The following is a 109,900-nucleotide window of genomic DNA, read 5'->3' as shown; positions in this document are numbered from 1 at the left end:
CCCACGGCTGGGATGCCGGGCACGTCGGCGTCGTCTACGGCTCCCTGGTGGCGGTATTCGGCTGCCTGGGCGTGGTGTTCGGCGGGCGCCTGGCGGACTGGATGGCCAAGCGCGGCCGCAGCGACGCCAACATGCGCGTCGGCCTGCTCGCCGCCCTGGGGGCGCTGCCGCTGGTGATCCTGTTCCCGCTCCTCGACGATGCCGCCTGGGTGACCGTGGTGATGGCGCCGACGGTGTTCTGCCTGAGCATGCCCTTCGGCGTGGCGCCGGCAGCGATCCAGGAGATCATGCCCAACACCATGCGCGGCCAGGCTTCGGCCATCTACCTGTTCGTCATCACCCTCATCGGCCTCGGGCTCGGCCCCACGGCGGTGGCGCTGGTCACCGACTTTGTTTTCGCTGATGACCTGGCCCTGCGCTGGTCGCTGCTGATCGTCACCACCCTGGCGGTGGGCAGCTCCGTGGTGTTGCTGTGGATGGGCCTCAAGCCATATCGGGAGAGCGTCGAGCGGCTGAAGCAATGGGTGGCACCCAGCGTGATGCCGGCGGCGAAGCTGGCGGATGCTTGATCCGGAGAGGGGGGATGGAATGGTGGGCTGAAGCCCACCCTGCGCGTTGTCGGTTGGCCCGTGTGGCGTTGCACGAGCCCCCAATAAAAAGCCCCGCGATAGCGGGGCTTTTTATTGGGGCAGGACTCAGATGTCCGGTGTGTCGTCCGCAGCCTTGTGCTTCCAGGTCTGGTGACCGGGCAGGATCAGGTTCAGGGCGATGGCGACGATGGCGCAGAGGGCGATGCCCTTGAGGCCGAAGTCGTCCTGGCCGGTACCGGTGCCCACCAGCATGCCGCCGATGCCGAACACCAGGGTGACGGAGACGATCACCAGGTTGCGCGCTTCGGCCAGGTCCACCTGGTGGCGGATCATGGTGTTCAGGCCCACGGCGGCGATGGAGCCGAACAGCAGGCAGAGGATGCCGCCCATGACCGGCACCGGGATGCTCTGCAGGATGGCGCCGAACTTGCCGATGAAGGCCAGGCCGATGGCGAATACCGCCGCCCAGGTCATGATCTTCGGGTTGTAGTTCTTGGTCAGCATCACCGCGCCGGTCACTTCCGCGTAGGTGGTGTTGGGCGGGCCGCCGAACAGGCCGGCGGCGGAAGTGGCCAGGCCGTCGCCCAGCAGGGTGCGGTGCAGGCCCGGGGTCTTCAGGTAGTTCTTGCCGGTCACGCTGCCCACGGCGATGACGCCGCCGATGTGTTCGATCGCCGGGGCCAGGGCCACCGGCACGATGAACAGGATGGCCTGCCAGTTGAACTCGGGGGCGACGAAGTTGGGCAGCTCCAGCCAGGGCGCCGCCGCGATCTTGGCGGTGTCCACTACGCCGAACCAGAAGGACAGGACGAAGCCCACCAGCACGCCGGCGATGATCGGCACCAGGCGGAAGATGCCCTTGCCGAAGACCGCGACGATCAGGGTGGTGAGCAGGGCCGGCATGGAGATCCACATGGCGGTGCCGTAGGGGATCAGCTGGGTACCGTCACCGCCCTTGCCCATGGCCATGTTGGCGGCGATGGGGGCCATGGCCAGGCCGATGGAGATCACCACCGGGCCGATCACCACCGGCGGCAGCAGGCGGTCGATGAAGCCGGTGCCTTTGATCTTCACCGCCAGGCCCAGGAAGGTGTAGACGAAGCCCGCCGCCACCACGCCGCCCATGGTCGCGGCCAGGCCGAACTGGCCCTTGGCGAGGATGATGGGGGTGATGAAGGCGAAGCTCGATGCCAGGAACACCGGCACCTGGCGCCCGGTCACCAGCTGGAACAGCAGGGTGCCCATGCCGGCGGTGAACAGCGCGACGTTCGGGTCCAGGCCGGTGATCAGCGGCATCAGCACCAAGGCGCCGAAGGCCACGAAGAGCATCTGCGCGCCGGACAGCACCTGGCGCCAGAGCGGATCGTTGTAGTCGTCGCTCATGGATCAGGTGTCCTTCTGCTTGGTGCCGAAGATCTTGTCACCGGCATCGCCCAGGCCCGGGATGATGTAGCCATGTTCGTTGAGCTTCTGGTCGATGGAGGCGGTGTAGATCATCACGTCCGGATGGGCGTCGTTGACCACCTTGATGCCCTCCGGCGCGGCCACCAGCACCATCGCGCGGATTTCCCGGCAGCCGGCACGCTTGAGCAGGTCGATGGTGGCGACCATGGAGCCGCCGGTGGCCAGCATCGGGTCGATGATCAGCGCCAGGCGCTCGTTGATCTCCGGCGCCAGCTTCTCCAGGTAGGTGTGGGCTTCGAGGGTTTCCTCGTTGCGCGCCACGCCCACGGCGCTGACCTTGGCCCCCGGCACCAGACTGAGCACGCCGTCCAGCATGCCGATGCCGGCGCGCAGGATGGGCACCACGGTGATCTTCTTGCCGGCGATCTTCTCCACCTGCACCGGGCCGGCCCAGCCCTGGATCTCGTAGTTCTCCAGGGGCAGGTCGTTGGTGGCTTCGTAGGTGAGCAGGGCGCCGATTTCCTGGGCCAGTTCGCGGAAGTTCTTGGTGCTGATGTCGGCGCGGCGCATGAGGCCGATCTTGTGGCGGATCAGCGGGTGGCGGATCTCTCGAATGGGCATGTGGAATCACTCCGGCGGGCTGGCAAAAAAATCGCGATAGATTAAAGCATTGCCCGTGCCATGTCGTGAGATGACTCATGGGTCACAGGGCCGCGGGCTTCCCCTGCGGGCGCGCTTGGCGCACCATCGCTCACTCGTCCGGCAGGGCTTGCCGGGAGGAGGGCGGATGGGTAACGTTGCGCCCTTTTTTTATTGACGCCCCGGACAGCTTCCGTCGGAAGCGGGGCCCGACCAGCCGACCTGAGGAACCCTCGCCATGCCCGTCGATCTCGCCCACATCCGCCAGGTAATGGCCGAAGCCGATTGCCTGTTCACTGATGCCCAAGTCGAGGCCGCCATCGACCAGGTCGCCGCCGCGATCAATGTCGACCTGGCCGAACGCAACCCGGTGGTGTTCTGCGTGATGAATGGCGGCCTGATCTTCGCCGGCAAGCTGCTGCCCAAGCTGGCCTTCCCCCTGGAGCTGTCCTACCTGCACGCCACCCGCTACCGCAATGAAACCAGCGGCGGCGAGCTGTTCTGGAAGGCCAAGCCGGAAATCTCCTTCATCGACCGCGACGTGCTGATCATCGACGACATCCTCGACGAGGGGCACACCCTCGCCGCCATCATCGACTTCTGCAAACACGCCGGTGCCGCACGCGTGCACACCGCCGTGCTGATGGACAAGACCCACGACCGCAAGGCCCGCCCGGACCTGAAGGCCGACTACAAGGGTCTGGACTGCGAAGACCGCTACATCTTCGGCTACGGCATGGACTACAAGGGCTACTGGCGCAACGCCGCCGGCATCTTCGCCGTCAAGGGCATGTGACCCTCGTGGCTGCACGCTTCCTCGACCAGGCGCTGTTCGATGGCCTGGCCGCAGGCGCCGCGGCCAGCCCGCGCCTGCGCCAGCACCACAACCTGCACGCCATGGAGGAGCCCTGCCACCGCCTGGCGGTGGGCCTCCAGCCCGGCACCTACATCGCCCCCCATCGCCACCTCTGTGCCGACAAGGCCGAGACCTTGCTGGTGCTGCGCGGCCGCCTGGGGCTGATGCTGTTCACGGACGACGGCGCGCTGCAGGAGACCCGCCTGCTGGAAGCCGGCGGTGAATGCGTTGGCGTCGACCTGCCGCCCGGGCAGTTCCACGCCCTGGTGGTGCTGGAGCCGGACAGCCTGCTGTTCGAATGCAAGGCAGGCCCCTACCGCGCACTGGCGGAGGGCGAGTTCGCCCCCTGGGCGCCCCGGGAAGGGGAGCCGGGTGTCGCGGACTACCTGGCCTGGATGCGCGCGCAGTTCCCCTGACTCACCCCGCCGGCTCACCCACCCAGCGCAGCGCCTTGGCCCGCGCCTGTTCCAGGGTCTGCACATAGGCCAGGCGGCCCTCCTCGCGGCGGATGCCGGCGCGGCGCAGCTTGAGGCGCACGCGCGGCGTGGTGCCCACCAGCACCAGGCCGATGCCCTGCCGGCGGTAGTCCTCCAGCAGGCTTTCGAGGGCCGCCAGGGCCGTCATGTCCAGCAGCGGTACGGCGCTGATCTCCACCACCACCACACGCACCTGCGGGTTGAGCATGCGCAGCACGCTCAGTGCCTTGTCGGCCGCACCGAAGAACAGCGGTCCGCTGATCACGTAGGGCACCACGCTGGCCGGCAGTTCCCCCAGCGCGCGCTGGGCATGGCCGGGCATGGGCTGGGTGTCGGTCAGCTCGCTCATGCGCTTGATGAACAGGCCCGCCGCCAGCAGCAGGCCGACGCCCACCGCCAGCACCATGTCGAACAGCACCGTCAGCACCAGGCACACCAGTAGCACCAACACGTCGTTGCGTGGGGCGATGCGCAGGGTGTGCAGCACATGGCGTGCCTCGCTCATGTTCCACGCCACCATCACCAGCAGCGCGGCCAGGGCCGCCATCGGCAGGTAGCTGAACAGCGGGGCGAGCAGCAGCATGGCGGTCAGCACCACCCCGGCGTGGATGATGGCCGCCAGGGGCGAGAAGGCCCCAGCGCGGACGTTGGCCGCCGTGCGGGCGATGGCGGCGGTGGCGGTGATGCCACCGAACAGCGGCGCCACCAGGTTGCCCAGGCCCTGGCCGACCAGTTCGGCGTTGGGGTCGTGGCGAGTGCCGGCCATGCCGTCGGCCACCACGGCGCAGAGCAGGGACTCGATGGCGCCGAGCATGGCGATGGCGAAGGCCGGCGCGAGCAGCTGGCGGATCAGCTCGAAGGACAGCCGCAGCGGCTGGCCATCGGCACCGGGCAGGTTCCACGGCCAGGCGAAGTCCGGCAGGAAGGGCGGGATGCCGGGGTGGCTCACGCCGTCCAGGGTGTAGCTGAAGCGCTCGCCCAGGGTCGCCACCGGCAGGCCGACGGCCTCCAGCAGCAGGCCCAGCAGGGCGCCCACCGCCAGGGCCACCAGGTGCCCCGGTACCTTGGGCACGAAGCGCGGCCAGACCAGCAGCACCGCCAGGCACACCATTGCCACCAGGGTGTCGCCCAGGTGCGCGTCGGGCAGTGCCAGGGCCAGCAGCTCCACCTGCTCCAGGTAGTGCTGTGGCGTGTGCGGCAGGCTCAGGCCGAACAGGTCCTTCACCTGCAGGGTGGCGATGACGATGCCGATGCCGGCGGTGAAGCCGAGGATCACCGGATAGGGGATGAACTGGATCAGCCGCCCGAGTCGGCCCAGGCCCATGGCCAGGAGGATCAACCCGGCCATCAGCGTGCACAGCAGCAGGCCGCCGAGACCGTGCTGCTGGGTGATCGGCAGCAGGATCACCACGAAGGCGGCGGTGGGGCCGGAGATGTTGAAGCGCGAGCCGCCGGTGAGGGCGATCAGCGGCGCCGCCACCAGCACGGTGTAGAGCCCGTGTTGCGGCGCCACGCCCACGGCGATGGCCAGCGCCATGGCCAGGGGGATGGCGATGATGCCGACGGTGACCCCGGCGCCGAGGTCGCCACGCAGGCGCTCCCACGAATAGCCCGCACGCAGGGTCTGGCGCAGGGCGGCGAACAGCGGCACGTTGGGCGTCATGGCGGCTCCTTGGCTGAAGGCCGGATTATAGGGCGGTCAGCACTGAGCGGTGTTGATCGGACGGCTTGCGTCAGGGAAGCGACAGCCCCTAGAGTGCCCCGCTTGACCCAGCCGGGAGTTGCCGATGTCTCGCCGTACCCGCTTTGCCTGTGCCCTGCTGCTGCTGACCAGCCTGCCGCTGGCCGCCGCGCCGGCTCCGACCGCTCCCGCCGCCCCGCCCCACGCCGCCTTCCTGCCGCCCGACGATGCCGGCCTGCGCAGCGAACAGCCGGACCAGCAGGTGTTGCTGCAGGTGGTGGACTTCAGCGTCACCCTCGGCAACCAGCGCCAGTCCAGCCAGCAGCCGATCCCGATCACCACGCCGACCCTGGTCAAGCTGCGCGCCAAACCGGTGAGCAAGGCGGCCAAGCCCGGTGACCTGAGCACGGTGCTGATCCACTTCGAGGCGGACGGCAAGAGCCTGAAGAAGGCCGCCTACGACGCCGAGTCGCGCACCCTCACGTTGAACTACCCGCTGTCCCAGTACCGCCTGGTGCTCGACCTGCTGCGCAACGGCGGGCCGATCTACTGCCAGTTCCTCAGCTACCCCAACGGCCACGTGTGGGCCGACCTGCACCTGGGGCCGGTGCGGGTGCGTTGAGCCCCGGCCCGGCCCGGGGGTACACTGCCGGCCCCCAACGTGCGGCCAGAGAGAGCGAACGATGCGCAAAGACAAGAAGCAGGTGATTGGCGAAGAGATGAGCGACGACGCGATCAAGCTGTTCCTCGACTTCGAGCCCGCCGACGGCACCCCGTCCTCCCTGCACAAGCTGGTCAAGGCCTACCGTGGCCTGCGCATCGACGACTTCGAGCGCTTCCTCGGCTTCTTCCGCGAAGCGGGCCTGGACCTCGATGCCCGCGACGCCCAGGGCCAGGACTTCATCGCGCTGATCCGCGACCAGCGCCAGGCCGAGCCCTACATCGAAGCCGTCCAGGCGGCCCGTGGCTGACGCGCTACGACCTGTCCACCGGAAACCCGCCCTCGTGCGGGTTTCTGCATATATGGGCCGCGGAAAAACCGTGACCCAGCACACGAACCCCCGAACCGAATGGAGTGAACCATGACCAGGGACGACGCCCAGCGCCAGTGGCAGCAACAGACCCTCGCCTACGCCCAGGCGATCAACGCCTATGTGGAGCGTGGCCTGCGCGACGGCTGGGACAACGCCGGCAAGGAGCCCAGCGCCGAGGGGCGCGAGGTGCTGGTGCCGCACCTGCTGGAAGCGTTGCGCGACGCCAACCGCAATGGGCAGGTGGAGGCACTGCGCGACGCCTGGCCGCCGGCCCACGAGCCGCTGTTCGGGCACGTCAACGAGGAAGGCCAGTGCATCGCCCAGTTGGCGCTGCTGGACGACGGTTCGGTGCTCGCCCGCATCGGCGCCACCTGGGAAGCCGGCCGGGTGGTGCGCATCCATGCCGACCGGGTGGAGGAGTTGCCGGGGCTGGAGTACTTCGGTGCCTGCCCGAACCGCCGGTTCTACGCCACCGCCGATGCCGCCGGCGTGGTGGTGCGTGAGGGCTGGGAGGGGGCCGAGGTGCTGCGCTGCGCCTGGCCCCGTGGCACCGAGGACGCCCCGGAGGGCGTGGCGCTGCAGCCCATCGAGGGCTTCCCCCGGCCGACGCGCCTGCAGCCGTTCCCGGATGGCCGGCGCGTGTTGCTGGTCAGTGCCGACGGCATCTTCGTGCTGGCGGCCGACGGTGCTCGGCGGCTGTACCCGGACAACGCCATGCTGCTGGAGTCCGCCGAGCCGGACGAGCCCCAGGGCACCGGCCTGTCCATGGAGCACGGCGCGGTGTCGGCGGATGGCCGCTGGATCGCCTTCGGCGCGCAGGACGGGCGGCACCAGCTGTTCGACGGCGAGCTGAACCCCGTCGCCCAGATCGGCCCCCACGGCGAGTACCCGCATTTCGCGCTGTTCAGCGGCGATGGCCGCAGCGTGGCCTTCAATGCCTGCCACTTCTACAACGGCGGCACCATCGCCGTGGACCTGGCGCGCGCGCCGGGCCTGGATTCCGACTACTACGAGGACGTCGAGGGCGTGACCCTGATCGAACCAGGCGCGCGGGTGTATGCCGGGGTGTCCATGGGCGGCCGCTTTGTCCTCGGCGATGCCTATGGCTACCTGCGCTGCGTGGATGCGTCGGGCAATGCGGTGTGGCAGCACTACCTGGGCTCGACCCTGAGCGCCATGGACCTGTCCGCCGACGGCCGCACCCTGGTGGCGGCCAGCTACGCGGGGGTGGTGTCGATCATCGACCTGGAAGCCGGACGCCCGGCGTGGCAGATCGGCACCGGCAATCACCGGGAGCGGCGGCGGTGGCTGTTCTGGAAGAGTGAGGAAAGTGCGTTGGCATGGTGAGGTGGAAGGCGGTTTTTGGTGTGGTGCGCTTGGGGCTAAGTCGGTTAGCGAGCTTTGGTGATGTCACCTGTTTCGCCTTGCCGGGCGAGTCACTTTTCTCAATCGCCAGAAAAGTAACCAAAAGGGCTCGCCCCTGCATACGGGTCCCGCTGCGCGGGACTTCCCTCGTTTCATCGTCGTTCCAGGGGCACGCGCTGACGGGCCATCCCTGGCCCGGCAGCGCTCTCGCGACATCCATGTCGCTCAGCCCCTTCCACGACGACTCCGCTCGGCCTCCTGAAGGGGCAGGTTTAGCCGCCCCACCATCTGAGCCACGTACTGGTCTTGAGTACGCTTCGGGTACGTGCCCTTCTTGAGGGGAAAAATCCGGCAGAGACGCAATGAAAAAACCGCCCATAAAGGGCGGTTTTTTCATTGGCACCCGGCTCAGCCGGCGGAGGCGGTGGCTTCCGGTGCCTGGGCGTCGATCAGGCCGAGGCGGGCGTCGGACTGGCGGCTGATCTGCCGGTACAGTTCGGCGTCGTCCTGCAGCGCCTTTTCACGGGCCGGGAAGATCTCCTTCAGCTTGCTGCTCCACTCGGCAGAGCGGGCCTGTTCGCCGAAGCAGCGTTCGATCAGGTTGAGCATGATCGACACAGTGACCGAAGCCCCCGGGGAAGCGCCCAGCAGGGCGGCGATGCTGCCGTCCTCGGCCGAGACCAGCTCGGTGCCGAACTGCAGGATGCCGCCTTTCTTGGCGTCCTTCTTGATGATCTGCACGCGCTGGCCGGCGATCTCCAGGCGCCAGTCCGCCGGATCCAGGTCCGGGTAGAACTTGCGCAGGGCGTCCAGGCGCTGCTCCTGGGACTGCATCACTTCCTTGATCAGGTAGCGGGTCAGGTCCATGTTGTCGCGGGCCACGGCCAGCATCGGGCCGAGGTTGCCGGGACGTACCGAGAGCGGCAGGTCGAGGAAGGATCCATGCTTGAGGAACTTGGTGGTGAAGCCGGCGTAGGGCCCGAACAGCAGGGATTTCTTGCCATCCACCACGCGGGTGTCCAGGTGCGGCACGGACATCGGCGGGGCACCCACTTCGGCCTGGCTGTAGACCTTGGCCTGGTGGCGCTTGACCACCTCGGGGTTGTCGCAGCGCAGCCACTGGCCGCTGACCGGGAAGCCGCCGAAGCCCTTGCCTTCCGGAATGCCGGACATCTGCAGGAGCGGCAGGGCGCCGCCACCGGCGCCGAGGAAGACGAAGCGTGCGGACACCTCACGGGTGCTGCCGTTCTGGGTGTTGCGGATGCTGACCGACCAGCCGCTGTCGGTGCGCTTCAGGCCGGTGACCTTCTGGAAGTAGCTGACCGCAGTACCCGGGAGGGTGGTCAGGTAGGCCAGCAGCTTGTTGGTCAGGGCGCCGAAGTTCACGTCGGTGCCGTTTTCGGCACGGGTCGCGGCCACGGCTTCGTCGGCCGGGCGGGCCTGCATCATCAGCGGCATCCACTTGGCCAGGGTCTCGCGCTCTTCGGAATACTCCATGTGCGAGAAGGCGTGGTGCTGGCTGATCACCTCGAAGCGCTTGCGCAGGAACGGGATGTCCTTGCCGCGCACGAAGGACAGGTGCGGAACCGGGTTGATGAAGTCACGGGCGCTGCCGAAGGCCGGCTTCCCGCTCATGTAGGCCCAGAACTGCTTGGACACTTCGAACTGGGTGTTGATGAGCACCGCTTTCTTGATGTCGATGGAGCCGTCGGCTGCCTGGGGGGTGTAGTTCAGTTCGCACAGCCCGGCATGGCCGGTACCGGCGTTGTTCCACGGGTTGGAGCTCTCCACGGCACCGGATTCGCGGAGTTCCGCGATTTCCAGCTTGATGCCCGGATCGAGTTCCTTCAGCAGTGTCGCCAGGGTGGCGCTCATGATGCCGGCCCCGACCAGCAACACGTCCACTGCTTCGTTCTCGTTTTGCGCCATTGCTCGCCACTCTCTCGTGAAGTAGTGAAAAACCGTCATCTCACGCTCTTTTGGAGACGTGAACCTCAAAAGAATCGCCTGCCTGGAGGCAGGCCGCTTCCATCGCGCGATGACACGCTACGTCCATGCAAAAGCGTTTGCATATCGGGCGGAAACAGCAGCAGGCCAGTAGTTGGCAGCGCGAATAGTGGGCGGCTCTCTGTGGGGCTGTGTGAAGTGCCGGCGCGAGGCGCGGCGGGTGTTGCGGGGCCCGATCAGGAGTCGACCTTATAATCGGGGGGCGATTGTAGCGGAGAAAGCGGGCGTGTTGAGCGTTTCCCGTGACTTTTATTCATCCATCGGTCAGGCCGCCAACGCGCGGGGCCTGCGGGCGTCCCGAGTGGCCTGGGAGAGGCGTGCACGCACCGGCAGGGGCTGGCCGATCCAGGACGGGGAGGGCTCGTCCACCTCGACCCAGTGACCGCGTGCCGGGGCCTGGGTGGCCTGGTGCAGGCCGCGGCAGATACCGGCCTCGTCCAGTAGGGCGAAGTGGCGGGGTTGGGCACGGGGGGCCAGCAGGGACCAGAGGGACATCATCGTCGGGCTCTCCTTGGGTTCGGCACCGTTATCCCATCAGGGCGTGACAGGGTCATGACAGGAACCGAGCGGCCCCGGGCGCTGTCAGAACGCCATCGGCGTGTGCTCTGTCGGCGGGCCCGCCGGCTCGCTTATACTGCCGGCCTTTCGTTTCCGAACCTGGAGAATCAAGCATGCTGAACCGCGCGTTGCTCGGCCTGCTGGCCGCCCTCAGCCTGACCCTGGTCGGCTGTGCCCTCAGCCCGCAACAACTCAGCCCGCAACCCAAGCTCACCGGCCCGCTGACTCCGGTCGGCCAGGGCCAGCCGGTGGTGGTGCGGGTCGCCGATGGTCGTCCTTCCCCGGTGCTGGGCACCCGTGGCGGCCTGTACGCCGACACCAGCAACGTGACCGTGCAGGGCCAGGACATCCTGCCGCGCCTGCAGGCCGAAGCCGAGGCCGCCGTGCGTCTGCTGGGCTTCACCCCGTCGCCCAACGCCTACAACGCTCCCCAGCTGACCCTGACCCTGGCCGAGCTGAAGTACCAGTCGCCGAAGGAAGGCATGTACGTGACCGAGGCGGACATCAGCGCCACCTTCCGCGTCGACGTGCAGAACGCCACCCGCCGCTATAGCGGCCGCTACGGTGCTTCGCTGAACCAGCGCTTCGGCACCGCGCCGAACCAGGAGACCAACACCAAGCTGGTGAGCAATGTCCTGAGCGATGCGCTGACCCGCGCCTTCAAGGACCCGACCATCGGCCAACTGCTGCTGCAGTAAGCCAGTCGATGACGAAAAACCCGGCCTTGAGCCGGGTTTTTTGTGCCTGCGATTCGCCCTAGGCCGGGGTCAGGCACTCGGGTCCATCCAGCTTCGGGTCGTTGACCAGGGTGGCCAGGGCGCGTTCGCGCAGGGGCGGGGTAGGGCCGTCGAGCAGGGCGTGGATTCTTTCCTGTGGGGTGTCGGCGTCCAGCCAGGCGCGCTGGCCGTCGGCGTCCAGCACCAGGGGGCGGCGCAGGTCCGCGGCCGGGCGGGTGATCAGGGCCAGGCTGAGGTACTCGGTGTCGCCGACCGGGAAAGGCTCCCAGAGTGCGGCGAAATGCAGCAGGGAGGTCTCGCCGCTGACCCAGTAGGGCCGCTTGCGCACCCCGCGCCATTCATAGAAGCCGTTGGCCGGTACCAGGCAGCGGCGGCGGCGCAGGGCGTCGCGGAACATCGGCTGTTCGGCCACCGTCTCGGCCCGGGCGTGGGCGGGGGTGCGCGACAGGTCGGTCAGCCAGGCCGGGGTCAGGCCCCAGCGGGCCAGATCCAGCCGCTGGATGCCGTCCTGCTGGCGCAGCATCAGCACCTGCATGTTCGGCGCGAGGTTCCAGTGCGGGCGCTGGTCGGCGGGGAAGCCGGGCAGGGCGGCGAAGTCGGGGGACCAGCGGAACAGGGCGAAACGTCCGGACATGGGCTTCTCGGTTCAGCACAACAGGGTGCCGGGGCAGCCTTCCGGCTCGTCCCCGGGCACGGGCGAGGCGGCATTGTACGTGGCGATCAGGCACCGTGCCTGTTCGGCATCCGCCTCGTCCACCATCAGCCCCAGCAGCCCGGCACCGGGCAGTTCGCCAACGCCGCCGAGCAGGTGGGCACCGGCCAGGTGGGCGGTGATGCCCTCGCTGGCGAGCATGCCCAGCAGCAGCTGGGCCTCGATCAGGTCGCGGGGCTCGTAGATGCGCTGCATCACTCGTCCTCCCTGCGCACGTCCAGGCTCCAGTTGAGCCCGTCGGTGCGCAGGTCGAAGACGATCGGCCGGCAGCACACCGGGCAGTCCTCGATGTACTGCTGGTCGCCGCCGGACAGGTCGAGCAGGGTGTCCACCGCTTCGCCGCAATATGGGCAGTCGTACGCTTGTGTCTCCAGCATGTCGCCATATTCCCCTGTGACTTGAAGGTATAATCGCCGGTCTACTTCTGGCCCCGGATTGCGGGGCACGTCCTTATCCACAGCCGCAGCAGAACAAGAGAACACGATGGGCGAATTCGAAGCCATCCGACCCTATGACGACGCCGAGGTGCCCGCGGTTCTGGCACGCCTGTTCGCCGACCCGGCCTTCATCGGGACGCTCACCCGCTACCGCTTCCCCCGGCTGGCGGGTCCGCTGGGCTGGCTGCTGAGGCCTGTTATAGCCCATCGGCTGCGCCGTGAGTTCCAGGGCATCGAGTCCGTGCATGCGCTGCAGGACAAGATCGAGCCCTACGTGGACACCACCATCGAGCGTGCCACCGACGGCGTCACCTACTCCGGGGTGGACCGGCTCAAGCCCGGCGGGGCCTACCTGTTCGTCGCCAACCACCGCGACATCGTGATGGACCCGGCCTTCGTCAACTACGCGGTCTACCACGCCGGCATCCCCACGCCGCGCATCGCCATCGGCGACAACCTGCTGCAGAAGCCCTTCGTCAGCGACCTGATGCGCCTGAACAAGAGCTTCATCGTGCACCGCAACCTGGCCGGGCGCCGCGAGAAGCTGGCGGCCTACCAGTTGCTGTCCGCCTACATCAACCATTCGATCCGCGAGGACGGCCAGTCGATCTGGATCGCCCAGGCGGAGGGCCGCGCCAAGGATGGGGATGACCGCACCGATTCGGCGATCCTCAAGATGTTCCACATGAGCCGCAAGGACGAGGCGTTCGCCGACGTGGTCCGCGACCTGCACATCGTCCCGGTGTCCATCAGCTACGAATACGACCCCTGCGACCAGGCGAAGGCCCGCGAGCTGTACATCCGCGCCACCACCGGCGGCTACGAGAAGGCGCCGGGCGAGGATGACGCGAGCATTGCCCTCGGCATCACCGGCTACAAGGGCCGGGTGCACGTGGCCTTCGGTGGCGAGATCGTCGACGAGGCGGTGGATGCCAAGCAGCTGGCGGCGGAGATGGACCGGCGCATCCTCACCGGCTACCGGCTGTTCCCGGTGCACTACCTGGCCTACGCGATGTGGGAAGGACGCGACGAGGCACTGGCCGTGCCGGCGCTGGAAAGCCTGTTCGGGGCCGAGGAGATTGCCCGTGCGCGGGCCGAGTGGCAGCGCCGCCTGAACGCCTGCCCCGAGGCGCACCGCCCGTGGCTGGTGCTGCAGTACGCCAACCCGGTGCGCAACCAGTACCGTACCCAGGCGGGCCTGCCGCTCTGAGGGCGAACAGGCCACAGCAAAACGGCGACCCTCGGGTCGCCGTTTTTCGTTCTGCAGCGGGCTGCGCGGTCAGAGCTGGGTGCTGGCCCAGGACACGCCGAGGGCCACGGCCAGGGTGAAGCTGCCGAAGGTGTAGAAGAAGCGGTTGATCTTCTGGCTGCGTTCGTCGACTGGGGCGTCCTGCTCCAGTTCTTCCAGATCGCTCTCCACCACCAGGCGGGCCGAGGCGCGTTGCTCGCGCAGCCGGGTGGCCATGAGCAGCCAGCTGCCGATGACGGCGAAGAACAGGGCCAGGCCGTTGACCGCCTGGTGCGGGTGGGCCTGGTAGAGGGACCAGAGTGCCTGCAGGGACATCATCAACTCCGCGGCAGGCACAGCCTGCGACTACGACCAGCGGGCCCGGGGCGGGCCACGAAAACGGCGGCGAGTCTAACGGAGGGGCGGTGCGGGGGCGGGGCGTTTCCGACGAAGTGCCGGGCCGTTCATCTTCCGGAAACCTCCCCGGCCCTGTGGGCCGGGGAGGTGACGTGGGTCAGACCTTGAACTGGTTGATCAGCCGGCGCTGCTGCTCGGCCAGCTTGGTCAGCTCGGCGCTGGCGGCAGAGGCTTCGTCGGCACCGCCGGCCACCTCGTTGGCCACCTGGCCGATGTTGGTGACGTTGCGGTTGATGTCCTCGGCCACGGCGCTCTGCTCTTCGGCAGCGCTGGCGATCTGGGTGTTCATGTCGTTGATCACCGACACCGCCTGGGTGATGGACTCCAGCGCCTGGGCCGCCTCGCTGGCGGACTGCACGCTGGTGTCGGTCTTGGTCTGGCTGTCCTGCATGACCCGCACCACGTCGCGCGTCCCCTGCTGGAGCTGCTGGATCATGGTCTGGATTTCCTCGGTGGCCTGCTGGGTCTTCTGCGCCAGGTTGCGCACCTCGTCGGCCACCACGGCGAAGCCGCGGCCCTGCTCGCCGGCGCGGGCGGCCTCGATGGCGGCGTTGAGGGCCAGCAGGTTGGTCTGCTCGGCGATGCCGCGGATGGCCACCAGGATGGCGTTGATGTTCTCGCTGTCCTTGGCCAGGTTCTGCACCACGCCCACGGCGCGGGCGATCTCCTCGGCCAGGGCGCTGATGGCGCCGGTGGTGCTCTGGACGATGCGCTTGCCGTCGTTGGCGGCCTGGTCGGCGTTGTTGGCTGCCTCGGCGGCCAGGGTGGCGTTGCGCGCCACGTCCTGGGCGGTGGCGGTCATCTCGTGGACGGCGGTGGCCACCAGCTCGATCTCGGCCAGCTGCTTCTGCACGCCCTGGTTGGTGCGGATGGCGATGTCGGCGGTGTGCTCGGAGGAGTCGCTGACCTTCTGCACCGAGGTCACCACCTGGCTGATCATCGCCTGCAGCTTGGCGAGGAAGGTGTTGAAGCCGTTGGCGATGGCGCCCAGTTCGTCGGCGCGGTCGGAATGCAGGCGGCGGGTGAGGTCGCCCTCGCCCTTGGCGATGTCGTCGAGCATGGCCACCATCTGCCGCAGCGGGCTGGCGATGCCGTAGCCGACGAACCAGATGATCACCAGGCCCAGGGCGGCGATCAGCAGGCCCACCAGGCTCATGCCGAGGATGTCGCTGTCGCGCTGGGCAGTGAGGTCGCCTTCGAGCTTTTGCAGGTCGGCCATCACCGTTTCCAGCGGCAGGTTGAGGCTGAGCATCCAGCGCGAATCGGTGCCGGCGACCTTGAACGGCACCAGCAGGAAGATACGGCCGTTCTGGCGGTCGATCTCGTAGGCCGGCTGGTCACCGCTGAGGTTGCGCAGGTTGTCGGCGATCACGCTGCCCAGCACCTGGTCGGCCGGCTCGCCCAGCTTGGCGGCGTTGGCGGTGTAGGCCACCAGGCGCTTGTTGTTGGCCAGCAGGGCCAGCTCGCCGGCACCGTTGTAGAGCTTCTTGTTGGCCTCGACCAGCAGTTGCTGGATGAAGTCCAGGGACAGGTCCGCACCCACTGCGCCCTTGAACTGGCCGTTGACCAGGATCGGCGCGTTGAAGCTGGAGAGCATCACCATCTTGCCGGCGAACTCGTAGGGGGCCGGGTCCACCACGCAGGGCTTGAGGGTCTCGCGCGGGCACAGGTAGTACTGGCCCTCGCGCACGCCGGTGGGCAGGAGCTTCTCGCTTTCCAGGGTGGCGCCCAGCGGTTCGACCTTGAGGGCGTTGCCGTCGCGGTAGAACCAGGGCATGAAGCGGCCTGCTTCGTCGTGACCGGGGGTGCCGATGTTGTCGGCGTCGTTGCCGAAGGCGTTGGGTTGCCAGCCGACATAGAGGTCGATCAGCTTGGGATTGTTCGACAGCAGGTGGCGCAGCAGGTTGAGCAGCTCCTTGCGGGAGGCACTGAGCGCCGGGCTGCCGTCCTCGGCGGTCTGCCCCAGCAGGGCGTTGGTCTGGGCGACGGTGGCGGCGATGCTCATGGGCGCGGCCAACTCGCGCTGGATGTCCGAGACCTGGGCGGCGGCCAGCGACTGCAGGCGCTCGGCGATGGCCTGCTCCAGCAGTGTTTCGGTCCGGGACTGCACCAGCTCCTGGGTCCGGGCGCCGGCGAAGAGGGCGTAGAGCACCAGGGCGACTACCACGGCGAGCACGCTGGCGCCGGCCAGGATGGCTACCGAAAACTGGATCGATCTGAATTTCATGGGAACTCCGTTCGCGTCTTTATTCAGCCAGCGCTGGGTTTATCGGCCGGACCGGGCGGGAGCATGAGCCCGTTGTCACAACAAAAGATAGTCACCTGGCCACTAGTCCGCTTCCTGGTTGCCTGGTATCGGTCCGGTCCTTACAGTACCGCGCAGTTCAAGCAGGAGAATGACAAGTGGCCAAGCCCCTTTTCCTCGGCAGCCTCGCGCTGTCCGTCCTTCTGGCAGGATGCCAGGCCGTGAATACCACCAGCGGCGGCGCCGTCGGTGTCGAGCGCAAGCAGTACATGTTCAGCATGCTGTCCGAGCAGCAGGTGAACCAGATGTACGCCCAGTCCTATCAGGAGACCCTGAACGAGGCCTCCCAGGCCGGCGTGCTGGACAAGAGCAGCGCCAACGCCAAGCGCGTCTCGGCCATTGCCAAGCGGCTGATCGGACAGGTGTCCGTGTTCCGTCCCGACGCGGCCCAATGGGCCTGGGACGCCAACGTGATCGACAGCGACGAGCTGAACGCCAACTGCGGCCCGGGCGGCAAGATCATCGTCTACAGCGGGCTGATCGATCAGCTCAAACTCACCGACGACGAGCTGGCAGCGGTGATGGGCCACGAGATCGCCCACGCCCTGCGCGAGCACGGTCGCGAAGCCTTGTCCAAGGCCTATCCCTTACAGATGGGGACCCAGCTGGGTTCGCTGCTGGGGGTGAGCAACGAAAACCTGCAACTGGCCAACGTCGGCGTGAAATACCTGATGACGCTGCCCAACAGCCGCGCCAACGAGAACGAGGCCGACCTGATCGGCCTCGAGCTGTCTGCCCGCGCCGGCTACAACCCCAACGCGACCATCAGCCTGTGGCAGAAGATGAGCAAGGCCAGCGAAGGGGCTCCGCCGGAGTTCATGAGCACCCACCCCTCGTCCAGCTCGCGGATCGCTTCCCTGCAGGCGGCGATTCCGAAGGTCATGCCCTTCTACAAGCAGGCCAAGGGCGGCTGACCGCTCCATCGATACCGCCGGCTCGTCGAGCCGGCGGTTCCCATTGCCTCAGGGCAGCGCTTTTTCCGCGTACGCGCGGCTGGCCAACCCCAGCTGGGCGCGGAAGCTTTCCATGTCGAACATGGTGCACAGCTCCTGCACCTCCCCCAGGCTGTTGAGGGTCCAGAACGCCATGGCCGAGATGCTCAGCACCCGGTCGCTGGGCGGGTAGCCCAGGGCGGGCTTCTGGATGCTGCCGATCAGGGTGCTCCAGGTGAACACCTTGTGGCCTTCGGCGATGCATTCCTCCACCACCACTTCCAGGTCGGGCATGGCCTCGCGGATCTCCTGCACCATCCCGGCGTAGCCGGCGCTGTCCAGCGTCTGCCCGAGGAAGGAGCTCTTGTAGAGGAAGTCCTTGCTTTGCAACTGCTCGGCCAGTGCCAGACGGCCCTTGTTCCAGGTGAGGTCGATGTGCTGGCGCACGACGCGTTTCAGGTCTTCGCTCGACATCCGCTGTCTCCTTCGCCGGTTCTGCAGATCGGCGGGAATCTACCAGTTGCCAACCGCCTGCCATTGGCCGAAACGCCGGCGTTCCGGCGTCAGCCAAGTGGCGAATCAGCTGGCGGTGGTCAGCATCCAGGCCTGCCACGCGGCGTAGACGGCGAGGACGCCGAAAGCGACGGCCGCGAGGCGACGGATCAGGGCCAGGGGCAGGCGATCAGCGGCGAAGTTACCGGCCAGCACCACGGGGACGTTGGCGATCAGCATGCCCAGGGTGGTACCGGCGACCACCAGCACGAAGTGCGGGTACTGGGCGGCCAGCATCACGGTGGCGACCTGGGTCTTGTCGCCCATCTCGGCGAGGAAGAAGGCGATCAGCGTGGTGAGGAAGGGGCCGTATTTCTTCAGGCCGGAGGCTTCGTCGTCGTCCAGCTTGTCCGGCACCAGGGTCCACAGGGCCACGGCGGCGAAGGAGGCGGCGAGGATCCAGCCCAGGGTGGCGGGAGAGAAGAAGCCGGCGACCCAACTGCCCACCGCACCGGCCGCGAAGTGGTTGGCCAGGGTGGCGGCGATGATGCCCCAGATGATCGGCCAGGGTTTGCGGAAGCGCGCAGCCAGGAGCAGGGCGAGCAATTGCGTCTTGTCGCCGATCTCGGCCAGGGCAACGATCAGGGTGGGGACGAACAGGGATTCCAGCATCAGGGTTCCTACGGGGGGCGGGTCGACTAATCACCATGACACACGCAATCTGCCCGCCCCGGGTCAGGTTGTGTGTGTCATAGGTCTTGTCAAACCGCTGGCCTGTCTGTGCAGGCTCGGGGTCGTCCGCGCCATGGTCTGTGGACCAAGTGTGTTGACGCGGACCGGGCGAGCAGGGCGCTCGCGGGAGACTACTCCCCTAGGACGGGGCGCATTTTGCACAAGGCGGGCTCGATGGGCAAGCCCGCCGCCGGGTCAGTCGAGGGTGGGGCGTACGTCCATCTCGGCGTAGCGCACGAAGCGGCTGCCCTTGCGCAGGCGGTAGCCCAGCCAGATCACCAGGAACAGCGGCAGGCTGATGTAGGTGGCCGCCAGGCCCACCCAGTTGATCTGCTCGCCCACCAGCGCCTCGTAGTTCTGCCCGAGGGTGATCGCCAGGCACAGGGCGAAGGCGAACAGCGGGCCGAAGGGGAACAGCTTGGCGCGGTAGGGCAGGTCTTCCAGGCGACCGCCCTGCAGCAGGTAGCCCTTGCGGAAGCGGTAGTGGGAGACGGCGATGCCCAGCCAGGCGATGAAGCCGCACATGCCGGAGGTGTTCAGCAGCCAGGTGTAGAGGGTGCTGTCGCCGACGATGGAGGTGAAGAAGCACAGCGCGCCCACCAGGGTGGTGGCGTACAGCGCATTGCGCGGCACGCCGCTGTCGGAAAGGCGGGCGAACAGCTTCGGCGCCTTGCCCTGGAGGGCCAGGGTGTAGAGCATCCGCGTCGAGGCGTACATGCCCGAGTTGCCCGCCGAGAGGATGGCCGTGAGGATCACCGCGTTCATCACGCTGGCGGCGGCAGCGAAGCCGGCCCGCTCGAACAGCAGGGTGAAGGGCGACACGCTGATGTCGCTGGCCTCGTTCTGCAGCAGACTGGGCTCGGTGTAGGGGATCAGCATGCCGATCACGAAGATCGCCAGGATGTAGAACATCAGGATTCGCCAGAACACCTGGCGGATGGCGATGGGGATGTTCTTGCGCGGGTTCTCCGATTCGCCGGCGGCGATGCCGATCAGCTCGGTGCCCTGGAACGAGAAGCCGGCGATCATCGCCACGCCGACCATAGCCTGCAGGCCGCCGACGAAGGGTGCGTCGCCCTGGGTGAAGTTGCTGAAGCCCGGGGACTGCATGCCGCTCATCAGGCCGAAGATGGTGGCCAGGCCGACGCCGATGAAGATCACCACCGTCACCACCTTGATCAGCGCGAACCAGAACTCGCTCTCGCCGAAGCCCTTAACCGAGACCACGTTCAGCGCGAACATCAGCGCCAGGAACAGCCCGCTCCAGTAGATGCCGGGCACGTCCGGGAACCAGAAATTCATGATCAATTGGGCCGCCACCAGTTCGGCGGCGATGGTCACCGCCCAGTTGTACCAGTAGTTCCAGCCCAGGGCGAAACCGAAGCCATCGTCGACGAACCGGCTGCCATAGGTGCTGAACGAGCCGGAAACCGGCATGTAGGCGGCCATTTCCCCCAGGCTGGTCATGAGGAAGTAGACCATCAGGCCGATCAGGGCGTAGGCCAGCAGGGCGCCGCCGGGGCCGGCCGTGGCGACGGTGGCGCCGGAGGCGACGAACAGGCCGGTGCCGATGGAGCCGCCGATGGCGATCATGTTCAGGTGACGGGGCTTCAGCGCCCGGTGCAGGCCTTGGGCGGCCGGCGGGTTGGCAGTGTGGTCGGTCAAGGTAGAACTCCAGGGGTCCGGTCTCATGCCGGATGGGCGCGGCGGCCGGGGCCGCTCGTCGTGGGTAGATGCAGGAACGCCCGCCGCTCAGCGGCGGGCACGGTAGACGCGGAAGCCGTCTCCCTCCGCCAGGGTCTGGCAATTGCCGAGTGCCTGTTCGATGAGGGGCGGATAGCGTAGGAAGCTGTTGGCCACCAGGCGCAGCTCGCCGCCTGGGCGCAGGTGCTGGCCGGCGGCCCGCAGCAGGGTTTCGCTGGCCTGGTAGTCGGTGTGCACGCCCTGGTGGAAGGGCGGGTTGCTGACGATGACGGCCAGCCCCTTGGGCGCGGCGTGGATGCCGTCGCCGGCGATCACTTCGGCAGCGAGGCCGTTGGCGGCCAGGGTCAGGCGGCTGCTGGCGACGGCGAAGGCGTCCACGTCCAGCAGCAGCAGTTCGCTGGCCGGGTAGCGGCGCTTGAGGCTGGCGCCGATGACGCCGGCCCCACAGCCGAAATCCAGCACCGGGCCGACGGGCAGGTCGTCGAGGTGCGGCAGCAGCAGGGCGGTGCCCCGGTCCAGGCGACCGTGGCTGAACACGCCGGGCAGGCTGACCACCTGCAGCGGCCCATCGGGCAGCTCCAGGCTGTAGCGCTGGGCCAGGCTGTCCAGGTCGGGGCGTTCGGGGGCCTGGTCGACGCGCACCTGCCACAGCTGGCAATGGCGCGCGCTGTCCAGCTTGCGCGGGGTGCCGAAGGCGGCCAGCTGCTTGGCGGCACGCTCGATGCCGCCGCGCTTCTCGCCCACCAGGAACAGGTGACGGCCGGGCAGGCGGGCGGCCAGGGCGGCCAGCAGGTAATCGGTCAGTTCGCGGGACTTGGGCAGGAACAGCAGGGCTTGTTCGAAGGGCTCGTCCGGCGCCTGTACCCCGAAGGTGGTGCGGCCGGCGAAGCGGGCTTCCAGGCTGGCGTGCTCGCCCGCGTGCCAGCTCCAGCCCCGGGCCTGGGGCAGGGTGCCGAGCAGGTCGTCGGCGGGAAGACCCGCTGCCAGCAGCGGGCCCTGGAACAGTTCGGCCTGTCGAAGCACGACTTCGCTGCGCGGGTCCATGGGGCGGTCCTGATAAAAGCGGCGAACTTTACCAGAAACTCACCCGCCCTAGACGACCGTACGGCACGGGGTGCCCGCCAGCCAGGCCTCGGTGTTCTCGGTCATCTGCTCCACCATGCGCTGGCGTGCCTCGCGGCTGCCCCAGGCGTTGTGCGGGGTGACGATCAGGCGCGGGATGTCCACCGCCAGCAGCGGGTTGCCGTCCTTCGGTGGTTCCTGGGTCAGCACGTCGGTGGCGGCGCCCCCCAGGTGGCCGCTGCGCAGGGCGTCGGCCAGGGCGTGTTCGTCCACCAGGCCGCCCCGGGCCGTGTTGACCAGGAAGGCGCCGCGCTTCATCCGCGCCAGCGCGTGGGCGTCGATCAGGTGGCGGGTGTGCTCGGTCAGCGGGCAGTGCAGGCTGAGGAAATCCACCTGCGGCAGCAGGTCCTCCAGGGGCAGGCGATCGGCCCGGTCGGGGCGGCCGGGCAGCGCCCCCAGCAGCACGCGCATGCCGAAGGCTTCGGCCAGGCGCGCCACCGCGCCGCCCAGTTCGCCATGGCCGAGCAGGCCGAGGGTCTTGCCTTCCAGTTCGACGATGGGGTGATCCAGCAGGCAGAACTGGCTCGCCTTCTGCCAGCGGTCCTGGCGCACGTCGCGCTGGTAGTCGAGGAAGGCCGTGGCCAGGTTGAGCATCAGCATCAGGGTGTGCTGGGCCACGGAGGGCGTGCCATAGCCCCGGCAGTTGCTGACGGTGATGCCGTGCTGGTGGGCGGCCGCGAGGTCGACGTTGTTGGTGCCGGTGGCGCTGACCAGGATCAGCCGCAGATCGGGCAGGGCGGCCATGGCGTCGGCGTCGATCACCACCTTGTTGGTGATCGCCACCGGCGCACCCCGGAGGCGCTCCACCACGTCGGCCTGGGCGCTCTGCTCGTGCAGCACCAGTTCGCCGAAGAGCTGGCGCAGGGGTGTCAGGTCGAGGTCACCGAGGTCGAGGGAGGCGTGGTCGAGGAACACGGCGCGGAGGCTGTTGGTCATCAGCTGTACCTTTTTCCGAGGCTTGGGGAGGCGTAAGGTGGCCAGCCTAACAGACCCTTGGCTCGAATCTGGAGGCGCCATGTACTGGACGGAATTCCTCACCGTTGCCCTGATCCACCTGCTGGCCGTGGCCAGCCCGGGACCGGACTTCGCCATCGTGGTGCGCGAGAGCGTGGCCCATGGACGGCGCGCCGGGACCTGGACGGCGATCGGCGTGGGCACGGGGATCTTCGTCCACGTGGCCTATTCGCTGCTGGGCATCGGCCTGATCGTTTCCCAGTCCATCGTGCTGTTCAACGCGCTGAAATGGCTGGCGGCGGCCTACCTGCTGTACATCGGCATCAAGGCCCTGCGGGCGCGCCCGGCCGACCCGGCGGCGGCCGAGGCGGAACTCACCCGCGAGGTGCGCAGCCCGCGCGGTGCCTTCGTCACCGGCTTCGTCACCAACGGGCTGAACCCCAAGGCGACGCTGTTCTTCCTCTCGCTGTTCACCGTGGTCATCAACCCCCACACCCCGCTGACGGTGCAGGCCGGCTACGGCCTCTACCTGGCCTGTGCCACCGCCGTGTGGTTCTGCCTGGTGGCGATGCTGTTCAGCCAGGAGCGTGTGCGCAGTGGCTTCGCCCGCCTGGGCCACTGGTTCGACCGCCTGATGGGCGCCGTGCTGGTGGGCCTGGGGATCAAGCTGGCGTTCACCTCGATGAAGTAAGCGCTCCACCTCGCAACGATGGGCTTCGCACAGCTCAGCCCATCCTACGGAGCCGTGGTGTGCATCCCGTTGGATGCGGTGAGCTCGGCGGACCGCATCACTGCCACCTGCGCCCCACCAGGCGGTATCTGGCACATCAGCCTTTCTCCAGCGTCGCCAGCAACCCCAGGCTGGCCACGTATTCCCTCGGGTTTTCCCCCAGTAGGCGGCGGAACATGGCGCTGAAGGCGCGGCCGCTGCCGTAGCCCAGGTCGTGGGCGACCTGCTGCACGCCGTGTCCGGCCAGCAGGCGCGGCAGGGCTTCGGTGAGGCGCAGCTGCTGGCGCCAGTCGTTGAAGCTCATGCCCAGTTCCTGGGCGAACAGCCGGCTGAGGGTGCGGGTGCTGGCGCCCACCTCCAGGCTCCAGTCGTCGAGGGTGCGGGTGCTCTCCGGGGTTTCCAGCAGGGCCAGGCAGATGGCTTGCAGGCGTCGGTCCTGGGGCATCGGCAGGTGCAGGGGCATGCGCTCCAGTGCGGCGATTTCGTGGAGGATCAGGCGCTGCACCAGGCTGCGGTGTTCGTCATCGGTATCGCCGGCCTCCAGCGCCACCAGGCGCAGGATCAGCTCCCGCAGCAGCGGCGGTACCGCCAGCACGCAGCAGGCATCGAGGCTCGGCGGTGCGGCGTCGGCGGCAATGAACAGGGTGCGCATCTGCACCTGCCCGGACATGAAGATCTGGTGCTCGATGCCCGGTGGGATCCACACCGCGCGGGTCGGCGGGATGACCCAGGCGCCGGCCTCGGTGACCAGGCGCATCAGCCCCTGCGCCGCGTAGAGGAATTGCGCCTGGTTGTGCAGGTGCAGGTCGACATGGGCGCCGTCGGGGTAGTCGAGGGCGACGGCGCCGATCCGGCCCTGGGGCAGATGGTCGATGAACATGGCTGTTCCGATGATCTTTTTGGCAGAACGTTGCTGGGCGGCCAACCTAGCATGGCGGTCCACAACAACCAAACAGCAGCGAAACTGCCATGAACCGACCGCGTACCGTCATCCGCTTCATCAACGCCGCCCACATCATCGACCACATGTTCATGCTCATCTTCCCCGCCGCCGTGCTGGGCATGACCGCCACCTTCGAGCTGTCGTACGCCGAACTGATCGGGCTGTCCCTCGGCGGCTTCATCGCCTTCGGGGCCTGCTCGCTACCGGCCGGCTGGCTGGGGGATAAATGGAGCCGCCGCCACATGATGCTGGTGTTCTTTCTCGGCATCGGCGGCGCGGCGATCTTCACCGGGCTGAGCCGCAGTACGCCGATGCTGGTGCTGGGGCTGACGCTGATGGGCGTGTTCGCCGCCATCTACCACCCGGTGGGCACAGCGATGCTGGTGGCCCATGCGCAGAACCGCGGTCGCGAGATCGGCATCAACGGCATGTGGGGCAACCTGGGCGTGGCGTTCTCGGCGCTGGTCACGGGCTTTCTCACCGCTCATTTCGGCTGGCGCGCGGCGTTCATCCTGCCGGGCGCTCTGTCGGTGGCCATTGGCGTGTGGTTCGCCCTCTGCGTGCGTGACGAGGCGTCTCCCGTCGCAGCGGCCGGCACTCATCGGGGTGGCGGGGCGGGGCAGGTGTCGATGCGCCTGGTGTTCGGTGTGCTGGCGTTGGTGACGGCCACCGGCGGGGTGATCTTCAACGCCTCGACCATGACCTACCCGAAGCTGTTCCAGGAGCGCCTGGTGGACCTGTTCGCCTCGCCGGAAAGCCTCGGCATCGTGGTCAGCATCGCCTACGCCTTCGGTGCCGTGGCGCAGTTGCTGATGGGCCGTGTGCTGGATCGCTACAGCCTGAAGCTGCCGTTCGTGGTGATGACCCTCTGCCAGGGGCCGTTGCTGGTGGCCATGGCCTATGCCGATGGCTGGGCGGTGATCGCCCTGGGCGCCGCTTTCATGTTCGCGGTGTTCGGCCAGGTGACGGTGAACGATGCGATGGTGGCGAACTTCGTCGCGCCGCAGTGGCAGGCGCGGGTCTTCGCGTTGCGCTACTTCCTGTCCTTCGGCGCCAGTGCGGCGGCCATCCCGATGATCGCCTTCATCGAACCGCGCCATGGGCTGGTGGGGCTGTACCTGGTGCTGGCGGTGTTCGGTGCGCTGACCTTCGCGGCGGCGCTGGTCTTCCCGAGGACGCCGGCCCACGCGCCCAGGGCGGTGCCCGCCTGAGGCGCGCCCGGGCGGAATGAAAAAGGGGCTCCCGGACGTTGGTCCGGGAGCCCCTTCTGGTTGGCCGCGCGGGCGGGTTACAGCAGTTCCACCGCCACCGCAGTGGCTTCGCCGCCGCCGATGCACAGCGAGGCGACGCCGCGCTTGCCGCCCTTGTTACGCAGGGCGTTGATCAGGGTGAGGATGATGCGCGAGCCGGTGGAGCCCACTGGGTGGCCCTGGGCGCAGGCGCCGCCGTAGACGTTGACCTTGGCGTGGTCGAGGCCGTGTTCGCGCATGGCGAGCATGGTGACCATGGCGAAGGCTTCGTTGATCTCGAACAGGTCAACGTCGTCCTTGCTCCAGCCGGTCTTCCTGAACAGGTTGGTCATGGCGCCGATGGGGGCGAGGGTGAATTCGCTCGGGTCCTGGCTCTGGGTGGCGTGGCCGACGATCTTCGCCAGGGGCTTGAGGCCACGGCGCTGGGCTTCCTCGGCGGTCATCAGCACCAGGGCGCTGGCGCCGTCGGAGATGGAGCTGGCGTTGGCGGCGGTGATGGTGCCGTCCTTGCGGAAGGCCGGGCGCAGGGTCGGGATCTTGTCGAGGTTGGCGGTCAGCGGCTGCTCGTCGTCCTTCACCAGTGTCTCGCCCTTGCGGGTGGTGACGGTGACCGGGACGATCTCGGCGGCGAGGGCACCCTCGGCGATGGCGGCCTGGGCACGCTTGAGGGACTCGATGGCGTAGGCGTCCATCTCTTCGCGGGTGATGTTGTACGTGTCGGCGGTCTCCTGGGCGAAGGAGCCCATCAGGCGGCCGGTGCGTGCGTCTTCCAGGCCGTCGAGGAACATGTGGTCCTTGATCTCGCCGTGGCCCATGCGCAGGCCGGTGCGGGCCTTCTCCAGCACGTAGGGGGCGTTGGACATGCTCTCCATGCCGCCGGCGACCATGACGCTGTTGGTGCTGGCCTTGAGCAGGTCGTGGGCCAGCATCACGGCCTTCATGCCGGAGCCGCAGAGCTTGTTGATGGTGGTGCAGCCGGTGGCGGCGGGCAGGCCAGCGTTCAGCGACGCCTGGCGGGCCGGGCCCTGCTTGAGGCCGGCGGGCAGCACGCAACCCATGATCACTTCCTGCACGTCGGCGGCGTCGATTCCGGCGCGGGCCACGGCTTCACGGATGGCCAGGGCGCCCAGGTCGACGGCGGACACACCGGCGAGGCTGCCCTGAAAACCGCCCATGGGTGTGCGGGCGCCGCTGACGATTACGATCTCGGACATCTTCTTGATTCCTCTGTGGAGACAGGCCGCGACCGGCCGGGTGGGGCGATTCTATCTCGTGACCGGAAGTGGCCAAAGGGTCACGTGGCAAATCATTCTTTTGACTGATTGAGGCCTCGACGGAGGGCTCTAGAGTGCGCATGACTACATGAAACCCCTTTGTACGCAGGTGCTTTCCCATGGTGCAGACCCGAGTCATCAAACCGGCCGACAACGCCTACACCTACCCCTTGCTGATCAAGCGTCTGCTGCTCTCCGGCAGCCGCTACGAGAAGACCCGGGAAATCGTTTACCGCGACCAGGTGCGCTACAGCTACGCCACCTTCGTCGAGCGCGTGGCGCGCCTGGCCAACGTGCTGACCGAGGCCGGTGTGAAGGCCGGCGACACCGTGGCGGTGATGGACTGGGACAGCCACCGCTACCTGGAGTGCATGTTCGCCATCCCGATGATCGGCGCGGTGCTGCACACCATCAACATCCGCCTTTCGCCGGACCAGATCCTCTACACCATGAACCACGCGGAGGACCGCTTCGTGCTGGTCAACAGCGAGTTCGTGCCGATCTACAAGGCCATCGAAGGCCAGCTGACTACGGTGGAGAAGACCCTGCTGCTGACCGACGCGGCCGACAAGCGCGCCGACCTGCCGAACCTCGTCGGCGAGTACGAGACGCTGATGGCCGCCGCCAGCCCCCGTTACGCCTTCCCGGATTTCGACGAGGATTCCGTCGCCACCACCTTCTACACGACCGGCACCACCGGCAACCCGAAGGGGGTGTACTTCACCCACCGGCAACTGGTGCTGCACACCCTGTCCATGGCCTCCACCATTGGCGCGCTGGACAGCATCCGCCTGATGGGCACCGACGATGTCTACATGCCCATCACCCCGATGTTCCACGTTCACGCCTGGGGCGTGCCCTACGTGGCCACCATGCTGGGGGTGAAGCAGGTCTACCCGGGGCGCTACGAGCCGGAGATGCTCTGCCGGCTGATCCGCGAGGAGAAGGTGACCTTCTCCCACTGCGTGCCCACCATCCTGCAGATGATGCTCAACACCCCGAGCGCCCAGGGCCATGACTTCGGCGGGCTCAAGGTGATCATCGGCGGCAGCGCGCTGAACCGCGCCCTGTACGAAGCCGCCAAGGCCCGGGGCATCCAGCTCACGGCGGCCTACGGCATGTCCGAGACCTGCCCGCTGATCTCCGTTGCCCACCTCAACGAGGAACTGCGTGCCGGCAGCGAGGACGAACGCACCACCTACCGCATCAAGGCCGGTGTGCCGGTGCCGCTGGTGGAGGCGGCCATCATGGACGCCGAGGGCCACCTGCTGCCGGTGGATGGCGAGACCCAGGGCGAGCTGGTGCTGCGTGCACCCTGGCTGACCCAGGGCTACTTCAACGAGCCGCAGAAGAGCGAGGAACTGTGGGAGCACGGCTGGCTGCACACCGGTGACGTGGCGACCCTGGACGGCATGGGCTTCATCGACATCCGCGACCGCATCAAGGACGTGATCAAGACCGGGGGCGAGTGGATCTCCTCCCTGGAGCTGGAAGACCTGGTCAGCCGCCATCCGGCGGTACGCGAAGTGGCGGTGGTCGGGGTGCCCGATCCGCAGTGGGGCGAGCGCCCGTTCGCGCTGCTGGTGGTCCGGGACGGCTGCACCCTGGATGCGAAGGAACTGAAGGAGCACCTCAAGCCCTTCGTGGAGCAGGGCCACATCAACAAGTGGGCCATTCCCAGCCAGATCGCCGTTGTTACTGAAATTCCCAAGACCAGCGTGGGCAAACTGGACAAGAAACGTATCCGCGCCGACATCGCCCAATGGCAGGCCTCCGGCAGCGCCTTCCTCTCCGCCCTCTGACCCACCCTTGGGTCGGGCCGAAAGGCCCGGCCCAGCCACCAAGCAAACGCTTGGCCCAGTGATTGCGGCCTCTTGCCGCGTCACCCCCGCCTTTACCTATCGCTACTTCGGTCTAGTCTTCAAACCTGCGAGCCAGAGCGACTCGGGCCGTACGCAGGGCAGCAAATCACACTTTAGAGGGATCAAGCGGTATAGCCCGCTGGCTATAGTCCGCTCATTCCATAACAAAAAACACACATGGAGTAGCGTCGATGACAACAACTAGAAAACCCATCTGGCGACTGGCGCGGCTGCCCGTAGCCGTCAGCCTCGCATCCACCCTCGCCGCCCCGGCATTCGGCGTGACTTTCAACATCGGTGAGATCGAGGGGCAGTTCGACTCGTCGCTGTCCGTGGGGGCCAGCTGGTCCATGGCCAGCCCGGACAAGGACCTGATCGGCGTGAACAATGGCGGTCGCGGCCTGTCGCAGACCTCCGACGATTCGCACCTGAACTTCAAACGCGGCGAGACCTTCTCGAAGATCTTCAAGGGCATCCACGACCTGGAGCTGAAGTATGGGGATACCGGCGTCTTCGTTCGTGGCAAGTACTGGTACGACTTTGAGCTGAAGGACGAGAGCCGCCTGTTCAAGGACATCGATGACAGCAACCGCAAGGAAGCTGCTCAGTCCTCCGGTGGCCAGATCCTCGACGCCTTCATCTACCACAACTACAACATCGCCGACCTGCCGGGCTCCGTGCGCCTGGGCAAGCAGGTGGTGAGCTGGGGTGAGAGCACCTTCATCCAGAATGGCATCAACTCGATCAACCCGATCGACGTTTCCGCGTTCCGTCGCCCGGGCGCGGAGGTCAAGGAAGGCCTGATCCCGGTCAACATGTTCTATGTGTCCCAGAGCCTGACCGAGAACCTATCTGCCGAGGCCTTCTACCAGTTGGAATGGGATCAGACCGTTACCGACAACTGCGGTACGTTCTTCGCTCAGCCTGACATCGTTGCGGATGGCTGCGACAGCAATCTTGCGGTTCTACGGACTCGTGGCTCGCTTCAGGCGGCTGGCATTCCCAACTCTGCACTCAATGTCATGCAGAACAACGGCGTGCGCTGGGGAAATCCGGATGAAGGGGCAATCGTTGCCCGCGCAGGTGACGATGACGCACGTGACAGCGGACAGTGGGGTACGGCGCTGCGCTACTTCTCGCCGAGTCTGGATACCGAGTTCGGCTTTTACTTCATGAACTATCACAGCAGGGCGCCGATCTTCAGCGGTATTGGGTCTCCGGCTGGCTCTTATAGTGCGGCATCCTTGGTCGGGCAGCTTGTTGCCGCCGGCATTCCGTTGGGAACTGCGAGTGCCTTGGCGCCGAGCCTTCTGCCAATTGTCGTGGCGGGTAACGGCAAGTACTTCATGGAATACCCCGAAGACATCCGGCTCTATGGCCTGAGCTTCTCCACCACGCTGCCTACCGGTACTGCCTGGAGCGGCGAGTTCAGCTATCGGCCGAATGCACCTGTGCAGCTGAACAGCACGGACATTCTCTATTCGGGGCTCTCCCCGCTGAACCCGAGTGCTTCGGTTTTGACTGGACGGCCTGATACCGTTCAGCACGGTTATCGCCGCAAGGAGATCAGCCAGTTCCAGACCACCTTCACTCATTTCTTCGACCAGGTCATGGGTGCCGAGCGGCTGACCCTTGTGGGTGAAGTTGGTTTCACTCATGTGGGCGGACTCGAAAGCACCAGCAAGGCCCGTTATGGCCGAGACCCCATATATGGCCCCGGCCCGCTGCCGAACGGCCAGTGCCGTGCACTCAACCTCAGCACCTTGGGTAGCGCGAGCGCGAAGAACCTGACCAAGTACTGCGAGGATGAAGGGTTCGTTACCAGCAACTCGTGGGGATACCGCGCCCGTGCAGTCTGGGACTACAACGACGTCTTCGCCGGTGTGAACCTGAAGCCGAACGTGGCCTGGTCCCACGACGTCCATGGCTACGGCCCCAACGGCCTGTTCACCGAAGGCGCCAAGGCCGTGAGCCTGGGCCTGGACGCCGAGTACCAGAACACCTACACCGCCAGCCTCAGCTACACCGACTTCTTCGGCGGCAAGTACAACACCCTGACTGACCGCGACTTCCTCGCGCTCAGCTTCGGCATGAACTTCTAAGCGGCTCCGGAAGACAAGGAATCACCATGAAAACAACAAAGACTCTTCTGCAAACCGGTGCCCTGGCGCTGTCGCTGCTGGCCTCCGCCGTCATGGCGGCGGTGCCGGCCGACGAGGCGGCCAAGCTGGGCACCAGCCTGACCCCGCTGGGTGCGGAGAAGGCCGGCAATGCCGATGGCAGTATCCCCGAGTGGACCGGCGGCCTGCCGCAGAACGCCGGTGCGGTGGACGACAAGGGCTTCCTCGCCGACCCCTTCGCCAGCGAGAAGCCGCTGTTCACCATCACTGCGCAGAACGTGGACCAGTACAAGGACAAGCTGACCCCCGGCCAGTACGCCATGTTCAAGCGCTACCCGGACTCCTACAAGATGCCGGTGTTCCCCTCCCACCGTTCGGCCACCGTGCCGGCTGACGTGATCGCCGCCGCCAAGGCCAACGCCACCGCCACCAAGCTGGTGGAAGGCGGTAACGGCCTGGAGAACTTCAAGACCGCCAACCCGTTCCCGATCCCGCAGAACGGCCTGGAAGCGATCTGGAACCACATCACCCGCTACCGGGGCGGCAGCGTGCGTCGCCTGGTGACCCAGGCCACCCCGCAGCCCAACGGCTCCTACAGCCTGGTTTACTTCCAGGACGAGTTCACCTTCCGCGACAAGCTGAAGGACTACGACCCGAGCAAGCCCAGCAACGTGCTGTTCTACTTCAAGCAGCGCGTGACGGCGCCCTCGCGCCTGGCCGGTAACGTGCTGCTGGTGCACGAGACCCTCAACCAGGTGAAGGAGCCGCGCCTGGCGTGGCTGTACAACGCCGGCCAGCGCCGCGTCCGTCGTGCACCGCAGGTGTCCTACGACGGCCCGGGTACCGCTGCCGACGGCCTGCGTACGTCCGACAACTTCGACATGTACAACGGCGCGCCCGACCGCTACGACTGGAAGCTGGAAGGCAAGAAGGAGATCTACATCCCCTACAACAGCTACCGCCTCGACTCGCCGAAGCTGAAGTACGACGACATCATCAAGGCCGGCCACATCAACCAGGACCTGGCTCGCTACGAGCTGCACCGCGTGTGGCACGTCGTCGCCACCCTGAAGCCGGGCGAGCGCCACATCTACGCCAAGCGTGACTTCTATATCGACGAAGACACCTGGCAAGCCGCTGCCATCGACCACTACGACGGCCGTGGCACCCTGTGGCGCGTCGCCGAGGCCCATGCCGAGTACTACTACGACAAGCAGGTGCCCTGGTACGCCGTGGAAACCCTGTACGACCTGCTCTCCGGCCGTTACCTGGCCCTGGGCATGAAGAACGAGGAGAAGCAGTCCTACGACTTCAACTACAGCGCTTCCGAGAGCGACTACACCCCGGCCGCCCTGCGTCAGGCAGGTGTTCGCTGATCCTGTAGGACGTTGTAAAAAAACCGGCCCTCGGGCCGGCTTTTTCTTGTCCATGATTTCCCCGGGTACTTCAAATGAATCGGCCGAGGGGATAGGCTGCCACCACGTCCACGCCCCCGCGGCATAACCATTACTAGAAGCCGGGTGATGACAGACCTTTCCAGTTCTCGGTCCTTCGCGCCCACTGCCATGCCGGTGGTGGGCGAACGCTTCTTCCGACCCCCGTTGCCGGCCGGACACCTGTCCCGCCCCCGCCTGTGTGACCGCCTGGTCGACGGGCTTTCCGGCCGCCTGCTGCTGGTCAGCGCCCCGGCCGGGTTCGGCAAGAGTTCCCTGGCCATCGAGTTCTGCGAAGGGTTGCCCGAGGCCTGGCGCACCCTGTGGCTCGGGCTCGGGCGCCGGGACAACGACCCCGGCCGCTTCCTCGAACGCCTGCTCGACGGCCTGCGCCAGCTCCTGCCCGGTCTGGGCGAGGAGGCCATGGGCCTGCTGAAGCTGCGCCAGCGGCACCAGCCCTTCGCCTTCGAGCAGTGGATCGACGGCCTGCTGGACGAACTCTCCGCCCGGCTCGACCCCCGCCAGCCCGTGCTGCTGGTGCTGGATGACTACCACCTGGCCCAGGGCGCCGTGCTCGACCGCTGCCTGCAGTTCGTCCTCAACCACCTGCCTGCCGGCCTGGTGCTGCTGGTGACCAGTCGCCAGCGCCCGGACTGGCACCTGGCGCGCCTGCGCCTGTCGCGGCAGCTGGTGGAACTCAACGAGCAGGATCTGCGCCTGACCGAGGCGGAGAGCGCCGCACTGCTCCAGGCCCAGGGTGTCGAGCTGGAGGGCGCCGGCCTCGAACACCTGCTGTCGCGCAGCGAAGGCTGGGCTGCCGGCCTGCGCCTGTGGCTGCTGGCCAGCCAGGACGAAGGCGACACCCAGGCCCTGGCCCGTGGCCCCCACGGTGACGAAGGCTTGATCCGCGACTACCTGCTGGAAGAGGTGATCGAGCGGCAGGGGGCGGACATCCAGGCCTTCCTTTATGACACCGCCTGTCTCGACCGCTTCTGTGCCGAACTCTGCGACGCCGTGCGCGACAGCCACGACAGCGCCGCGCTGCTCCAGCAGCTGCAGGCCAACCAGGTGTTCCTCGTCCCACTGGACGAGCACGGCCGCTGGTTCCGTTACCACCATCTGTTCTCCGACCTGCTGCGGGCGCGGCCGACCGGCGCCGGCAGCCTGCCCCAGGCCAGCCTGCACCTGCGCGCCTGCCGCTGGTTCAGCGCCCAGGGGTTGCTGGACGAGGCCATCGAACAGGCCCTGCGCGCCGGCCAGCCCGACGTGGCCGCCAGCCTGGTGCAGAACCTCTCCGAGGAGCAGCTGCTGGCGGAGCAGAACATCGCCATGCTGCTGCGCTGGAAGATGGACCTGCCCGACAGCCTGCTGGTCAGCACCCCGCGGCTGATCATGCTCTACAGCCTGGCGCTGGCCCTGGCCTGCCAGCTGGATGCCGCCGAGGAGCTGGGCGCACAGCTGGCGCGCTTCCTGCCCGCGCCCAGCGCCCAGGCCCAGCAGAACCTGCTGTCCCAGTGGCTCGCCCTGAGCGGTGTCATCGCCCGGGGGCGCGGCGACATCGACCTGGCCGAGCGTCACTGCGCCGAAGCGGTCGCCACCCTCAGCCCTGAGCGCTACGGCCAGCGCCTGCTGTGCCTGTCGACCCTGGCCAACATCGCCGTGGTGCGCGGCGACCTGTGGCGCGCCCGCGGCCTGAACCGGGATGCCCTGGAACTGGCCCAGCGCATCGGCAACCCGCTGTTCGAAGCCGTCGCCCACTACGACCGCTCGCGCCTGCTGCACGCCCGGGGCGAGGTGCACCGGGCCTACCTGGAAGTGCAGCTGGGCCTCGATTGCCTGCGCGACCTGTCACCCCAGCGCCACTACGCCGCACGGGCACGGCTGATGATGTACGAGGGCTACCTGCTGGCCCAGCGTCTGCAACCCGAGGCGGCACGCAGCCGCCTGCTCGCCGGGATCGCCGAAGCCCGCGCCTGTCGCGACATCAGCCTGCTCACCGGCTACGCCGTGCTGGCTAGCCTGGAAGGGCGCGAAGGCCGCTTCGCCGCCGCCTTCGCCCTGCTCGCCGAGGCCGAGCGGCTGATGCACATCTGGGACATTCCCCCGGTCTACTACCTGGCCATGGCCACCCTGGTGAAGTGCGAGCTGTGGCTGGTCCAGGGGCAATTGGAACTGGCCAATGCCTGGCTGGTGCGGCTGTCGGAAACCTACGGCGGCGAGCAGCCGGCCGCCGCGCCGGAGTTCCACCCGCAGTTGCCGATGTACGTCGAATTGCAGCAGGCCGCCCTGGCCCGGGTGGAGGGGCGTGCCGCCGAGGCCGAGCGTCGCCTGCGGGCCCTGGCACTGCGCGCCCGGGAAGCCGGTGCGCTGTTGTTGGCCCAGTTCGCGCAAGTCGCGCTGGTGCACCTGCTGCTGGAAATGGGCAAGGAGCGTGACGCGTCACTCGCCCTGGGCAGCGCGTTCGACGCCATGGCCGGCGGCGCCTTGCTGCCGTTCCACGTACTGCTGACCCAGCGCGGTGGCTGGCTGCGTGAGCAGATCGCCGCGCGCCCGGATGGCCCCCAGGCGACCCTGCTGGAACACCTCGGCGACGCGGCGGGCGATGCGCCTGGCGAGTCGCTGGGCAGCGGGGAAATGCTCAGCACCCGTGAGCTGGCGGTGCTGCAGCTGATTGCACAGGGCTGTTCCAACCAGGAGATCAGCGAGCGGCTGTTCATCTCGCTGCACACGGTGAAGACCCACGCCCGCCACATCAACGGCAAGCTCGGGGTCGAGCGGCGCACCCAGGCCGTGGCCCGGGCCAAGGCCCTCGGTCTATTGCGCTGAGCTTGCCGGCGGCGCGCTGAGGTCCAGGGCCGGTGCCGCCGGCTTGGTCTTCGGCGGCTGTGCCAGCTGTTTTTCCACATCCTGCTGGATGCCGGCCAGCACCGGCAGCAGGCTGCTCATGCTGGCGCGCACCTCGGGGTAGGGGTGCTTCTCCGCCAGCTCGCCGACCCGTGCCAGCAACTGGGCGCGCACCTCGCTGCGCAGGTGGATGTACAGCTCCGGCAGTTGCTTGGCCAGCTCGGCGCCGTAGAGCACCAGGTCCTCACGGTTGAACTGCTTGGTCAGCCCCAGGTAGTCCAGCGCGCTGGAGGTGAGCATGGCGGCGGCGTCCTTGGTCTCCTGCAGGCCCTGGAGGCGGATCGCGCTGGTCTGCTCGCTCTCCGAGAGGGTCATCCAGAACTCCACCGTCAGGGAGAACAGCACCGCCTGCTGGCGCAGGGAATAGCTCATCAGCCCCAGGGCTTCGGCGCCGTAGGGTTGCTGCGGGGCCTTGAAGTCGAAGTACAGGCGCATCAGCTCCTTGAGGCGGAACAGCACCTCCCGCGCCTCGTTCTGGCGCAGCTCCAGCGGGGCGTAGATGTTCAGCTGCGGCTTGAAGTTCTCTTCATTGACCATGCGCTGGTAGATCGGCCCGGTGAACTCGCCGCTGCGGCGGGGCAGGGCGTTGGCCTGGGTCTTGTCGATGCGCTCCAGGGCCTCGATCAGCTGCTGGTACTCCGGGCTGCCCCAGGGGCGCTGCAGGTCCGGCAGTTTCTGCCCCAGGTAGTACAGGTCGGCGGCACCGGCCGGCAGGCACAGCACCAGCAAAAGGATGGCCAGCGGCCAGGGCAGGCGGCGTGATAGCGTCATCGGCATTCGGGTCCGGCGGGAAGGGGCGCGCCAAGAGTAGCGAGGCGGCGCGGCGCCGTCACCCGCGCCTTGGTTCGGTGAGGAGACGTGATGGAAGGGGGCGAGCGTGGGGCCGTTCTGGCGGTGTTCGAGGACCTCGGTGGCTACGGCGCCGTGGCGCGCCAGCAAGGGGAGGGCGGCGGTCCGCTGGTGGGGCACCTGCTGAAGACCAACATCCAGCTGGCGGCCATCCCGGTGTTCGCCCGCAAGGGCATCGACGACACCACGGTGAACGACCTGCTGGAAGCGGCGCGGGTGTCGCGGCGCACCTTCTACAAGCACTTCGCCAACAAGATGGATGTGCTGGCGTGCATCTACCAGACCTCGGTGGTGCTGCTGCTGGAACGCTTCCGCGCCCTGCGCGAAGCCAGCGGCAGCGACGAGGCCTGGCTGCGCGCCATGGTGCGCTGCTTCTTCGACTACCACCTGGCCGTCGGGCCGATCATTCGCCTGATGCAGGAGGAGGCCATGCGCAGCGGCTCGCCCCTGGCCAGCCACCGCAGGCGGGCCCATGAAGCGCTGGTGGCGCTGCTCGACGAACGCCTGCGGATCAGCGGGCCGGCCCTGGAGCCGCTCACCGGGCGGGCGCTGATCTGGGCGCTGGAGGCCGCCTCCCTTGACCTGCTCGCCAGCGCCGCGCCCCGTGCGCAGATCGAGCAGGCCACGGCGGTGCTCGGCGACCTGCTGATCGCCGCCCTGCGCCCGCAGGGCGGGCCGGCGTGACACAACCTTAGGCTGGGCCACCGGCTCCGTGGGGGCGTGCTCTGATAAGGCACCGACAATAACAACCACGAGGTGCCTCCCATGACCGCCACCAGCCTGCCGATGATGCCCCCGCTGGCCGTCGGCGTTGCCCGCCTGGGCTTCGGTTCGCTGCCGCTCGACCGGCTCAAGTCGCGCTACGGCAACGCCGAGTCCGGCTCGCGCTACATCGAACTGGACGGCTTCAACGTCCACTACCGCGACGAAGGCAGCCGGGACAAACCGGCGCTGGTGATGATCCACGGCGTGGTCGCCTCGCTGCACACCTGGGATGGCTGGGTGAAGGCCTTCGCGCCGCATTACCGGATCATCCGCTTCGACGTCCCCGGCTTCGGCCTGACCGGCCCCAAGCGCAGCGGTGACTACTCCGGCGAGCGCATGGTGCGCATCCTCGGCCTGCTGCTGGACCACCTGCGGGTGGATAAGGCCTCCATCGCCGGCAACTCCCTGGGCGGCTACATCGCCTGGAACTTCGCCCTGGCGCAGCCGCACCGGGTCAACCGCCTGGTGCTGGTGGACCCGGCCGGCTACCCGATGCGCAAGGTGCCCTGGATGATCGCCGCCGCCGCGCTGCCAGGCGCCACCGTGGCGATGCCGATGTGGATGCCCCGCGCGCTGATCGCCCAGGGCATCAAGGAGGTCTACGGCGAGCCGGGGCGGATCAAGCCCGGCGTGGTGGACCGCTACTACGACCTGACCCGCCGCCCCGGCAACCGCCGCGCGATGATGGAGATCTTCCGCGTGCTGCTGAAGGTCAACAAGGACGAGCTGGCAGGCACCCCCGAGCGCGTCGCCGCCCTCCAGGCGCCCACCCTGCTGATGTGGGGCGAGCGCGACCGCTGGATCTCGCCCAAGCACGTACCCCTCTGGCAGCGCGATGTCCCGGGCATCCAGGTGCTCACCTACCCGGGCGTGGGGCACATCCCCATGGAGGAAATCCCTGAGCAGACGGCCGCCGATGCACTGCGGTTCCTGCAGGGCTGAGGCCCGAGCACAGCAACCAAGCGAGCGCCGCTCCCGTCTGTGGATAAACACCCGGGAGCGGCGTTTTCGGTCCAAGCATGCGGTGCGAGCTGGGCGGACGTAGGGTGGGCTTCAGCCCACCGCTCTTTGCAACTCTCAACGACTGTCTCGTTTCCGCTTCACCCTCCTGTGCTCGGGGCTGCCGGGGGCGGTGCCGCAACATCTGGAGAAACGCGGTGGGCTGAAGCCCACCCTGCGGGGTCTGCAGCCGGAAACGACAACGGCCCCGAAGGGCCGTTGCGCATCACGGACGGTGGATCAGGCCGCTGCGGGCAGCCCGTCGAACTCTTCCCGGGTCTTGTACATCAGGTCCCGGTTGTCGTGGATCCAGGGGTGGAAGCCTTTCTTGAAGAAGTCCATGTACGCCGGGATCAACTGGCGGAACATGCCGTTCTTGCCCCACATCCAGCTCAGGCCATCGCGCCAGACACGCCAGTTCCACAGCAAGCCGTCGCGCTTGAGCATGTGGATCAACCCGCGGTGGGTGTCGAGCATGAAGAAGAAGGTGCCCATGATCATCGCCCGGCGCAGCAGCTTGCGGCTGCCGCAGACCTGGTTGTAGACGTCGAAGGCCACCGCCTTGTGCTCCGTCTCCTCCAGGGCGTGCCAGCGCCACAGGCGGGCCAGGGTCGGGTGGGCGCCGGCGATGTGCTCGGGGTGCTTGAGCAGGCCGTCCGCCATGATCGCGGTGATGTGCTCCAGGGCGGCCGTGGCGGCCAGTTGCCGGCGCGGCGAGAACTTCTTCTGGGTGTAGCGGATGCGCGCCTGGGCGCGGCGCTCGATGCGCCCCACGTCGTAACCCAGGTCGCGCAGGCGGGCGCTGTATTCCAGGTGTTCGCGGCTGTGGTGGCCTTCCTGGCCGATGAAGCCACGGATCTGCTCCTTCAGCACCGGGTCGGTGATCTCGTCGCGGAAGTGCCGCACCGAGTCGATGAAGAAGCGTTCGCCATCGGGAAAGAGCACCGACATGGCGTCGAACAGGTGGGTCTTGAAGGCATCGCCGCTGTGCCAGTGGCGGGGCATCGGATTGGGTAGGTCGAAATCCATGTGACGCGGGCGGATTACCAATCCTTCTGGGGTCGTGCTGGTCATGGGGACTCCCTGAGTCGGTTCAAACCACGTCCGCACTCTCGCTTGCGGGGTCTTGTCGGACAAGGTTATCTTCTGCCAATCGTCAGGTCATATCTGGCCACGGCCGACCCACAAGAAGAACCCATGAAACAGCCGCTGACCTTCTCCGCCGAGCTCGTTCCGGTTGCCTACGCCGAAGCCCTGCTGAGCCTGGCCGAAGAGCTGGGCGTCACCCGCGAGGCGCTGTTCAGCGCGGCCCGCGTGCGCCCGGAAGTGCTGCAGAGCCCCAATGCGCGGCTCTCCTTCGTCGACTTCAACCTGCTGGCCACCGCCGCCCTGGTGCAGTGCAACGAGCCGGCCCTGGGCCTGGTGCTGGGCCAGCGGCTGAACGTCTCCACCCACGGCATCCTCGGTTACGCGGTGCTTTCCAGCGCCAACCTCGGGCGGGCGCTGCAGTTCGCCATGAAGTACTACCGGGTGCTGGGCCTGGCCTATGAGCTGGAGTTGGTGGAGCAGGGCGACTGCCTGCGGCTGGAGGCCACCGAGTCCTTCCCCATGGGGCCGCTGGGGCGTTTTGCCGGCGAGGGCCTGCTGACCAGCTTCTGCACCATCGCCCGCTTCCTCGTCGCCGAGCCGCTGCTGGGGCTGCAGGTGGGCTTCGCCCACCCCGCGCCGGACTACGCCGAGCGCTACGAAGCGGTGTTCGGCGCGCCGGTGGCCTTCGACCAGCCCTGCCACTGGATGACCCTGCCCACCCACTACCTCGACCGCCCCATGGCCCTGGCCAACCCGGCCACGGTGCAGATGTGCGAGCAGCAGTGCGAGGCCATCCTCGCCACCCTCGACGTGCAGGACGCCCTGTTGACCCGCGTGCGCCGCCTGCTGCTCACCCGCCCCGGCGACTTCCCCGACCTGGACAGCGCCGCCCGAGCCCTGCACACCAGCGGCCGCAGCCTGCGCCGGCACCTGGCGGCCATGGGCACCAGCTACCAGCAGGTGCTCGACGAAGTGCGCAAGGGCCTGGCCCTGCAGTACCTCACCACCACCCACCTGCCGCTGTTCGAGATCGCCGCGCTGCTGGGGTTCAGCGATCCCTCGAACTTCCGCCGCGCCTTCCGCAAATGGACGGGCAGGCTGCCGAGCGATTATCGTGCCGACCCTTGATCGACCCGCACCAGGCGCCGCAGAGCGCCGCCCCGGAGATGCCCGATGAACCCGTCCACCGCCCTGATCCGCGAAACCTTCCCCGTCGGCCCGTTGCAGTGCAACTGCACCCTGATCGGCGACCCTGTCAGCAAGAAGGCCATCGTCGTCGACCCGGGCGGCAACCATGAGCAGATCCTCGCCCGCCTGGAGGCCCATGGCCTGAAGCTGGTCAGCATCATCCACACCCACGCGCACCTGGATCACTTCCTCGCCTCCGGCGAGCTGAAGAAGGCCACCGGTGCCACCCTGCACCTGCACAAGGAAGACCAGTTCCTCTGGGACAACCTGGAGATGCAGTGCCGCATGTTCGGCGTGCCCTACAAGCCGGTGCCGGCCCCGGACCAGTGGCTGGCCGACGACGAGGAGCTGGCCTGTGGCTGTGGCGTGGCGCTGCACACGCCCGGACACACCCCCGGCTCCATGAGCTTCTGGTTCCCCGAGGCCAGGCTGCTGATCGCCGGCGACACGCTGTTCCGCCGGGGCATCGGCCGCACCGACCTGTGGGGCGGTGACTACGCCACCATCGAGCGCTCCATCAAGGAGCGGCTCTACACCCTGGACGAAGAGGCCACCGTGGTCACCGGCCATGGCCCCGACACCCGGCTGGGCGATGAAATGCGCGAAAACCCGTTCGTCCGGGCCTGAGCTACGGAATTTCCGCGAAGGGCCATGCTCTAACAGGCAGTTGAAAAAACGTAGACGAGGCAGCCGATGCAAGGCGAAAGCGGCCGAAAAAGCGCAGTTTACGTTTGTAAATGAGCATTTTGAGGGCGTTTTCAACGCAGCAGCGGCAACGCAGTCAGTTTTTCAACTGCCTGCTTATCGGTCGGCAGTCCACCGGGTTGCCTGTCACACAGGAGTAGAGAGTCCATGTTCACCACGCGTCGCCTGATCGTCGCGGCCCTTGCCGTGGCCACCTTGTCAGGCTGTGCTTCGCAGAACCCCTATGAGAACCAGGGCCAGGCGCCCCGCCAGGGCATGAGCAAGACCGCCACCTATGGCGGCCTGGGCGCCCTGGCCGGTGCCGTCGCCGGTGCCGCCATCAACCACAAGAACCGGGGCAAGGGCGCGCTGATCGGCGCCGCAGTCGCCGGTGCGGCGGGCGCAGGCTACGGCTACTACGTCGACAAGCAGGAAGCGGAGCTGCGTCGCAGCATGGAAGGCACCGGCGTACAGGTTCAGCGCCAGGGCGACAGCATCAACCTGGTGATGCCCGGCAACATCACCTTCGCCACCAACTCGGCGGACATCGCCAGCAACTTCTATGGCCCGTTGAACAACCTCGCCTCGTCGTTCAAGCAGTACAACCAGAACAACATCGAGATCGTCGGCCACACCGACAGCACCGGCAGCCACCAGTACAACGTCAACCTGTCCCAGCTGCGTGCCCAGAGCGTGGCCAACTACCTGGTGGCCCAAGGGGTCGAACCGGGTCGGTTGTCTTCTCGTGGCATGGGGCCGGACCAGCCGGTCGCCAGCAACGCCACCGAAGCCGGCCGCTCGCAGAACCGTCGGGTGGAAATCAAGCTGACCCCCATCCCCGGTGCTCAGGCACCCCAGCAGTACTGATCCCCCTCCGGGCCTGATCCAGGCCTCCACTTCATGGCCTCGCGCACCCGCCCGGGATGGCGCCGCCGGGGCCTGAAGTGTCCGCTTCCCGAGCGACGTGTCCCCCGGTTTTCCTGCGGCATTTTCCGGCGTGCCGTCGGCCGCTGCCTGCCGTCCGTCGTCTCATTGCTGGCACGGGGCTAGTGCGCCGAATCCTGACTAGACTGCCGACAGGTGACCGCGAATCAATGCTGATCAGCAGCGACTCCCCCTGATTTTTCCCCCTGCGTGTCGCCACAAGGACAGGAGCATGCATGGACGACCGTCCCCGGATTCCCGACAGGAAACCCTGGCTGCCCGTGGCAGCCGCGCTGGTCCTGCTGGTAGCGCTGGGAGCCCTGGTGGTCTGGCAATGGCAGGCCGAGCGGGCCCGCTATGAGGCCGAGAACCAGCAGCGTTTCGACATGGAGGTCGACGAGGTGGCCCAGCGCATCAGCGACCGGATGCGCGCCTATGAAGTGGTGTTGCGCGGCATGTCCGGCCTGCTGGCCGGCAGCGACGAAGTGTCCGCCGACGAGTGGGCGCGGGCCGTGGACCAGCTCCAGTTGCAGGACCGCTACCCCGGCATTCAGGCCCTCGGCTGGAGCCGTTACCTGGCTCCGGGCGACCTGCCGGCCTACCCGGGTGAGGAAGAGGGGCGCGCCGATGCCCGTCTGTTCCCTCCTGGCGAACGTGAGCGGTACCTGGTCATTACCTACATCAGCCCGCTGGACTGGCGGAACAAGCGCGCCCTGGGCTTCGACATGCTCAGCGAACCGATGCGCCTGCAGGCCGTGCAGGCCGCGATCGACAGCGGCGAGGCCCGGCTGACCGGGCCCATCGTCCTGCGCCAGGACGAGGACAACTCGCCCCTCAAGGGGCTGGTGCTGTTCATGCCGGTGTATGGCCGCGATGCACCGGCCACCGCAACCGAGCGCCGCGAAGCGTTCATCGGCACCGTCTACGGCGCCTTCCGTGTCCAGGACCTGATGGCCGGCATCCTCGGGGCACAGGCCCGGCTGTTCGACATCGAGCTGGCGGACCTCCAGTACCCCGACCAACCCCTGCTGGACCCGCCCGACGCTGCCGAGCCTGCGCGCTATCAAGACCGCCGGGAGCTGCGCCTGTTCGGCCGTGACTGGCAGTTGCAGGTCACTGGCACAGCGGCCTACGCCAGCCTGCAAAGTGATGGCGGACTGCGCTTCACCCTGGTTGCCGGGTTGTCGGCCGCGTTGCTGCTATCCCTGCTGGTCGGGGCTTACCTGTACCTGCGCGAGCGCGAACTGCTGGCCAGCAGCAAGTCCGCCGCCCTGCTGCAGGAACGCGAAGCACACCTGCGCGCCCTGGTGGCGCGGTTGCCGGTGGCCACGCTGCTGTGCGAAGGCGACGGGCGCATCGAGCTGGCCAACGACAGCGCCGGGGAGTTGCTGGGTTGCGACTCCGAGTGGCTGGTGGGGCAGCACGCCCTGCGCTTCCTGCCGGGTGCCAGCGGGCTGGAGGCTCTGGCTTTCGAGAGCGAGCACGCGTCGATCAGCGAGTACGAGGCGCGCTGTGACGACGGCCGGCGCACACCGGTGGCCCTGCGCCTGACCCGTATCGACCGCGCCGATGGCCCCCGCTACCTGATCAACCTGCTCGACCTGCAGGCCCGTCGCAGTGCCGAGGAGCGCTTCCGGCTGGTGGTCGAGGCTTCGCCCAACGCCATCCTGCTGGTGGACACCGGCGGGCGTATCGCCATGGTCAACCGCCAGGTGGAGCAGATGTTCGGCTACAGCCGCCAGGAGCTGCTGGGCGAGCGGGTCGAGCGCCTGCTGCCGGTGGCCCTGCGCGAGGCCCACGTGGGCCTGCGCCAGGGCTTCCAGGCCAAACCCGAACCCCGGCGCATGGGCGGTAACCGCGAGCTGTTCGGCCAGCACCGGGACGGCCACATGATCCCGCTGGAGGTGGGCCTTTCGCCGATCCGCAGCGACAGCGAGACCTGGGTCCAGGCCGTGGTGATCGACATCACCGAGCGCCGCGTCGCCGAGCAGCGCCTGCGGGAGCAGGCCGAGCAACTGATGCTCGCCAACCGCTACAAGTCCGAGTTCCTCGCCAACATGTCCCACGAGCTGCGCACGCCGCTCAACAGCATCCTCATCCTCAGTGACCAGCTGCGCCAGAACGCCGCCGGCAACCTCACCGACAAGCAGTCGCGCCACGCCGACATCATCCACCGGGCCGGCAGCGACCTGCTGCAACTGATCAACGACGTGCTCGACCTGGCCAAGGTGGAAGCCGGGCGCATGCAGCTCAAGCTGGAGCCGCTCAACGTCCAGGACATGCTGGTGGAGCTGGATGCCAGCCTGCGGCCGATGGCCGAGCTGAAGGGCTTGCAGCTGGTGAGCCGGGTCGACCCGGGGGTGCCTCGGGTCATCCACAGCGACCGGGTGCGCCTGCACCAGATCCTGCGCAACCTGTTGTCCAACGCCCTCAAGTTCACCGACCAGGGCGAGGTGGAACTGTCCGTTTCGGTGGACGCCCAGGACCTCGGCCCCGGCCGCGAGATGCTGCGCTTCAGCGTGCGCGACACCGGCATCGGCATCGACCCGGAGCAGCACGAGCGGGTCTTCCAGGCCTTCCAGCAGATCGACGGCTCCACCAGCCGGCGCTTCGGTGGCACCGGCCTGGGGCTGGCAATCACCCGCCAACTGGTGCTCGCCCTGGACGGGCAGATCAGCCTGCGCAGCCGCCTGGGCGAAGGCGCCTGCTTCACGGTCTGCCTGCCGGTGGCCGTGGGGTCGCTGGAGCCGGAGGTGGAGCTGACCGAGCCGTTGCGCAGCGGCGAGGGGCCGCCGGTGCTGATCGTCGAGGACGATGCCGGCTTCGCTGCGGTGATCGCCGAAGCGGCTCAGGGCCATGGCTTCTCCACGGTGCTGTGCAGCAACGGTCGCCAGGCAGTGGCGCTGCTGCAGGAGGAGCGCTATGCGGCGATCATCCTCGACATCCTCCTGCCCGACCTCAGCGGTTGGCAGATCTACCGGCGCCTGCGCGGGCTGCCCAATCACCGGGGCACGCCGGTGCACATCATCTCCTGCGTGCCGCAGCCGCCGGACTGGAACGACAGCGACACCCGCTACCTGGTCAAGCCCATCGGTCGCACCGAGCTGGAACAGGTGTTCGGCGGGCTTGGCGAGCCCGACGCGCAAGGCCACCGGATACTGCTGGTGGAAGACGTGGAGGTGGAGCGCGACCACTACCGCGAGCATCTGCAGCAACTGGGCTTCGAGGTGGTGGCGGTGGGCACTGCGGAGCAGGCCATCGTCGCTTACGAGGCGAACAGTTTCGCAGCCATAGTGGTCGACCTGAACCTGCCGGATCTGGACGGCTTCGAGCTGCTCGACCGGCTGGATGCCCGTCGCTCCCTGCGGAACGTGCGCGTGGTGGTGAACACCGGGCTCGATGTCGGCCAGCAGCACCTGCAGCGCCTGCGGCGCTATTCGGCGACGCTGGTGCCCAAGTCCGCCACCGACCCGGCCGCCCTTGGCGAGGCGGTGCAGGGCTTTCTCGACAGCCTGCACACGCAGCCGGCAACCCATGGGCATTCCGCCCTGGAGGGCGCGCGGGTGCTGCTGGTGGACGACGACGTGCGCAACATCTACGCCCTGACTGCCGTGCTGGACGAAGCTGGCCTACGGGTCACTCCGGCGCGCGATGGCATGGAGGCCATTGCCTGTTTCCAGCGCGAACCCTTCGACCTGATTCTCATGGACATGGCGATGCCCAACATGGACGGATACACCGCGACACGGACGCTGAAAGAGGAACACGCTTGCCACATCCCGGTCATAGCCCTGACGGCCCACGCCATGAAGGGCGACCGGGAAAAGTGCATCACCGCCGGTGCCGACGACTACCTGGCCAAGCCGGTGAACCGTCAGGAACTGCTGGACATGCTGGAACGCTGGCTCGAAGCCGCCGGAGGTCGCCATGACGCAGCCCTTGCCTAAGCTCAAGGCCCCCGAAAGCATCCTCCTGGTGGTGGACGACCGCCCGGAGAACCTCGCTGCCATGGAGGCGGTGCTGGACGACTCCACCTGGGACGTGCGCACCGTCGACTCCGGCGAGGCGGCTTTGCAGGTGCTGTTGGAGGAGCAGGTGGGTCTGGTCCTGCTGGACGTGCAGATGCCCGGCATGGATGGCTTCGAGGTGGCCCGGCTGATGCGCGGCAGCCCGCACACCCGCTACACGCCGATCATCTTCATCTCCGCCATCGCCCACACCCAGGAAGCGGTGCTGCGCGGCTACGCCACCGGCGCGGTGGACTTCATCCTCAAGCCGTTCGACCCGCAGGTGCTGCGCCACAAGGTGCAGGCGCTGCTGGACCACGAGCGCAACCGCCGCGACCTGCTGCAGCTCACCCAGCAACTGGACAGTGCCCGGGCGTTCAACGCCTCGGTGCTGGAGAACGCCGCCGAGGGCATCCTGGTGGTGGGTGAGGACGGGGTGATCAGCTTCGCCAACCCGGCCATGGCGCTGATGCTCCAGGGCACCGTCAGCGACCTGGAAGGCCGCGAGTTCCTCAGCCTGATCGCCGCCCCCGAATACGCCGGGGACTGGCGCCTGTCGGACTTCTACCGGCACTGGAAGCGCGGCGAACCCTACCGCCTGCACGACGCCGCGCTGAAGACCCAGGCCGGCGGCAGCCTGCCGGTGGCGCTGTCCTGCGCGCCGTTGCCCAGGGCTCAGCGCTCGATGGTGGTGATCGGCCTCGACATGTCGGCGGTGCGCCAGCTGCACGCCCAGCTGGAGGCCCAGGCCATCACCGACTCGCTCACCGGGCTGCTCAACCGGCGCGGCTTCTACCAGGCGCTGGAGTCGGCCCTGGCGCGGGTGGAGCGCAACGGCAAGCGCATGGCGGTGCTGTACCTGGACCTGGACGGCTTCAAGCGCATCAACGACTCCCTCGGCCACGACGCTGGCGACCAGGTGCTGCGCCGCGTGGGCGAGCAACTGAAGACCTGCATGCGCCCCTACGACATCCTCGCGCGCATGGGGGGCGACGAGTTCACCGCGCTGATCGACTCCCTCGACCACCCGGAAGACGCGGCGCGGGTGGCGGAGAAGCTCATCGAGCTGGTTTCGGTGCGCTACCGGGTGGACGGCATCGACGTCACCCTCGGTGCCAGCGTGGGCATCGCCTGCTTCCCCGAGTGCGGGCAGACGGTGGACGGCCTGCTGCGCGCCGCCGACATCGCCATGTACGAGGCCAAGCGCGCCGGACGCCAGCAGTACCGCTTCTTCTCGCCGGAGATGAATGGCCGCGCGCGCTCGCGGCTGATGCTGGAGGAGAGCCTGCGCAACGCCATCGAGCAGGACGACTTCGTGCTGGTCTACCAGCCCCAGGTGTACCTCGCCACCGGGCGCCTGCGGGGCTTCGAGGCGCTGCTGCGCTGGGAGCACCGGGTGGCCGGTACGGTCGCGCCCAATGTGTTCATCCCGCTGCTGGAGGAGACCCGGCTGATCAACCGCCTGGGGGACTGGATCTTCCAGCAGGGGGTCAGCCAGGGGCTGAAATGGCGCGAGCGCTTCGGCGAGGACCTGGTCATCAGCCTCAACGTCAGTCCGGTGCAGTTCGGCATGCCGCACCTGGTGGAGGACCTGCGCCGGGCGCTGGAGCAGCGCGGCCTGCGCCCTTCGCAGATCGAGGTGGAGGTGACCGAGAGCGCGTTGATGCAGGACCTGGACATCACCCGCGAGCAACTGCGCCAGTTGCGCGAACTGGGGGTACGGGTGGCCATCGACGACTTCGGCACCGGCTACTCCTCGCTGGCGTACCTGCGCCACTTCGAGCTGGACACCCTGAAGATCGACCGGCTGTTCATCGCCAACATGCTGGAGTCGCCCCGTGATGCGGCGGTGGTCGCCACCATCATCGACCTGGGCCGCCACCTGGGCCTGGAGGTGATCGCCGAAGGGGTGGAGACGGCGGCACAGCGCGACTGGCTGATCGAGCACGGCTGCTCGGTGATGCAGGGCTTCCTGGTGGCGCCCGGCCTGCCCGTGGCCAAGGCGGGCGAATTCCCGCTGCAGCTCGACTGGCAGGCGTTCGACGCCGCGCGGTAAAGCCGGCGAAGGCGGCCTACACTTGCGCCGACGGCGCGTGAGGTCGCCGCATTCGCAAGGAGCATCCTATGTATTGCCTGTTCGTCGCCTACCCCAACAACGAGGGGGGCACCTTCGATTTCACCTACTACCTGGAGAAGCACATCCCCCTGGTGCGCGAGCTGCTGGGGGACAACCTGGTCAAGGTGGAGGTCCAGAAGGGCCTGGCCTCCGGAGACGGTTCGGCGGCGCCGTTCCTGTGTACCGCGCACATCTGGATCCGCTCCATCGACACCCTCCAGGCCACCCTGCGCAAGCATGGCCAGGCCATCAACGACGACATCCCTCGCTACACCAGCATCGCGCCGTTGCTGCAGGTGAACGAGGTGCTGGGCGACTGAGGCTACCGGCTCCTGAATGACGAAGCCCGCCGATTGGCGGGCTTCTGCGTCCTGGGGGTCAGGAACGGGGCGGGTGGCTCTGGTGCAACGCCGCCAGCTCGGCGTCCTTGCGTTCCCACAGCTGGTTGACCCAGAGCTGGAAGTCCTTGCGGTAGGCCTCGTCCTGGTCATAGCTGCGGCCGAGGAAGCCGGCGGGGATCGGCAGCGCCTCGATGCGCACCACCACCTCACCGACCTGGCCGGCCATCAGCGCCCAGAAGCTCGGGTTGCCGCCGGGGTAGTGGATGGTGATGTTCAGCAGCGCCTCCAGTTGATCGCCCATGGCGTCCAGCACGAAGGCCACGCCGCCGGCCTTGGGCTTGAGCAGGTAGCGGAAGGGCGAGGCCTGCTGGGCGTGCTTGGCCGGGGTGAAGCGGGTGCCTTCGAGGAAGTTGAAGATGCCCACCGGGTTGTGGCGGAACTTGTCGCAGGTGCGGCGGGTGGTTTCCAGGTCCTTGCCTTTCTTCTCCGGGTGCTTGGCCAGGTAGGCCTTGGAGTAGCGCTTCATGAAGGGGAAATCCAGCGCCCACCAGCACAGGCCGATCACGGGGACCCAGATCAGCTCCTGCTTGAGGAAGAACTTCAGCGGGCGGATGCGCCGGTTGAACACGTACTGCAGCACCAGGATGTCCACCCAGCTCTGGTGGTTGCTGGTGACCAGGTAGGAGTGCTGGTAGTCCAGCCCTTCCATGCCCTGCACGTCCCAGCGGGTGTGGCGGACCAGGTTCATCCAGGTCTTGTTGCAGCTCACCCAGGACTCGTGGATGAAGCTCACCAGCGGGTTCAGCGCCTGGCGCACTGCCTGGAACGGCAGCAGCAGCCGCAGCAGGGTGATGGCGAACAGCGGCCAGCACCAGAACAGGGTGTTGAGGGCGAGCAGCAGGGAGGCGAGGACGCCGCGCAGGGGCGCGGGAAGGAAGCTGAGCATGGGAACCTCGTGTCTGGGCGGTCTGTGCCGCCCTGTTCGGTGGACGCCGTGCCGGTGGGCGGCCCGTTGGTGGCCAAGGTTAACGGTTGTTCACTGGACTGCAAGCGCGAAGGGTGACCGGTCGGTCGCAGCGGTTTCGCCGCTGCCCGGCCCCCTCCCGGCGGGAGGGGGCACGCGGCTCAGGCGTCGGGTCTGGTGGTGGCGGCCTGGATGGCGGTGAGGGCGATGGTGTAGACGATGTCGTCCACCAGTGCCCCACGGGACAGGTCGTTCACCGGCTTGCGCAAGCCCTGCAGCATGGGGCCGACGCTGACCACCTGGGCGCTGCGCTGTACGGCCTTGTAGGTGGTGTTGCCGGTGTTCAGGTCGGGGAACACGAACACCGTGGCGCGCCCGGCCACGGCGCTGCCCGGCGCCTTCTGCCGGCCGACGCTGTCGATGGCGGCGGCGTCGTACTGCAACGGGCCGTCGATGGACAGGTCGAGCCGCGCGGCCTTGGCCAGGCGGGTCGCCTCGCGCACCTTCTCGACGTCTTCACCGGTGCCGGAGTCGCCGGTGGAGTAGCTGATCATCGCCACCCGCGGGTCGATGCCGAAGGCGGCGGCGGAGGCGGCGCTCTGCACGGCGATCTCGGCCAGCTCCTCGGCGCTGGGGTCGGGGTTCACCGCGCAGTCGCCGTAGACCACCACCTGTTCCGGCAGGAGCATGAAGAACACCGAGGACACCAGCTTGTAGCCGGGAGCGGTCTTGATCAGCTGCAGGGCCGGGCGGATGGTGTTGGCAGTGGTGTGCACGGCGCCGGAAACCAGGCCGTCCACTTCGTCCAGGGCCAGCATCATGGTGCCCAGCACCACGTTGTCTTCCAGTTGCGCGGCGGCCATCGGTGCGTTCAGGCCCTTGCCCTGGCGCAGGGTCACCATGGGCTCGACGTAGCGCGGGCGCACCAGGTCCGGGTCGAGCACCTCCAGCCCTTCGGGCAGCACGATGCCCAGGGCGCGAGCCACGGCCTGCACGTCCTCGGGCTTGGCCAGCAGCACGCAGCGGGCGATGCCGCGCGCCTGGCAGATGGCGGCGGCCTGCACGGTGCGCGGTTCGGCCCCCTCCGGCAGGACGATGCGCTTGCCCGCCTGCTGGGCGCGCTTCACCAGCTGGTGGCGGAACGCCGGTGGCGACAGGTGCGGCACGCGCGGGGTGCCGCAGCGCTCGCGCAGCCAGTCGTGGTCGAGGAAGCGGGCGATGAACTCGGTGACCTTCTCCGCACGTTCGCGGTCGTCCACCGGGATCTCGCGGTTCATGCGGTTGAGGTCGGTGGCGGTGCCATAGGTGCCGCTGGCCACGCTGAGCACCGGCAGGCCGCCCTGCAGCGCGCCTTGGCACAGCTCCATGATGCGCGGGTCGGGCGGGAAGTCGCTGCACAGCAGCAGGCCGGCCAGGGGCACGCCGTTCATGGCGGCGAGGCTGGCAGCGAGGATGATGTCGTCGCGGTCGCCCGGGGTCACCACCAGCACGCCGGGTTTGAGCAGCGGCACGGTGTTGGGCACGGTGCGCGCGCAGAGGATGATCTTCTGCACCCGGCGCTGGTCGTAGTCGCCGGCATTGATCACCCGCGCGCCCAGCAGGTCGGCCACGTCGCGGGTGCGCGGGGCGTTCAGCTCCTCTTCCCAGGGGATGCAGCCGAGCAGGCGGAAGTGCTTGGCGCGCAGCAGGGCGGTGTTGTCCTGCAGCTGTGGGCCGAGGGTTTCGTCGCGCACCTTGTTGAGGATCACGCCGAGTACCTTGGGATCGTCCGGGCCGCCGAAGAGCTGGGCCTGGATTTCCAGGCGGTCGGCCAGCTCGGTGACCGTCTCGTCCTCCGGCGCGGAGACCAGGATCACCTCGGCGTCCAGGCTGCGCGCCAGGTGGGCGTTGACCCGCGCCGCGTAGCTGGCGTGGCGGGTCGGCACCATGCCTTCGACGATGACCACGTCGCGGCCTTCGGCCACCTGCTGGTAGCGGCCGACGATCTCTTCCAGCAGTTCGTCCAGCTGGCCGTCGCCGAGCAGGCGTTCGACCTGGGCCAGTTCCATCGCCTTGGGCGGGGTCAGGCCGTGGGTGCGGGCGATGAGCTCGCTGGAGCGTTCCGGGCCGAGGTCGCCGGGGTGGGGCTGGGCGATGGGTTTGTAGAAGCCGACCTTGAGGCCGGCCAGTTCCAGGGCGCGGACCAGGCCGAGGCTGATGGAGGTCAGGCCGACACCGAAGCCGGTGGGGGCGATGAAGAAGGTATGCATGGGGCGCCTCAGTTGAGCAGGGCGAGGGTGTCGAGGGCGATCTGCCGCTCCTCGTTGGTGGGGACGACGAGGATGCGGGTCCGTCCGTAGCGGTGGATGGGCCCGGCGATGCCCTGCACGCAGCGGGCATTGGCCTCCTGGTCGATGGCCAGGTCCAGCAGTTGCAGGTGGGCCACGGTCTTGCTGCGGATCAGCGGCGAGTTCTCGCCGATGCCGCCGGTGAAGATCAGCCCGTCCAGCTGGGGCAAGGCGCAGCTCATGGCCGCCAGGCTCTTGGCCAGGCGGTAGCAGAACACTTCGATGGCCAGGGTGGCGCCGGGATGGCCCTGGCTGCGGGCCTGCTCCAGGGTGCGCATGTCGTTGGAAAGCCCGGAGAGGCCCTTGAGGCCGCTCTCGTGGTTCAGCACACGGGTCACTTCGTCCAGGCTCCAGCCCAGGGTGCGGGCCAGGTGGCTGTGCAGGTTGGGGTCGATGTCGCCGCTGCGGGTGCCCATCACCGTGCCCTCCAGGGGCGTCAGGCCCATGCTGGTGTCGCGGCTCTGGCCGTTGACGATGGCGCAGGTGGAGCAGCCGTTGCCCAGGTGCGCCGACAGCCAGCTGCTGTCGCCGATGGACAGCCCGGCGATCTCCGCCGCGCGGTGGCTGACGTAGCGGTGGCTGGTGCCGTGGAAGCCGTAGCGGCGCACGCCGTGGTCGCGATAGAGCGACTCGGGCAGGGCGTAGCGGTAGGCGTGTTCGGGCAGGCTCTGGTGGTAGGCGGTGTCGAACACCGCCACCTGGGGCAATTGCGGGTAGACGCTCATGGCGGCTTCGATCCCCTGCAGTGCCGCCGGGTTGTGCAGCGGCGCCAGGGGCGAGATGGCGCGGATGGTGGCGAGCACGTCGGCATCCAGCCGCCGCGCCGAGGTGAAGCGCTCGCCGCCATGCACCACGCGGTGGCCGATGCCGTGGAGCTTGCCTCCGGTGACGGCCTGCACCAGCGGCAGCAACTGGGCGAGGGCGGCGCGGTAGTCGCCGTTGGGCAGCATCAGGCTGTCCTTCTCGCCACCGCGCTGCCAGCGCAGTTCGGCCTCCGGCGTGCCCAGGCGGTCGGCGATGCCGCGCAGGGGGAACTGCGAATGGGCCTCGCTGACCAGGGCGAACTTGATCGACGCACTGCCACAGTTGATCACCAGGATATTGCGTGCGGGCATCTCGCCTCCTTGTCGGTTAGTCCTTGTCCTCGGTGTCCTGCTCCCTGGCGCACCAGCCACAGGCAAAGGGCTGGCCGAGGTGCGCCTCGCGCTGCCGTGGGTCCAGGACCCAGGCCCGCGACTGCCACGGCGGCTGATGACGCAGATGCTGGGTGTGCCCGCAGGAAAGCAGGGCCACCCAGTGGCCGTCCTCGTCCTGGCGGAAACCCAGCAAACGCGAGCCCCGTCCGTCAATCGGCGGGTCGCCATCGGCCGGTTTGGCAGTTAGACTTGCCACCTTTCCACTCTTATCCAAAAGGTCTCGCACCATGCTGATCGCCGCCAACAAGGCAGTCTCCATCGACTATACCCTGACCAACGACGCCGGTGAGGTGATCGACAGCTCCCGTGGCGGCGCGCCGCTGGTCTACCTGCACGGTGCGGGCAACATCATCGTCGGCCTGGAGCGTGCCCTCGAAGGCAAGCAGGCCGGCGACGAAGTGAAAGTGGCCATCGAGCCCGAAGACGCCTACGGCGAATACAGCGCCGAGCTGGTCGCCACCCTGAGCCGCGCCATGTTCGAAGGCGTGGACGAGCTGGAAGTCGGCATGCAGTTCCACGCCTCCGCTCCGGACGGCGGCATGCAGATCGTCACCATCCGCGATATCGACGGCGACGACGTCACCGTCGACGGCAACCACCCGCTGGCCGGCCAGCGCCTGAACTTCGAAGTGAAGGTGGTCAACGTGCGTGAAGCCAACGCCGAAGAGATCGCCCACGGTCACATCCACGGCGAAGGTGGTCACCACCACTGAGTGATGACAGGCGATCTGCGGCGCGCGGCGACGCGGATCGGCTGCTAAGCTCAAGTTCACCGGAAAGGCGCCCTCGGGCGCCTTTTTCGTCTCTCGTGCAAACCCGCGTCGATCCAGGAGTCTGTGAGATGAGTGCCTTCCACGACCTCAAGCTGCGTGCCCTCGACGGCCAGGAACTGCCGCTTGCTCCCTACAAGGGGAAGGTGGTGCTGGTGGTCAACGTTGCTTCTCGCTGTGGCCTGACGCCGCAGTACGCCGGGCTGGAGAAACTGCACCAGCAGTTCCAGGACCGGGGCTTCAGCGTACTGGGTGTCCCCTGCAACCAGTTCGCCGCCCAGGAGCCGGGCAGCGAGGATGAGATCCGCGAGTTCTGCACCCTGAACTACGGCGTGACCTTCCCGCTCGGCAGCAAGATGGACGTCAACGGCGCCAGCCGTCACCCGCTCTACCGCCTGCTGGCTGGCGAAGGGGCCGAGTTCCCCGGCGACATTACCTGGAACTTCGAGAAGTTCCTGGTGGGCAAGGACGGCCGCGTGCTCGCCCGCTTCTCGCCCCGCACCCCCCCCGAAGACCCCGCCCTGGTGGCGGCCATCGAGAAAGCGCTGGGCTGACGCTTCTTTCCCCTCTTCCCATCCACCATGCGGGGGCCTGCTGAGGCCAGTTGCAGCCCTGCGGGCTGCCTGGCGACTGAAGTCGCCCCTGCAAGGTGCACGGGTTACCCCCGCGCAGGCCATTACCTCGGAGTAAGCCGCGCGGGCTTTCTGACCCAAAATCACCCTGATCAATAGTGCTGTGCCGAGCGAGACGACCGGTCATATGCTCGTCGCCATGAACAGCATCCGACTCGACAAGCGTGACCTCATCCTCGCCAAGGGCACCCAGGTGATGACCCGTGCCGGCTACCACGGCACCGGCGTGCAGGAGATCGTCCAGGCCGCCGGCATCCCCAAGGGCTCGTTCTACCACTACTTCGCCAGCAAGGAAGACTTCGCCCTCCAGGCCCTGGACTACCTGTACCAGCCGCGGCTGGAGCGCTATGCCCAGGCCCTGTCCGACTCGTCGAAGAGCCCGTGCCAGCGGGTGCTCGACTACTACGGTGAACTGGTCAGCCACTTCACCCGCCACGAGAAGCTGGAATACCACTGCTTCATCGGCAGCCTGAGCTTCGAGATGGCCGAACTGTCGCCGGCCATCGGCGCCCAGGTGGACGCCATCCTGCAGCGCTCGGCGGACATCCTCCAGGCCTGCCTGGAAGAGGCCCAGCGTGCCGGCGAGCTCCCGGCCGACGAAGACTGCGCCAACCTCGCCGGCTTCATCGCCAACGCCTGGCAGGGCGTGCTCACCCGCCTCAAGGTCGGTGCCGGCGCCCGGCCGCTGTTCGATTTCATGACCCGCCTGCAGCGCCTGCTGCGGGTGTGACCCCTAAAAAGCCCATAAACGAGACGACCGGTCACTTGGCCGGAATCAGGAGACCCCGATGACCGCATCCGTAGACGCCCTGTTCGCCCCCTTCCGCCTCGGCACCCTGGAGCTGCCGACCCGCGTGGTGATGGCGCCCATGACCCGCTCCTTCTCCCCGGGTGGCGTGCCCACCGAGCAGGTGGTCGAGTACTACCGCCGCCGTGCTGCGGCCGGTGTCGGCCTGATCGTCACCGAAGGCACCACCATCGGCCACCAGGCCGCCAATGGTTACCCCCACGTCCCGCGCTTCTACGGCGAGGACGCCCTGGCCGGCTGGAAGCAGGTGGTCGAGGCCGTGCACGCCGAAGGCGGCAAGATCGTCCCACAGCTGTGGCACGTCGGTAACGTCCGCCGCCTGGGCACCGAACCGGACGCCAGCGTTCCCGGCTACGGCCCCAGCGAGAAGCTCAAGGACGGCCAGGTGGTGGTCCACGGCATGACCCAGCAGGACATCGACGAGGTCGTCGCCGCCTACGCCCAGGCTGCCCGTGACGCCAAGGCCATCGGCATGGACGGCGTGGAGCTGCACGGTGCCCACGGCTACCTGATCGACCAGTTCTTCTGGGAAGGCACCAACCAGCGCACCGACGGCTACGGCGGCAGCCTGGCCAACCGCTCGCGCTTCGCCATCGAAGTGATCGAGGCCGTGCGCGAGGCCGTAGGCCCCGACTACCCGATCATCTTCCGCTTCTCCCAGTGGAAGCAGCAGGACTACACCGCCCGCCTGGTGCAGACCCCGGAAGAGCTGGAAGGCTTCCTCAAGCCGCTGTCCGAGGCCGGCGTGGACATCTTCCACTGCTCCACCCGCCGCTTCTGGGAGCCGGAGTTCGAAGGCTCCGACCTCAACCTGGCCGGCTGGACCCGCAAGCTCACCGGCAAGCCCACCATCACCGTCGGCAGCGTCGGCCTGGATGGCGAGTTCCTGCAGTTCATGGTCAAGACCGACAAGGTCGCCCAGCCGGCCAACATCGAAGGCCTGCTGGAGCGCCTGAACAAGCAGGAGTTCGACCTGGTGGCCGTGGGCCGCGCCCTGCTGGTGGACCCGGACTGGGCGACCAAGGTCCGCGAAGGCCGCATGCAGGACATCCTGCCGTTCAGCCGCGACGCCCTGACCAGCCTGGTCTGAGCACGACCCCCGGTGCGCCGGCCTGGCCGGCGCACCCATTTCCAGCCCCGTCTCGTGCGGGGCTTTTTTGTGGCTACGGTTTTTGCAACTCGCCGGCGCCGAACGCTCTGAGGCAGCAAGTCATGAGCGCACTCGGTGGTCGTGCTTGCCAAGAGGGTGAGGCAGGGAAACTGCCCCTTCAGGAGGTCGAGCGCAGTCGTTGCGTAGGGGGACGAGCGGCATGGATGCCGCGAGAGGCGCGTCAGGCCATGGATGGCCCATCGCGCCGGCCCCCGTAGCAGCGACGGAGCGAGGGAAGTCCCGCGCAGCGGGACCCGAATGGCGGGGCGAGCCTTTTTGGTTTCTTTTTTGTGGGCGGCATTCCGACGATTGAAAAAAGAAACTCGCCTGGGAAGGCGAAACAGGGAACATCCGCAGAACTCGATAATCAGCTTGGTCCCCCAAATAGTGGGCTTAGGGCACGGCCTTCGACAGGCCACCCTCACCACAAACCCTCAATCGGTTGGGCTGACTTGCCCCGGACGAAGGCGCATGGTCCGGGCACCACAACAAGCGGCCGGTCCACCGGCCCTAGGAGTCGTCCCATGCGCACCGGATTGGTGGTGGATGCCACCTGCGATCTGCCTCAGACCTTCATCGCGGAGCGGGGCATCCGCGTTCTGCCCATCCGTATCCGCCTCGGCCAGGACACCCTGGTGGACCGCCGCATTCCCGAGGTCACCGGGCGTTTCTACGTCGACCAGTTGCCCCGGGTCGGCCCTGGCGATGGCAGCGAGCCGCTGAGCGCTGCGGAAACCCAGGCCTGGTTCCTCGAAGAGCTGGTGACCCAGTACGACCACGTCATCTGCTTGACCCTTTCCGCCCAGCGCAGCGCCATCTTCGAGCACGCCACCCAGGCCTCCTTCGGCCTGCTGCAGTGTTACCGCGAGCGACGCAGCGCGGCCGGGCTGACCACGCCGTTCGCCATGCGGGTGATCGACGGCCGCACGCTGTTCGCCGGCAGCGCGGTGTTGGCCGCCGAGGCCGTGCGGCTGATCGCCGGGGGCGGCCATCCCAGTGCGGTGCGGGCGCGGCTGGAGCAACTGGCCGAGTCGGTGTGCACCTTCCTCATCGCCGATGACCTCGGCCACCTGCGCAAGCGCGGCTTCCAGAAGGGCGAGCGCAGCGGCCTGCTGGACCGCATGCGCGGTGCGGCCCTGGGGATCGGTTCGCTGCTGGACGTGAAGCCGGTGATCAGCGTGCAGCAGGGCGAGGACAAGCCCGTGACCCTGGCGCCGAGCTTCGAGCGGGCGGCGGAGAAGCTCTTCGCCCACGCCTGCGCGCGGGTGATGGCGGGCGACCTGCTGGCGCCGCAGCTGTGCATCAGCTACGCCGGGGAACTGTCCCTGGTGCGCGACCTGCCGGGATTCGCCGAGCTGGAGGCAGCCTGCCTCGCACGGGATGTGGTGCTGCAGGTGGCGATGCTCAGCCCCACCGGCGCCATCAACCTGGGGCGTGGTGCCCTCAGCCTGGCCTTCGCCGCACCGGCCCGGCCGTTCGGCTGAGGCCTCAGGGCGAGGGGGGCTGCAGGCGGGCGTCGGCAGGCAGCGCCGCCTCGGCGGAGCCGACGCTGCGCAGGTGCTGCTCGAACTGCTGGACGATGCTGTCCCAGCCCTGGCGGCCGGCGTGCTGGCGGGCGTTGAGGCGCACGCGGCGCAGGGTCTCGTCGTCTTCCAGCAGCCAGCAGGCCGCGTCGCTGAAGGTGGCCGGCTCGTCGGGCACCGCCAGGGCGCCGTTGTGCCCGTGGCGGATGTGCTGGGCCGCGGCGGCCTGGTCGAAGGCCACCACCGCCAGGCCCGAGGCCAGCGCCTCCAGCACCACGTTGCCGAAGGTCTCGGATTGACTGGGGAAGAGGAACAGGTCGGCGCTGGCGTAGTGCCGGGCCAGTTCCTCGCCGCGCTGGATGCCGCAGAACAACGCCTCCGGCAGCTCGGCCTGCAAGGCGGTGCGCGACGGGCCGTCGCCCACCACGATGAGCTTCAGGCGGCGCTGGGGATGGGCCTTGCACAAGGCCTGGAAGGTGGGCGCCAGCAGCCGCAGGTTCTTCTCCGGGGCCAGGCGGCCGACGTGCAGCACGGCGATGTCGTCCGGCTCCAGCCCCCAGGCTTCCCGCAGGCCCTGGCAGCGCCGGGCCGGGGTGAACAGCTGGCCGTCGACACCGCGTGCTAGCAGGGCCAGGCGCTCGAAGCCGCGGCGGCGCAGCTCCTCGCTCTGGCTGGCGCTGGGCACCAGGGTCAGTTGCGAGGTGTTGTGGAACCAGCGCAGGTAGTTGGTCAGCAGGCGCGTCAGCAGGCCCACGCCGTAGTGGCCGGTGTACTGCTGGAAGTTGGTGTGGAAGCCGCTGATCACCGGCACCCCCAGGCGCCGCGCCGCACGCAGGGCGGACAGGCCGAGGGGGCCTTCGGTGGCGATGTAGAGCACGTCGGGGCGGCGTTGCTTCCAGCGCGTCAGCAGCTTGTGCAGGCTCGACTGGCCCCATTGCAGCCCCTGGTAGCCGGGCAGCGGCCAGCCGCGCACCAGCAGCAGCTCGTCGCTGCTCTTCACGCCCTGGTCCACGGCCTGGCGGGGGCGCACCAGCTGCAGTTGGTGCCCGCGTGCGCGCAAGCCCTCGCACAGCCGCGACAGGGTGTTGGCGACGCCGTTGATTTCCGGCAGGTAGGTTTCGCTGACGAGGGCGATTCGAAGGGCAGGCAGGCTCATGACTTGAGTGTCGACGCCCGCCGTTTAGCCCGTGTGAATTTTGCGTGACCGGCCGGTGACAGCCGAGGAGGGCGGCGCGGGTCCGGGCCCGCGCCGGTGCATCAGCGGGGCAGGGCCTTGTCGCCGCCTTCGCGCACCCAGAACAGGGTGGCGCCGGCGACGGCGGCGGGCATCATCACGATGTTGACGAAGGGGATCAGCAGCGCCAGGTACACCGAGCCACCGAAACCCAGGCTCTGCCAGCGCTTCTCGCGCAGCCAGGCGAGCATCTCGTTCCAGCCCAGCTTGTGGTTGTCCGCCGGATAGTCGATGTACTGCACGGCCATCATCCAGATGCCGAAGACGAACCACAGCGGCGTGCTCACCAGGTTCACCACGGGGATGAAGCTGAGGATCAGCAGGCCCGCCGCGCGGGGCAGGAAGTAGCCCAGCTTGCGCAGTTCGCGGCCGACGGTGCGCGGCACCATGGCCACCAGTTCGGCCCAGCTGAAGGGCGGGAAGTCGTCCTGGCCGCGCACCACCACTTCCACCTTCTCGGCGAGGAAGCCGTTGAAGGGCGCGGCGATGATGTTGGCGATCATGGTGAAGCTGAAGAACACCAGCAGCACCACCAGCGCCACGAACAGCGGCCAGATCAGGTATTCGAGGAAGCTCGCCCAGTCGGGCAGGCTGGGCATGAAGGCATCGACCCAGCCGCTGAATTCGCGCATGGCGAAGCCGATCAGGGCGATGAACAGCAGGAGGTTCAGGGTCAGCGGCAGCAGCACGAACAGGCGCAGGCCGGGACGCAGGATGAGTTTCAGGCCTTCGCCGAGGTATTGCGGGCCGGACAGGGCAGGGGCGGGCATCGGGCGCTCCATGAAGGGGTGACTGGCGCGACCTTACCGGCTTTGCCGGGGCGGTAAAAGCGCTGGCGTCACACGCCCGCCAGGCGATAGGGGCGTCCTATCGAGGGGATAAGCAATGCACATTTCCGTGGCCGGGGGCGGCGTCGGTAGCCTTGCCAGCATTTTCGGGGGCTCGCTGGCTCCCGCTGGTTCGCGAGGCCGCTGCATTCCCTAAGCCTTCCCCAAGTGCTCGCAGCGGCCTCTTTTTATTACCTGAGGTGTCCGCCATGTCCGTCACTCGCCACGCCCGCGTCATCATCCTCGGCTCCGGCCCCGCCGGTTACAGCGCGGCCGTCTATGCCGCCCGCGCCAACCTCAAGCCCCTGCTGATCACTGGCATGCAGGCGGGCGGGCAACTGACCACCACCACCGAGGTGGACAACTGGCCGGGCGATGCCCACGGGCTCACCGGGCCGGCGCTGATGCAGCGCATGCAGGAACACGCCGAGCGCTTCGAGACGGAGATCGTCTTCGACCACATCAACGCCGTGGACCTGGCCGGCGAGCCTTTCACCCTGGTGGGGGACAGCGGCACCTACAGCTGCAACGCGCTGATCATCGCCACCGGAGCCAGTGCCCGTTACCTGGGGCTGCCCTCCGAGGAACGCTTCATGGGCAAGGGTGTGTCCGCCTGCGCCACCTGCGACGGCTTCTTCTACCGCAACCGTGAGGTGGCAGTGGTGGGCGGCGGCAACACGGCCGTGGAAGAGGCGCTGTACCTGGCCAACATCGCCAGCAAGGTGACCCTGGTGCACCGCCGGGAAACCTTCCGCGCCGAGAAGATCCTGCAGGACAAGCTCCGCGCACGCATCGCCGAGGGGCGCATCGTGCTCAAGCTCAATGCCGAGGTGGACGAGGTGCTGGGTGACGACATGGGCGTGACCGGTGTGCGCCTGCGCGGCCGCGACGGGCAGATGGACGAGCTGAAGGTGGACGGCCTGTTCGTCGCCATCGGCCACACGCCGAACACCTCGCTGTTCGAGGGCCAACTGGCCCTGCGCGACGGCTACGTGGTGGTCAACGGCGGGCGCGACGGCAATGCCACCGCCACCAGCGTGGCCGGGGTGTTCGCCGCCGGTGACGTGGCCGACTCGGTGTACCGCCAGGCCATCACTTCCGCCGGCGCCGGCTGCATGGCGGCGCTGGACGTGGAACGCTACCTCGACGCGCTCTGAGGGCGCGTCAGACCCAGGTGTTGATGGGCAGTTCGGCCAGGCGCAGGGTGCGGGCGTCCAGGCGCAGGAACTGCCCTTCGAGGCGGGTGGCCAGGCCCCGGTCGTCGAGGGTCAGTTCGCCGCCCGTGTCGCCTTCCTGTTCCCAGTGGTACCGGCTCAGCTGCGCATCGCGCTTCACGCAGCGGTAGCGCTGTGGGCGCGCCTGCACCGTCAGGGTGGGCAGGTCGATGTGCGCCACCTGGTGGGTGTGTTCTTCCCAGGTCTCCAGCGGCTTGCCCAGCAGGATCGGGCTGTGGGTGAAGGGGCTGGCGCCCAGCATCACCTGGTCGCAGGGCTCCAGGTCCGGGCAGGGCTGACCGTCGAGGGTCCAGCGGCCGTCGTCGGCACGCTGCAGGCGCAGGCTGCGGGGGCCGTGGTCGTCCACCTTCAGCCAGAGCTGGCGGAAGCGCCATTCGGGGTCGTAGTCCAGCACGTAGGTGGCGGCGAAACTGCTGCCGCCGCGGCTCTGCATGAGGTGGCTGCTGACGTGGACGCCGTCGGCGTCACGGTGCAGGCGCAGGTGCTCCACGCCGGGGTGGGACCAGGGTTTCCAAACGAGGGTCTGTTGCATCCATGCGACTCCGAAACTGCACGGGAAGGGGAAACGCTCAACGGGGTGTATAGGCGTAGGACACCTTCCCTGGTGTTCCCGTTACGTCGCGCAGGATACGTTGTTCCTTTTGTGACGTATGTCAGCTTTCTCTGACAGATGAGTCGCGTGTAGAGCGGTTTATCAGGCCTTGCGCTTGAGCGGCTCGCCGTCGAAGCGAACGCCGTCCAGGCCGCTCTTCATCAGCGCGCGGATGTTGCCGTGGTCACTGCCCTCGGGGGTGGCCAGCACGGCGCGGTAGTGCTCGCCGAACGCCAGCAGGGCTTCGTCGCGGCTCAGGCCTTCCAGCAGGGCCAGGCCCAGGGTCTTGCAGGAGCCCTCGTTCTGTCCGGCGGCGTTCTCCACGCCGCCGTTGACGAAGGCACAGGGCTGGTAGTCGTAGCCGGCGGCGATGAAGGCCAGGGTGTCGGCGAAGAGGTGCTCGCCACTGGCCAGGCGGCCACGGAATGCATTCAGGTCGTTCATGCTTTGTTCGCTTTGTCGAAGGCCGCTTGCTGCTCGGCGCTGGCTTCTTTCTGGTACTTGGCCTTCCAGTCGGCATAGGGCATGCCGTAGATCTCTTCGCGGGCCTGCTCGGGGCTGACCTCGACGCCGATGTCGTCGGCGGCAGCCTTGTACCACTTGGACAGGCAGTTGCGGCAGAAGCCGGCGAGGTTCATCAGGTCGATGTTCTGCACATCGGTGCGGCTGCGCAGGTGCTGGACCAGCCGACGGAAGGCGGCGGCTTCGAGTTCGAGGCGCTGTTGCTCGTTCATCGGAGGACTCCTTGGGATCGGTGAGGAGGGCGCGGCGATGATAAGAGCCGCTCCCGGGGACGGCAATGCCCGGCGCGAGGCCGGGCAGCGGGGATCAGCGGTGGCCGGCGAGGGTGATCGACACCGACTCGGCGAAACGCAGGGCGTGGGGCTTGTCCACTTCCACTTCGGCGTAGCTCACCCGTGGGTTGGTCATCACCAGGTCGAGGATCTCCTGGGTCAGGCGCTCCAGCAGGGCGAAGCGGTTCTCCTCGACGTGCTGGATGATGGCCTTGGTGATGGTGCGGTAGTTCAACGCATGGTCGATGTCGTTGAAGTCCACCGCGTCGGCGGCCGGGTAGAGGATGGTGAGGTTGATCAGCACATCCTGCTTGTTGAGGATCTCTTCCTCCTTGATCCCGATGTAGGTACGCAGGCGCAGGTCCTTCACGCGGATCCGCGCCATTCCTGGCTCCAGTCTCGGCATGCTCAGCTCCGTCCGATGAGTTTGAGGAATTCCTGGCGGGTGCTCGGCGATTCGCGGAAGGCCCCGAGCATGACCGAGGTGGTCATCACCGAGTTCTGCTTCTCCACGCCGCGCATCATCATGCACATGTGCTTGGCCTCGATCACCACGGCGACGCCGGCGGCGCCGGTCACGCGCTGGATGGCCTCGGCGATCTGCCGGGTGAGGTTCTCCTGGATCTGCAGGCGGCGGGCGAACATGTCGACGATGCGCGCCACCTTGGACAGGCCGAGCACCTTGCCGGTGGGAATGTACGCCACGTGCGCCTTGCCGATGAAGGGCAGCAGGTGGTGCTCGCAGAGGGAGTAGAGCTCGATGTCCTTCACGGTCACCATCTCGTCGTTGTCGGACGAGAACAGCGCGCCGTTGACCACTTCCTCCAGGCTCTGCTCGTAGCCTCGGCACAGGTAGCGCATCGCCTTGGCAGCCCGCTTGGGCGTATCCAGCAGGCCTTCGCGCTCGGGGTTCTCACCCACGCCCATGAGGATTTCCCGGTAGTGGGAGGACAGGTCGTCATTCATCTTGGCAGTCCGTACGGCCGGTTCACTTCAGGTGGCGGCCGCCATTGAGGGTTAGCGTCGTTCCGGTGACGTAGGGGTTGTCCAGCAGGTAGCGCAGGCCCTGGTACACGACTTCCGGCCCGGGCTCGATGCCGAGGGCGGATTTGGCCAGGGTCTTCGTCCTGTAGGTGGCGTCGTCACCGGTGTTGAACATCACCAGCGCCGGCGCGATGCCGTTGACCTTGATGGCCGGGGCATAGCGGGCGGCAAAGGAGAGGGTGAGGTTGTCCAGCCCGGCCTTGCTGGCGCAGTAGGCGATGCGCTTCTCGCTGCCCTTGCGCGCCACGTCGTCGCTGATGTGGACGATATCGGCCGGACCGCCGTGGCGCAGCAGCGCCTCGGCATGCAGGTTGATCAGGTAGGGCGCCAGCATGTGCACGCTGAACATCCGCTGGAAGGCCTCGGCCTCGTGGCCGGGCGCTTCGGTGAGCCAGTCGGAAGCGTTGTGCACGATGGCCCGCAGGTGCGGCGTAGCGGCCTTGAGCTGTTCGATGAAGGCGAGGATGCCGGCTTCGTCCGAGAAGTCCGCCGCGATCACGCAGGCGCCGCGCTCACGCAGCCGGTGCACGCCTTCGCGCTCGGTGCGGTAGCTGATGATCACCGGCTGGCCGTCGTCCAGCAGGCGTTCGGCGCAATGCAGGCCCACGCGCTGGCTGGCACCGGTGATCAGGATGGGAGCGGCCGAAGGGCTCATGGGGGCCTCGTGGCAGGGCGATACCCCAGGCTGGGGCGGAATGGTGAAAACTTATACCAGAAGCCTGAGTTTGTACAATTCTTGGCGCTGAAGAAATCCGGATTCCGACCGTAAATTCAGCCAAGGCCTTGATTTGTGTGGGGTTATAGAAAAAGAGAGGGTGTTGGAAGGTTGTACAGATTTTGCCTCTGTACAACCTTTGTGACGTTATCGGGAGGGAGCCGTGAGGCCGGGGCGGCGGGTACGGGAAGCCGGTGCGTTCAGCCAGGGAGCCAGCAGGCGGGTGGATAACGGGATGAACCAGTAGGTCATCAGTGGCGTCAAAACCAACGTGCTCAAAAAGACGCGCAACAGCAGGTCGAGCCCGCCGAGCCAGGGGCCGAACAGCAGGTTGAAGCCCAGCGACACCGGGAAGAAGGCCAGCCAGATGGCAATGCTCTGCTTCCAGCGGGGCGGCCGGCGGTCAGCACTGCCGAACCAGGCGTCCAGACCCAGCGCGCGGTGTTCGTGAGGACGGTCGAAAAGGCCGGCGCCGCGTTCCAGCCAGGCACGGCGAGAGGCGGAATGCTCCCAGGCGGCCAGGGTGGGCTCGTCGGCGAAGCGGAAGATCATCTGGAATTCGTCGTCGTTGGGCGGCGGGGCCAGGACGCCCGAGCCGAGGTAGCCGGGGAAGTCGGCGGCCAGTTGCTCGCCTTCGCGCAGCCATGCCATGAAATCGTCGTAGCGCTCGCGGGTGACCCGGCGCGCCACCATGAGGGTGACGGGATCGGCAGACATCGTGTATCTCCTGTTGCGGGCGCCGCCCAGGGTAGGGGCAGCGCGGGAAGCGGCCCGGGGTAGTGGGCCTGCTTCTTTCAGAGGCAAGGATTATTCCTGTTTCGGCTGAATACGCCAGTGCCGCATGCCATGGGGCCGCCGGACGGCAACCGGACAGTGGAGGCCGGCTCGGTGCGCGCCCATGGCGCATGCCGCACCGCATCCGGGCACTGAGCAAGGAGCCGGGCCTGGGTTAAACTCTGCGCTTTCAAGCCCAGACCTTTTGCCATGACCGATAACGCAGCCATCGCCATGCAGCAGGAAGAACTCTTCCCGATCCGCGAAGTCTCCCGCCTCACCGGCGTCAACCCGGTCACCCTGCGCGCCTGGGAGCGTCGCTACGGGCTGATCCAGCCGACCCGCACCGACAGCGGCCACCGCCTCTATTCCTATGCCGACGTCGAGGCCGTGCGCAGCATCCTGGCCTGGATCGACCGTGGCGTACCGGTCAGCAAGGTCGGGCAGATCCTCGCCCGCAGCGCCTCCACCCGGGCACCCGCCCCGGTGCAGCCGGCCGCCTCCATGGCGGAGTGGGGCGAGTGGCAGACGCAGTTGCGCCGGGCGCTGTCGGCCTTCGACGGCCCGGTCCTGGAGCGTCTCTATGGCCAGGTGTTCTCCACCTACCCGCTCACCGTGGTGTTCCAGGACGTGCTGATGCCGCTCTGGCGCGACCTGCTGCTGCGCCAGGACGAATACGGCGTGGCCAGCGAATGGGCCTTCTTCGATGCCTTCCTGCGTGGGCGCGTGCTGCAGCGCCTGCAGCTGTCACCGGGGGATGGGGAAGATTGCGTGGTGGTCGCCCCGCTGCAGGGCGAGTGCCGCGAACTGGAGCTGCTGGTGGCGGCCTTGCTGCTCAGCCATGGTGACTGCGCGATCCGCGTGCTGGGGCTGGACCAGCCGTTCCAGGAGCTGCCGCTGGTGTGCGAGAAGATCGCGCCCCAGGCGCTGGTGGTGTTCTCCAACCACCCGCCGGCGGACGACCTGGCCGCGCGCCTCGGGCGCCTGGCGCTCTCGGTGGAGTGCCCGCTGGCCCTCGCCGGCGAAGCCGCCGACCTGATCGGCAGCGCCCTGGAGCGCAGCCCGGTGGCCACCCTGGGCAGCGAGGGGCGCACCATGCAACTGCGCTTGCGCCGCCTGCTCGACGGTCACCTGGACACCTGACAGAACCTGGAGGAACCCGCTGCGCCGCCGCAGCGGCCTTGCCTGCCTTGACGCCTCAGCCCCCCAGTTCCGCGATGCGGGCCTTCAGGGCTGTCACCTCCGCCTCCAGTTCGCGCACGCGCTGGCGTGCCTCGACCTCGGGGCTCACGTCCTTCTGGATGCCGATGTAGTACGTCAGCTGGTCCGCCTCGTTGTGCACCGGGGTGATGGACAGCTCGTTCCAGAACACGCTGCCGTCCTTGCGGTAGTTGCGCAGGATCTGCCGGCTCGGCTCGCCCTTCTTGATTGCCTGGCGGATCGCCGCGAGGCCGAGCTGGTCACGGTCGCCCGCCTGCAGGAAGCGGCAATCGCGGTAGAGGATGTCGTCCTGGCTGTAGCCGGTCAGCCGTTCGAACGCCGGGTTCGCATAGATGAGGATGTTGTCGTCGCCTTCCTGTTCGGCGACGACGATGCCGTCGTTGGAGGCTTCGACCACCAGCTGGAGCAGTTTGGCGTTGATCATGACGAGTTCCTGATTCGAGGTGCAGGGATTCTAAAACATCGGGGGCGGACTGCCAGTTGCGGCATAATGCGATTCATTTCGCGCTAACAGGAGAAGTCATGAAAGTCGCCATCCTATCCGGCTCGGTCTATGGCACCGCCGAAGAAGTCGCCCGCCACGCCGAGCGGCTGCTCAAGGCCGCCGGCCACGAGGCCTGGCACAAGGCCGGGATGACCCTCGACGAACTCAAGGCCTTCGGCCCCGAAGCGTTCCTCAGTGTGACCTCCACCACCGGCATGGGCGAGCTGCCCGACAACCTGCTGCCCCTCTACCACGCCCTGCGCGACCAGCTACCCGACTGGCGCGGCCGTCCCGCCGCCGTGCTGGCCCTCGGCGACTCCAGCTACGACCAGTTCTGCGGTGGCGGCGAGATGATGCGTGAGCTGCACGCCGAGCTGGGCCTGCGCGAGGTGCAGGAGATGCTGCGCCTGGACGCCAGCGAAACCGTCACCCCGGAAGTGGACGCCGAGCCCTGGATCGCCCGCTTCGCCGCTGCGCTCAGCGCCTGATGCACCCGCGCGCGGCGTACCTCATCGAAGCCCTGCAACTGGCCCCGCACCCCGAGGGCGGTTTCTACCGCCGGGTGTTCGAGGCCCAGGGCAGCCTGGCGGATGGCCGCTCGATGTCCTCGTCGATCTTCTTCCTCCTGCCCGCCGGCGGCATCAGCCGCTGGCACCGGGTGGACGCCGACGAGACCTGGCACTTCTACGAAGGCGACCCGCTGGAGCTGCTGATCGCCGACGACCCCCAGGCCCTGCGCCGCGAGCGCCTCGGGCCGGTGGGCGAGGGCAGCCTGCCGCAGCGCACCGTGCGTGCCCATGCCTGGCAGGCGGCGCGGGCCCTCGGGGCCTACACCCTGGTGGGCTGCAACGTCGCCCCGGCCTTCGAGTTCGACGGTTTCCGCCTGCTGGCCGACGACCTCGACGCCCAGCGCCGGTGGCCGCTGCTGGACCGGCAATTCCTCTAGCCCGCTGCGTCGCCTGACGCCGTCAGCGGCGAATATTCCTTCAACAGATCCAGCCAGGCCTGCGCCGCCCGTGACAGGTAGGCGCCCTGGCGCCAGACGAAGGCGATGTCCCAGCGCAGGTCCGGCTCCACCAGCGGCACCCGGCGCAGGCCCGGTCGTTCCAGCGTGCTGGCGACGATGCGCGGCAGCAGCACCACGCCCTGGCCGGCGGCCACCAGCGCCGCGAGGAAGTCCGCCTGGCCGCTGCGTCCCACCTCCCGTGGGGTGAAGCCGGCCTGGCGACACGCCAGCAGCAGGCGGTCGTTGAGGGTGAAGCTCTGCTGGTAGAGCAGGAAGGGCGCGTCCTTCAGCTGGGCCAGGGCGATGCCGTCACACCCCGCCAGCTCATGGGCCTCGGGCAGCAGCACGTCCAGCGGCTCGTTGCAGAACGGCTGGAAGGCCAGCGCCGGATCGTTGGGCGTGAGGCTGCCGCCGATGTCCAGCTCACCGCGCAGCAGCGCCTCCTCCATCAGCTTGCTGCCGCCCTCGAACAGCCGCACCACGATGTTCGGGTAGCGCTGCCGGTACGCGGCGAACAGCTCGGCGAACATCACCTCGCCACCCAGCAGAGGCAGGCCCAGGCGCAGCTCGCCCCGGGCCAGCTGGCTGAGGTCGTCCAGCTCGCTGTAGAGGTCCTGGCGCAGGCGCAGCAGCTCGTCCGCGCGGCGCAGCACCAGGGTGCCGGCATCGGTCAGGCGCAGATTCGGGCCGTTGCGCTCCAGCAACAGCACCCCCAGGCGCTGCTCCAGCTGGGCCACCTGCTTGCTGATGGTGGACTGGGTGGCGTGCAGGGTCTTGGCCGCCTGGGTGAAGCCGCCCTGGCGCACCACTTCGACAAAACTGCGCAGCTGGTGAAATTCCATCGCTATTCCAATCTCGAATGGGAGCAAGTCGAACAATTCGCTTTTGGGATGATAGGCGCGGCCCTAAGCTGCACGCCATCACTGGAGTGCATCCCATGTCCCGCGCCCGTCTCAGCCACCTGTCCCGCCTCGTCCTGCAGCTCGTCGTGCTCATCGCCCTTTACCTGCTGGGCGGCCAGATCGCCGCCTGGCTGGCCTGGCCGATTCCCGGCGGGGTGATCGGCCTCGGCCTGCTGCTGGCCGCCTTCGCCAGCGGTCGCGTGCAGCCCGCAGCGCTGCAGCTGGGCGCCGGGCTGTTGATGGCGGAGATGCTGCTGTTCTTCATCCCGGCGCTGATGAGCCTGCTGGACTACGGCGCGCTGCTGCGCAGCGAGGGCTGGCGCATCCTGCTGGTGATCGGCGTCAGCACGTTGCTGGTGATGCTCGCCACCGCCCTGACCGTGGAGCTGGTGTGCCGCTGGAGTGAACGCCATGAGCACTGATCCGATGGCCTGGTTCTGGCTCGCCCTGACCCTCGGCGGCTACTTGCTCAGCCGCTGGCTGTACCGGTGCAGCGGACGCTACCTGCTGTCGCCGCTGATCCTGGTGCCGGCGCTGCTGCTGGCGGTGGCCGTGCCGCTGCACACCGGCTATGCCGAATACGCCGGGCTCACCCACTGGCTGATGCTGCTGCTCGGCCCGGCCACGGTGGCCTTCGCCGTGCCCATCTGGCAGCAGCGCGCCCTGCTGGCCCGGCATTGGCCGGCGCTCTCGCTGGGCGGCGTACCGGAGCTGACGGCGGTGTTCGTGATGATCACCGGCGTCTTCGGCGCCCTCGCCGGCAGCCTGCTGATCCGCTTCCTGCCGCTGCGCAGCAGCCTCGCCCGGGGCGCCCTGTTCGGCGTCGGTGCCCACGGCGCCGGAGTCAGCCGGGCCCAGGAAGTGGGGCGCGAAGAGGGCACCGTCGCCGGCCTGGTGATGGTCCTGATGGGGCTGCTCAACCTGTTCGCCGCGCCCCTGCTGACCCACCTGCTGTGACTCCCTCGGTCATCAGGATGGCTGCCAAGGCGACTCGCGGGGTGGCACGGCCTCGCTAGACTCCGGTCACCCACAACAACAACGAGGTGATCGCCGTGACCGCTGCCCAGACTCCGCCCAGCCCCTCCATCAAGGACCAGGTCTCCGCCGCCGAGTGGCAGACCCGCGTCGACCTGGCCGCCTGCTACCGCCTGATCGCCCTGTACGGCTGGGACGACCTGATCTTCACCCACATCTCCGCCAAGGTGCCCGGCACCGAGGACTTCCTCATCAACCCCTACGGGATGATGTTCCACGAGATCACCGCCTCCAGCCTGGTGAAGGTCGACCTGGCCGGCAACAAGCTGATGGACAGCCCCTACGACATCAACCCCGCCGGCTACACCATCCACAGCGCCATCCACGAAGTGCGCCAGGACGTCGGCTGCGTGCTGCACATCCACACCCCCGCCGGCATCGCCGTCTCGGCGCAGAAGCAGGGCCTGCTGCCGCTCTCCCAGCAATCCCTGTTCGTACTCGCCAGCCTGGCCTACCACGGCTACGAAGGCGTGGCCCTGCACCACGAGGAGAAGGCCCGTCTGCAGGCTGACCTCGGCAGCGCCAACTTCATGATCCTGCCCAACCACGGCCTGCTCACCGCCTTCGGCAGCATCGCCGACGCCTTCCTCGGCATGTTCACGATGCAGCGCGCCTGCGAAGTGCAGGTGATGGCCCAGAGCGGCGGCGCCGAGCTGATCCACATCCCGCAGCAGATCCTCGACGGCGCCCGGCAGATGATCGCCGGCGTGATGAAGAGCCCCACCGGCATGGGCGGCGCGCTGCCGTGGCCGGCGCTGCTGCGCAAGCTCGACCAGCAGAACCCCGGGTACCGCGACTGATGGCCCTGCCGGGCATCCCCCTGGGCGACTGGCGCGCCCAGGGCCGCGACCTGCTGTTCCATCGCCACCGCATCCGCTACTGGGAGGCCGGGCAGGGCGAGCCGCTGCTGCTGATCCACGGCTTCCCCACCGCCGCCTGGGACTGGCACTACCTGTGGCAGCCCCTGGCCGAGCGCTACCGGGTGATCGCCTGCGACATGCTCGGCTTCGGCGACTCCGACAAGCCGCGCGGCCACGACTACCGCCTGCTGGAACAGGCCGACCTGCAGCAGGCCCTGGTGCGCCACCTGGGCATCGACGTCCCGGTGCACCTGCTGGCCCACGACTACGGCGACAGCGTCGCCCAGGAGCTGCTGGCGCGGCACCACGAAGGCCGCGCCCGGATCGCCAGCTGCGTGTTCCTCAACGGTGGGCTGTTCCCCGAGACCCACCGCCCGGTGCTGGTGCAGAAGTTGCTGCTCAGCCCCCTGGGGCCCCTGATCGGCCGGGGCTTTTCCCGCGCCAAGCTCGGGGCGAACTTCGGCAAGGTCTTCGGCCCGGCGACCCAGCCTTCGGCAGCGGAGCTGGATGACTTCTGGAGCCTGGTGGCCGCCCACGATGGCCCGGCGGTGATGCACCGGCTGATCCGCTACATCCCCGAGCGTCGCGAGCAGCGTGACCGCTGGGTGGCCGCCATGCAGAAAGGCGGCGTGCCGCTGCGGGTGATCGACGGTGCCGTCGACCCCATTTCCGGCGCCCACATGGTGGCGCGCTACCGCGAACTGATCCCCGAGCCCGACACCGTGCTCCTCGAACACATCGGCCATTACCCGCAGACCGAGGCACCGAGCCAGGTCCTGCAGCATTACCTGGCGTTCCGCCAGGCCCTGGAGAACCCTGCATGAAACGACGTCGACTCCTGCAACTGACCGCCCTCGGGGGCGTGGCCGCTGCAGGCGCCGGTTACTGGGCGCTGCCCCGCGCGGTGGCGCCGGCGCCCGTCAGCCTGGAGGCGGCCCAGCGCCTGCTGGCCGGTTGGGAAGGGCGCACCCTGGTCAGCCTCGCCGGCTGGAGCCCGGCCGAAGTGTTCAACCACTGCGCCCAGAGCATCGAGTTCTCCCTCACGGGTTATCCACTGCTCAAGCCGGCCTGGTTCCGCCACAGCGTCGGCCCGCTGGCCTTCGACCTGTTCGCCGCCCGGGGCGCCATGCGTCATCCGCTGGACGAGGCCATCCCCGGTGCCCCGGCTCTGGATGCCCCGGTCGCCCAGGCCGAGGCCCTGGCCCGCCTGCAACGCGCCTTCGCCGACTTCGCCGGGCACACCGGCGAGCTGGCCCCGCACTTCGCCTACGGCGCCCTCGACCATGCCGAGTACGCCCAGGCCCACGTCATGCACCTGTACGACCACCTCAGCCGCCTGCGCCTCGCCTAGGGGCGCTTCCCGGAGCCGTCCGGTAGTGCATTCGGAATTGTCCGGCAGCCTGCCAGCGGCTCCGCGGCCTAGCATCGCGGCCTCCTTTCCAAGATGCGCCCGGGCCCTGTGCCCGGGCTCGGAGGTCACATGCTGTACAAGCTGCTGGTGCTGCTGCACCCCTTCTTCCGCATCGCCGGGCGTGGCCTGGCCGTGCTCCTGCTGCTGGCCAGCTTCGGCCTGGTCGCCTACGCCGCCTACTACGAGAACGCTCCCTGGGTCTGGTTCAGCTGCGTCGGCTGCTTCGTCGCCTGCCTGCTGGTGACCCTGCTCTGCACCTTCTACAACTGGTGGCTGTTCAAGCTGCGCCCGCGTGGCGCGCTGTTCATGCCCTTCGACTGAGCCGCCGCCGGGCGCTCTGCGACGCGCCCGGCCATCCCCCGCCGTTATCGCCCACCATTCATGCCCGTCCACCTTTCTTGTCGGCCGGGCGGCACTGCAGGACACTCGGCCGATACCCGAAACTGCCCTGGAGTCCATTGCATGAGCGAATCGATCCGTTTCGAAGACAAAGTGGTCATAGTCACCGGCGCCGGTGGCGGTCTTGGCCGCGCCCATGCCCTGCTGTTCGCCAAGCACGGCGCCAAGGTGGTGGTGAACGACCTGGGCGGCAGCACCCATGGCGAGGGCGCCAATGCCTCCGCCGCCGACCGCGTGGTGGCCGAGATCCGCGAAGCGGGCGGCACCGCCGTGGCCAACCATGACTCCGTCACCGACGGCGACAAGATCGTGCAGACCGCGCTGGACCACTTCGGCCGTATCGACGTGGTGGTCAACAACGCCGGCATCCTGCGCGACAAGACCTTCCACAAGATGGAAGACGCCGACTGGGAGCTGGTCTACAAGGTCCACGTCGAAGGCGCCTACAAGGTCACCCGCGCTGCCTGGCCGCACCTGCGCGAGCAGGGCTATGGCCGGGTGATCTTCACCTCGTCCACCTCCGGCATCTACGGCAACTTCGGCCAGTCCAACTACGGCATGGCCAAGCTCGGCCTCTACGGGCTGACCCGCACCCTGGCCATCGAAGGCCGCAAGAACAACATCCTGGTCAACGCCATCGCCCCCACCGGCGGCACCCGCATGACCGAAGGCCTGATCCCGCCCCAGGTGTTCGAGCAGCTCAAGCCCGAGCTGGTCAGCCCCCTGGTGGTGTTCCTCGGCAGCGAGCAGTGCCAGGAAACCTCCGGCCTGTTCGAAGTGGGCGGCGGCTGGATCGGTAAGGTGCGCTGGGAGCGCAGCCTGGGCGCCGGCTTCGACCCGCGCCAAGGCTTCAGCGTCGAAGACGTGGCCGCCAGCTGGCAGCAGATCTGCGACTTCGAAGGCGCTGCCCACCCGGCGGACAACGTCGAAGCCCTGAAGGAAATGATGGCCAACCTGCAGAAATACACGGGTTGATCCCGCCAGACTCCTAGGGGATTCCGCCAGCAGGCTGAACAGCTCCCCAGGAACGCACTAGGGTGAAGGCCGGCAATCTTGCCGGCCTTTTTCATGCCTGCGTTTACCCCCAAGGAGTCCCCGATGAGCATCCGCGTCGAAAAGCACGGCCCCATCACCACCCTGACCATCGACCGCCCTCAGGTGCGCAACGCCGTCGACCGCCCCACCGCCGAAGCCCTGGCTGCGGCGCTGCGGGCTTTCGAGGCGGACGATGACGCGCGGGTGGCGGTGCTCACCGGCAGCGGCGGCACCTTCTGCGCCGGTGCCGACCTGGCGGCGGTGGCCGAGGACGGCGAGCGGCGCAACCGCCTGGAGGCGGACGGCGACGGGCCCATGGGGCCGAGCCGCATGCAGCTGGCCAAGTCGCTGATCGCCGCCATCGAAGGCCATGCCGTGGCCGGTGGCCTGGAGCTGGCGCTGCTGGCAGACCTGCGGGTGATGGCCGAGGACGCCGTGCTCGGTGTGTTCTGCCGGCGCTTCGGCGTGCCATTGATCGACGGCGGCACCGTGCGCCTGCCGCGCATCGTCGGCCAGGGCCGGGCGCTGGACCTGATCCTCACCGGGCGTCCGGTGCAGGCCGACGAGGCGCTCGCCATCGGCCTGGTGAACCGCGTGGTGCCGGCCGGGGCGGCGCTGCAAGCAGCGCAAGCCCTGGCGCGGGAGATCGCCGCCTTTCCGCAGCGCTGCCTGCTCGCCGACCGCGCCAGTGCCTACGCCCAATGGGAGTTGCCGTTCGAGGTCGCCATCGCCCACGAATTCGAGGGCGGCCTGGCGGTTATCCACAGCGGCGAAACCCGCCTGGGCGCCCAGGCCTTCAGCGCCGGGAAAGGCCGTCACGGCCGCTTCGACTGATCCATCAGGTGCTGGCGGAACCACGCCAGCGCCTCCGCCATCGCCTGGGGCGCATGCCGGGTGTAGGGCTCGAAATGCCCGTCCGGCAGCAGCACCAGCCGCTTCGGCTCCCGGGCCTGCTGGTAGGCGGCCAGGGCCAGGTCGGTGGGGGTCACCGTGTCGTGTTCGGCCACCAGCAGCATCAGTGGCGTGGGGCTGACGCGTTCGATGTAGCTGCCCGGTTCGTACTCGCTGGCCCGCTCGCTGGAGCGCAGGGTCACGCGGTTCTGCCAGTCCGGCGCCAGGGTGGCGCTGGCGCCGTAGAAGGCGCTGGCATCGGCACCGGGGTAGAGGCCGGGCGCGTCGCCTTCGCTGATCACCCGGCGGTAGCTGGGCGGCTGCCCCTGGTAGCGGGCCACGCGGTCGGCCTGGAAGGCCTCCCGCGCAGCATGCAGGCCCGCCCCCGCGCGCCGCAGGAAGCTCTGGTGGCCGCTGATGGTGGGCACCTGGGCGACCACGCAGCGCACCCGCCGGTCCAGCGCGCCGAGCACGATGGCGTGGCCGCCGCTGTAGCTGGAGCCCCAGACCCCCAGGCGACTGGCGTCCACTTCCGGGCGCAGGCTGGCCCAGGTGAGCACCTCGCGCAGGTCGTCCACCTGCTGCCACGGGTCGATGTCCTCGCGCGGTTCCCCACCACTGGCGCCGAAGCCCCGGTGGTCGCAGAGCACCACCGCAAAGCCGGCCTCGGCGAAGTGACGGGCGAAGGCATCCAGGTGCAACGCCTTGAGCGCGGCGAAGCCGGGGCTCATCAGCAGCAATGGGAAGGGGGCCGGGGCATCCGGCAGGTAGTACCAGGCGCCCAGTTCGATTCCGTTGACCGGGATGCGCAGGCTGTGGCGGTGGACAGTGGGCATGGCAGGGCTCCTCGTGGCAGAGGCTCCCAGGGTAGGGCGCGCGGTGGCGGTTGGCCGTCGGTCATCGGCCAGTTACCGGCGCTGATCAGCCAGCCTCGTTGCGCCAGGCCTTCGGCGGCTTGCCCATCAGCCGGCGAAACGCACTGGTGAAGGCCCCGCTGGATTCGTAGCCCAGGTCCGCCGCGATGCGCGTCACCGCCTCGCCCCGCTCCAGCCGGGGCAGGGCGGCCTGGATGCGGGCCCGCTGGCGCCAGAGCAGGAAGCTGGTGCCCAGCTCGGCCCGGAACAGCCGCGCCAGGGTGCGCGTCGAGGCCCCCACCTGGGTGCCCCAGTCCGCCAGGCTGCGGGGATCGCCCGGCTGCTCCAGCAGGCCCAGGCAGAGCTTCTGCAGGCGTGGGTCGCGGGGCATCGGCAGGCGCAGGGGCACGGCGTGGGCCTGGCGCACCTCGTCCAGCAGCAGGTGCATCAGGTGCGCGGCGCGGCTGTCGGGGGGCGTCCGGCCGTCCACCGGCAGGGCGCGTGGCAGCAGCTCGCGCAGCAGGGGGCTGACCATCAGGCTGTAGGGCGCATCGGGCAGTTCGGCCGGGGCCTGGGCCGGGTGCAGGTACACCGTGCGCAGTGCCACCGGCCCTCGGGCCCGCAGCCGGTGGGGCAGGCGCGCGGGCATCCACAGCGCCTGCTGCGGCGAGATCAGCCAGCAGCCCTGGCCACAGCTCAGTTCCATCACGCCGGTGGTGGCGTAGATCAGCTGTGCGCCTTCATGCCAGTGCTCGGGTGTGCAATGGCCGTCGGGGTAGTCGCGGGTCACCGGGCGCAGGCGGGCGTCCGGGGCATCGAACACGGGCAGGTGGCGGGGGGAGGGCGCGGGCATGCGGCGTACCAGGGAGGGGACCGCCGGCACTCTGCCCGAGGTGCCGGTCGGTTTCCAGGGCCCGAAGGCCCCGGGATCAGCGGCTGATGATGACGTAGGTCTTGCGCAGGGTTTCCTTCACGTCCCACACGCCCAGGCTGTTGGCGGGCAGCAGCAGGGCGTCGCCGGCCTTGATCTCGATGGGCTCGCCGCCGTCCGGGGTGAAGGTGCAGCTGCCGTGGGTGAAGTGGCAGAACTCCTGCTCGAGGATCTGCCGGCGGAACTTGCCGGGGCTGCATTCCCATACGCCGGTTTCCACGCCGTCGGTGCGCTCGACGGAATGCACGCGGGTATGGGGCACCGGCTCACCGACGGGTACCGGCACCGGGCTGGGTTCGGACAGGGGCAGGGTGTGGGTGTTCTGCAGCAGGGTGGCTTTCATGCAAGGGCTTCCAATCAGGGGGGAGGGGGCTGCGCGGCGGGGCCGCGTCAGCGCATGAGGCTTTCCATGAAGGCGGCCAGGCGCGCGGCCAGGGCTCGCCGCCAGGGGGCGCTGTGGGGGTTGGCCAGCACCCGGTCTTCGTGGACGAAGCTGCGGATGATGGCGTTGTAGCCGAGCCAGCGGCAGGGCTCCGGCTCCCAGGCGGCGAGGCGGTCCAGCGGGCCGTCGCCGAGTACCCAGGGCTGGCGGGTGAGCAGCGTCTCGCGGCCGAGGATGAGGTCGGCCAGGGTGCGCCCGCCCAGGTTGGTGGCGCCGACGCCTTCGCCGCCGTAGCCGCCGGAGAGGGCGATGCCGTTGGCACGGTCCACCAGCATGTGCGGCTGGAAGCGCCGGGCCATGCCGAGGTTGCCGCCCCAGCTGTGGGTCAGGCGCACGTTGCGCAGCATGGGGAACAGCTCGCCGAACAGGTAGCGGCGCAGGCCCACTTCCTCTTCGTCGAGGTTGAAGTCCTCCCGCAGGCGACCGCCGAAGCGGTAGCCGCCCCGGGCGCCGAAGGCCAGGCGGTTGTCGGCAGTGCGCTGGCCGTAGGTGACCTGGCGGCTGAACTCGCTGAACGCCTGGCCCTGGGCCAGGCCGATCTCGGCCCAGGTGGACTCCGGCAGCGGCTCGGTGGCCACCAGCAGGCTCTGCACCGGCAACTGGTAGCGTCCCAGGGGCGGCAGCGCGGCGGCGTAGCCTTCCACGGCAGGCACCACCCAGCGCGCCTTCACCTCGCCCTGCAGGGTGGTGACCCGGCCCGGGGCCCAGTCGGTGACCCGGCTCTGTTCGAACACCTGCACGCCGAGGCGCTCCACGGCGCTGGCCAGGCCGCGCACCAGGCGGGCCGGCTGGATGGTGGCGCAGTGCGGGCTGTAGAGACCGCCCAGGGCGCCGGCCACGCGGATGTGCCCGGCCAGTTCGTGGGGCGCGAGCCAGCGGTAGTCGTCGTTCAGGCCTTCGGCGTGGAGGTCGTCGAGGTAGTGGCGCAGGCGGGTTTCCTGCTCCGGGTAGCGGGCCGCGCAGTAGAGCACGCCGCCCTTGCGGTAGTCGCAGTCGATGCCCTCGCGGGTGAGCACCTCGGCCACCTCGTCGGGGATGCCGTGGAGCAGGTCCCAGCTGGCGCGGCGCTCTTCACGGGGCAGGCGGGCCAGGGCGCGGTCCTCGCCCAGCAGGTTGCCCATCAGCCAGCCGCCGTTGCGCCCGCTGGCGCCGAAGCCGGCGATTTCCGATTCCAGCACCACCACCTTCAGTTCGGGCGCCTGGCGCTTGAGGTAGTAGGCGGTCCACAGGCCGGTGTAGCCGGCGCCGATGATGGCGACGTCGGCCTCCAGGCTGCCGCCCAGGGCCGGGCGGGGCGTGAGGGGCTCGTCGAGCTGGTCCATCCACAGGCTGATCGATTTCCAGGCCGGCATGGGCATTCCTCGGGTCTAAAGGGATCGTGGGCGGCAAGCCTAGTGGCTGCCGGTCGCCTTGTCGTGCGCGCGGGCACGCCGACAAGGCAGCGGGGCGCTCAGCCCTCGGCCTGCAGGCGCTTGAGGTAGGCCTTGGGCGACAGGCCGGTGTGCTGGCGGAAGCAGCGGTAGAAGGCCGAGAGGGAGTTGAAGCCGGCGGCGAAGGCCTGCTCGTCGATGCGTGCCACCGAGCGCTGCGCCTCCAGCTGGGCCAGCAGGTGACGCAGGCGCGCCTGGTTCACGTACTGGTAGAAGCTCTGGCCGAGCATCTGGTTGAGCAGGTAGGAAATCTGGTTGCGGGTGTAGCCGGTGGCGGTGGCCACCTGGTGCAGGTCCAGGGCCGGGTCGAGGTAGGGCTGGCTGCGCTGGAAGTAGTCCTCCAGGTCCCGCGCCAGCAGGCTCAGCTGGCGGGCGGAGAGGCCCAGGCGGCTGGCGGCCGGGCGGCTGGAGCGCTCGGGCTCGCCGCTGGCGCGGGCATCGGCCACCAGCAGGGCGTACTCGTTGATGCGCCAGATCAGCCCGTCACGAACGGTAATGGCCTCGCTGGTACGAAAGGTACCGCTGCGGCCGACCCGCAGGCTGTACTGGATGAAGGCGGTGTCGCCGTCCACGCGGATGCGGTCGCTGTGCACCAGGAAGTCGTCCGGGGCGCTGGGCATGGTGGCGCGCACGTAGTCGCCCAGCTCCGCCAGGCGCATGCAGCGGTTCTGGAAGAAGTCGTTGTATTCCACCTCGGGGTGGTAGAGGGCGAGCACGGCGTCGATGTCGCGCGCCTTCCAGCTCAGGTGGTAGCGCATCACCACCTCGCGGGTGGCCAGGGTCTGGGCGTCGGTGTCGTTCATGGCGGTGGCCGGTGGGGCAAAGCGGGGAGGATGCCAAAGCCCCGCGCGGCCTCACAAGGCCCTCTGAGACGCCTGTGGTGGCGGTGGATTCACTCTTTCGAGCGACAGGGATGAATCCCTCCTTGGTGCGCTTATCGCCTGCGCGGGTGACTGGTTAGGGTGGTGCCCTCCTTACACCCACCAGGAAAGCCGCATGACAAAAACAACAACGCGCGCAGTTTTCCGGCCGCACGCGCTGGCCGTCGCCATCACCCTGGGTTGCGCCACCCAGGCCCAGGCCGTGAACTTCAACATCGGCGAGATCGAGGGGCAGTTCGACTCCTCGCTCTCCGTCGGCGCCAGCTGGTCCATGCGCAACGGCGACCCGGACCTGATCAGCACCGTGAACGGCGGCAAGGGCCAGTCGTCCACCGGTGACGACGGCCGCCTCAACTTCAAGAAGGGCGAGACCTTCTCGAAGATCTTCAAGGGCATCCACGACCTGGAGCTGAAGTACCGCGACACCGGCATCTTCCTGCGGGGCAAGTACTGGTACGACTTCGAGCTGAAGGACGAGGACCGCCGCTTCAAGCCCATCAGCGACCACAACCGCAAGGAAGGCTCCAAGTCCGCCGGCGCGCAACTGCTGGATGCGTTCGTCTACCACAACTACAGCATCGCCGACCTGCCGGGGAACGTCCGCCTCGGCAAGCAGGTGGTGAGCTGGGGCGAGAGCACCTTCATCGGCAACAGCATCAACTCCATCAACCCGGTGGACGTCTCCGCCTTCCGCCGTCCCGGCGCCGAGATCAAGGAAGGCCTGATCCCGGTGAACATGTTCTACCTGTCCCAGACCCTCACCGACCAGCTCAGCGTGGAAGGCTTCTACCAGCTGGAATGGGACCAGACCGTGCTGGACAACTGCGGCACCTTCTTCGGTGGCGACGTGGCCGCCGATGGCTGCGTGACCGGCTACACCGTGGGCTCCCCGGCCATCGCGCCGCTGCAGCCCATCGCGACGGGCTTCGGCCAGGGCTTCCAGGTGGCCCGCGAAGGCGTGATCCTGCCCCGTGGCGGCGACCGCGACGCCCGCGACTCCGGCCAGTTCGGCGTGGCCCTGCGCTGGCTGGGCGACGAGACCGAGTACGGCGCGTACTTCATGAACTACCACAGCCGCACGCCGCTGGTGGGCACCCAGACCGCCAGCGCGGCGACCCTCGCCGCACTGCCCGGGATCATCAGCACGGCCAACGGCATCGTTGCCGGTTCGGGCGCTGGGCTGGCGCAAAGCACCCTGCTGGGCAACGGTCGCTACTACCTGGAATACCCCGAGGACATCCGGCTCTACGGCCTGAGCTTCTCCACCACCTTGCCCACCGGCACCGCCTGGAGCGGCGAGATCAGCTACCGTCCGAACGCGCCCATCCAGCTCAACACCAACGACGTGACCCTGGCCCTGGTCAACCCGCTGGCCGGTGGCACCGCCTCGCCCATCGCCACCTCGGCGGGTGCCGACAACACCGGCTACAAGCGCAAGGAAATCACCCAGGTGCAGACCACCCTGACCCACTTCTTCGACCAGGTCCTGGGCGCCGAGCGCCTGACCCTGGTGGGCGAGGTCGGCCTGGCCCGCGTCGGCGGCCTGGAGAACCCCCGCGAGCTGCGCTACGGGCGTGACTCGGTGTACGGCACCTACGGCTTCGGCGGCGACACCCACGGCTTCGTCACCCGCACCTCCTGGGGCTACCGCACCCGCGCCGTGCTGGACTACGCCAACGTCATCGCCGGCATCAACCTCAAGCCCAACGTGGCCTGGTCCCACGACGTCGACGGCTACGGCCCTAACGGCCTCTTCAACGAAGGCGCCAAGGCCCTGAGCATCGGCCTCGACGCCGACTACCAGAACACCTACACCGCGAGCATCAGTTACACCGATTTCTTCGGCGGCAAGTACAACACCCTGGTGGACCGCGACTTCCTCGCCGTCAGCTTCGGCATGAACTTCTGAGTGGACGAAACGACTATGCGCAAGACCCTCCTGCAAAGCACCGCCCTGGCCCTCAGCCTGCTGGCCAGCCAGGTGATGGCCGCGGTTTCCGCCGATGAAGCCGCCCAGCTCGGCACCACCCTCACCCCCCTGGGCGCGGAGAAGGCCGGCAATGCCGACGGCAGCATCCCCGCCTGGACCGGTGGCATCGGCAAGGATGCCGGCGCCGTGGACGCCAAGGGCTTCCTCGCCGACCCCTTCGCCAACGAGAAGCCGCTGTTCACCATCACCGCGCAGAACGTGGACCAGTACAAGGACAAGCTCTCCGACGGCCAGGTGGCGATGCTCAAGCGCTACCCCGAGACCTACCGCATCCCGGTGTACCCCACTCACCGCACCGTGAACGTGCCCCAGGCCGTGCAGGACGCCGCGAAGAAAAGTGCGCTGTACGTCCAGCCCATCAACGACGGCAACGGCCTCGCCCACTTCGCCGAAAGCCGCTACTACGCCTTCCCCATCCCCAAGAGCGGCGTGGAAGTGATCTGGAACCACGTCACCCGCTACCGGGGCGGCAACCTGCGCCGGGTCATCACCCAGGCCACGCCCCAGGTGAACGGCTCCTACACCCCCATCCGCTTCGAGGAAGAAGTGGCCGTGCCCCAGGAAATGCCCGACCTGCCGGCCGCCAAGGGCGAGAACGTGCTGACCTTCTTCAAGCAGCAGGTCACCGCCCCCTCGCGCCTGGCCGGCAACGTGCTGCTGGTGCACGAAACCCTCGACCAGGTGAAGGAGCCGCGCCTGGCGTGGATCTACAACGCCGGCCAGCGCCGTGTGCGCCGTGCGCCCCAGGTCGCCTACGACGGCCCCGGCACCGCCGCCGACGGCCTGCGCACCTCGGACAACTTCGACATGTTCTCCGGCGCACCGGACCGCTACGACTGGAAGCTGGTGGGCAAGAAGGAGATGTACATCCCCTACAACAGCTACAAGCTGGACTCGCCCTCGCTCAAGTACGACGACATCATCAAGGCCGGCCACATCAACCAGGACCTGACCCGCTACGAACTGCACCGCGTGTGGGAAGTGGTGGCCACGGTGAAACCGGGTGAGCGGCACATCTACGCCAAGCGCCACATGTACATCGACGAGGACAGCTGGCAGGTGGCCCTGGTGGACCACTACGACGGCCGTGGCCAGCTGTGGCGCGTCGCCGAGGGCCACGCCCAGTTCTACTACCACCACCAGGTGCCGGCCTACACCCTGGAAGCGCTGTACGACATCATCGCCGGCCGCTACCTGGCCCTGGGCATGAAGAACGAGGAGAAGCACAGCTTCGAGTTCGGCTTCGTCGGCAAGGCCGCCGACTACACCCCGGCCGCCCTGCGCAACGCCGGCGTTCGCTAACCGCTCCACCCGCGCACAAGGAGGTGTGCGGTCCCTTGCTTGTCAGTGACGCTTGATAGCGGCCTTCGGGCCGCTTTTTTGTGGCCGTGCTTCCGCTTCGATGCATCGGGGGCCTGCGGCCGCCGTCTCCCCCAGCCCTTATAGGCCCGAATCAGAGGCCTGAATGATCCTTCAACAACGCCTCCCCCCGCGCCTAGGGTGGCGCCACGAGCAGCCCTGAACAGAACAAGAGGCAGCCGGCATGTCCTCACTGAACCTCATCGCGCCACCGGTGTGCCTGCCCAGGCTGCCGGCCCTGCATGTCGCCCGTCCCCGGCTGGTGGAGCCCCTGCTGGCCAGCGCCGCGCGCCTGCGCCTGCTCTGCGCGCCCGCCGGCTGTGGCAAGAGCGTGCTGCTGCTGGAGTGCGCCCAGCGCCGGCCCCCGGGCTATGCCCTGCACTGGCTGCCCCTGGGTGGCAGCGAGGGCGAGGCCGGGTTGCGCGCCATCCTGGCCGCCGCGCTGGGGCTGGAGGCGGACGACGAATCCAGCCTGCTGCGCGCCCTGGCCGTCTGGCGCAGCCCCACCTGGCTGATGCTCGACGACTACGCCCGCCAGCCCGACCCCGCCCTCGACGCCTGCCTCGACCGACTCATCGCTGCCAGTGGCGGCGCCATCACCTGGTGGCTGAGCACCCGCCGCCGCCCCGCTTGCAACCTCCCGCGCCTGCTGATCGACGGCGACCTGCTGGAGTTCGACGCCGCCACCCTGGCCTTCCAGCCCGACGAACTGGTGCCGCTGCTGCGGGACTCCCGCCAGCCCTGGCCGGCCGACGCGCCGGCGCGCCTGCACGAGAGCACCGGCGGCTGGTGCGCCGGGGTGCGCATGGCCCTGCTGGAGCCGGTGGAGTGGGGCTTTGCCGATCCGCTGCAGCGCCAGGCCCTGTCCACCACCCTCATGGGTTACCTGGAGCACGAGCTGTTCGCCGGCCTGGGCCAGGAACTCAGCGAAGCCTGGCACGCCCTGGTGCACCTGCCGCGCTTCAATGCCGACCTTTGCGAACACCTGTTCGGCCCGGGGGAGGGCGCCGGCCTGCTACGTGAGCTGGAGGCTCTCGGCGGCTTCGTCGAAAGCGTGCCCGAGGCGCCCGGCTGGTTCCGCCTGTTCCCGCCCCTGGCCCGGCAGGTGCGCACCCGTGATGGCAGCGGTGGACGCGGCTGGCACCTGCGCGCCTGCCAGTGGTTCGCCGCGCGCCAGGACTGGCCGGCCGCCATCGAACACGCGCTGGAGGCCAGCCAGCCCGAAGTGGCCGTCAGCCTGCTGCAGCACTACGGCGTGCGTGAGCTGTTCATCGGGCGCAACGCCGCCTTGCTGCTGCGCCTGCACGCCGACGTCGGCGAAGACCTGCTGCGGGTTTCGCCACATTCCCTGCGGCTGCTGGCCGGTGCCCTGCTGTTCGCCGGGCGCCTGGACGAAGCCGTGCGCTGCATCGCCGAGCAGGGCCGCTTCCTGCCCCAGCCGGACGCCCGCCAGCAGCGGCGCCTGGTGGCCTACTGGCAGGCGCAACACGGCCTGCTGGCCCACCTCCAGGGCGACGGCCCCAACGCCCGGCTGCACCTGGGGGAAGCCCTGGCCGGCCTTGACGAAGATGCGTGGGACCAGCGGCTGATCTGCTATTCCGCACTCACCCAGCAGGCCCTGCTGGCCGGCGAGCTGGACCAGGCCCAGTCCCTGAACCGCGAAGCCCTGGTGCTGGCGCGCAGCCAGGGCTGCCTGTTGCTGGAGGCCTTCCTCGAACTCGACCACGCCCAACTGCTGGAACACCGGGGCGCGCTGCTGCGGGCCGATGCCGTGCTGGAGCGGGCGCAGACCTTCCTCATGGGCCAGGCGCTGGACGCCAGCCCGCTGCTGGGCCGTATCGCCCTGCGCCGGGGCCGCCTGGCCCTGCGCCAGGGCCTGGAGGACGCGGCCCGCCAGCACTACCAGTCCGGCCTACGCGAGGCCCGCGCCTGCGAGGACTACCGGGCCCTCTACGGCTACCTCGGCCTGGCGGTGCTGGACGCCAACCAGCGCGCCTTCGACCAGGCCTTCGACCGCCTGCGCGAAGCCGAGCGCCTCATGCAGCTGCGGCACATCCCCGAGCGGGTCTACCGCGCCGTGCTGCTGCAGGTGAGCAGCAGCCTGCTGCTCATGCAGGGCCGCGCCGGCCAGGCCCGCCACGCCCTGCTGCGGGTGCTGCGGCACTTCCGGGGCGAGCACGCCGTGCAGGCGCCGCCGGCGACCCTCGATCTTATCCCGCGCATCGAATGGCAACTGGCCCTGGCCGAGTTGTACGAGGGCGAAGTGTTCAACGCCCGGCAGCGGCTGCTCGGGCAGTTGCAGAAGGCCCGGGAGAAGGGGCTCCAGGCCCTGGAGGTGGAAATCCACCTGGCCCTGGCGGAAACCGAATACCTCAGCGGCGAGGCCGACACCGCCGCCGCCGTGCTGCGCAATGCCCTGGCCCTCGCCAGCCAGCTGAACCTGCAACAACCGGTGCGCGAGCTGCGCCTGCGCCAGCCGGAGATGCTGCGTGAACTGGGGGTGGAGGAGGGCGAAGCGCTGGAGGAGGAGAGCGGCCCGCTCAGCCCCCGCGAACTGGAAGTGCTGGGGCTGATCGCCCAGGGCAGTTCCAACCAGGAGATCGCCGAGCGCCTGTTCATCTCCCTGCACACGGTGAAGACCCACGCCCGGCGCATCAACGGCAAGCTCGGGGTCAAGCGGCGTACCCAGGCGGTGGCCCACGCCAAGGCGCTGGGCCTGATGCAGTGATCAGTGCAACCGTGGCGGAGCGCCCAGTTGCTCCAGGCGGCGGCTGAGCAGCAGCCGCTGGCTCGTGTCCTCGCACAGCAGCAGCGCCCGCTCCAGGTCGTAGCGTTCGGCCTGGGGGCACTCCAGCTGCTTGTAGATATCGGCTCGCGCCAGGTGATCGATCAGGTTGGCCGGGCCCAGCTCCAGCACCCGTTCCGCATCCTTCAGCGCCTCTTCCACCTGCTCGGCCTGCAAGTGCAGCTGGCGCAGGTTGCGTGACAGGCGCTGCAACTGCTCCAGTGCCGAACAGGGGCGCATGTGCTCGGCCAGCAACTCGGCCTTCGGCCCCAGGGTGCGCAGCAACAGCTCGCGGCAGTCCCGGGGGTAGAGGCGGCGGCCGGTGCAGGGGTCCAGCAGGTGGTCGGCGACGGGCACCCGCACCAGGAAGTGGCCGGGGAAGTTCACCCCCGCCAGGGGAATCTCCAGGCGTGCCGCCAGCGCCTGGGCCACCAGGGCCAGCGACAGCGGCTGGCCCCGGCGCCTCGCCAGCACCTGGTCCAGCAGCGCGGCACGCGGTTGCAGCGGCTGGTCGTCCTCCTCGCAGAAGCCCAGCTCCGCCATCCGCCGCAGCAGCGGTTGCGCCAGCTCCGCCGGTGGCGCTTCGGGCAGCCCGGCGGCCACCTCCCGCAGCAGGTGGTCGAACACCCGCAGGGTGTCGGCCGGCACCCGGCTCGGGTCATGCTCGGCGGCGATCCACAGGGCTGCCTCCAGCAGCGCCGGCGGGCTCTTTTGCACGCAGTCCAGGCAGTGTTGTCGCGGGGTCATCGGGGCTCTCCGTGTCGCCTCTGCGGTTTGTAGCCGGCTCGCCCGCCTTCGTCCAGTGGGCCGGCGGCCGGGTTCCGGTGGGCGGCCTATACTCCCTGGCAACGTCAGCAAGGGGGCCCGCCATGTTCAACCAGATGGAAGGCGCTCGGCTCGAAGCGCTCCACCTCGCCCAGGACCCGGTCACCGGCCTGCGCGCGATCATCGCCATCCACGACACCCGCCTGGGCCCGGCCCTCGGCGGCTGCCGCTACCTCGCCTACCCCGACGACGACAGCGCGTTGCGTGATGCCATCCGCCTGGCCCGGGGCATGAGCTACAAGGCCGCGCTGGCCGGCCTGCCCCATGGCGGCGGCAAGGCGGTGATCCTGCGGCCTGCCCACGTGCCCGACCGCGCCGCGCTGTTCGAAGCCTTCGGGCGCATGGTAGAAACCCTCGGCGGCCGCTACATCACCGCCGTGGACAGCGGCACCTCCAGCCTCGACATGGACTGCGTCGCCCTCCACACCCGCCACGTCACCAGCACCCAGGCCGCCGGCGACCCCTCGCCCTGCACCGCCCTGGGGGTGTTCGCCGGCATCCGCGCCAGCGCCCTGGCGCGCCTGGGCAGCGACGACCTGGAAGGCCTGCGCATCGCCGTGCAGGGGCTCGGCAACGTCGGCTACGCCCTTGCCGAACAGCTGGCCGCCGCCGGCGCCGAGTTGCTGGTCAGCGACCTCGACCCCGGCCGCGTGCAACTGGCGGTGGAGCAGCTGGGCGCCCACCCGGTGGCCAGCGACGCGCTGCTCACCACCCCCTGCGACATCCTCGCGCCCTGTGGCCTGGGCGGCGTGCTCAATGCCCAGAGCGCGCCCCAGCTGCGTTGCGCGGTGGTGGCCGGGGCGGCGAACAACCAGCTGGCCAGCCCCGACATCGCCGACCTGCTGGAAGCGCGCGGCATCCTCTACGCACCCGACTACGTGATCAATTCCGGAGGCCTGATCCACGTCGCCCTGCGCCACCGGGGCGACGACATGCCGGCCATCACCGCGCACCTGGCGCGGATCGGCCAGCGCCTGACCGACATCTATGCCCACGCCCAGGCCGACAAGCGCTCACCCGCGCGGGTCGCCGATGCGTTGGCCGAGCGCCTGCTCTACGGCTGAGCGGCGCCCACGCGGCCCGGCCGGGATCCAGGCCGGGCCAGGTTCGGCGCCATGAGCGCCGTCATCCCTGCGCACCCACAAGGTGAGGAGGCGACATGCACACACGGATCGACCTGCCCCATACCCGCTACCTGGACGCCGACGGGAACCCCGTTGGCGACCTGCCGCCCTGGGCGGATGACTTCAACCTGCTGGCCCGGCTCTATCGGCGCATGCTGCTCACCCGCCTGTTCGACCAGAAGGCCGTGGCCCTGCAACGCACCGGCCGCATCGGCACCTACGCGCCCACCCTCGGGCAGGAAGCCATCGGCGTCGGCATCGGCGCGCGCATGCAGCCCGAGGACGTACTGGTGCCCTACTACCGCGACACCGCCGTGCAACTGATGCGCGGCGTCGCCATGGAGGAAATCCTCCTCTACTGGGGCGGCGACGAGCGCGGCAGCGCCTACGCCGAGCCCGCCGCCGGGCAGGACTTCCCGCTCTGCGTACCCATCGCCACCCAGTCCCTGCATGCCTGCGGCGTCGCCACCGCCTTCAAGATCCGCGGCGAGCACCGCGTCGCCGTCACCACCTGCGGCGACGGTGCCACCAGCAAGGGCGACTTCCTCGAAGCGCTCAACGTCGCCGGCGCCTGGCAGTTGCCGGTGGTCTTCGTGGTCAACAACAACCAGTGGGCCATCTCCGTGCCCCGGCGCATCCAGTGCGGCGCGCCGACCCTGGCACAGAAGGCCGTGGGCGCCGGCTTCCACGGCGAACAGGTGGATGGCAACGACATCCTCGCCGTCTACGACCGGGTCGGTGCCGCCATCGAGCGCGCCCGCCAGGGCAAGGGACCGACCCTGGTGGAATGTCTCAGCTACCGCCTGGGCGACCACACCACCGCCGACGACGCCACCCGCTACCGCAGCGCCGAGGAGGTGCACCAGGCCTGGGAAGAGGAGCCCATCAAGCGCCTGCGTAGCTACCTCGCCGCCAGCGGCGTGTGGGACGAAGCCCGCGAGCAGGCGCTCATCACCGACTGCCAGCGCGAGGTGCAGGCCGCGGTGGAACGCTTCGAGCACGCCGGCCGCGAAGGCCCCGAAGCCGTGCTGGATCACGTCTACGCCCGCTGGCCGGCGGCCCTGGCCGAGCAGCGCGACCTGGTGCTGGAGCGCGCCGCGCGGCGCGAGGAGAACCGCCATGACTGACACCCCCAAGCGCAGCCTGCTGGAAGCGGTGAACCTGGCCCTGCACCGCGCCATGGGCGAAGACGAGAACGTGGTGGTGCTGGGCGAGGACGTCGGCGTCAACGGCGGCGTGTTCCGCGCCACCCTCGGCCTGCGCGATGCCTACGGCTTCAAGCGCGTCATCGACACGCCCCTGGCGGAAACCATGATCGCCGGGCTCAGCGTCGGCATGGCCGCCCAAGGCCTCAAGCCGGTGATGGAGATTCAGTTCCTCGGCTTCATATACGCCGCCATGGAGCACCTGGTGTCCCACGCCAGCCGCCTGCGCAACCGCACCCGTGGGCGCCTGTCCTGCCCGCTGGTGGTGCGCAGCCCCATGGGCGCCGGCATCCGCGCGCCGGAGCACCACAGCGAAAGTACCGAGGCACTGTTCGCCCACCTGCCCGGCGTGCGCGTGGTGATCCCCTCGTCGCCGGCCCGCGCCTACGGCCTGCTGCTGGCCGCCATCGACGACCCGGACCCGGTGATCTACCTCGAACCCACCCGGCTCTACCGGATGAACCCGCAACCCCTGGTGGACGACGGCCGGCGCCTGCCGCTGGACCGCTGCTTCACCCTGCGCGAGGGCAGCGACCTGACCCTGGTGACCTGGGGCGCCAGCGTGCTGGAAACCCTGGAGGCCGCCCGGCAGTTGGAGGCGCGCGGCATCAGTGCCGAAGTGATCGACGTCGCCTGCGTCAAACCGCTGGACCTGGAGACCCTCGAAGCCTCGGTGCGCAAGACCGGCCGCTGCGTCATCGTCCACGAGGCGCCGCGCAGCTGCGGGGTCGGCGCCGAGATCGCCGCCAGCCTCTACGAGCGTGTCCTCACCGACCTGCAGGCGCCCATCCAGCGGGTCACCGCGCCGGATATCCCACCGCCGCTCTACCGACAGGAATCCCTCTACATCCCCGGTCCCGATGACATCCTCGCCGCCTGCGAGCACGTCCTCGACCCCGCCTGAGGAGACGACCATGAACTACTTCAAGCTGCCCGACCTTGGCGAAGGCCTGCAGGATGCCGAAATCGTCGAATGGCACATCAAGCCCGGCGACCGCGTGCACGCCGACCAGCTGGTGGTCTCGGTGGAGACCGCCAAGGCCCTGGTGGACATCCCCGCCCCGCGCGACGGCATAGTGGCCAAGCTGTTCGGCCAGGAGGGCGACATCCTCCACGTCGGCGAACCGCTGCTGGCCTACGAAGGCGAGGACCAGGACGCCGGCACCGTGGTCGGTCGCCTCGACGGCGGAGGCGAAAGCCATGCCGACCAGTTCTTCATCGGCGCCGCGCCCTCCACCCAGGAACACCTCGCCCCCCGCGCCACCCCCGCCGTGCGCCAGCTGGCCCGGCAACTGGGGGTGGAGCTGGCCGGCCTCGCCGGCAGCGGCGCCGACGGGCTGATCACCCGCGCCGACGTGGAGGCCGCCGCCCAGCAGGCCCGCGACCGCTTCGGCGGCGAACGGCTGCGCGGCGTGCGCCGCAGCATGGCGATCAACATGGCGCGCTCCCACGCCGAGGTGGTGCCGGTGACGCTCTACGGCGACGCCGACCTGCACCGCTGGGCCCAGGCCCGCGACCCGCTGATCCGCATCGCCCAGGCCATCGCCGAAGCCTGCCGCGCCGAGCCCATCCTCAACAGCTGGTTCGACGGCCGCATGCTCGCCATCCGCCAGCACGAGCAGTTGGACCTCGGCATCGCCGTGGACACCCCCGACGGGCTCTTCGTCCCCGTGCTGCGCAAGGTCGGCGAGCGCAGCGCCGAGGACCTGCGCGACGGCATCGCGCGGTTGCGGGGCGACGTCAAGGCGCGCTCCATCCCCCCGCAGGAAATGATGGGCGCCACCCTCACCCTGTCCAACTTCGGCACCCTGTTCGGGCGCTACGCCAACCCGGTGGTGGTGCCGCCCCAGGTGGCCATCATCGGCGCCGGTGGCATCCGCGACGAAGTGGTGGCCTGGGAGGGCCAGCCGGCGGTGCACCCGGTGCTGCCGCTGTCGCTCACCTTCGACCACCGGGCCGTCACCGGCGGTGAAGCGGCGCGCTTCTTCAAGGCCCTGGTGCAGGCGCTGGAACGGCCCTGAGCGACCTCTGCGGGCTCCGTGATACGGGGCCTGCAGAGGTTTTCCACAGGGCGATGCAAGTCGCGATCAGGTTCGTCGCACGGACTTTCGCGGTTGAAACCGCTCCCACAAAAAGCGACCTGCCGCTAACCCAGATGCACCAGGCTCGGCATGTCCTCCAGCGGCACCCAGAGCTCGCCCTGCCAGTTCAGCATCACCACCCGCGTGCCCTGCCACCTCAGCAGCACCCGGCGTGGCGCGTTGCCGTCCGCCGCGTGGGCATCGCGCAACGTAGGGATCACCTCGCGATTCAGCCAGCGCTCCAGGTGGGTGTTCTCCGGATGGCCGAAGCGCACCAGCGCCTTGTACAGGCCGGCTTCGCTGATCACATCCACCGGCTCCTCAAGGCTGCTGGAACAGGCAAGGACCACGCACCGCGCATGGTCGCTGCCCACGCGGCGGTGCAAGGTCTGCGGATGCTGCATGCCCAGGAGACGGGCGAAATCCACCGCAACGAACCAGGGCTGGTTATCCAGCATCAGCGCACGCAGCGGGCGGTTATGGCGGAGGAAGGTCAGGGCGGGGTAGGTGTCGTGCATGGTGTGGCTCCATTGTCGAATTTATGAGCCATCTTTTCGGGTCGCTAAGCCCGTTCGCGGGATTCACCGCGACCGCCGGAGGATAGGGAGGGGATATTGAGCGAACAATCGGCCCGCCTCGGGCATTGTCCTTTCCCTCTGTGGGAAAACGCCTCAAGTCGGCCCGCATCGCCGAGCCGCCGCTACACACCATCCCGTAGGGTGGGCTTCAGCCCACGCGGTACCTGTGCTGGTGGGCTGAAGCGGAACCCACCCTACGACGGAGCACCATTGCTGCCGGTTGCACCGGTGTAGGGGCGAATTCATTCGCCCGCTTCTGGATAGGGGCCGCTGCGCTGCCCTTGGCGACTGAAGTCGCCCCTACAGGGCACGACGGAGCACCATTGCTGCCGGTTGCACCGTTGTAGGGGCGAATTCATTCGCCCGCTTCTGGGGAGGGGCTGCTGCGCCGCCCTTGGCGACTGAAGTCGCCCCTACAGGGCCCCGTGATCGACGGCATCAACCCGTCATCGCCGCCGACCCTTGCCCTCGGCGCCCCGCCCCCTGAAGCTGTCCACCCCGCAATCGACAACATGTCCCCGATGATCGAGTCCCCCTGGCAAGGCGCCCTCTGGCTGGCCCGCGACTTCTGCCTGATCGACGGTGCCAACGGCGACACCCGACCTCACGCCCATTACGCCCACCAGGTCCTGCTGGCACGCGGAGCTCCCTTGCACCTGCTGGTGGAAGGCGAGCCCGTGAGCGGCCAGGCGGTGCTGGTGGAGTCCATGCGCGAGCACGCGTTGGCCCAGCCTGGCCAGGTGCTGCTGGCCGTCTACGCCGAACCCCTGGCCTTCGCTCCCCAGGTATTGCACGCATTGGTAGCCGACGCCGGTACGGACCTGCAGGCCCTGGCCGAACGCCTGCTGGCCGCGCCGCGCCCGACGCTGGATGCTCGCCTGCAACGGGCCCTGGACGAGGTGGACGAACTGCTGGCCGACAAGGTCAGCGCCCAGGCCCTGGCCAGCCACGCCTGCCTGTCCCTGAGCCAACTGGAGCGGCTGTTTGGCGAGCAGGTTGGCCTGTCGGTCCGCCGCCTGGTGCTCTGGCGCCGCCTGCGTCTCGCCGTGCGCCTGGGCCTGGAAGGCCAATCCCTCACCCAGGCCGCCCACGGCGCCGGTTTCGCAGACGCCGCGCACTTCTCCCGCACCATGCGCGCTACCTTCGGCATCCGCGCAGACCGCAACCTCGGCAACCTGCAACTGCACCTACTGGGCGACTGAAGTCGCCCCTACAGCCCCTACAGGCTCCTACGTGGAGTTCGGCTGTCTACGAACGCATCAATTCCTGCGGCACCTCCGGTGCGGGGTGTTCGCCTGTGCTTTCGCGGAAGGGTTCGGCCAGTTGCGCGAGGTAGGCGTCGGGGTAGTCGGGGCGGCTGCCGATGCCCAGGTCGTCGCCGCGCATGGGGTAGTCGCTGTGGAAGGCGGTGCCGAGCAGCCTGTCCCAGACGCTGAGGAACAGGGCGAAGTTCACGTCGCCGGCGCGGCCGTACTTCATGTGGTGGAAGCGGTGCACCGGTGCCCAGGCGAACAGGTGGCGCAGGGCGCCGATGCGCATGTCGACGTTGCTGTGCTGGAGCAGCAGCTGGAGGGTGATGGCCAGGGCGAGGAGGGCGGCGACCCGCTCCGGCATGCCCAGCAGCAACAGCGGCAGGGTGCCGGCCAGGGCTTCGCAGCCCAGGTGCAGCGGGTGCTTCATCAGGCCGTTGAAGCCGTACATGCGCTTCACGCTGTGGTGCACGGCGTGCAGGCGCCAGAGAGCGCCGACACGGTGGCTGGCGTAGTGCATGAGGGTGATGCCCAGGTCCGCGACGACGATGGCAACCAGCAGTTGCAACGCCAGCGGCCAGTGATGGGGCCAGAGCCCGGCCTCCGGCAGCAGCGCCGCGCTCAGGGGGATCACCAGGATGCCGAGGCAGTTGAGCCCTTCGTTGACCACGGCGTGCAAGGCATCGCGCAGGCGATCGCGGTGGCTGCGGTTCCAGTCCCGCTCGTAGGGCAGCCAGGCTTCCGCGATGAAGGAGACGGCGATGGCCGCCGGCACCAGGGCCAGCAGCCCGGTTAGCGGCAGGCGCTCGCTTATCCACAGAGCCAGGGCGAGGAAGCCGAAGAGAAAACCGGGGGCGTAGAGGCGGGCAAGCAGGAATCGCATGGCGGAAGCTCCTTGGTCGAGGGGCTTCCAGCGTGGCGGCCGGTGGTCACCGGGGCTTGAACAAACGGCGCAAGGTGCCGGCGCGGAATAAAAAAAGCCCGCCGGGGCAGCGGGCTCGGTGCAGGACGGGCATCGCCTGCAAGCGGGGGAATCGGTCACTGCGCCTCGGCAGACTCCAGTTCGGCCAGGGCGTCGGGTTGGTTCTTGAAGGCGCGGGCGAAGATGTCGCGGTTGCGGGCCATGTAGATGCCGAGGTCTTCGACCTGCTGCTCGCTGAGGGAGGGCACGGCCTTGTGCAGCACACCGGCCAGGGATTCGGCCAGCTCCAGCATCTTGTCGTAACGATCCGCTTCGGCCTTATCCATGAACAGGCGCTCCGGATCGCGGCTGCTGCGGTACACCACTTCGACGGCCATTCATCACCTCTCACCTTTGCAAGCGTCAATATGGAAATACTGTATGTGCGTACAGTATTTGGGGCGTTCTCTTTCGTCAACGATTTCTTTCATAGCCCAGCCTTCGGCTTCGTGCTTGCCGACCTGCGACAACCTGTCCCGTGGCGCAACGTCGCACCTTGGCATCTCATCCGCTGCCGTGGCCTCGCTCGTGCATGGACGAACCGTCATGCACAGGCGCCACGCTAGGCCAACCAGACGTACCGGGGAGTAATGACGTGAAGATCAAATGGGCGGAAGCCTTGCGCGAAAACATGCACGGCCTGGCCGAGTCGCTGGGCAACCTGCTGGTGGAGGCATTCCACTACCTGGCGCTGTTCGCCATCGGCGGGATCACCGCCTGGGCGGCGGTGGTGGCGTTCCTGGGGATGGTGGAGAAGGGGCACATCACGGTGGATGACATCCTGCTGCTGTTCATCTACCTGGAGCTGGGGGCGATGGTGGGGATCTACTTCAAGACCAACCACATGCCGGTGCGCTTCCTGATCTACGTGGCCATCACGGCACTGACGCGCCTGCTGATCTCCGACGTTTCGCACCACAACCGGCCGGACGAGAGCCTGGTGTACGTCTGCGGTGCGATCCTGCTGCTGGCGCTGTCGATCCTGGTGGTGCGCTATGCCTCGTCGCGCTTCCCGGCGGTGGCCAGCGAAACCACCCACCCGCGCCGGCAACTGCTGGATTCGCGGACCCTGGACGACGAGTCCTGATCGGCCTCAGTAACCCACGCCCAGGCTGCCGCCGGTGCTGCCCACCCGTGGGCGGGCCAGCGGTGGCAGGGGCTTGCCGCTGGTCATGGCGGTGAGCATTTCGCTGACGTTGCCGCCTTTTTCAATGGCGATGCCGAAGCGGATGCTCTCGATCACCCGCTGCAGGCGCTTCGGGTCGTTGCGCTGGGCGGGGCTGATCATCCGCCGCGCCACCACGCCGCTGTCGTCGGCGAGGGTGAGCATGATGTTGCCGTCGAGCCGTTCCAGGCTGAGGTTGACCCGGTAATCGGCCTGGAAGGCATCGGTCAGGATCTGGAAGGGGTTGTACATGGTGAGCCACCTGGTTGATGCACTGGATCGATTGACTGGGGTGGCCTTTGCAAAGTTCGAACCGATTGGACGAACGGAAAGCCGGTTTCACGACGTCTGTCGCAAACGGCAAACCTCGGGTCGCGCGGCCCGGCGGCACTTGCGCTGGGGAAGGGCGGCGTGACAGCATTCGCAACTGCAATTATTTCGCATTTGCGTTGGACGCCCGCCGAGGTCAGCCGTGTCGCTGCAACCTACCTCCCCCATCACCGAGCTCTACCGCGGTCACCACAGCTGGCTGCTGGGCTGGCTGCGGCAACGCCTAGGCTGTCCGCACAACGCCGCCGACCTGGCCCAGGACACCTTCGTGCGGGTGCTGCAACAGCGCGAGTCCCGCGAGGTCCGTGAGCCGCGCGCCTTCCTCGCCACCATCGCCCGGGGCTTGCTGGTGGACCATTACCGCCGCGCCAGCCTGGAGCGCGCCTACCTGGAGGCGCTGGCCAGCCTGCCGGAGCACGAGGCGCCTTCGCCCGAGTCCCGCGAACTGATCCTGGAAACCCTGCTGGAGATCGACCGCCTGCTGGATGGCCTCAAGCCCCGCGTGCGCGAAGCCTTCCTGCTGTCCCAGCTCGATGGCCTGACCTACCCGCAGATCGCCGCGCGCCTGGGGCTGTCGGTGAGTTCCATCCAGCAGTACATGACCCAGGCCCTGACCCATTGCTACAAGGCGGTCTATTCATGAGCGCACTCGACCCCCAGGTGGTGGAGCAGGCCATCGCCTGGCGCGTGCGCCTGGCTTCCGGTACCTGCGCGGCCGAAGCCTTCACGGCCTGCCAGCAGTGGCGGAGCGCGCATCCCGAGCATGAACTGGCGTGGCAGCGGCTGGAGGCCCTGGGTGGGCGCTTCGCCGGCATCCCCGCAGCCCTTGGCCACGCAGCGCTGGAGGGCGCCCGGCATGACCCGCAGCGCCGTCGGGCGCTCAAGGCCCTGGCGATCCTGCTGGCCGCTGGTGGCGCCGGCGTGCTGGGCGTCCAGGGGCCGTCCGCCTTCCAGCCCTGGCTGGCCAACCTGCGCACCGGCACCGGTGAGCGCCGTTCCGTTGGCCTGCCGGACGGTGGTCGGCTGCACCTGAACGCCGGCAGCGCCGTGGACATCGACTACGACGCCGACCGTCGCCTGCTGCGCCTTTACCAGGGCGAGATCCTCGTCGAAACCGCCGCCGACCCCTCCCGCCGTCCGTTCCTGGTGGATACCGGGGCCGGCATGCTGCGGGCCCTGGGCACCCGGTTCCTGGTGCGCCAGCGGCCGGACCGCATCCAGCTCGCCGTGTACGCCGGCGCGGTCGAAGTCAGCCCCCGAGAAGGCAGTGCCCGGGTCCTGAAGGAGGGCTGGCAGAGCCAGTTCGACGCCCACGGCATGGCCGAGCCCCAGCGTGCCGAGGCGGACCGCGCCGGCTGGCTGGACGGCGTACTGGTGGCCAGGGACATGCGCCTGGACGAGTTCGTCGCCGAATTCGACCGCCAGCGCCACGGCGTGCTGCGCTGCGACCCGGCGGTGGCCGGGTTGCGCATCTCCGGGGTGTTTCCCCTGGACGACAGCGAGCGTGCCCTGGCCGCCGTGGCCCGCACCTTGCCGGTCCAGGTGGTGTACCGCACCCGCTGGTGGGTGACCCTGGCCCCTGCCAGCGCCTGAGTACCTAGCTGGCTGAAAATAATTCTCATGAAGTTCTGCAGGTTTTCCGAACTCGTTCGGCCTCCCTTCGCATCCCCATTCTTCATGGCTTTCGAAGGACCCAACATGGCCGTTCAACGCTCCCCGGAATCCCTTGCCCGCGCCGTGCGCGCTGCCCTGCTCAGCCTCAGCCTGCCGCTGGCGGCATTGCCCACCCTGGCGCTCGCTGCCCCGGTCGCCCAGGAGTACCGGGTCCCCGCCGGTTCGCTGGACAGCGCCCTCAATGCCTTCGCCCGCCAGGCCGGCGTACTGCTGAGCTTCGATCCGGCGCTGACCGCAGGCCGGCGCAGTTCTGGCCTGCAGGGGCGCTATCCGGTGGAGCAGGGTTTCGCCCAACTGCTGGCCGGCTCCGGCCTGCGTGCCCACCAGATGGCCGATGGCGGCTATCGCCTGGAGTCGGCCCCGTCCGACGACGGGCAACTGGAGCTGGACAGCCTGAACATCACCGGCAGCTCCGTGGGCGACACCGCCGTCGGCCCGGTGGGCGGCTATGTGGCCAAACGCACCCGCACCGGCACCAAGACCGACGCCTCGATCCTCGAAACCCCGCAGTCCATCACCGTGATCAGCCGCGAGCAGATGCAGGCCCGCGGCGTCGCCACGGTGGAGGAGGCCCTGCGCTACAGCCCCAGCGTCAGCACCCCCTACGGCTACGACCCGCGCTACGACTGGATGAGCCTGCGCGGCTTCGACGCCAAGGGCTCCACCTACCGTGATGGCCTGATGCTCAACCGCAGCACCTACGGCCTGGCCCGCCCCGACGCCTACCTGCTGGAGCGCGTGGAAGTGCTGCGTGGCCCGGCTTCGGTGCTCTATGGCCAGAGCGAGCCCGGCGGCATCGTCAACCTGGTGAGCAAGCGCGCCCCGGACACCCCGCTGCACGAAGTGCGCGTGCGCGCCGGCAGTGATGACCTGGGCGAGCTGGCCGGGGATTTCGGCGGCCCCCTCGATGACCAGGGCCAACTGCTCTACCGCGTCACCTTCCTCGGCAATGACGCCAATGGCCAGGTGGACAAGACCGGCAACCAGCGCCAGGCCCTGGCCCCGACCCTCACCTGGCGCCCCAGCGACGACACCGAGCTGACGCTGTTCGGCATGTACCAGAAGGACGAGGGCGACTTCGCCTTCAGCCGCCGCTTCTCCCCGGTGCTGATGAGCGCCTTCCGCCTGCCGGCCAACCGCGACGACGACTTCTACGAGGGGGAACCGGGCTTCAACCGCTTCTACCGCGCCTACACCTCCTTCGGCTACGAGTTGTCCCACCGCCTGAACGACAGCTGGACCTTGCGGCAGAACCTGCGCTACGAGCGGATGAACTTCGACTACCGCTACCTCAACAACAGCGGCGTCTCCTTCGCCGGTACCACCCTGTCGCGCACCGCCAACGACAAGGACGAGCAGTTCGACGGCTGGACGGTGGACAACCAGGCCCAGGTGAACTTCGACACCGGCCCGCTGGCCCATACCCTGCTGATGGGCCTGGACTGGCGCCGCGTCTCGGCCCACGAGATCAGCCGCTTCGGCAGTGCACCCAGCCTGAACCTGCTCAACCCGGTGTATGGCCAGACGGTGCCGTGGCCGGCCAAGGATGCCGACAACGACATCACCCGGCGCCAGACCGGTTTCTACGCCCAGGACCAGATCGCCTTCGACGACCATTGGCACCTGCTGCTGGGGGGGCGCTACGACCTCGCCCGTAGCGAGACCGAGAGCAACCTCAACGGCTCGCGCACCAGCCGTGACGACGAAGCCTTCACGGGCCGTGTCGGCCTGGTCTACGTCGCCGACAACGGCCTGGCGCCCTATGTCAGCTACAGCGAATCCTTCAACCCCAGCACCTCCAGCGACCCGCTCAGCGGCCGGCCCTTCGACCCGGAAACCGGCAAGCAGTACGAGGTGGGCATCAAGTTCCAGCCCGAGGGCGCCCGCAGCTTCGTCAGCCTGGCGCTGTTCGACATCACCAAGCAGAACGTCGTCAGCACTAACCCCAACAACCCCAACGAGCGTCGCCAGGTCGGCGAGGTGCGCAGCAAGGGCCTGGAGATCGAGGCCCTGGCCAACCTGGCCGACGGCCTCGACCTGACCGCCAGCTACAGCCGCACCAATGCGCGCATCCAGAAGAGCGTCAACGCCTGGGAAGAGGGCGCGCGCCTGCAATTCGTGCCCCGCGAGCAGGCCGGCCTGTGGCTGGACTACACCCTCCAGGGCGGCCCCCTGGCGGGCTTCGGCGTCGGGGGTGGCGCACGCTACATCGGCGAGACCTCCTTCACCGGGCAGAACCCCTTCTTCGGGCTGTACGGCCCCCGCGTGCTTGAAGTGGAAACCGGTGGCTACACCCTGTTCGACACCAGCATCCACTACCAGCTCGACGGCCTGCGCCTGGCCCTCAACGCCAGCAACCTCGCGGACAAGGAGTACGCCAGCTCCTGCGACGCCCAGGCCTGCTACTACGGCTACGGTCGCACCCTGACCGCCAGCGCCACCTACAACTGGTAACCCCATGAAAGGAACGACGTGAGCAACGCCACCTCCTCCACGCGCCGGGCCGTCGCCTCGCGCGTGCTGGCGGCAGTGATCGGTGGATACGCGGTGGCCTACCTGGCCACCGCCTTCCTCACCGTCCACCTGCCGCTGGCCCGTGCCGACCGTGTCACCTTCGCTAGCCTGGGCTGCTTCGCGGTGTACACGGCGGCGATCCTCTATGCCTTTGGTGCCCGCTCGGCCTGGCGTGCCTGGCTGGTGCTGGCGAGTCTGGCCCTGCTGCTGGCCCTCGCGGCCTACCTGCCCGGTGACTACGGAGTGCGTCCATGAGCCTGCGACAATCCATGGCCGGCCTGCACACCTGGGGCGGCCTGCTGCCGTCCTGGCTGCTGTTCGTCATCCTCTTCGGCGGCAGCCTCGCCTGCTTCGACAAGGAACTGGAGCGCTGGATGCGCCCCACGCTGCAGGCGCCGGGCGAACAGGCACTCTCCCTCGACCGGGTGCGCGAACTGCTGCTGGCCCAGGCCCCTGATGCCCATGCCCTCTGGATGCGCCCGCCGAGCGAGCGCGAGCCGTTCTGGTGGGCCGGCTACGAGCCGGCGGACGAAAGCGAGATCCGCCGCTTCGCCCTCGACCCGGCCACGGGCGAGGTGCTGCCGGACACCCTCGGCGGTCGCTTCTGGTTCACCCTGCACTACGACCTCCACGCCGGCATGGTCGGGCTGTACATCGTCGGTCTGGCCGGCCTGTTCATGCTGGTGGCGCTGGTCAGCGGCATCATCATCCACCGGCGCTTCTTCAAGGACTTCTTCACCCTGCGGCCCAAGGCCAACGGTCAGCGCGCCTGGCTCGACGCCCACAACCTGTTCGGCGTGCTCGGGCTGCCGTTCCACCTGCTGATCGCCTACACCGGGCTGGTCATCTTCGTCGTCTACTACATGCCGGCCGGTATCCAGCGCGCCTATGGCGGCGACGCCAAGGCCTTCTTCGGTGACGTGCTGGGCCGCTACGAACGCGAAGCGGTGCAGCGCCCCGCCCCGCCGCCGGCGTCCCTCGATGGCCTGCTGGCGGATGCGCGACAGCGCTGGGGCGGCGGCGAGCCGGGTTGGATCAGCGTCCACCACCCCGCTGACGAGGCCGCCGTGGTGGACATCCGCCGCAGCGATGCACGGCGGGTGGCGGGCTTCCAGTGGACCCTCTCCTACGACGCCGGCAGCGGCGAGCTGCTGCACGAGCAGAAGCCCTACCTGGCCGGTTATCGCAGCTACACCTGGCTCAGCAACCTGCACATGGCCCAGTTCGGCGGGCAGATCGTCCGCGCCCTGTACCTGCTCCTGGGGCTGATGGGCTGCGCCATGGTGGTGGGCGGCCTGCAGGTGTGGCTGGCCAAGCGCGAGGCACGCGGCAGCCGGGGCATCGGCCTGGTGCGTGCGCTGAACGGTGCGGTGATCGGTGGCCTGCCCATCGCCAGCCTGGCGCTGCTCTGCGGCAATCGCCTGATTCCTGCCGACCTGGCCGAGCGTGCCAGCGCGGAGGCCAGCGTCTTCGTCGGTGCCTGGCTGCTGGTAGCGGTCTGGGCGGTGCTGCGACGCAACAGCGGCCGGGTGGCGCGCGACCTGCTCGCCGTCTTCGCCCTGCTGGCCCTCGGGCTGCCGCTGCTCAATGCCTTCACCGGTGACCAGGCCAGCCTGCTGGCCACCGTCGGCCGCGGCGACTGGGCGCTGGCGGGCATCGACCTGAGCCTGCTCGGCTGCGGGCTGCTCTGCGCGGCGCTGGCCTGGCGCACGGCAAGCGAGCGCCGGGCTTCCGAGCCGTATCGGCAGCAGACAGGGGAGCGCGCGTGATGTTGCTTGGATTCGCGTTCTGCTACCTGGCCATGACGGCGCTGAGCCTGGCCATGGCCCGCCACCACAAGGCGCTGTTCCAGGGGGCGCTGTCCCAGGCGCGGGCGCGCCTGCTGCGCGGCGTCGCGGTGCTCGCTTTCGGCGTCGGCCTGGTGCTGGCGGTGAGTGACCAGGGCGGCGAGATCGGCACCATCCTCTGGCTCTGCCAGGTGATGCTCGCCGGCCTGCTGGTGGCGGCCCTGCTGGCCTGGCGTGGTCGTTGGGTGCTGCTTGCAGCCGTCCTTCTGCCGTTGGGGAGTGGGGTGCTGGCGCTGCTTTGATGGTCTGCCGCTGGCGGGCCTGCGGCCCGCCGGGCGACTGAAGTCGCCCCTACAGGGATGGCGCGGTGGGCAGATGCTTGGCCCACGCAGAGGTTGTCGCTGCGCGGGGTGGATGGCGCTCTTTCCATCCACCAACGGTGTGGTCGGCGGTCCGGCGGTGGGCTGAAGCGGAACGCCGCCCGGCCTACCCTACCGCCCCGGTACGGCTTTTCCGTGGGGTGGTTTCAACCGCGAAATCTCCGTGCCACATCCATCGCGAATGAATCCGCTCACGCCCGGCACATCGCGTCCCTGGGCGTAGGGTGGATGGCGCTTTTTCCATCCACCAGGGGCGTTCGCCGTGAGCCCACAGGGTCGACCGATGAAACGCGGTCCACCCTGCGCACCGAGGGGCGATGTAGCCCGGGCTTCAGCCCGGGTACGGGGCCAGGCGGCTCAGAACTCGACGCTGTAGCTCAGGCTGTAGGTGCGGCCACGGCCGTGGTAGTCGAACAGGTCGGCGGTGGCGTTGGTGCCGTAGAACACCTGGGCGCGCTGGCCCCAGACGGTGGTGTAGTCCTTGTCCAGCAGGTTCTGGATGCCGAAGTTCAGCGTGCCCACCGGCAGGGCCTGGCTGCCCAGCAGGTCGAAGGTGGTGTAGCCGTCGATCTTGTGGTCGTTGCCGTCGAAGGTGCCGTTGGCCAGGACGTTGCCGTCATCGCTGAGGTTGAAGCTGCGCACGGCCTGCAGGCGCAGGCTGGTCTCGCCGTCCTGCCAGCCGGCGAAGGCGGTGAGCTTGGACGGGCTGGCGGCGGTGACGTCCTGCTTCTGCCAACGGTCCGCGATCTTCTGCTGGGAGCGGATGGCCAGGGCGCTGGCGCCGATCTGCCAGTTGTCGTCCAGCCAGTAGGTGGCCTGGCCTTCGAGGCCGTAGTTGCGCTTCTTGTTGCTCAGCTGCTCCACCAGCAGGGTGGTGCGGTTGTAGGTGATGCTCTTGTCCGACCAGGCGTAGAAGGCCGCCAGCTGGGCGTCCAGGCCGTCGGCGTAGTGGCGCCAGCCGAGTTCCACCTGCTTGGTCTTGATGCCGTCGAGGGCGGAGTTCTTGACGTTCACACCCTGCCGCAATTCCCAGTGGGTGCCGTTGCGCACGTAGTTGCCGCGGCCGTAATACTTGGCCGGGTCGGGCAGCTCGAAGCCCTCGGAGTAGTTGGCCCAGACCTGCTGCGCCTTGCTCAGCTTGTAGACGGCTCCCGCGTTGTAGAGATCGACCTGGTAGTCCTTGGAGCCGCCCGGTACAGCGTCTGCGGTCCTACCCGGGTTGCGGACGATATCGATCTGTTGCTCCGCCTGAATGAAGTCGCCGATCTCGTTCTCGATGCGCTGGTGGCGGATGCCGGCGGACAGGGTCAGGTCGGCGGTGGCCTTCCAGTTGCCCTGGGCGAAGAGGGAGGCGCTATCGGTGTCGATGCCGGGATAGCGGCCGATCTTGGCGATCTCGTCCGCCACAAGGCCACCGGTTGCTGCGGCCTTGGTCAGGTCGAACATGGCCTGGTCGGAGTCGAAGCTCTCTCTTTCGAGGTCAGCGCCGTAGGTGAGGTTGAAGCGTTCCCAGTCTTTGACCAGGACCGCTTTCAGTCCGTAATAGTCGGTGTCCTGCTGCGACGCGGAATAGTAGGAGCGCGCGGTATCGAGGGCACCACTGGTGAACGCCACGCTGGGATAGGGCTGGAAGGCCATCTCCTCGCTGCGGTAGTAGGCCTGCAGGTAGAAGTCGTGGCCCAGCACCTCCGGCACGTGCCAGGTGGCGTTGAACTGCTGGCGCTCGGTGTGCGGTTCGCGGTCGAAGCTGGCGCCGCCTTGCACCTCGAAGGGGGACTGGCCGCGCAGGCCCTGGAAGTCGCGCCCCAGGTTCACGCCCTTCTTGCCGTCGTAGCCGGAGTCGTACCACTGCATGCCCAGGTTCAGGGTCTGGCCGTTGTCGAAGGCGAAGTCCAGGCTGCCCATCACGTCCACCGCCTGGTTGTACTGCAGGTCGGTCTGGGTGATGTCGAGCATCACCTGGTCGCCGTTGCCGTCGTAGGCGGCGCCGTTCTTCTGGTAGGCGACCGAGACGCGGCCCTTGACCTGCTCGCTGCCGCCGCTGACCGACTGGGCCACGCGCCAGTCGTGGTCCTGATGGGTCTCGAAGCCGCTGCGCACGCCGATTTCGCTGGTGAAGCGCGCCTCGCCCGCTTCGGCGCGCTTGGTGACGATGTTGATGATGCCGCCGGTGGCGCCGCCGCCGTACACGGCACTGGCGCCGGAGAGCACTTCGATGCGCTCGATGTTGAACGGGTCGATGGAGTCGAACTGGCGGCTGATGCCCCGGGAGCTGTTCAGCGAGACGCCGTCGATCATCACCAGGGCGCTGCGGCCGCGCATGTTCTGGCCGTAGTTGGTGCGGCCCTGGGGACCGATGTCCAGGCCCGGGATCAGTTGGCCGAGGGCTTCCTTGAGGGGCACGCCGCCCTTGGTCTGCTCCTGCAGCTGGTGGCTGTCGATCACCCACACCGTGCCCGGCAGCTCGCTGATGCTCACCGGTGCGCGGGAGCCGACCACCACCTGGCGGTCGATCTCCAGGGCCAGGCTGTCGTCGGCATTGCGCAGGCTGAAGCCGCCGTCGCTGGCTTCGGCACGCAGGCCGCTGCCCGCCAGTAGGCGGTCGAGGCCCTCGGCCACGCCGAACTCGCCCTTCAGGCCCTGGGTGCTGCGGCCCTGGGTCATTTCCGGGCTGAAGGCCAGCAGCACGCCGGCTTCGCGGCCGAAGCGGTTGAGCGCGGGCTCCAGGGCGCCGGCCGGGATGTCGAAGGCCTGGCGCTGGTCGGCACCGATCACCGCATCCTGGGCGCTGGCGACGGTGGGCAGCCCGGCGGCGGCCAGGCTCAGGCCCAGCAGCAGCGGTTGCAGGGCGCGGGCCAGGGGCGTGCGGGTGAAGCGGCGGAGGGTCGGGTCGGCGTTCATGGCGGCACTCGTCAAGAGAGGGAAGGGGGTTCTGCCTTCCCTGTCACGCGAGGCCGGGAAAAAGGTTCAGGTCGATGGAAATTTTTTCACAGGGCCGATGCGCGGCTCAGGAGGCGGCCCTGGGGTGCACGCTGATCCAGTAGCGGGTGACGCTGCGCACCTCCACCGGCAGGGTGCGCGGCAGCAGGGCGAGGATGCGGTCGGTGTGGTCCAGCGGGTAGGTGCCGGAGAGGCGCAGGTCGGCGATGGCCGGGTCGCAACCGATGCGCCCGTGGCGGTAGCGGCCGAGTTCGGCGAGGAAGTCGCCCAGGCGCATGGAACTGGCCACCAGCATGCCGTTGATCCAGGCCACGCTGTTCTCGTCCACCGCCTGGGCCGCCCCGCTGCCACGGGCGTCCAGGTCCAGGCGCTGGCCGGGGTGCAACGCCAGGCGCTGGCCATGGCTGAACACCTGGGCATCGCCGGCGAACAGGCTGACCTGGCTGCGGCTGTCCTGCAGGCGTACGGCGAGGCGACCGCTGTTGAGCAGGACCAGCCCCTGGGGCGTTTCCACCCGCAGCGGGCGCGCCTCGTCCACCGCGTTCACCAGCATTTCGCCCTGGCGCAGGTGCAGCAGGCGCTGGCGGGCGTCGAAGCGGATGTCCAGCGCGCTGTCGGTGTTCAGCGACAGGGTCGAGCCATCGTCCAGGGTCAGGTGGCGGCGCTCGCCCACGGCGGTGCTCTGGTCAGCGCGCAGGGCCAGCAGCGGCTCGCTGTCCCGCACCGCCAGGGCGCCACCACCGGCGATCACCAGCAGGGTGAGCAGCTTCAGGGCCTCTCGACGGCCGCGTGAGGCCGGGGCATCCAGCGCGGCGAGGGCGGTGGGGGTGTTCAACCCGCGCAGGCCCCGGTTGACCGATTCGATGCGCTGCCAGGCGCGCTCGTGCTCCGGGTCGGCGGCGCGCCAGCGTTGCCAGTCCTCCTCGCGCTGGCGTGAGGGCGTGCCGTCCTGCAGCTCCACCAGCCATTGCACCGCCTGGGCGGCGACGGCGGGGGCGATGCGCGGCTCGCCGCTCTTGCGCAGGGCCATCAGAGGCACTCCGCGAAGTAGCAGCGCTCGGCGGCCTTGGCCATGTAGCGCTTGACGCTGGAGAGGGAGAGGCCGAGCTGTTCGGCGATCTCGGCGTAGGTGCAGCCGTCCACCTGGGCCAGCAGGAAGACCTTCTTGGCCTGGGGCGGCAGGCCGTCCAGCAGGCGGTCCAGCTCCACCAGGGTCTCCAGGATGATGGCGCGTGCTTCCTCGCTGGGGGCCTCGTCCTCCGGCAGCGCGGCGAGGGCCAGCAGGTAGGCGCGCTCGATGTCCTGGCGGCGGTAGTGGTTGGCCAGCACGCGCTTGGCGAGGGTGGTGAGGAAGGCCCGGGGTTCGAGGATGCGATGCGCCTCGCGCCCCAGCAGCACCTTGAGGAAGGTGTCCTGGGCCAGGTCGGCAGCACTCTGCGGGCAGCCGAGCTTGCGTTGCAGCCAGTGCCGGAGCCAGCCGCTGTGGTCGCTGTAGAGCTTGTGCAACGCCTGCTCGGGGGCTGCCGGGCTGTGGGTCAAGGAAGGCTCCGGGAAGATTCGGAAAGCGATTAAATAGGAATGCTTCGCATTCTATTTGTGCCGAGGGGCGTTGCGCAATGCGCTGGGCTATCCGCAGCGAGGCCTCATCCTTCCAGAGGGTGTCGCGGAGCCCGCGTGGGAGCGGTTTCAACCGCGATGGCGCTTGCAGCCGTAGCCCGGACTTCAGTCCGGGGTTGGCGGGGGGGGCCGCTCCCGGGCTGAAGCCCGGGCTACGGGGGGTCAGCTCATGGCCGCGCGGTATTCGCCCGGTGTGCCGCCGAGTGCGCGGCGGAAGCGGTTGCTGAAGTGGCTGGCGCTGGAGAAGCCGCAGGCGAGGGCGACGTCGCCCAGGGGCAGGGTGGTGCGGGCCAGCAGGTGGCGGGCGTGGGCCAGGCGGCGGGCGAGGACGTACTGGTGCGGCGGCAGGCCGAAGCTTTCGCGGAACATCCGCGCGAAGTGGTACTCCGAGAGCGCCGAGAAGGCCGCCAGCTCGCCCAGGCTCAAGGGCTCGGCCAGGTGCTCTTCGATATAGGCCATCAGCCGCTTGCGCAGGGCCGGGGCGAGGCCGCCCTTGAGCTGCGGGCCCTGGCGCAGCCCCACCTGGGTGAGCAGGGCGTGGTTGAGCATCGCGTGGGCGAGGCTGGTGGTGAGCAGGCGCTCCCCCGGTTCGTGCCAGTCCAGCTGGACCAGGCGCTGGAAGCGCAGGACCTGCTCGGGGTCGTCGAGGAAGGTCGCTTCGCGCATCTCCAGCTCGCGAGGTTCGCGGTCCAGCAGGGTGACGGCGGCGTGGGCGAACTGCTCCGGCGGGATGTACACGTGGGCGAGGCGGATCTCGCCGTTGACCACCCAGGACGAGTCGTGCCCCGCCGGCATGATGCACAGCTTGCCCGGTGCGCCCTTGGTGTCGGGGCGTTCGCGGCGGAAGGTGCCGGTGCCGCCGGCCAGGTAGCAGGACAGGGTGTGGTGGCTCGGCCCTTCGTAGTCGCGGGCGTCGTGGTGGTTGCTCCACTGCGCGGCGGCCAGGCCGTCGCCCAGCTCGGTGCAACGCTCCAGGCGGGCGTTGGGCGAACTGGCCATCGACTGGAAGACCTGGTGGTGCAGCAGTGGCGACATGGACAAAGCCTCCGTGGGACGAACGCCATGCTAGCGCGGGCGTGCCGTGCGAGGCAGCGGGGCGCGGTGGATAAGCGCAAGTTTTTGCAAGCCGGGCGACGGGCTGCGCGGGAGACTGGCCACTCGACGCACCACCGGAAGACCGCCATGAACCTCTCGCTGTACCTGCTCACCGTGCTCATCTGGGGCACCACCTGGATCGCCATCAAGCTGCAGATGGGCGAGGTGGCCATCCCCGTGTCCATCGCCTACCGCTTCGCCCTGGCGGCCGTGGTGCTGTTCGCCATCCTGCTGCTCAGCCGTCGCCTGCAGAAGCTCGACGGCCGCGCGCAGGCGATCTGCCTGGCCCAGGGGCTGTGCCTGTTCTGCGTCAATTTCATGTGCTTCTACACCGCCAGCCAGTGGATTCCCAGCGGGCTGATCGCCGTGGTGTTCTCCACCGCCACCCTGTGGAACGCGCTGAATGCGCGGGTGTTCTTCGGCCAGCGCATCGCTGCCAACGTGCTGGCCGGTGGTGCCCTGGGCCTGGCCGGGCTGGCGCTGCTGTTCTGGCCGGAGCTGGCCGGCCACCAGGCCAGCCGCGAAACCTGGCTGGGCCTCGGCCTGGCGCTGTTGGGCACGCTGTGCTTCTCCGCCGGCAACATGCTTTCCAGCCTGCAGCAGAAGGCCGGCTACCGGCCGCTGACCACCAACGCCTGGGGCATGTTCTACGGCGCCTCGCTGCTGACCCTGGGGTGCCTGGCCAGCGGCACGCCCTTCGCCATGGAATGGAATACCCGCTACGTCGGCTCGCTGCTGTACCTGGCGATCCCCGGCTCGGTGATCGGCTTCACCGCCTACCTGACCCTGGTGGGGCGCATGGGGCCGGAGCGCGCGGCCTACTGCACGGTGCTGTTCCCGGTGGTGGCGCTGAACATCTCGGCCTTCGCCGAGGGCTATGCCTGGACCGCCCCGGCGCTGCTCGGCCTGGTGCTGGTGATGGCCGGCAACCTGCTGGTGTTCCGCAAGCCGAAAGCGCCGGTGGCCGCCGCGTCCCTGGGGAGCCGCGCATGAGCCAGCGCGTGGTGCGCAGCCGCGACTTCACCGCCGAACGTGCCTGGGGCGCGCTGGACATCGCCAACCTCGACGGCACCACGGTGCGCCTGCACTGGACCGACCAGCCGTACATCTGGCACGTCAACGACGGCAGCGAAGTCTTCGTGGTGCTCGATGGCGAGGTGGAGATGCGCTACCGCGAGGGCGGCGAGGAGCACGCGGTGCTGCTGGGCGTGGGCGACCTGTTCCACGCCGGCCCCGGTTGCGAGCACGTGGCCCTCCCCCGTGGGGCGGCGCGCATCCTGGTGGTGGAGCGCGAGGGCAGCGTCTAGCGGCGCAGCGCCCGTGCCAGCACACCGGGGGTGTAGCCGTAGGCACGGGTGAAATGGCGGTTGAGGTGGCTCTGGTCGGCGAAACCGCAGGCGAGGGCGGCCTGCACCGGCGCCTCGCCCGCCAGCAACTGGCGATGGGCTTTCTGCAACTGGCGTTGCAGGCGATAGGCGTGGGGCGGCAGGGCGGTGGCGGCCTTGAAGGCGCGCAGGAAGTGATGGGGGCTGACGCCGGCATCCCGCGCCAGCTCGCCGAGGCTGACCCCCTCTTCCGGCGCTTCGTCCAGGCGCCGGATGGCCCGGGCCACGGCGCCCGTGGGCAGGCGCGGCGGGTCGCCGCGACGCACCTCCAGCAGCGCCCCCAGCACCTGCAGCAGCTCCTGCTCGGCCACCTCCCACCAGGGCTCGTCGGCCGGCCCGGTGAGGGCCGCGTGCAAGGTGAGGAAGGCCTGTCGCGTGGCGCTGCAGGGCAGCACCGGGTGGGCCAGCTCGACGCCGGGGCTCTGGTCGAGCAGCCCGGCCGCGCGGGCGATCAGGGCGCTGTCGAAATACAGCATGCGCCAGCTGCGCGGGCCGTCCGCCACGGGGCGGCCGTCGTGCACTTCGTTGGGGTTCACCGAGATCAGGCTGCCCGGTTCGGCGCGCACCTCGCCGCGGCCGCTGGCGGAGTCCTGGGCGCCCTGGAGGATGACGCCGATGCCGAAGCCGTCGTGGGTGTGACGGCCGAAGGCACGTTGCGAGGTGGCTTCCACGGCCAGCACGCCGGCCAGGCGGCTGGGCTGGATGTCGAAGGCTTCGGTGTGCGTCCCGCCGGCCATGCGCGGCTCCCGGTCGTGTGCGAGGCCGCAGTATAGCCAGGGTTGGCACGGGCCCTGGCAGATCAATTTCGTTCAAGAACCGGGGCGGCGGATGCGCCTGAATGGGGCCTCGCAATCCAGCGAGACGCTATTCGGGAGGTTGGGGTGTCGAGACGTGCGCAAGGCTATCTGCTGCTGTCACTGGCGATGATGACGGTGGGCACCACGGTCATCGCTTCCAAGGTCCTGGCGGGCAGCGTGCCGCCGTTCCAGGCCACCGCGCTGCGCTTCGCCCTGGCCCTGCCGGTGATGCTGTGGCTGCTGCGGCGCCAGGGCGCAGCGTGGCCGCGCCTGGGGGCGGGGGACCGCGTGTTGCTGGTGCTCCAGGCCGCCGCCGGCAGCGTGGGCTACACGGTGCTGCTGGTGATGGGCCTGGCCCACCTGCCGGCGGCGGATGCGGGGGTGATCATCGGCACCTTGCCGGCGGTGTCCGCGCTGTTCTCGGTGCTGGTACTGGGAGAGCGGCCGGGGCTGCGGCAGGTGGCCAGCGTGGCCTTGGCGACCCTGGGGGTGATGGCGGTGGCCTGGAAGGCCAGCGGGCCGGGCAGCGGGTTCGGGATGCTCTGCGTGTTCGGCGCGGTGCTGTGCGAGAGCGCATTCATCCTGCTCAACAAGCGCATGCGCCAGCCGCTGGGCGCGGTGCAGCAGGCCACGGCCATGGTCGTCCTCGGGCTGCTGGTGTCGGCGCCGGCGGCCCTGCTGGAGGGACCGTTGGCCTGGCCTGCACCGGCATCCCTGGGGGCGCTGGCGTGGTACGCCTGGGTGCCGACGGCGGCGGGCTTCCTGCTCTGGTACGCCGGCTCGTCGCGGGTCAGCGGCGGGGAGGCGGCCACCTTCACGGCGGTGGCCCCGCTAACGGCAGTGGCGCTGGCGGCCGGGCTGCTGGGGGAGCCGCTGGGGCTGTCCCAGGGGCTGGGCATTTGGGCGGTGGTCCTGGCGATTCTGGTGCTCGCCGCGCCGTCACGCGACACGGCCAGCCGCTAGCCCTCCGCGCAGGTTCATCGCTGCCCGTTCCGTAGCCCGGGCTTCAGCCCGGGAGCGGTGCCGGGTGTTCCCGGACTGAAGTCCGGGCTACGGTCGGGTGCTGGCCTTGGCATTGCCCGGCATGGCCAGTCACTAGCCGCTGGTTTCGTCGGCCTTTTTCGCGCCGCGCAGGTTCATTGCCGCCAGGCACAGTTGCAGGACGATCAGCGCCCAGGCGTGGGCGTGCAGGCCCCAGGCGATCCACAGGGCGTTGCTGGCCAGGAAGACCCAGAAACCGATGTGTCGCCGGGCGGGTGTCTTCGAGCCGATCAGCCAGGCGGCGGCCACGGTGACCAGCATGGCCGGCCATTGCAGCAGGTCGAGGTAGTCCATCGAATCCCCCCTTGTTCTCCTGTTAGTGAGGCAGCGGGGGTGAGGGTTCCGACGTTTTCACGGCGCGTGGGGTGGGCTTCCATTCGCGTGCCCAGGAATCCCGAAGCCCCCCTCGTCCGGAGCCGGTCACGATGGGCTTCGCACGGCTCAGCCCATCCTACAGACGGAGCGGGACCGTAGGATGCGGTGAGCTCGGCGAACCGCATCGCCGACCGGGATGCATGAGACCCCAGCGGCCCATGAGCCCGTCACGATGGGCTTCGCACAGCTCAGCCCATCCTACGGATGGAGCGGGACCGTAGGATGCGGTGAGCTCGGCGAGCCGCATCACTGACGGGGATGCATGAGACCCCAGCGGCCCATGAGCCCGTCACGATGGGCTTCGCACAGCTCAGCCCATCCTACGGATGGAGCGGGGCCGTAGGATGCGGTGAGCTCGGCGAACCGCATCTCTGGCGGGGATGCATGAGACCCCAGCGGCCCATGAGCGCGTCAC

The 109,900-nt window shown here is 68.6% G+C and carries 108 protein-coding genes, 1 pseudogene and 1 riboswitch (1 of these 110 cut by a window edge); of the genes and pseudogenes, 58 read left to right on the top strand and 51 right to left on the bottom strand.

Annotated elements, in window-relative coordinates:
- Positions 1-569, top strand: the end of a protein-coding gene (locus RTK35_RS25025; protein WP_044407444.1) for a spinster family MFS transporter. Its footprint begins 790 nt before the window's first position; the window shows 569 of its 1,359 coding nt (coding positions 791-1,359); its start codon lies beyond the left edge, outside the window; its stop codon occupies positions 567-569.
- A 126-nt stretch (positions 570-695) separates the two neighbouring features.
- Here the strand turns inward: RTK35_RS25025 and RTK35_RS25020 are convergent, their stop codons facing one another.
- Positions 696-1,973 (bottom strand): uracil-xanthine permease family protein, encoded by a 1,278-nt coding sequence (locus RTK35_RS25020; protein WP_044407442.1) that lies wholly within the window; start codon positions 1,971-1,973, stop codon positions 696-698.
- A gap of 3 nt (positions 1,974-1,976) precedes the next feature.
- The gene (upp, locus tag RTK35_RS25015) at positions 1,977-2,615 is read right to left on the bottom strand and encodes a uracil phosphoribosyltransferase (RefSeq protein ID WP_074973477.1); all 639 of its coding nucleotides are present in this window, start codon (positions 2,613-2,615) and stop codon (positions 1,977-1,979) included.
- 256 nt (positions 2,616-2,871) lie between these two features.
- Here upp and RTK35_RS25010 point away from each other — a divergent pair, with 256 nt between their 5' ends.
- On the top strand, positions 2,872-3,429 hold the full coding sequence (locus tag RTK35_RS25010) for a hypoxanthine-guanine phosphoribosyltransferase (RefSeq protein WP_044407436.1): 558 nt from the start codon (positions 2,872-2,874) through the stop codon (positions 3,427-3,429).
- 5 nt (positions 3,430-3,434) lie between these two features.
- Complete coding sequence (locus tag RTK35_RS25005) at positions 3,435-3,905, top strand: WbuC family cupin fold metalloprotein (protein WP_160482022.1); 471 nt, start codon at positions 3,435-3,437, stop codon at positions 3,903-3,905.
- A gap of 1 nt (position 3,906) precedes the next feature.
- On the opposite strand, the gene dauA is transcribed toward RTK35_RS25005, so the two are convergent.
- A complete protein-coding gene (gene dauA / locus RTK35_RS25000) occupies positions 3,907-5,628 on the bottom strand; it encodes a C4-dicarboxylic acid transporter DauA (protein ID WP_316909258.1) in 1,722 nt (573 codons plus the stop codon).
- A gap of 124 nt (positions 5,629-5,752) precedes the next feature.
- On the opposite strand from dauA, the gene RTK35_RS24995 reads away from it, so the two are divergent.
- The 3 genes from RTK35_RS24995 to RTK35_RS24985 all read left to right on the top strand — a co-directional run bounded on the left by RTK35_RS24995 (position 5,753) and on the right by RTK35_RS24985 (position 8,027).
- Positions 5,753-6,268 carry a hypothetical protein gene (locus RTK35_RS24995; protein ID WP_316909257.1) on the top strand — a complete coding sequence of 172 codons (516 nt, stop codon included), beginning with the start codon at positions 5,753-5,755 and terminating at the stop codon, positions 6,266-6,268.
- A 61-nt stretch (positions 6,269-6,329) separates the two neighbouring features.
- Positions 6,330-6,617, top strand: coding sequence for a PA4642 family protein (locus RTK35_RS24990; protein WP_074973473.1), 288 nt, complete (start codon positions 6,330-6,332; stop codon positions 6,615-6,617).
- A 111-nt stretch (positions 6,618-6,728) separates the two neighbouring features.
- On the top strand, positions 6,729-8,027 hold the full coding sequence (locus RTK35_RS24985; RefSeq protein WP_316909256.1) for a hypothetical protein: 1,299 nt from the start codon (positions 6,729-6,731) through the stop codon (positions 8,025-8,027).
- 426 nt (positions 8,028-8,453) lie between these two features.
- On the opposite strand, the gene mqo is transcribed toward RTK35_RS24985, so the two are convergent.
- Positions 8,454-9,974, bottom strand: coding sequence for a malate dehydrogenase (quinone) (gene mqo, locus RTK35_RS24980; RefSeq protein WP_044407421.1), 1,521 nt, complete (start codon positions 9,972-9,974; stop codon positions 8,454-8,456).
- Between the two features lie 342 nt (positions 9,975-10,316).
- Positions 10,317-10,547, bottom strand: a complete 231-nt coding sequence (locus RTK35_RS24975; RefSeq protein ID WP_236211516.1) for a hypothetical protein — start codon at positions 10,545-10,547, stop codon at positions 10,317-10,319.
- A gap of 176 nt (positions 10,548-10,723) precedes the next feature.
- Between RTK35_RS24975 and RTK35_RS24970 the strand changes: the two genes are divergently transcribed.
- Positions 10,724-11,308, top strand: coding sequence for a YajG family lipoprotein (locus RTK35_RS24970; protein ID WP_044407415.1), 585 nt, complete (start codon positions 10,724-10,726; stop codon positions 11,306-11,308).
- Between the two features lie 58 nt (positions 11,309-11,366).
- Here RTK35_RS24970 and RTK35_RS24965 read toward each other — a convergent pair whose 3' ends face one another.
- From RTK35_RS24965 to RTK35_RS24955, 3 genes are read right to left on the bottom strand one after another with little or no spacing between them, the layout of a single operon-like run.
- A complete protein-coding gene (locus tag RTK35_RS24965; protein ID WP_253124482.1) occupies positions 11,367-11,981 on the bottom strand; it encodes an SOS response-associated peptidase in 615 nt (204 codons plus the stop codon).
- A gap of 12 nt (positions 11,982-11,993) precedes the next feature.
- Positions 11,994-12,254 (bottom strand): DUF2007 domain-containing protein, encoded by a 261-nt coding sequence (locus RTK35_RS24960; protein WP_044407409.1) that lies wholly within the window; start codon positions 12,252-12,254, stop codon positions 11,994-11,996.
- Positions 12,254-12,436 carry a CPXCG motif-containing cysteine-rich protein gene (locus RTK35_RS24955; protein WP_316909255.1) on the bottom strand — a complete coding sequence of 61 codons (183 nt, stop codon included), beginning with the start codon at positions 12,434-12,436 and terminating at the stop codon, positions 12,254-12,256. The genes RTK35_RS24960 and RTK35_RS24955 overlap by 1 nt, the downstream gene beginning before the upstream one ends.
- 106 nt (positions 12,437-12,542) lie before the next feature.
- Here RTK35_RS24955 and RTK35_RS24950 point away from each other — a divergent pair, with 106 nt between their 5' ends.
- The gene (locus RTK35_RS24950; protein WP_044407403.1) at positions 12,543-13,706 is read left to right on the top strand and encodes a 1-acyl-sn-glycerol-3-phosphate acyltransferase; all 1,164 of its coding nucleotides are present in this window, start codon (positions 12,543-12,545) and stop codon (positions 13,704-13,706) included.
- A 69-nt stretch (positions 13,707-13,775) separates the two neighbouring features.
- On the opposite strand, the gene RTK35_RS24945 is transcribed toward RTK35_RS24950, so the two are convergent.
- The 3 genes and pseudogenes from RTK35_RS24945 to RTK35_RS30685 form a co-directional block, all read right to left on the bottom strand.
- Positions 13,776-14,060, bottom strand: coding sequence for a hypothetical protein (locus RTK35_RS24945; protein WP_172434636.1), 285 nt, complete (start codon positions 14,058-14,060; stop codon positions 13,776-13,778).
- Between the two features lie 178 nt (positions 14,061-14,238).
- Complete coding sequence (locus RTK35_RS30690) at positions 14,239-15,081, bottom strand: methyl-accepting chemotaxis protein (RefSeq protein WP_371320969.1); 843 nt, start codon at positions 15,079-15,081, stop codon at positions 14,239-14,241.
- Positions 15,082-15,093: 12 nt separating this feature from the next.
- Positions 15,094-15,297: pseudogene (locus RTK35_RS30685) on the bottom strand (HAMP domain-containing protein); the annotation flags it as partial.
- A 1,247-nt stretch (positions 15,298-16,544) separates the two neighbouring features.
- On the opposite strand from RTK35_RS30685, the gene RTK35_RS24935 reads away from it, so the two are divergent.
- Complete coding sequence (locus tag RTK35_RS24935) at positions 16,545-17,360, top strand: M48 family metallopeptidase (RefSeq protein ID WP_316909253.1); 816 nt, start codon at positions 16,545-16,547, stop codon at positions 17,358-17,360.
- Between the two features lie 48 nt (positions 17,361-17,408).
- On the opposite strand, the gene RTK35_RS24930 is transcribed toward RTK35_RS24935, so the two are convergent.
- From RTK35_RS24930 to RTK35_RS24910, 5 genes are all read right to left on the bottom strand, one after another.
- Positions 17,409-17,852, bottom strand: a complete 444-nt coding sequence (locus RTK35_RS24930) for a ketosteroid isomerase-related protein (RefSeq protein WP_316909252.1) — start codon at positions 17,850-17,852, stop codon at positions 17,409-17,411.
- A gap of 105 nt (positions 17,853-17,957) precedes the next feature.
- Positions 17,958-18,539 carry a TMEM165/GDT1 family protein gene (locus RTK35_RS24925; RefSeq protein WP_107330527.1) on the bottom strand — a complete coding sequence of 194 codons (582 nt, stop codon included), beginning with the start codon at positions 18,537-18,539 and terminating at the stop codon, positions 17,958-17,960.
- 95 nt (positions 18,540-18,634) lie between these two features.
- Positions 18,635-18,754, bottom strand: a riboswitch (yybP-ykoY riboswitch).
- A 43-nt stretch (positions 18,755-18,797) separates the two neighbouring features.
- A complete protein-coding gene (locus RTK35_RS24920; RefSeq protein WP_410478713.1) occupies positions 18,798-20,294 on the bottom strand; it encodes an amino acid permease in 1,497 nt (498 codons plus the stop codon).
- A gap of 60 nt (positions 20,295-20,354) precedes the next feature.
- Positions 20,355-21,350 carry a class I SAM-dependent methyltransferase gene (locus RTK35_RS24915; protein WP_316909250.1) on the bottom strand — a complete coding sequence of 332 codons (996 nt, stop codon included), beginning with the start codon at positions 21,348-21,350 and terminating at the stop codon, positions 20,355-20,357.
- A gap of 48 nt (positions 21,351-21,398) precedes the next feature.
- Positions 21,399-22,364 (bottom strand): 2-hydroxyacid dehydrogenase, encoded by a 966-nt coding sequence (locus RTK35_RS24910; RefSeq protein WP_316909249.1) that lies wholly within the window; start codon positions 22,362-22,364, stop codon positions 21,399-21,401.
- Positions 22,365-22,443: 79 nt separating this feature from the next.
- Here RTK35_RS24910 and RTK35_RS24905 point away from each other — a divergent pair, with 79 nt between their 5' ends.
- Positions 22,444-23,073, top strand: a complete 630-nt coding sequence (locus RTK35_RS24905; protein ID WP_074973445.1) for a LysE family translocator — start codon at positions 22,444-22,446, stop codon at positions 23,071-23,073.
- A gap of 136 nt (positions 23,074-23,209) precedes the next feature.
- On the opposite strand, the gene RTK35_RS24900 is transcribed toward RTK35_RS24905, so the two are convergent.
- Complete coding sequence (locus RTK35_RS24900; RefSeq protein WP_316909248.1) at positions 23,210-23,992, bottom strand: helix-turn-helix transcriptional regulator; 783 nt, start codon at positions 23,990-23,992, stop codon at positions 23,210-23,212.
- A gap of 89 nt (positions 23,993-24,081) precedes the next feature.
- Between RTK35_RS24900 and RTK35_RS24895 the strand changes: the two genes are divergently transcribed.
- Positions 24,082-25,266, top strand: coding sequence for an MFS transporter (locus tag RTK35_RS24895; protein WP_107330520.1), 1,185 nt, complete (start codon positions 24,082-24,084; stop codon positions 25,264-25,266).
- 77 nt (positions 25,267-25,343) lie between these two features.
- On the opposite strand, the gene RTK35_RS24890 is transcribed toward RTK35_RS24895, so the two are convergent.
- The gene (locus tag RTK35_RS24890; RefSeq protein ID WP_316909247.1) at positions 25,344-26,519 is read right to left on the bottom strand and encodes an acetyl-CoA C-acyltransferase; all 1,176 of its coding nucleotides are present in this window, start codon (positions 26,517-26,519) and stop codon (positions 25,344-25,346) included.
- Positions 26,520-26,698: 179 nt separating this feature from the next.
- Between RTK35_RS24890 and RTK35_RS24885 the strand changes: the two genes are divergently transcribed.
- The 4 genes from RTK35_RS24885 to RTK35_RS24870 all read left to right on the top strand — a co-directional run bounded on the left by RTK35_RS24885 (position 26,699) and on the right by RTK35_RS24870 (position 34,820).
- Positions 26,699-28,381, top strand: a complete 1,683-nt coding sequence (locus RTK35_RS24885) for a fatty acid--CoA ligase (protein WP_316909246.1) — start codon at positions 26,699-26,701, stop codon at positions 28,379-28,381.
- A gap of 251 nt (positions 28,382-28,632) precedes the next feature.
- Positions 28,633-30,543, top strand: coding sequence for a DUF1302 domain-containing protein (locus RTK35_RS24880; protein WP_182850972.1), 1,911 nt, complete (start codon positions 28,633-28,635; stop codon positions 30,541-30,543).
- Between the two features lie 26 nt (positions 30,544-30,569).
- Entirely contained in the window at positions 30,570-31,937 is a 1,368-nt protein-coding gene (locus RTK35_RS24875; RefSeq protein WP_074973437.1) for a DUF1329 domain-containing protein, read from the top strand.
- A gap of 147 nt (positions 31,938-32,084) precedes the next feature.
- Positions 32,085-34,820 (top strand): LuxR C-terminal-related transcriptional regulator, encoded by a 2,736-nt coding sequence (locus tag RTK35_RS24870; protein WP_316909245.1) that lies wholly within the window; start codon positions 32,085-32,087, stop codon positions 34,818-34,820.
- On the opposite strand, the gene RTK35_RS24865 is transcribed toward RTK35_RS24870, so the two are convergent.
- Positions 34,809-35,675, bottom strand: coding sequence for a hypothetical protein (locus tag RTK35_RS24865; protein ID WP_316909244.1), 867 nt, complete (start codon positions 35,673-35,675; stop codon positions 34,809-34,811). The two genes, RTK35_RS24870 and RTK35_RS24865, sit on opposite strands and share 12 nt — an antisense overlap.
- Positions 35,676-35,759: 84 nt before the next feature.
- On the opposite strand from RTK35_RS24865, the gene RTK35_RS24860 reads away from it, so the two are divergent.
- Together RTK35_RS24860 and RTK35_RS24855 are read left to right on the top strand one after the other, a co-directional pair.
- Positions 35,760-36,431 carry a TetR/AcrR family transcriptional regulator gene (locus tag RTK35_RS24860; protein ID WP_044403275.1) on the top strand — a complete coding sequence of 224 codons (672 nt, stop codon included), beginning with the start codon at positions 35,760-35,762 and terminating at the stop codon, positions 36,429-36,431.
- Positions 36,432-36,512: 81 nt separating this feature from the next.
- Complete coding sequence (locus RTK35_RS24855; protein ID WP_069563974.1) at positions 36,513-37,454, top strand: alpha/beta fold hydrolase; 942 nt, start codon at positions 36,513-36,515, stop codon at positions 37,452-37,454.
- A 297-nt stretch (positions 37,455-37,751) separates the two neighbouring features.
- Here the strand turns inward: RTK35_RS24855 and RTK35_RS24850 are convergent, their stop codons facing one another.
- Entirely contained in the window at positions 37,752-38,585 is an 834-nt protein-coding gene (locus RTK35_RS24850) for a metal-dependent hydrolase (RefSeq protein WP_069562277.1), read from the bottom strand.
- Between the two features lie 123 nt (positions 38,586-38,708).
- On the opposite strand from RTK35_RS24850, the gene RTK35_RS24845 reads away from it, so the two are divergent.
- The 6 genes from RTK35_RS24845 to RTK35_RS24820 all read left to right on the top strand — a co-directional run bounded on the left by RTK35_RS24845 (position 38,709) and on the right by RTK35_RS24820 (position 47,839).
- A complete protein-coding gene (locus RTK35_RS24845; protein WP_236214320.1) occupies positions 38,709-39,728 on the top strand; it encodes an AraC family transcriptional regulator in 1,020 nt (339 codons plus the stop codon).
- 45 nt (positions 39,729-39,773) lie between these two features.
- On the top strand, positions 39,774-40,415 hold the full coding sequence (locus tag RTK35_RS24840) for an MBL fold metallo-hydrolase (RefSeq protein WP_316909243.1): 642 nt from the start codon (positions 39,774-39,776) through the stop codon (positions 40,413-40,415).
- A 225-nt stretch (positions 40,416-40,640) separates the two neighbouring features.
- Complete coding sequence (locus RTK35_RS24835) at positions 40,641-41,339, top strand: OmpA family protein (protein WP_142014614.1); 699 nt, start codon at positions 40,641-40,643, stop codon at positions 41,337-41,339.
- Positions 41,340-41,632: 293 nt separating this feature from the next.
- The gene (locus tag RTK35_RS24830; RefSeq protein ID WP_142014617.1) at positions 41,633-45,343 is read left to right on the top strand and encodes a response regulator; all 3,711 of its coding nucleotides are present in this window, start codon (positions 41,633-41,635) and stop codon (positions 45,341-45,343) included.
- Positions 45,324-47,459: a putative bifunctional diguanylate cyclase/phosphodiesterase gene (locus RTK35_RS24825; protein ID WP_044411474.1), complete on the top strand. Its 2,136-nt coding sequence runs from the start codon at positions 45,324-45,326 to the stop codon at positions 47,457-47,459. Before RTK35_RS24830 ends, RTK35_RS24825 begins: the two co-directional genes overlap by 20 nt.
- A gap of 68 nt (positions 47,460-47,527) precedes the next feature.
- Complete coding sequence (locus tag RTK35_RS24820) at positions 47,528-47,839, top strand: EthD family reductase (RefSeq protein WP_044411471.1); 312 nt, start codon at positions 47,528-47,530, stop codon at positions 47,837-47,839.
- A gap of 58 nt (positions 47,840-47,897) precedes the next feature.
- On the opposite strand, the gene RTK35_RS24815 is transcribed toward RTK35_RS24820, so the two are convergent.
- The 4 genes from RTK35_RS24815 to RTK35_RS24800 form a co-directional block, all read right to left on the bottom strand.
- Positions 47,898-48,806 (bottom strand): acyltransferase, encoded by a 909-nt coding sequence (locus tag RTK35_RS24815; RefSeq protein WP_142014624.1) that lies wholly within the window; start codon positions 48,804-48,806, stop codon positions 47,898-47,900.
- A 179-nt stretch (positions 48,807-48,985) separates the two neighbouring features.
- Positions 48,986-51,073, bottom strand: coding sequence for a phosphate acetyltransferase (gene pta / locus RTK35_RS24810; RefSeq protein WP_142014627.1), 2,088 nt, complete (start codon positions 51,071-51,073; stop codon positions 48,986-48,988).
- Between the two features lie 8 nt (positions 51,074-51,081).
- Positions 51,082-52,266, bottom strand: coding sequence for an acetate kinase (locus RTK35_RS24805; RefSeq protein WP_044411466.1), 1,185 nt, complete (start codon positions 52,264-52,266; stop codon positions 51,082-51,084).
- Between the two features lie 16 nt (positions 52,267-52,282).
- Positions 52,283-52,606 carry a DUF3565 domain-containing protein gene (locus RTK35_RS24800; RefSeq protein ID WP_074970991.1) on the bottom strand — a complete coding sequence of 108 codons (324 nt, stop codon included), beginning with the start codon at positions 52,604-52,606 and terminating at the stop codon, positions 52,283-52,285.
- Here RTK35_RS24800 and RTK35_RS24795 point away from each other — a divergent pair.
- The 5 genes from RTK35_RS24795 to RTK35_RS24775 all read left to right on the top strand — a co-directional run bounded on the left by RTK35_RS24795 (position 52,575) and on the right by RTK35_RS24775 (position 57,191).
- Positions 52,575-53,060, top strand: coding sequence for a peptidylprolyl isomerase (locus RTK35_RS24795; protein ID WP_074970702.1), 486 nt, complete (start codon positions 52,575-52,577; stop codon positions 53,058-53,060). The two genes, RTK35_RS24800 and RTK35_RS24795, sit on opposite strands and share 32 nt — an antisense overlap.
- 128 nt (positions 53,061-53,188) lie before the next feature.
- Positions 53,189-53,671, top strand: a complete 483-nt coding sequence (locus RTK35_RS24790; protein WP_282887060.1) for a glutathione peroxidase — start codon at positions 53,189-53,191, stop codon at positions 53,669-53,671.
- Between the two features lie 217 nt (positions 53,672-53,888).
- Positions 53,889-54,479, top strand: coding sequence for a TetR/AcrR family transcriptional regulator (locus RTK35_RS24785; protein ID WP_316909242.1), 591 nt, complete (start codon positions 53,889-53,891; stop codon positions 54,477-54,479).
- A gap of 58 nt (positions 54,480-54,537) precedes the next feature.
- Positions 54,538-55,647 (top strand): NADH:flavin oxidoreductase, encoded by a 1,110-nt coding sequence (locus RTK35_RS24780; RefSeq protein ID WP_316909241.1) that lies wholly within the window; start codon positions 54,538-54,540, stop codon positions 55,645-55,647.
- 584 nt (positions 55,648-56,231) lie between these two features.
- Positions 56,232-57,191, top strand: coding sequence for a DegV family protein (locus RTK35_RS24775; protein WP_044411449.1), 960 nt, complete (start codon positions 56,232-56,234; stop codon positions 57,189-57,191).
- Between the two features lie 4 nt (positions 57,192-57,195).
- Here the strand turns inward: RTK35_RS24775 and RTK35_RS24770 are convergent, their stop codons facing one another.
- Positions 57,196-58,386, bottom strand: a complete 1,191-nt coding sequence (locus RTK35_RS24770) for a glycosyltransferase family 4 protein (RefSeq protein WP_142014637.1) — start codon at positions 58,384-58,386, stop codon at positions 57,196-57,198.
- A gap of 101 nt (positions 58,387-58,487) precedes the next feature.
- Positions 58,488-59,234, bottom strand: a complete 747-nt coding sequence (gene cysZ, locus RTK35_RS24765) for a sulfate transporter CysZ (protein ID WP_107330428.1) — start codon at positions 59,232-59,234, stop codon at positions 58,488-58,490.
- Between the two features lie 266 nt (positions 59,235-59,500).
- On the opposite strand from cysZ, the gene trxB reads away from it, so the two are divergent.
- A complete protein-coding gene (trxB, locus tag RTK35_RS24760) occupies positions 59,501-60,448 on the top strand; it encodes a thioredoxin-disulfide reductase (protein WP_044411443.1) in 948 nt (315 codons plus the stop codon).
- Between the two features lie 7 nt (positions 60,449-60,455).
- On the opposite strand, the gene RTK35_RS24755 is transcribed toward trxB, so the two are convergent.
- The 7 genes from RTK35_RS24755 to RTK35_RS24725 all read right to left on the bottom strand — a co-directional run bounded on the left by RTK35_RS24755 (position 60,456) and on the right by RTK35_RS24725 (position 64,388).
- Entirely contained in the window at positions 60,456-61,058 is a 603-nt protein-coding gene (locus RTK35_RS24755; RefSeq protein WP_236214328.1) for a putative glycolipid-binding domain-containing protein, read from the bottom strand.
- A gap of 162 nt (positions 61,059-61,220) precedes the next feature.
- The gene (locus RTK35_RS24750) at positions 61,221-61,562 is read right to left on the bottom strand and encodes a HopJ type III effector protein (protein ID WP_044411437.1); all 342 of its coding nucleotides are present in this window, start codon (positions 61,560-61,562) and stop codon (positions 61,221-61,223) included.
- Positions 61,559-61,852, bottom strand: coding sequence for a DUF1244 domain-containing protein (locus RTK35_RS24745; protein ID WP_044411434.1), 294 nt, complete (start codon positions 61,850-61,852; stop codon positions 61,559-61,561). The genes RTK35_RS24750 and RTK35_RS24745 overlap by 4 nt, the downstream gene beginning before the upstream one ends.
- 94 nt (positions 61,853-61,946) lie before the next feature.
- Positions 61,947-62,318: a dihydroneopterin triphosphate 2'-epimerase gene (folX, locus tag RTK35_RS24740; RefSeq protein ID WP_074970718.1), complete on the bottom strand. Its 372-nt coding sequence runs from the start codon at positions 62,316-62,318 to the stop codon at positions 61,947-61,949.
- 2 nt (positions 62,319-62,320) lie between these two features.
- On the bottom strand, positions 62,321-62,878 hold the full coding sequence (gene folE / locus RTK35_RS24735; RefSeq protein WP_044411428.1) for a GTP cyclohydrolase I FolE: 558 nt from the start codon (positions 62,876-62,878) through the stop codon (positions 62,321-62,323).
- Positions 62,879-62,900: 22 nt separating this feature from the next.
- Positions 62,901-63,611, bottom strand: a complete 711-nt coding sequence (folM, locus tag RTK35_RS24730) for a dihydromonapterin reductase (protein ID WP_069563980.1) — start codon at positions 63,609-63,611, stop codon at positions 62,901-62,903.
- A gap of 207 nt (positions 63,612-63,818) precedes the next feature.
- On the bottom strand, positions 63,819-64,388 hold the full coding sequence (locus tag RTK35_RS24725; RefSeq protein WP_044411422.1) for an antibiotic biosynthesis monooxygenase: 570 nt from the start codon (positions 64,386-64,388) through the stop codon (positions 63,819-63,821).
- Between the two features lie 267 nt (positions 64,389-64,655).
- Between RTK35_RS24725 and RTK35_RS24720 the strand changes: the two genes are divergently transcribed.
- A complete protein-coding gene (locus tag RTK35_RS24720) occupies positions 64,656-65,588 on the top strand; it encodes a MerR family transcriptional regulator (RefSeq protein ID WP_222900224.1) in 933 nt (310 codons plus the stop codon).
- A 55-nt stretch (positions 65,589-65,643) separates the two neighbouring features.
- On the opposite strand, the gene RTK35_RS24715 is transcribed toward RTK35_RS24720, so the two are convergent.
- Complete coding sequence (locus RTK35_RS24715; protein ID WP_316909240.1) at positions 65,644-66,090, bottom strand: PAS domain S-box protein; 447 nt, start codon at positions 66,088-66,090, stop codon at positions 65,644-65,646.
- Between the two features lie 98 nt (positions 66,091-66,188).
- Here RTK35_RS24715 and RTK35_RS24710 point away from each other — a divergent pair, with 98 nt between their 5' ends.
- Positions 66,189-66,638: a flavodoxin gene (locus RTK35_RS24710; RefSeq protein WP_044411413.1), complete on the top strand. Its 450-nt coding sequence runs from the start codon at positions 66,189-66,191 to the stop codon at positions 66,636-66,638.
- Entirely contained in the window at positions 66,638-67,096 is a 459-nt protein-coding gene (locus RTK35_RS24705) for a cupin domain-containing protein (RefSeq protein WP_074970722.1), read from the top strand. The genes RTK35_RS24710 and RTK35_RS24705 overlap by 1 nt, the downstream gene beginning before the upstream one ends.
- Here the strand turns inward: RTK35_RS24705 and RTK35_RS24700 are convergent.
- Complete coding sequence (locus RTK35_RS24700) at positions 67,093-67,998, bottom strand: LysR family transcriptional regulator (protein WP_316909239.1); 906 nt, start codon at positions 67,996-67,998, stop codon at positions 67,093-67,095. The two genes, RTK35_RS24705 and RTK35_RS24700, sit on opposite strands and share 4 nt — an antisense overlap.
- A 95-nt stretch (positions 67,999-68,093) precedes the next feature.
- On the opposite strand from RTK35_RS24700, the gene RTK35_RS24695 reads away from it, so the two are divergent.
- The 8 genes from RTK35_RS24695 (at position 68,094) to RTK35_RS24660 (ending at position 73,632) form a co-directional block, all read left to right on the top strand.
- Positions 68,094-68,480, top strand: coding sequence for a CidA/LrgA family protein (locus RTK35_RS24695; protein WP_044411403.1), 387 nt, complete (start codon positions 68,094-68,096; stop codon positions 68,478-68,480).
- The gene (locus RTK35_RS24690) at positions 68,470-69,015 is read left to right on the top strand and encodes an LrgB family protein (RefSeq protein WP_316909238.1); all 546 of its coding nucleotides are present in this window, start codon (positions 68,470-68,472) and stop codon (positions 69,013-69,015) included. The genes RTK35_RS24695 and RTK35_RS24690 overlap by 11 nt, the downstream gene beginning before the upstream one ends.
- Before the next feature lie 95 nt (positions 69,016-69,110).
- Entirely contained in the window at positions 69,111-69,893 is a 783-nt protein-coding gene (locus RTK35_RS24685) for a class II aldolase/adducin family protein (protein WP_107330444.1), read from the top strand.
- On the top strand, positions 69,893-70,777 hold the full coding sequence (locus RTK35_RS24680; protein WP_316909237.1) for an alpha/beta hydrolase: 885 nt from the start codon (positions 69,893-69,895) through the stop codon (positions 70,775-70,777). The genes RTK35_RS24685 and RTK35_RS24680 overlap by 1 nt, the downstream gene beginning before the upstream one ends.
- The gene (locus RTK35_RS24675) at positions 70,774-71,304 is read left to right on the top strand and encodes a DUF1569 domain-containing protein (protein WP_316909236.1); all 531 of its coding nucleotides are present in this window, start codon (positions 70,774-70,776) and stop codon (positions 71,302-71,304) included. Before RTK35_RS24680 ends, RTK35_RS24675 begins: the two co-directional genes overlap by 4 nt.
- Before the next feature lie 129 nt (positions 71,305-71,433).
- The gene (locus RTK35_RS24670; RefSeq protein ID WP_044411391.1) at positions 71,434-71,685 is read left to right on the top strand and encodes a hypothetical protein; all 252 of its coding nucleotides are present in this window, start codon (positions 71,434-71,436) and stop codon (positions 71,683-71,685) included.
- Positions 71,686-71,826: 141 nt separating this feature from the next.
- Entirely contained in the window at positions 71,827-72,738 is a 912-nt protein-coding gene (locus RTK35_RS24665; RefSeq protein WP_107330440.1) for an SDR family oxidoreductase, read from the top strand.
- 123 nt (positions 72,739-72,861) lie between these two features.
- Positions 72,862-73,632 (top strand): crotonase/enoyl-CoA hydratase family protein, encoded by a 771-nt coding sequence (locus tag RTK35_RS24660; RefSeq protein ID WP_316909235.1) that lies wholly within the window; start codon positions 72,862-72,864, stop codon positions 73,630-73,632.
- On the opposite strand, the gene RTK35_RS24655 is transcribed toward RTK35_RS24660, so the two are convergent.
- The 5 genes from RTK35_RS24655 to RTK35_RS24635 form a co-directional block, all read right to left on the bottom strand.
- Positions 73,614-74,525 (bottom strand): alpha/beta hydrolase, encoded by a 912-nt coding sequence (locus RTK35_RS24655; protein ID WP_316909234.1) that lies wholly within the window; start codon positions 74,523-74,525, stop codon positions 73,614-73,616. The genes RTK35_RS24660 and RTK35_RS24655 overlap by 19 nt on opposite strands.
- Positions 74,526-74,610: 85 nt before the next feature.
- The gene (locus RTK35_RS24650) at positions 74,611-75,396 is read right to left on the bottom strand and encodes a helix-turn-helix transcriptional regulator (RefSeq protein ID WP_316909233.1); all 786 of its coding nucleotides are present in this window, start codon (positions 75,394-75,396) and stop codon (positions 74,611-74,613) included.
- 76 nt (positions 75,397-75,472) lie between these two features.
- The gene (locus RTK35_RS24645; protein WP_044411379.1) at positions 75,473-75,817 is read right to left on the bottom strand and encodes a cupin domain-containing protein; all 345 of its coding nucleotides are present in this window, start codon (positions 75,815-75,817) and stop codon (positions 75,473-75,475) included.
- Positions 75,818-75,864: 47 nt separating this feature from the next.
- The gene (locus RTK35_RS24640) at positions 75,865-77,268 is read right to left on the bottom strand and encodes an FAD-binding oxidoreductase (RefSeq protein WP_316909232.1); all 1,404 of its coding nucleotides are present in this window, start codon (positions 77,266-77,268) and stop codon (positions 75,865-75,867) included.
- Between the two features lie 98 nt (positions 77,269-77,366).
- A complete protein-coding gene (locus RTK35_RS24635; protein WP_044411493.1) occupies positions 77,367-78,104 on the bottom strand; it encodes an AraC family transcriptional regulator in 738 nt (245 codons plus the stop codon).
- A gap of 238 nt (positions 78,105-78,342) precedes the next feature.
- On the opposite strand from RTK35_RS24635, the gene RTK35_RS24630 reads away from it, so the two are divergent.
- From RTK35_RS24630 to RTK35_RS24620, 3 genes are all read left to right on the top strand, one after another.
- Positions 78,343-80,136, top strand: a complete 1,794-nt coding sequence (locus RTK35_RS24630; RefSeq protein ID WP_316909231.1) for a DUF1302 domain-containing protein — start codon at positions 78,343-78,345, stop codon at positions 80,134-80,136.
- A 15-nt stretch (positions 80,137-80,151) separates the two neighbouring features.
- Positions 80,152-81,519: a DUF1329 domain-containing protein gene (locus tag RTK35_RS24625; protein ID WP_074970741.1), complete on the top strand. Its 1,368-nt coding sequence runs from the start codon at positions 80,152-80,154 to the stop codon at positions 81,517-81,519.
- A 241-nt stretch (positions 81,520-81,760) separates the two neighbouring features.
- Positions 81,761-84,304 carry a LuxR C-terminal-related transcriptional regulator gene (locus RTK35_RS24620; protein WP_316909230.1) on the top strand — a complete coding sequence of 848 codons (2,544 nt, stop codon included), beginning with the start codon at positions 81,761-81,763 and terminating at the stop codon, positions 84,302-84,304.
- Here RTK35_RS24620 and RTK35_RS24615 read toward each other — a convergent pair whose 3' ends face one another.
- Entirely contained in the window at positions 84,305-85,108 is an 804-nt protein-coding gene (locus RTK35_RS24615; protein ID WP_279816151.1) for a SirB1 family protein, read from the bottom strand.
- A 122-nt stretch (positions 85,109-85,230) separates the two neighbouring features.
- Here RTK35_RS24615 and RTK35_RS24610 point away from each other — a divergent pair, with 122 nt between their 5' ends.
- The 4 genes from RTK35_RS24610 to RTK35_RS24595 all read left to right on the top strand — a co-directional run bounded on the left by RTK35_RS24610 (position 85,231) and on the right by RTK35_RS24595 (position 89,536).
- On the top strand, positions 85,231-86,250 hold the full coding sequence (locus RTK35_RS24610) for a Leu/Phe/Val dehydrogenase (RefSeq protein ID WP_222900214.1): 1,020 nt from the start codon (positions 85,231-85,233) through the stop codon (positions 86,248-86,250).
- A gap of 95 nt (positions 86,251-86,345) precedes the next feature.
- Entirely contained in the window at positions 86,346-87,437 is a 1,092-nt protein-coding gene (gene pdhA / locus RTK35_RS24605) for a pyruvate dehydrogenase (acetyl-transferring) E1 component subunit alpha (RefSeq protein WP_316909229.1), read from the top strand.
- Positions 87,430-88,419 carry an alpha-ketoacid dehydrogenase subunit beta gene (locus tag RTK35_RS24600; RefSeq protein WP_316909228.1) on the top strand — a complete coding sequence of 330 codons (990 nt, stop codon included), beginning with the start codon at positions 87,430-87,432 and terminating at the stop codon, positions 88,417-88,419. Before pdhA ends, RTK35_RS24600 begins: the two co-directional genes overlap by 8 nt.
- A gap of 10 nt (positions 88,420-88,429) precedes the next feature.
- A complete protein-coding gene (locus RTK35_RS24595) occupies positions 88,430-89,536 on the top strand; it encodes a dihydrolipoamide acetyltransferase family protein (protein WP_316909227.1) in 1,107 nt (368 codons plus the stop codon).
- A 125-nt stretch (positions 89,537-89,661) separates the two neighbouring features.
- Here the strand turns inward: RTK35_RS24595 and RTK35_RS24590 are convergent, their stop codons facing one another.
- Positions 89,662-90,114 (bottom strand): Bro-N domain-containing protein, encoded by a 453-nt coding sequence (locus RTK35_RS24590; RefSeq protein ID WP_316909226.1) that lies wholly within the window; start codon positions 90,112-90,114, stop codon positions 89,662-89,664.
- 581 nt (positions 90,115-90,695) lie between these two features.
- Between RTK35_RS24590 and RTK35_RS24585 the strand changes: the two genes are divergently transcribed.
- On the top strand, positions 90,696-91,376 hold the full coding sequence (locus RTK35_RS24585) for an AraC family transcriptional regulator (protein ID WP_316909331.1): 681 nt from the start codon (positions 90,696-90,698) through the stop codon (positions 91,374-91,376).
- Positions 91,377-91,422: 46 nt separating this feature from the next.
- Here the strand turns inward: RTK35_RS24585 and RTK35_RS24580 are convergent, their stop codons facing one another.
- Both RTK35_RS24580 and RTK35_RS24575 read right to left on the bottom strand, forming a co-directional pair.
- Entirely contained in the window at positions 91,423-92,307 is an 885-nt protein-coding gene (locus RTK35_RS24580) for a sterol desaturase family protein (protein ID WP_236215470.1), read from the bottom strand.
- 155 nt (positions 92,308-92,462) lie between these two features.
- The gene (locus RTK35_RS24575) at positions 92,463-92,723 is read right to left on the bottom strand and encodes a YebG family protein (protein ID WP_069559413.1); all 261 of its coding nucleotides are present in this window, start codon (positions 92,721-92,723) and stop codon (positions 92,463-92,465) included.
- 257 nt (positions 92,724-92,980) lie between these two features.
- On the opposite strand from RTK35_RS24575, the gene RTK35_RS24570 reads away from it, so the two are divergent.
- Positions 92,981-93,472: a phosphate-starvation-inducible protein PsiE gene (locus RTK35_RS24570; RefSeq protein WP_074970753.1), complete on the top strand. Its 492-nt coding sequence runs from the start codon at positions 92,981-92,983 to the stop codon at positions 93,470-93,472.
- Positions 93,473-93,478: 6 nt separating this feature from the next.
- Here RTK35_RS24570 and RTK35_RS24565 read toward each other — a convergent pair whose 3' ends face one another.
- Positions 93,479-93,802, bottom strand: a complete 324-nt coding sequence (locus RTK35_RS24565; RefSeq protein ID WP_142014750.1) for a DUF3509 domain-containing protein — start codon at positions 93,800-93,802, stop codon at positions 93,479-93,481.
- 226 nt (positions 93,803-94,028) lie between these two features.
- Between RTK35_RS24565 and RTK35_RS24560 the strand changes: the two genes are divergently transcribed.
- The 6 genes from RTK35_RS24560 (at position 94,029) to RTK35_RS24535 (ending at position 100,157) form a co-directional block, all read left to right on the top strand.
- Entirely contained in the window at positions 94,029-94,523 is a 495-nt protein-coding gene (locus RTK35_RS24560) for a sigma-70 family RNA polymerase sigma factor (protein ID WP_044404423.1), read from the top strand.
- Positions 94,520-95,473: a FecR domain-containing protein gene (locus RTK35_RS24555; protein ID WP_182850938.1), complete on the top strand. Its 954-nt coding sequence runs from the start codon at positions 94,520-94,522 to the stop codon at positions 95,471-95,473. The genes RTK35_RS24560 and RTK35_RS24555 overlap by 4 nt, the downstream gene beginning before the upstream one ends.
- Before the next feature lie 105 nt (positions 95,474-95,578).
- The gene (locus RTK35_RS24550; RefSeq protein WP_316909225.1) at positions 95,579-98,008 is read left to right on the top strand and encodes a TonB-dependent siderophore receptor; all 2,430 of its coding nucleotides are present in this window, start codon (positions 95,579-95,581) and stop codon (positions 98,006-98,008) included.
- A gap of 18 nt (positions 98,009-98,026) precedes the next feature.
- Positions 98,027-98,323: a DUF3649 domain-containing protein gene (locus RTK35_RS24545; RefSeq protein ID WP_232104226.1), complete on the top strand. Its 297-nt coding sequence runs from the start codon at positions 98,027-98,029 to the stop codon at positions 98,321-98,323.
- Positions 98,320-99,837 (top strand): PepSY-associated TM helix domain-containing protein, encoded by a 1,518-nt coding sequence (locus RTK35_RS24540; RefSeq protein WP_316909224.1) that lies wholly within the window; start codon positions 98,320-98,322, stop codon positions 99,835-99,837. The genes RTK35_RS24545 and RTK35_RS24540 overlap by 4 nt, the downstream gene beginning before the upstream one ends.
- A complete protein-coding gene (locus tag RTK35_RS24535) occupies positions 99,837-100,157 on the top strand; it encodes a DUF3325 domain-containing protein (RefSeq protein ID WP_263011338.1) in 321 nt (106 codons plus the stop codon). The genes RTK35_RS24540 and RTK35_RS24535 overlap by 1 nt, the downstream gene beginning before the upstream one ends.
- Before the next feature lie 435 nt (positions 100,158-100,592).
- On the opposite strand, the gene RTK35_RS24530 is transcribed toward RTK35_RS24535, so the two are convergent.
- The 4 genes from RTK35_RS24530 to RTK35_RS24515 form a co-directional block, all read right to left on the bottom strand.
- Positions 100,593-103,136: a TonB-dependent receptor gene (locus RTK35_RS24530; protein ID WP_316909223.1), complete on the bottom strand. Its 2,544-nt coding sequence runs from the start codon at positions 103,134-103,136 to the stop codon at positions 100,593-100,595.
- A 106-nt stretch (positions 103,137-103,242) separates the two neighbouring features.
- On the bottom strand, positions 103,243-104,205 hold the full coding sequence (locus tag RTK35_RS24525; protein WP_142014763.1) for a FecR domain-containing protein: 963 nt from the start codon (positions 104,203-104,205) through the stop codon (positions 103,243-103,245).
- Positions 104,205-104,714 (bottom strand): sigma-70 family RNA polymerase sigma factor, encoded by a 510-nt coding sequence (locus RTK35_RS24520; protein WP_044404380.1) that lies wholly within the window; start codon positions 104,712-104,714, stop codon positions 104,205-104,207. The genes RTK35_RS24525 and RTK35_RS24520 overlap by 1 nt, the downstream gene beginning before the upstream one ends.
- Positions 104,715-104,954: 240 nt before the next feature.
- Positions 104,955-105,827 (bottom strand): AraC family transcriptional regulator, encoded by an 873-nt coding sequence (locus tag RTK35_RS24515; protein ID WP_316909222.1) that lies wholly within the window; start codon positions 105,825-105,827, stop codon positions 104,955-104,957.
- 147 nt (positions 105,828-105,974) lie between these two features.
- Between RTK35_RS24515 and RTK35_RS24510 the strand changes: the two genes are divergently transcribed.
- Entirely contained in the window at positions 105,975-106,880 is a 906-nt protein-coding gene (locus RTK35_RS24510) for a DMT family transporter (RefSeq protein WP_316909221.1), read from the top strand.
- Positions 106,877-107,194, top strand: a complete 318-nt coding sequence (locus RTK35_RS24505) for a cupin (RefSeq protein ID WP_316909220.1) — start codon at positions 106,877-106,879, stop codon at positions 107,192-107,194. Before RTK35_RS24510 ends, RTK35_RS24505 begins: the two co-directional genes overlap by 4 nt.
- On the opposite strand, the gene RTK35_RS24500 is transcribed toward RTK35_RS24505, so the two are convergent.
- The gene (locus RTK35_RS24500; RefSeq protein ID WP_316909219.1) at positions 107,191-108,009 is read right to left on the bottom strand and encodes an AraC family transcriptional regulator; all 819 of its coding nucleotides are present in this window, start codon (positions 108,007-108,009) and stop codon (positions 107,191-107,193) included. The genes RTK35_RS24505 and RTK35_RS24500 overlap by 4 nt on opposite strands.
- A 144-nt stretch (positions 108,010-108,153) precedes the next feature.
- On the opposite strand from RTK35_RS24500, the gene RTK35_RS24495 reads away from it, so the two are divergent.
- The gene (locus RTK35_RS24495) at positions 108,154-109,032 is read left to right on the top strand and encodes a DMT family transporter (RefSeq protein ID WP_316909218.1); all 879 of its coding nucleotides are present in this window, start codon (positions 108,154-108,156) and stop codon (positions 109,030-109,032) included.
- Positions 109,033-109,164: 132 nt separating this feature from the next.
- Here RTK35_RS24495 and RTK35_RS24490 read toward each other — a convergent pair whose 3' ends face one another.
- A complete protein-coding gene (locus RTK35_RS24490) occupies positions 109,165-109,404 on the bottom strand; it encodes a hypothetical protein (protein WP_316909217.1) in 240 nt (79 codons plus the stop codon).
- Between the last annotated feature and the right edge of the window lie 496 nt (positions 109,405-109,900).

Source organism: Pseudomonas sp. zfem003 (assembly GCF_032621675.1).
Lineage (GTDB): Bacteria > Pseudomonadota > Gammaproteobacteria > Pseudomonadales > Pseudomonadaceae > Metapseudomonas > Metapseudomonas otitidis.
The sequence above is the reverse complement of the archived record's forward strand: the minus strand, read 5'-3'. Positions and strand labels throughout refer to the sequence as shown.

Excerpts from the sequence above, each read along its gene's own strand:
- RTK35_RS24990 (WP_074973473.1), top strand. The coding sequence starts at position 6,330 with ATGCGCAAAGACAAGAAGCAGGTGATTGGCGAAGAGATGAGCGACGAC.
- RTK35_RS24850 (WP_069562277.1), bottom strand. The coding sequence starts at position 38,585 with ATGACCAGCACGACCCCAGAAGGATTGGTAATCCGCCCGCGTCACATG.
- RTK35_RS30690 (WP_371320969.1), bottom strand. The coding sequence starts at position 15,081 with ATGATCAGCCAGGTGGTGACCTCGGTGCAGAAGGTCAGCGACTCCTCC.
- RTK35_RS24920 (WP_410478713.1), bottom strand. The coding sequence starts at position 20,294 with ATGAGACCGGACCCCTGGAGTTCTACCTTGACCGACCACACTGCCAAC.
- RTK35_RS24950 (WP_044407403.1), top strand. The coding sequence starts at position 12,543 with ATGGGCGAATTCGAAGCCATCCGACCCTATGACGACGCCGAGGTGCCC.
- RTK35_RS24625 (WP_074970741.1), top strand. The coding sequence starts at position 80,152 with ATGCGCAAGACCCTCCTGCAAAGCACCGCCCTGGCCCTCAGCCTGCTG.
- RTK35_RS24645 (WP_044411379.1), bottom strand. The coding sequence starts at position 75,817 with ATGAAAGCCACCCTGCTGCAGAACACCCACACCCTGCCCCTGTCCGAA.
- RTK35_RS24630 (WP_316909231.1), top strand. The coding sequence starts at position 78,343 with ATGACAAAAACAACAACGCGCGCAGTTTTCCGGCCGCACGCGCTGGCC.
- RTK35_RS24865 (WP_316909244.1), bottom strand. The coding sequence starts at position 35,675 with ATGCCGATGACGCTATCACGCCGCCTGCCCTGGCCGCTGGCCATCCTT.
- RTK35_RS24995 (WP_316909257.1), top strand. The coding sequence starts at position 5,753 with ATGTCTCGCCGTACCCGCTTTGCCTGTGCCCTGCTGCTGCTGACCAGC.
- RTK35_RS24960 (WP_044407409.1), bottom strand. The coding sequence starts at position 12,254 with ATGCAGCGCATCTACGAGCCCCGCGACCTGATCGAGGCCCAGCTGCTG.
- RTK35_RS24670 (WP_044411391.1), top strand. The coding sequence starts at position 71,434 with ATGCTGTACAAGCTGCTGGTGCTGCTGCACCCCTTCTTCCGCATCGCC.
- RTK35_RS24790 (WP_282887060.1), top strand. The coding sequence starts at position 53,189 with ATGAGTGCCTTCCACGACCTCAAGCTGCGTGCCCTCGACGGCCAGGAA.
- RTK35_RS24635 (WP_044411493.1), bottom strand. The coding sequence starts at position 78,104 with ATGCGCTACCACCTGAGCTGGAAGGCGCGCGACATCGACGCCGTGCTC.
- RTK35_RS24680 (WP_316909237.1), top strand. The coding sequence starts at position 69,893 with ATGGCCCTGCCGGGCATCCCCCTGGGCGACTGGCGCGCCCAGGGCCGC.
- RTK35_RS24905 (WP_074973445.1), top strand. The coding sequence starts at position 22,444 with ATGTACTGGACGGAATTCCTCACCGTTGCCCTGATCCACCTGCTGGCC.
- RTK35_RS24705 (WP_074970722.1), top strand. The coding sequence starts at position 66,638 with ATGCACCCGCGCGCGGCGTACCTCATCGAAGCCCTGCAACTGGCCCCG.
- RTK35_RS24620 (WP_316909230.1), top strand. The coding sequence starts at position 81,761 with ATGTCCTCACTGAACCTCATCGCGCCACCGGTGTGCCTGCCCAGGCTG.
- RTK35_RS24720 (WP_222900224.1), top strand. The coding sequence starts at position 64,656 with ATGACCGATAACGCAGCCATCGCCATGCAGCAGGAAGAACTCTTCCCG.
- RTK35_RS24505 (WP_316909220.1), top strand. The coding sequence starts at position 106,877 with ATGAGCCAGCGCGTGGTGCGCAGCCGCGACTTCACCGCCGAACGTGCC.
- RTK35_RS24530 (WP_316909223.1), bottom strand. The coding sequence starts at position 103,136 with ATGAACGCCGACCCGACCCTCCGCCGCTTCACCCGCACGCCCCTGGCC.
- RTK35_RS24985 (WP_316909256.1), top strand. The coding sequence starts at position 6,729 with ATGACCAGGGACGACGCCCAGCGCCAGTGGCAGCAACAGACCCTCGCC.
- RTK35_RS24870 (WP_316909245.1), top strand. The coding sequence starts at position 32,085 with ATGACAGACCTTTCCAGTTCTCGGTCCTTCGCGCCCACTGCCATGCCG.
- RTK35_RS24880 (WP_182850972.1), top strand. The coding sequence starts at position 28,633 with ATGACAACAACTAGAAAACCCATCTGGCGACTGGCGCGGCTGCCCGTA.
- upp (WP_074973477.1), bottom strand. The coding sequence starts at position 2,615 with ATGCCCATTCGAGAGATCCGCCACCCGCTGATCCGCCACAAGATCGGC.
- pta (WP_142014627.1), bottom strand. The coding sequence starts at position 51,073 with ATGCATACCTTCTTCATCGCCCCCACCGGCTTCGGTGTCGGCCTGACC.
- RTK35_RS24615 (WP_279816151.1), bottom strand. The coding sequence starts at position 85,108 with ATGACCCCGCGACAACACTGCCTGGACTGCGTGCAAAAGAGCCCGCCG.
- folX (WP_074970718.1), bottom strand. The coding sequence starts at position 62,318 with ATGCCGAGACTGGAGCCAGGAATGGCGCGGATCCGCGTGAAGGACCTG.
- RTK35_RS24510 (WP_316909221.1), top strand. The coding sequence starts at position 105,975 with ATGAACCTCTCGCTGTACCTGCTCACCGTGCTCATCTGGGGCACCACC.
- RTK35_RS24540 (WP_316909224.1), top strand. The coding sequence starts at position 98,320 with ATGAGCCTGCGACAATCCATGGCCGGCCTGCACACCTGGGGCGGCCTG.
- RTK35_RS24975 (WP_236211516.1), bottom strand. The coding sequence starts at position 10,547 with ATGTCCCTCTGGTCCCTGCTGGCCCCCCGTGCCCAACCCCGCCACTTC.
- RTK35_RS24525 (WP_142014763.1), bottom strand. The coding sequence starts at position 104,205 with ATGGCCCTGCGCAAGAGCGGCGAGCCGCGCATCGCCCCCGCCGTCGCC.
- RTK35_RS24725 (WP_044411422.1), bottom strand. The coding sequence starts at position 64,388 with ATGTCTGCCGATCCCGTCACCCTCATGGTGGCGCGCCGGGTCACCCGC.
- RTK35_RS24845 (WP_236214320.1), top strand. The coding sequence starts at position 38,709 with ATGAAACAGCCGCTGACCTTCTCCGCCGAGCTCGTTCCGGTTGCCTAC.
- RTK35_RS24770 (WP_142014637.1), bottom strand. The coding sequence starts at position 58,386 with ATGAGCCTGCCTGCCCTTCGAATCGCCCTCGTCAGCGAAACCTACCTG.
- RTK35_RS24695 (WP_044411403.1), top strand. The coding sequence starts at position 68,094 with ATGTCCCGCGCCCGTCTCAGCCACCTGTCCCGCCTCGTCCTGCAGCTC.
- RTK35_RS24955 (WP_316909255.1), bottom strand. The coding sequence starts at position 12,436 with ATGCTGGAGACACAAGCGTACGACTGCCCATATTGCGGCGAAGCGGTG.
- RTK35_RS24595 (WP_316909227.1), top strand. The coding sequence starts at position 88,430 with ATGAACTACTTCAAGCTGCCCGACCTTGGCGAAGGCCTGCAGGATGCC.
- RTK35_RS24875 (WP_074973437.1), top strand. The coding sequence starts at position 30,570 with ATGAAAACAACAAAGACTCTTCTGCAAACCGGTGCCCTGGCGCTGTCG.
- RTK35_RS24890 (WP_316909247.1), bottom strand. The coding sequence starts at position 26,519 with ATGTCCGAGATCGTAATCGTCAGCGGCGCCCGCACACCCATGGGCGGT.
- RTK35_RS24500 (WP_316909219.1), bottom strand. The coding sequence starts at position 108,009 with ATGGCCGGCGGGACGCACACCGAAGCCTTCGACATCCAGCCCAGCCGC.
- RTK35_RS24550 (WP_316909225.1), top strand. The coding sequence starts at position 95,579 with ATGGCCGTTCAACGCTCCCCGGAATCCCTTGCCCGCGCCGTGCGCGCT.
- RTK35_RS24565 (WP_142014750.1), bottom strand. The coding sequence starts at position 93,802 with ATGTACAACCCCTTCCAGATCCTGACCGATGCCTTCCAGGCCGATTAC.
- RTK35_RS24675 (WP_316909236.1), top strand. The coding sequence starts at position 70,774 with ATGAAACGACGTCGACTCCTGCAACTGACCGCCCTCGGGGGCGTGGCC.
- RTK35_RS24700 (WP_316909239.1), bottom strand. The coding sequence starts at position 67,998 with ATGGAATTTCACCAGCTGCGCAGTTTTGTCGAAGTGGTGCGCCAGGGC.
- dauA (WP_316909258.1), bottom strand. The coding sequence starts at position 5,628 with ATGACGCCCAACGTGCCGCTGTTCGCCGCCCTGCGCCAGACCCTGCGT.
- RTK35_RS24710 (WP_044411413.1), top strand. The coding sequence starts at position 66,189 with ATGAAAGTCGCCATCCTATCCGGCTCGGTCTATGGCACCGCCGAAGAA.
- RTK35_RS24715 (WP_316909240.1), bottom strand. The coding sequence starts at position 66,090 with ATGATCAACGCCAAACTGCTCCAGCTGGTGGTCGAAGCCTCCAACGAC.
- RTK35_RS24655 (WP_316909234.1), bottom strand. The coding sequence starts at position 74,525 with ATGCCCACTGTCCACCGCCACAGCCTGCGCATCCCGGTCAACGGAATC.
- RTK35_RS24805 (WP_044411466.1), bottom strand. The coding sequence starts at position 52,266 with ATGCCCGCACGCAATATCCTGGTGATCAACTGTGGCAGTGCGTCGATC.
- RTK35_RS24750 (WP_044411437.1), bottom strand. The coding sequence starts at position 61,562 with ATGAACGACCTGAATGCATTCCGTGGCCGCCTGGCCAGTGGCGAGCAC.
- RTK35_RS24745 (WP_044411434.1), bottom strand. The coding sequence starts at position 61,852 with ATGAACGAGCAACAGCGCCTCGAACTCGAAGCCGCCGCCTTCCGTCGG.
- RTK35_RS24900 (WP_316909248.1), bottom strand. The coding sequence starts at position 23,992 with ATGTTCATCGACCATCTGCCCCAGGGCCGGATCGGCGCCGTCGCCCTC.
- RTK35_RS24610 (WP_222900214.1), top strand. The coding sequence starts at position 85,231 with ATGTTCAACCAGATGGAAGGCGCTCGGCTCGAAGCGCTCCACCTCGCC.
- RTK35_RS24835 (WP_142014614.1), top strand. The coding sequence starts at position 40,641 with ATGTTCACCACGCGTCGCCTGATCGTCGCGGCCCTTGCCGTGGCCACC.
- RTK35_RS24640 (WP_316909232.1), bottom strand. The coding sequence starts at position 77,268 with ATGCCGGCCTGGAAATCGATCAGCCTGTGGATGGACCAGCTCGACGAG.
- RTK35_RS24660 (WP_316909235.1), top strand. The coding sequence starts at position 72,862 with ATGAGCATCCGCGTCGAAAAGCACGGCCCCATCACCACCCTGACCATC.
- RTK35_RS24815 (WP_142014624.1), bottom strand. The coding sequence starts at position 48,806 with ATGCTCAGCTTCCTTCCCGCGCCCCTGCGCGGCGTCCTCGCCTCCCTG.
- RTK35_RS24820 (WP_044411471.1), top strand. The coding sequence starts at position 47,528 with ATGTATTGCCTGTTCGTCGCCTACCCCAACAACGAGGGGGGCACCTTC.
- RTK35_RS24775 (WP_044411449.1), top strand. The coding sequence starts at position 56,232 with ATGCGCACCGGATTGGTGGTGGATGCCACCTGCGATCTGCCTCAGACC.
- mqo (WP_044407421.1), bottom strand. The coding sequence starts at position 9,974 with ATGGCGCAAAACGAGAACGAAGCAGTGGACGTGTTGCTGGTCGGGGCC.
- RTK35_RS24945 (WP_172434636.1), bottom strand. The coding sequence starts at position 14,060 with ATGTCCCTGCAGGCACTCTGGTCCCTCTACCAGGCCCACCCGCACCAG.
- RTK35_RS24795 (WP_074970702.1), top strand. The coding sequence starts at position 52,575 with ATGCTGATCGCCGCCAACAAGGCAGTCTCCATCGACTATACCCTGACC.
- cysZ (WP_107330428.1), bottom strand. The coding sequence starts at position 59,234 with ATGCCCGCCCCTGCCCTGTCCGGCCCGCAATACCTCGGCGAAGGCCTG.
- RTK35_RS24895 (WP_107330520.1), top strand. The coding sequence starts at position 24,082 with ATGAACCGACCGCGTACCGTCATCCGCTTCATCAACGCCGCCCACATC.
- RTK35_RS24535 (WP_263011338.1), top strand. The coding sequence starts at position 99,837 with ATGTTGCTTGGATTCGCGTTCTGCTACCTGGCCATGACGGCGCTGAGC.
- folE (WP_044411428.1), bottom strand. The coding sequence starts at position 62,878 with ATGAATGACGACCTGTCCTCCCACTACCGGGAAATCCTCATGGGCGTG.
- RTK35_RS24915 (WP_316909250.1), bottom strand. The coding sequence starts at position 21,350 with ATGGACCCGCGCAGCGAAGTCGTGCTTCGACAGGCCGAACTGTTCCAG.
- RTK35_RS24580 (WP_236215470.1), bottom strand. The coding sequence starts at position 92,307 with ATGCGATTCCTGCTTGCCCGCCTCTACGCCCCCGGTTTTCTCTTCGGC.
- RTK35_RS24515 (WP_316909222.1), bottom strand. The coding sequence starts at position 105,827 with ATGTCGCCACTGCTGCACCACCAGGTCTTCCAGTCGATGGCCAGTTCG.
- RTK35_RS24970 (WP_044407415.1), top strand. The coding sequence starts at position 10,724 with ATGCTGAACCGCGCGTTGCTCGGCCTGCTGGCCGCCCTCAGCCTGACC.
- RTK35_RS24755 (WP_236214328.1), bottom strand. The coding sequence starts at position 61,058 with ATGCAACAGACCCTCGTTTGGAAACCCTGGTCCCACCCCGGCGTGGAG.
- RTK35_RS24840 (WP_316909243.1), top strand. The coding sequence starts at position 39,774 with ATGAACCCGTCCACCGCCCTGATCCGCGAAACCTTCCCCGTCGGCCCG.
- RTK35_RS24930 (WP_316909252.1), bottom strand. The coding sequence starts at position 17,852 with ATGTCGAGCGAAGACCTGAAACGCGTCGTGCGCCAGCACATCGACCTC.
- RTK35_RS24490 (WP_316909217.1), bottom strand. The coding sequence starts at position 109,404 with ATGGACTACCTCGACCTGCTGCAATGGCCGGCCATGCTGGTCACCGTG.
- RTK35_RS24965 (WP_253124482.1), bottom strand. The coding sequence starts at position 11,981 with ATGTCCGGACGTTTCGCCCTGTTCCGCTGGTCCCCCGACTTCGCCGCC.
- RTK35_RS24800 (WP_074970991.1), bottom strand. The coding sequence starts at position 52,606 with ATGGAGACTGCCTTGTTGGCGGCGATCAGCATGGTGCGAGACCTTTTG.
- RTK35_RS24825 (WP_044411474.1), top strand. The coding sequence starts at position 45,324 with ATGACGCAGCCCTTGCCTAAGCTCAAGGCCCCCGAAAGCATCCTCCTG.
- RTK35_RS24860 (WP_044403275.1), top strand. The coding sequence starts at position 35,760 with ATGGAAGGGGGCGAGCGTGGGGCCGTTCTGGCGGTGTTCGAGGACCTC.
- RTK35_RS24910 (WP_316909249.1), bottom strand. The coding sequence starts at position 22,364 with ATGACCAACAGCCTCCGCGCCGTGTTCCTCGACCACGCCTCCCTCGAC.
- RTK35_RS25010 (WP_044407436.1), top strand. The coding sequence starts at position 2,872 with ATGCCCGTCGATCTCGCCCACATCCGCCAGGTAATGGCCGAAGCCGAT.
- trxB (WP_044411443.1), top strand. The coding sequence starts at position 59,501 with ATGTCCGTCACTCGCCACGCCCGCGTCATCATCCTCGGCTCCGGCCCC.
- RTK35_RS25020 (WP_044407442.1), bottom strand. The coding sequence starts at position 1,973 with ATGAGCGACGACTACAACGATCCGCTCTGGCGCCAGGTGCTGTCCGGC.
- RTK35_RS24590 (WP_316909226.1), bottom strand. The coding sequence starts at position 90,114 with ATGCACGACACCTACCCCGCCCTGACCTTCCTCCGCCATAACCGCCCG.
- RTK35_RS24665 (WP_107330440.1), top strand. The coding sequence starts at position 71,827 with ATGAGCGAATCGATCCGTTTCGAAGACAAAGTGGTCATAGTCACCGGC.
- pdhA (WP_316909229.1), top strand. The coding sequence starts at position 86,346 with ATGCACACACGGATCGACCTGCCCCATACCCGCTACCTGGACGCCGAC.
- RTK35_RS24690 (WP_316909238.1), top strand. The coding sequence starts at position 68,470 with ATGAGCACTGATCCGATGGCCTGGTTCTGGCTCGCCCTGACCCTCGGC.
- RTK35_RS24600 (WP_316909228.1), top strand. The coding sequence starts at position 87,430 with ATGACTGACACCCCCAAGCGCAGCCTGCTGGAAGCGGTGAACCTGGCC.
- RTK35_RS24780 (WP_316909241.1), top strand. The coding sequence starts at position 54,538 with ATGACCGCATCCGTAGACGCCCTGTTCGCCCCCTTCCGCCTCGGCACC.
- RTK35_RS24830 (WP_142014617.1), top strand. The coding sequence starts at position 41,633 with ATGGACGACCGTCCCCGGATTCCCGACAGGAAACCCTGGCTGCCCGTG.
- RTK35_RS24575 (WP_069559413.1), bottom strand. The coding sequence starts at position 92,723 with ATGGCCGTCGAAGTGGTGTACCGCAGCAGCCGCGATCCGGAGCGCCTG.
- folM (WP_069563980.1), bottom strand. The coding sequence starts at position 63,611 with ATGAGCCCTTCGGCCGCTCCCATCCTGATCACCGGTGCCAGCCAGCGC.
- RTK35_RS24585 (WP_316909331.1), top strand. The coding sequence starts at position 90,696 with ATGATCGAGTCCCCCTGGCAAGGCGCCCTCTGGCTGGCCCGCGACTTC.
- RTK35_RS24785 (WP_316909242.1), top strand. The coding sequence starts at position 53,889 with ATGAACAGCATCCGACTCGACAAGCGTGACCTCATCCTCGCCAAGGGC.
- RTK35_RS24650 (WP_316909233.1), bottom strand. The coding sequence starts at position 75,396 with ATGCCCGCGCCCTCCCCCCGCCACCTGCCCGTGTTCGATGCCCCGGAC.
- RTK35_RS24855 (WP_069563974.1), top strand. The coding sequence starts at position 36,513 with ATGACCGCCACCAGCCTGCCGATGATGCCCCCGCTGGCCGTCGGCGTT.
- RTK35_RS24555 (WP_182850938.1), top strand. The coding sequence starts at position 94,520 with ATGAGCGCACTCGACCCCCAGGTGGTGGAGCAGGCCATCGCCTGGCGC.
- RTK35_RS24885 (WP_316909246.1), top strand. The coding sequence starts at position 26,699 with ATGGTGCAGACCCGAGTCATCAAACCGGCCGACAACGCCTACACCTAC.